The organism is Motilimonas cestriensis, from assembly GCF_021295315.1.
Lineage (GTDB): Bacteria > Pseudomonadota > Gammaproteobacteria > Enterobacterales > CBDFNC01 > Motilimonas > Motilimonas cestriensis.
The window spans coordinates 1-115,343 of sequence record NZ_JAIMJA010000013.1 but is presented as its reverse complement, the minus strand read 5'-3'; the positions used below and the strand labels follow the sequence as shown (position 1 = coordinate 115,343).

The window sequence follows — 115,343 nt, the reverse complement described above, 5'->3', positions numbered from 1 at the left end:
ACTTATTTGACTTAATCGATCGTCCCAAAAATTCTTAACCAACTCTAATTTGTTATTAAAGCTAGGGGCTGTCTGTGTGCGATGTGCAATAGTTAGGTATATACCAAGCCATAAAGGTATCTTAAGAATCTCTTTCTTGACAGAAGAAAGCAGTGAGTACGTCTCAAATGGCGAGACTAACTCGTCTACTATTTCTTCATCTAATGTAGATAATATAACTGCATGCAATGACTCCGAAATACTACCTAGCCAACTTGATAAGGCGATATCTTCGTTTAGCTCAAAATCCCTAGAAGCCAAGACGATTGATATGTCGGCCCCCTCTTTACGTAGCGCAATTGTTTGCCTGATTAACTCCTGGCAGATGTGTAAAGCTATATTAGAATGTGCGCCAGTCCATCGGATAGCGTCGAGCTGATCCAATATAATCACAACTTTGCTGTGTTTTGATAATGCACTTAAGCTTAAAGGTGGCGAGTATGGGAAACCTAAAGCTCTTCCATACGTATCTAGATTATCTTCTGGATTTCGTCGATCAAGCCTCACCGGAACACTGATAGCGCCTCTCTCACGAAGATAATTATGAAGTTCAAGGAGTAATGAACTCTTACCAACGCCAGCTTCTGCTCTGAGCAGAGTTACGGGAGTTTCTGTTAACGATTCGATGATGTAGTCCAACTCCTTTCGCTTAATAAGCTGATTGCATATCAAGAATGGTTGAATTGATTCATCAAACTCTTTGGAAAGGTTATCAACAACTGAAAGTACCCTTTGATCTTCGGGTATCCCTCTAGCAACAAACCCAGCCTTTTTCAGATCATCTAGTAGATGGTTAGCAGTAATTTTATTACGTAGCTTACTGTATTCGACAGGATAATATTTTAGAAACTGAACTAACTTAGTACTGCTACCACTGAACAAAGAAGAAGCTTTATCTTCTAATTCAGTCAGGCTATGCTTATTCAGATCATAACGGATAATCTTAAAGCGCTGCAAAAACAACATGGCTTTGCGCACATCTTCTTCTGATTCAACACACAAGCCAAGGTATTCACATAATGATCTGAAGCACTTTTCTCGCTCTTGGCTTTGTTTTACTTGATGTTCTAGGAAGTCAAACGGCATTGCATTACTGTTCAATGCACTTTCAGATAAATCGCTAATTATTCTACTCGAAAGTGGTGACACCAAGTGAAACTCTGTAGCCCCTCTACCGATTTGGAAACTTGCGTTTTTTAGAATATTGGAACTATGAAGTTTAGATAGAGGCCAGTATTCGTTATTGCCAGAGCTTGCTTTACACTGATGGTGTTCGTATGAGCCATCATTATTACCGATTACCAAGTCTACTCCGACCTCATCATCCCCAATAGGCTCTACAGTCACATAACTTATTTTTTCTTGTAACAGCCGTAATAACTGATATGCAATCCAGTTAGCCTCATACCTGTTACCAAGCTTTTCTGCATACCCACCTGCTTCTAGCGCCATATTGTCCGTTCTCAACATAACCTTACACATCAGTAAGATATGGCCAATCCCTTTTATTTACAATTATTCTTCTAGTATTTTGATTCACCACCAATTAAAGGGGGCTTTGTCAGGTCCCCCCCCTTGATTGATGTATGAGGCTTCATTCAATTCTATGCAATCTCTAAAATTTTCGAGATAGCACTGACTTGACTCTGTAGCCGATATACCTCTTCTCTAGCTTGATAGAAAAAAGGCCTAACGTTGTCCTGCTGCTCAGGATAGCGTTGAATTAAACTAGCGAATGCTGCCATTTCCTGCTTCGTTATCTTCAAGCTATCTTCGCAAGCCTGCTTTTCTTTGCGCAGAGCATTATGGAAACTAGTATCTACAGCTTCAACAACCTTCAAATTATGATCTTTGAGCGTTGATTTAGGCCGAAAAATCGTACTTTTGAATAAAGGTGTTGTCAGGTAACGAACCTGCTTTCCAGGGCCCGACTGAGTTTTCCGCAATAGCTGTTTTGACTCCATGTACAAAATACGACGATATACGTACATTCGGGCTTTATTTGAGCAAAAGACATCACCAGTCATAGTTAGGAGTGCATCTCTTAGTTCTGTTACCGTAAAACAGTTATAGCCCTTAACAATTAACAACTTGTAAAATAATTCATGTAATGACACAACATTAGACACTATATGATCACCCATCAATAAAACTTAGGATTGCTAAGTATACAAGAATAGATAAAACTTAGACAATCTAAGTTATATCTAGGTGAAATGATGAAATCGACGTGTCACAAGCGAATCCAATACCAAAGCGCCTCAAAGATGCGCGACAAAAAGCAAAACTTACTCAAAAAGAGCTGGGCATTAGAGTTGGTATGGATCAAGGTTCAGCAAGTGGCCGTATGAATCACTACGAAAAAGGCCGTCATACTCCCGATATCCAAACTTTAAAGCGCATGGCCGAAGAGCTTGACGTTCCAATAAACTATTTTTTCTGTGAAGATGATTCCGCAGCAACGTTAGCCTGCCTCATCGACAAGCTACCCGAAGAAGAAAGGTTAAAACTTATTGAACGGCTTTCTAAAAAAGTTTAGCTTTAAGCTCCATCTAAAAGCACATTTACTGAAGTCGACTTCATCCGCTAAAGGAAGCGAGTTAAAGTATTCTGTTCACCCCCCAACTGGACACTTTTGTTGATAATTTTCAAACTCCACTGTCGATAGTGTGATGGTAAGCGATTACCACAACCTAAAAGACGCAACGGCGAATTGTTAGCGACAAAGGCCAGCGACAAGCTGGATTTTTTTGTCCCATCCCCGACCTTTAAATTTCAGTAGCCTTACTTTCACATGTAAAAGTTGAACGTAGTGATCTCTATCAATTGCAAAATTAGCTAATTTTGCTAAGTTAGCTATCAGTTCAGGTAAAAGCTGAGAAATAGGAATGAAAAAGCAGATTTTTCTGGCGATACGTCAGGCATTAAGTGGAGCTCCACGCAACCAGTACATGGCTGAGTTACACCTGCAAATGATCAAGTATGCTGACGAGCTTCAAGACATTACGGCGAAAGAGTTTTGCGAAGAGGTCGGCTTAAAGCCAAGTTACGGCACGGAATTCAGTAAAATGAGAAACCTAACAAGCCGATTGAAACAAGCTGGCTTAGACGTAGAAAAAATTTGAGGAACTAAAATGCCTATTTTGAACTGGCTTAACAAAGAAGAAGCTGTAACAACGGCCAAAAATTGTACCTACAGGCTGCTAGAGGAAGTGCCTGAACTCTCCTACGGGAACAAAAATGAAGAAAATTTGCTTATTCATGGTGATAACCTCGAAGCTCTTAAATCACTAATCCCTCATTATGCAGGAAAGGTAAAATGTATCTACGTTGATCCACCATTCAACACAATGCAGGCATTTGAAAACTATGACGACAATCTAGAGCACTCAATATGGTTAAGTTTGCTATATCCAAGATTTGAATTACTGCGCGAGCTATTGAGTGAAGATGGGACGATGTTTGTCCATATTGACGACAATGAACTTGGATATTTAACGGTTATCCTTGATGAAATTTTTGGTCGTAAAAACAGAACTCACACTGTGGCATTTAAGCAGGGTTCAGCAACTGGTCACAAAGCAATCAACCCTGGTATGGTTAATACTTGTAATTTCATTTTGAGTTATGCAAAAAATAAAAACAAATGGCAGCCAAAAAAAGTTTTCACTGAAAGACTTAGAGATGAAAGATATAACCAGTTCATAGAGAATATTGAAGAAAACTATAAATTTTGGCGCTTAATACCGTTATCTCAAGCTTTCGCAGACCATTGCGGAATACCTAAAAGAGAACTAAAAAAAGCACTAGGGGATATGTTTGAGAGAAAAATAGCCACCTTCGTAACAGATAATGCTCACCGTGTAATTCAGTCAGTGAGACCCGATTACAATAATGTTGGAGAAGAAATAAAACAGGCTATCGACTTTTCAAAAAACAACCCTGCTGAGGTACACCTTCTTGAAAGAAATGGACTCACAGATATGTATTTCAAGGGGGGGCAACGTTGGATTTTTTATAGAGAGAAGCTCAAAAATATTGATGGTAAATTAGTAACTGGGGAACCACTCACGACCTTTTGGGCTGATTTACTCTCAAATAACCTTCACAAAGAAGGCGACGTTGTATTCCCTAAGAGTAAAAAACCAGAGTCTTTAATCAAACGTGTTATTGAGCTTAGCTCAGATGAAGGGGACATTGTGCTTGACTCCTTTCTTGGCTCCGGAACCACTGCTGCTGTGGCACAAAAAATGCGTAGAAGGTTTATAGGTATAGAGCTGGGAAATCATGCAGTTACTCACTGCCAACCAAGATTAAAACGTGTTATTGATGGAGAGCAAGGTGGGGTATCGAAAGCTGTTAACTGGGAAGGAGGTGGTGGTTTCCACTTCTGTAAACTCGGTGATGCAGTCTTTGATGAATATGGCTGCTTAAACCCTGAAATAAAATTCCCAACCTTGGCATCACATATATGGTATTTGGAAACCAAAACACCACTCGGCAATAAAGCGGATACCCCACTGCTGGGTGTTCATAACGATACTGCATACTACTTGCTCTACAACGGCATATTGGGTGATCGTCGTCCAGCAGGTGGCAATGTGCTTACAAGCAAAGTACTCAACAACTTACCAGACATCGATAAACATGAACGCATCGTGATCTACGGTGAATCAAGTCGTTTGGGTGAGGCTCGCTTGAAGCAAGCGAACATCACGTTCAAACAGATCCCATACGACGTCGGCACTCTTTGATAAGGAATCCACAGAATGTTTAAGTTAAAAGGTTATCAACAACGTGCCGTTGATGTGATGCAATCTTTCCTTTCTCACTGCCTCAGTAGTGACAGTGTTGAAGATGCGTACAAGTTAGCTCTGGAAGAGCAAGAACTCCCTCCACACGCTTATCGTGATTATGGTTTCGAGCAAGTTCCGTATTTTTGTATGCGTATCCCAACGGGTGGTGGTAAAACTGTTCTTGGTTCACATGCTGTTGAAGTTGCCGCACGTCATTACCTAGAAACCGAAGCCCCGATTGCACTATGGCTAGTCCCAAGCATTACAATTCGCGAACAAACGGTAGAGGCGCTGAAAACACCAGGCCACCCCTACCGTGAAAGGCTTGATGCTGCTTTCAATCGGCAAGTATTAGTGCTCGATATTGACGAAGTGACTCAAATTCGTCCACAAGACATAGGCAATAAGGCCATTGTGGTTGTATCTACCCTAGCTAACTTGAGAGTTTCTGACACCTCTGGACGTAAGGTTTACGCTTACCACGAAAACTTTGAACCACACTTTGCCAAGATTCCTGCAAATCACCCTTCCTTGCCGCTGCTGGAGACGGTTTCTGAGGCTGATGTACAAGAGAACGGTTTGAGCAGTCGTGAAATTGGCAGCATCAAATTCTCTTTTGCCAACCTATTAGCTCTGTATAGGCCTGTGGTGATAGTGGATGAAGCTCATAATGCTCGTTCCAGCTTAACCTTTGACACCTTGCGTCGTGTACACCCTGCTGCTCTCATTGAGTTTACCGCTACACCAAATACCACTAGCGCAAATGGTAGTAACGTTCTATTTCATGTCTCGGCGGCCGAACTGAAAGCCGAAGAGATGATTAAATTGCCGATTGTTTTGACGGAACATCAGAATTGGCAAGATGCTGTTCAGGATGCAGTGATCACACGCAACAAGCTCCAGGCTGACGCTCAAAAAGATGAGGACTACATCCGCCCAATAGCCTTGTTCCAAGCTGAAAACAAAAAAGGTGAGGTCACTGTAGAAGTACTTAAAGACCACCTGCTCAATCAACTTGGCATTACTGAAGATAAGATCGCTGTAGCGACGGGTAGCCAACGAGAGTTAGATGGGATCAACCTGTTCGATCAAAGCTGCCTGATTGAATACATCATCACTATCGAAGCACTTAAAGAAGGTTGGGATTGTTCCTTTGCCTACGTATTTTGCTCGGTGAAGCAAGTATCTTCCAGTAAGGATGCTGAACAGCTACTTGGCCGCGTATTGCGTATGCCGTATGCCAGCCGTCGAGCCATCGAAGACTTGAACCGTGCTTATGCGCATCTTGCGACGTCGAAGTTTGCTAAAGCAGCTCAAGAGCTGACAGATAAGCTTATCGCTATGGGCTTTGAGGAAATGGAGATCGCAGCATTTCTACGTAAGCAAGCTCCATCTAGTGGTCAAGGGGAGCTATTTGGTAGCGAACAGGAGCAGACTCAAGCAAAATCGACACCGCCTCCTGCTATCGTTATAGAGGTTGAGGATTTACCAGACCTAACAGAACTTTCAGATTCAGAGAAGAAACAGATCACGATGACTCGGGATGAGGGAAGTGGTACTGCTGTAATCAAAGTTACTGGCGAAGTTTCAGCAACCATACAGAAAGCTATCACTAAGCATGTAAAAGCGGGTAAGAGTCGTAAAGCATTTGAACGTGATGTTCGAGTGCATAATCAAGCAATCGAAGTAACGAAGGCACCATCAGAACGTGGTGAAAAGTTTGGCTCGCTCCCTTATCTCTGCATGCTGGAACAAGGCGAGTTGGAGCTGGTTGAATCAGAAGTATTCCTCCACGAACATAGCTGGAATCTGCTCGACTACCCAGCAGAGTTGACAAATTTTGTAATGAACGAAACTAGCAATAGCTTTGCGATTGACATGGATGGTAAATCACTGACTTATAAAGTTGCAGAACAAAAGGAAGTAATCGCCTTTAACCAAGGCTTTATTGACGTTACAGAGCAAGATCTCGTGCGCTGGCTAGACAGAGAGTTGCGACAACCAGATGTCCTTCAGCATCAACTTGTTGGCTTTTTGGGTCGTCTAGTCAAAAATTTGCTTCAAAAGCCTAACTTGACCCTTACCGCTTTGGTTCGCAATAAGTTCCCATTGGCCCGTGCTATACGAGATCTTATCCGCTTGTACCGAAAGCAAGCTCAACGGAGTGGATATCAAGCGTGTCTGTTTGGAGCTGAAAGTACAGCGTGTGTATCCGATGAATTCATGTACCACTTCGAGCCGAGCCACTACCCATCTCGTCCACCATACTATTCTGGTCGCTACAAATTCCAGAAACATTACTTTCCGCAGAATCTTATTGAGGATCTGAAAGCTACTGGCGAGGAATACGAGTGTGCCGAAGCCATAGATGGCTTACGGGAGGTAAAACACTGGATTCGTAATCTGGTACGCCGAGATCAAGCTTCATTCTGGTTGCCACTGGCTCATAACAAGTTTTACCCAGACTTTGTATGTGAGCTTTACGATGGTCGAATGCTAGTTGTCGAGTACAAAGGCGAAGCTTATGTAACTAATGACGACTCAGCGGAAAAACGTGCTATCGGTGATAAATGGGCAGAACTGAGCGACAGAAAGTGTCTGTTCATTATGGCCGTTAAGCAAGACGGACAAGGGCGTGATGTTCGCCAGCAAATCAAAGCGTTAATTTCAAAATAATAATGAGGGAGCAAGCTTTATGGTTTGCTCTTTTAACAAATAAGGAATGGTTGATGGTTAAGAGCAAATACCCTCGTGGTTCTGAGTGGCGTAAGTGGGATCTTCATATTCACACCCCAGCGTCTTTTCATTGGAATGGCTCAAGATTTAACTCAAATCCATGTACACCAGAAAATGCGGCTCTAGTAGATGAAATGATCCATACCATGAATGCAGCAGAACCAGCAGTGTTTGCAATTATGGATTACTGGACTTTTGATGGGTGGTTTGCGTTAAAGCATCGTTTAACGCAAGAAGGTGCTCCCAAACTGGAGAAAACTGTTTTTCCTGGAATTGAGTTGCGATTAGTTGCTCCAATGGATGGGCGATTAAATGCTCATGTTTTGTTCTCTAATGAAATAGATGATCAAGTTCTGCGTGATTTTCGAACGGCACTAAATGTTGCGCTTATCGATCGCCCTCTATCCGATTATTCATTAAAATGCTTAGCGCGCCATGTCGGTGAAGATTTACTTAGGCAAAAAGGTTTTAGCAAAGCAGATGTTGATAGTGTTGATGATACTGCTTTAAAAGCTGGCTCAACAATCGCAGAAATATCTTGTGAAAGTTATAAGCAGGCAATACGAAATGTTCCGAACCGGATGGCTCTCGGTTTTATGCCATTCAACACAAACGATGGTTTAGCTGACGTCAATTGGCAAGAGCATTATGCCTACGTTCTAGGTTTATTTGACACATCACCGATTTTTGAAACTAGAACCCCCGATCTTTGGGCTGCTTTTGCTGCGGTAGAGACAGATACAAATAAAAAGTGGATTAGTGACTTCCAACGCGCATTAGGTAATGTACCAAGGCTTGCAGTTTCAGGCAGTGATGCGCATAGGTTCACTGGTGAACCTGGAAATAATGATCGGCGAGGATATGGCGACTACCCGTCAGGAAAAGCAACTTGGATAAAAGCAAATCCAACATTTGAAGGGTTGAAGCAAGCGATCAAGGAACCAGCAAAACGGTCATTTATTGGCTCAATTCCTCCCAAACGACAGTTAGTAAGTGAAAACAGAAGTCGTTTCATCGACAAGTTAGAAGTCAGAAAATCTGACGCTGCACCACTTTCAGATACCTGGCTTGATCAAACTGCATTACATCTAAATCATGATTTAGTAGCAATCATTGGCAATAAGGGTAGTGGTAAAAGTGCACTAGCAGATATTGCAGCACTGCTTGGTAACTCCAAACAGAGCCACCATTTCTCTTTCTTAAAAGAAAATCGATTCAGAGGAAAAACAGGTGAGCCAGCAAGACACTTCAATGCAAAAATAACATGGGGTGATGAAGAAGAGCTAGAGAAAAATCTTAATGAAAATCCGGCAACTGAAAATGTTGAGCTCGTAAAGTATATCCCACAAGGACATTTTGAAGAACTTTGTAACGCACACGTTTCAGGCCAATCCAACGCTTTCGAGAAAGAGTTAAGATCTGTTATTTTCTCACATGCAGATGATTCTATACGTTTAGGCGCTCATGATTTTGATCAACTTATTGAGCAGCAAGAAAGCTCTCTTCGAAGTCAGCTAGAAAGCTATCGCAGCGAACTGCACAAGATAAATAAACAAATGGCATTTGTTGAAAGTCAGATGACCGATGATGCACGAAAAATACTCGAAGAGTTATTAGCACAGAAACAAAGACTCCTCGAAGAGCAGATAAAGGTTGAGCCTGAAGAAATTCCAGAGCCAACGAGTGAACTGACAGCTGAACAAAAAAAAGTATCTGAGCAGCTTACAACTATTAGCCAAGAACTTGAAAAGTTACAACAACAGCAAGAATTAAATCAACAAGAGATAGCAAAACTAGCAGCAAAGAAAAAAGCGTGTAAAAACATCAAAACAGGCTTTGAAATTGTTAAGCGCGCAGTCAGTCAGTTTACTTCTGAGTTTAGTTCTGATGCTAATATTTTAGGCTTAAACGTCGAGAACTTAGTCAATGTAGAAATAAATGAAAAAGCAATTTCAGACTTTGAAAGTGCCAGCAACACTCGATATCATGAATTAAAAGACAATCAATTGTCACTTAATGCTCAGAAACTATCACTTTCAGAGAAAAAGGCTCCATTAAGCGCACAACTAAATGCACCACAGCAAGCATTTCAGCAATATAAAGAGCAGCTTAAAGTTTGGGAAGAAAAGAAAACACTGTTATTAGGAACCAAAGATGAACCTGATTCTCTTGAAGGTGTTAAACATAGAAAAGCTCAACTGGATCAACTGCCAATTCAAAGGCAGGAACTACATGAGCAACGACTAGGTTTAACCCGAAAAGTATTTAACGTTCTTGATGAGCAAAAGGCTAATCGAGAGGCACTCTTTGCTCCAGTGCAATCTCTCATCCAGAACAACGCCCTCATCCGTGATGAATATAAGTTGCAGTTTAGAGCTGAACTGACTAGTACAACAGACCAAGTCTCAAACAAATTATTTGCCATTGTAAAACAAGAATCAGGAGCGTTTAAAGGTAAATCTGAGAGCCTGTCAGCAATGAAAGAACTAATGGATAAGTACGATCTTGATAACGTCAACTCTCTAATCAACTTTGTTCAAGAGCTGTACCAAAAGCTAGAGGATGCGTCTAAGAACCCAGTTGGCATCGCTTCACTGCTACGTAAAGACCGTACTGCAAATGAAGTCTACGATCTTATCTTTGACTTAGATTACCTTGAACCAAGATACACATTAATGTTCCAAGACGCACAAATTGGACAACTTTCACCAGGGCAAAGAGGTGCATTATTGTTGATTTTTTATCTTCTTGTGGATAAGGGTAATACTCCAATTATCTTAGATCAACCAGAAGAAAACTTGGACAATGAAACAATTGTTAGCTTACTTGTGCCAGTGTTGACTGAAGCCAAAAAAAACCGACAGATCATTATGGTTACACATAATCCAAACCTTGCTGTAGTCTGCGATGCAGAGCAGATAATCCACTGTGAGTTTGACCGAACAAATGGCCACAACATCACATATACACCTGGAGCAATTGAATGCAGCATCATCAACAAAAAGGTTGTTGATGTACTTGAGGGGACGATGCCGGCATTCGACAACCGTAGAGTGAAGTACATGTAAACCTACGACAAGCTTAACCTGCCTGTTCAACTCTGACAGGCGGGCTAACTTGAAGATCTGGAAAATAGCTTTGATGATACTTGCTGAAAGGTGCCATTTGGCGCAATCTCTGGAAAAGCTTGGATACTTTTAGCAACACTAGTACCACAAGGGTTTCCAGATTTTCTATACCACTGCAGTGTGGCGGTAAACCATTACCATGACTTAACAAAAAAAGCCCAAGTGAGAGCTTGGGCTTTTATTAACGCTCTCTAAATCTGTAAGTTTGCCCTATGGTAAATCCTAACCTCGACACCCAGCGATGAAATCCAATTCCGCCTGTTTAGCTTGGGTTTCCACACCATAAAAACCTAATAAACTGTGAAATAAATTGTCATGGGAGAAAGTGCCCGTTTTAGCAGCTTGCGCTAAGCAATCACGGTTAATCCCTTGCGTTGACGCGTACTCTTCAGGTAACCAAATCAACCATGGCACTTGAGTTTGTTCAGTTGGCGCAAAGGCATAAGGCGTGCCATGTAGGTACAAGCCATTTTCGCCAAGTGATTCTCCATGATCCGACAAATACATCAACGCCACGTTATATTGCTCACTGTAACCTGGTAACAGTTTAATAGTTTGTGCCAACACATAATCGGTATAGACCAAGGTATTGTCATACACATTTACTATCTCTTCATCGCTGCAGTTTTCAATGTCACTGCGACGACAAGCGGGCTTAAACACTTCCATGTCTTTTGGGTAACGCTGATAATAAGTAGGGCCGTGGCTACCAATAATATGCAGCGCCACTAACTGATCACTGGGCTTGTCTTTCGCGTCAACTAATTGTGCTAACTGCTGCACTAACACTTCATCATAACAACTTAAACTTTGGCAACCATCCCAACCTTGGCTTAACGTCAGTTCATGTTTGGTGATATTTTTCGCCACATGTTTGTCACCGCCGTCATTTTCTAACCAAGTTACATCCACGCCAGCATGGGCCATAACATCGAGCACGTTATCTTGGCTATCCGCCCGCTCACGCTTATAATTATCATGACTTAAGTTTGACATCATACAAGGTAAAGAATGGGCAGTCGCCGTGCCGCAAGAAGACACACTTTGCAATGCAATTAAGTTAAGCCCTTGGGTATAGGGATTAGTCTCCCTTTGATAGCCATTGTATTGCATGTTGTGGGCGCGTGCCGTTTCGCCAATCACTAACACCACTAAGTTTGGTTTACCGTTTTTGCTCGGCTTTACTGTCGCATCTTTACCGAGTTCGACATACTGCAAGGGAGTAGTAAAGAAAGTACGTTTGACATACTTAACCCCATAATAAACGTGCGCAGGCACAATCATCTTGGTGATATAGCGATTATTTCGTCCAACAGAAGCATAATCTTTATAAAAAAACGCCGTTAACAAGGCGAGCATCAGGCACGCAGCAACAACTAGACCAGCGCGAAATAATCCTGCTTTTAGCCAACTCTCTCGAGATAAAATATGCGTTCGGTATAACAACAATACTGGTAAACCGCCCAACACCAAGCAATACAGCACAGAGTAAATATTCACATATGACAACGCCTCACCCGAGTTAGTCGCTAATATGTTTTCGACCATGCCGTAGTCAAACACTATTTGGTATTTCCAAATGGCGTAAGTTGCCGCAGCAGAAGATAAGGTAATAAGCGTTAATAAAGGCTTAAACAGATACGGAATCGCCAATAAACTAAAAATAATGAGAAAGCAGCAAAACAACACCAAAGAGGGTGACAAAGCAAAAGCTAAATGCCCCTCTCCGGCAAGTTGATACAGCTTTTGAGTCACGGGGAAATTCAACACGATGGCAAAATATAACGCAAGCATCACTATCACTTGCTCATAACTTAGTGTCCAAGTCGTGGTAAATAATTTAGTAGGGATTATCGATTTCAAATCTAAGAGCCTAAATAATGAGACAGACTCTAAGTATGGTTATGAAACCTTAAGATAACCTTAAGAAGAAGGGAGAGGTATACGTACTGATTTAGCTAAATGAACCTTTTTCAATGTTTCGGCAATGCCAATGATACTAAAGTGGTCACCAATAAAAATATTGCCGAAGCCCACAAACAAGCCGCAAAGCCCATGGTTTGAAATAGCCAACCCGATAATATAGTGCCAATTAAACGCCCCATCGCATTGGCCATATAATAAAAACCCACATCCAGCGAAGCCCCGTCTTCCTTAGCGTAACTGACGATTAAATAAGAATGTAACGACGAGTTAATCGCAAATACCGCGCCAAACACCAGTAAACCAAGCACGATGACGTATTCTGACTGCCATTCCATCTGCACACTAAGGGCAATCGCAGCCGTCACTAACGTGAGCAGCCCAGCCCAAAGCACCGCCGCAGAACCACTGGGCACCACGCCGCGACGCTTACCGGTAAAATAAGGCGCAAAACCTTGCACCACACCATAGCCAATGATCCATAGCGCCAGAAAGCCACCCACCTGACCATGGCTCCAGTCAAACACACTGGCTAGATAAATCGGCAGCGCCACCACAAACCAAATATCACGCGCGCCAAACAAACACATACGCGCCAAGGATAAGATATTAATACCACGCGATTTTGCGAACAGCTCATTAAACTTAGGTTTGCTTTTTGCTTTGCCTAAACTGGCATCCAAGCTCAGCACACTGCCGATAAACACCAGCAACAACACCACTGCCATCGCCAATACTGCCAGCTGAAAGCCCAAGTAATGCAGCAATAGCCCACCAACAAAAAAGCCTGCACCTTTAAGGGCATTTTTAGAGCCCGTTAATAAAGCAACCCATTGATAAAGTTTGCCTTGCTGGTCACTTGGCACTAAGGTTTTGATCGCGCTTTTCGCGCTCATCTTATTTAAATCTTTCGCTATGCCCGATAATGCCTGCGCAAGCATTACCCACGCCATTACTAGCCAATCAGGCGGCACGGTCAGCATTAACAGTGCCACCACTTGCAGCAACAAACCGATATTCATGGTGCGGTTCAGGCCAACCCGAGCACCTAACCAACCGCCCAATAGATTAGTCACCACACCAAAGAATTCATAAAACAAGAATAAGGAAGCAATGGCTAATGCACCATAACCCAAATCATAGAAGTACAGCACCACCAACATACGCAACGCGCCATCGGTAACGGTGAAATTCCAGTAGTTAAACGTAACCAATAAATACTGGCGCACCGATTTAGGCAAACTTGAAAGCACGGCTGGTTCCTCAATAAAACAAAGAGTCAAAACATAGCACTAAGGGTTAATAGTCATAACACTTGTAGCGGCAACACCGCGTCATGGTAACCACATTACCGCTACAAACTGGTGTTTATGGTGTGACTAGCTGCCCCACATAATCAACTTGTACCGCCTTGGTAAATGCACCGGGACGTAACGCTTGTACTCGCGTTTTAATGGTGTCTAAATCCCAACCGCGCTCTAACAAAATATGCGCAGCAAGCAAACCGGTGCGACCCGATCCCCCCATGCAATGCAGCGCCACGGCTTGATTGTTATCGAGCAATTGATGCAATTCAGGAGACGCATTTAACCAATCTATTTTGAAGTTGGCATCAGGCGCCTGATCATCTTCAATTGGACAATGAAACCACTGCATACCCAATTTTTGCGTTAACTGGCTTAACTCTGCCACTCCCGCCTTTTCCATTTCAGCTTCATTAAGGGCCGTCACCACCGCTTTTACGCCACGATCTTTTAACTGGCGCAGTGAGGATTCTAAATCCGTGCCTTTAGTGCCTGGACAAGGTGTCAGTACTAGCTCTGCACCTTGGTTATTTAATGGCAGTTGCCAAGTAGGATGTGTCATCTATCTCTCCAGCTCATTAAGCTAAGCCAACAATGCGTACTAACTCAGCTGCTCGGTCATGGTTGCATAACCCATTTTGTTAATCGCTCTCTATAACTAAGCCAAGCCAACAATGCGTACTAACTCTGCTGCTTGGTCATGGTTGCATAACCCATTTTGTTAATCGCTCTCTATAACTAAGCCAAGCCAACAATGCGAACTAACTCTGCTGCTCGGTCATGGTTGCATAACCCATTTTGTTCATCGCTCTCTATAACTAAGCCAAGCCAACAATGCGTACTAACTCAGCTGTGCGCGTGGCATAACCCATCTCATTGTCATACCAAGCATAAATTTTCACCATTTTACCGCCCACCACCATAGTCGATAATGCATCGACAATGGTTGATCTTTGATCACCTTTATAATCAATCGATACCAATGGCCGCGTTTCAAACCCAAGAATGCCCTTTAATTCACCTTCTGCGGCTTGCTGTAATAATGCATTAACTTGCTCAGGCGTTGTCTCTTGCTTCACTTGGAAAATGATATCTGTTAATGACGCATTGGCTAAAGGAACACGTACCGCATGACCATCAATTTTCCCGGCAAGTTCAGGGAAAATTTCTACAATCGCTTTCGCCGATCCCGTAGTAGTTGGGATCAAGCTAACGCCGCACGCTCGGGCACGGCGTAGATCTTTATGGGGAGCATCTAAAATGGTTTGTGTATTAGTCAGATTATGTATGGTGGTAAATGAAGCATTCTCGATGCCGAGCTGCTCGTGAATAACCTTAACCACAGGGGCAATGCAGTTAGTCGTACAAGATGCCGCCGTCACAATACGATGTAAATCAGGGTTAAACACCTGCTCATTCACCCCAACCACAATATTAGCCACAGCGTCATTTTTCACTGGTGCTGAGACCACTACGCGCTTAACGCCCTGCGCCAAATATTGGTTTAAAAAATGCACATCACGATGAACACCTGTGGCTTCAATCACCACATCACAACCAGACCAGTCAACGTCGGCGATCTCTCGCTGCTGGGTAGCTTTTATTGACTGTCCGTTAACCACTAAAGAATCATCTATTGCCGTTACTTGGTGATGCCACCGACCTTGAATTGAATCAAACTCCAATAAATGCGCTAGTGTGGCGGCATCTCCAGCCACATCATTAATTTGCACAAATTCTAATTCAGGCCAATCAAAAGCAGCACGTAAAGCCAAGCGGCCAATACGACCAAATCCATTAATCCCAACTTTAATTGCCATAACTCTTTCCTTTTTAGTCACAGCACACATTGGCTGTATTCAGTCTTGTTACATCAACGTGATAACTTTTTTGCAACGTTCCACTTTCAATTAATTGCTGTAGTAAATCATAAAACCAAGGCGGTAAATCCACTGCCAGTTGATAATAAACCCACTGCCCCTTTCGCTCGCTCGTTAGTATTCCAGCTTGGCGCAGTAAGGCCAAATGCCGTGAAATTTTCGGCTGGCTTAATTGCAATGTCTCCGTCAACTCGCATACACACATAACTTTTTTGTTATAAATCAACAACAAGCAACAAATACGTGTTTCATCGCCCAGTAATTTTAAATACTCATGCTCAAACATACGCATATCCATATATAAAAACAAAATTAAAATAGCAAACAAAGCTTAGCACTGCAATCGTCTCAATAAGATTGTCACTCAACCTTAACGTAAAGTTCATAACCGCACAGTGCAAATGTAAAAAATAAGTCAACAAGCAACTCTATATCGTGCAAACCGCTATCTCTACTCTATGCTTAAAAAATTAATAATCAGTGGGTCGAGGGATCATGCGCCTAAGTATCATTCAGCGAACGATCGCAGGCTTCATCTTAATGTTTATTCTGCTCGCTATCTTGGGCGGCATTAGCTATTTAAACACTAAGCAAATAAATTTAAGTCTCAAAACAGTAACAGAAGAAACTACCCCGTTACTTATTTCCAGTGCCGAATTGAAAGAGGCGCTGCTAAAAAACAATCGCAGCTTACTTGAATACCGCACCACCTATGAAATAGCTGACCTCAGCATCCATCAAGAGCAGTTTGAAACTGAAAAAATCCAATTCGAGCACATCAGCCAACAACTCAGTAGTAGCAAAGCCTTAGATCCAAGCATTCAAAGTAGCTTTAACGAAGTACAAACAGCCGCGAGTAATTATTTTAACTTGGCTGAGCAAATATTGTCTGAGCACAAAAATTTAGTCGAAACCCTTAACGCTTTATCTGCTTTACGAGACGATTTTGTCAAACAGGAAGATAACTTTCAGCAAGCAACGCTGCTGTTACTGGGTGAAACGGCCAATAAACGCTCACAACGCAATAAAGCAGAGCGTGTGACCAGTGGCATAGCCCGTGACTTAAGAGAAATACGTCGCGCCGGAATAAAAACTAACTTGGTCGCACTGCAACAAGCCCTGACCTCTGATATAGAAAAAGCTTTGTCTGGCGCCAAAAAAATAAAAGTAGATGAAGGTGTCATCATACGCTTTAACAGCGCTGTAAATAAACTTAGGGACATCAGTATTTCTGAGCAAGGCTTACTGCCCCTGATGCTTAAACAACAAAAACTAGAAAAAAACATCGTACGACTAACTGAACAAGCAAACCAACAAATGGCTCAGGTAGAGCAACTACTCACCAGCTTTACTGCCCAAGCTCAGAACGAGTCTGAAACAGCAAAAAACACCGCCGACAAAGCCGTTAAAACAGCGGTATTTTACATCATCATAGTGACCCTTATTTCAGCAGCGGTAGCCGCTATTATCGGCTTTACCATTGCACGTAGTATTCACAAGCCACTGGCATTAATTACGCCGGTATTGAAAGTCATGGCTGAAGGTAATATGACGCAAAGGGTTGATTACCAATCCAACGATGAGTTTGGCACCTTGTCTGAGTCCCTAAATACTTTAGTCGACAGCATGGCGGAGGTGCTCAGTAAAATCAGTCAGGGCTCACTCCAACTGGTACAAGAAGCTAATAACGCCGCAGAAATCAGCGATCGCACGATGGCACGAGTCGCCGATCAAAAAAATCAAACCGACCAAGTTGCCACTGCCATCTCCGAGATGGAAGTCAGTGTCGGCGAAGTATTCCGCTCAACTGAAAATACTTTATCTGAAGTGACATTAGCAAACGAAGATACCGACACAGGTAGAGAGCTGGTAGCCAAAAACCGCCAATTGACAGAAGAGCTAGCCAGTTCAATCAATGAAGCCGTTAGCATCACACAAAAGCTCGAAGAATTTAGCGCCAATATTGGCAGCATTCTCGATGTTATTCGCGGTATAGCGGAGCAAACCAACCTACTGGCATTAAATGCCGCGATTGAAGCAGCGCGAGCGGGTGAGCAAGGCCGAGGATTTGCTGTAGTAGCCGACGAAGTACGCACCTTAGCCACACGGACTCAGCAATCAACTGTTGAAATCCAAGCCATGATCGAAAACTTACAAAAAAGCTCCCGTCAAGTTGCCAATGTGATGCACCAAAGCCAAGAGCAAACCAACTATTGTGTCGACCAAACTCGTCTCACCGATGAAGCCCTACAAGCCGTTGCGTCCCGCATGGAAGCGATTAAAGAAATGAGTGTTCATGTCGCGCAAGCCACTGAAGAGCAAATAACGGTTAGCCAAGACATCGCTAGAAATATCAATGGCATCACCGAAGTAGCGCTAGAAACCGAACGAGAAGCCAGTGATTCAGCGCGGATCAGTGAAGTATTAGCGCAGCTAATTGAACAACAACAAGCCTTGATCCGACGCTTCAAAGTTTAGTCTGCCCCTCATTTCAGTAACAAGTTAAGAAATGAGGATATGTTAATTAACCCAAGAAGGGGTTCGTAATGAAGTTAAAAATCTTGCCTTATGCTATAGGCACATCCATTTTATTATCGGCCTCCATTGCCCAGGCTGGTAATATTTCAATCGAGAGCTGGCGTGAAGATGCGGCCATTTGGAATGACGTCATTATTCCAGCATTTAACGCTAAACATCCTGATATTAAGGTTTCCTTTATCCATACCAATGCAACCGACTACAACAGCACTCTCGACAAAAAATTAGCCGATGGCACCGCGGGCGATCTGATTACTTGCCGGCCTTTCGATGACTCGCTAAAACTGTTCCAAGCCGGATATCTGACCGATATTACCGAGCTAGACGGTATGGGTAATTTTCCAAACTTTGCCAAAGCTGCATGGCAAACAGATAACGGAGCGCAATCATTTTGCTTACCGATGGCATCGGTTATCCATGGCTTCTTTTACAACAAAACCATCTTTAAAGAGCTAGGATTGACGCCTCCTAAAACCAATGCCGAGTTCTATTCAGCACTTGATAAAGTAAAAGCCAGTGGCAAGTACACACCTATTGCCATGGGTACCAATGATAAATGGGAAGCCGCCACAATGGGCTTTCAAAATATTGGTCCTAACTACTGGAAAGGTGAAGACGGCCGCTTGGCAGTGATTGACGGCGATGAAAAACTCAATGAACCGCAATATGTAAAAGTATTTGAACAGCTTGCTAAGTGGGGGCCATATATGGGCGAAGGCTACCAAACTCGCACCTATAATGATGCTATTGCGATGTTTGGTGATCAAAAAGCCGCTATTTACCCAGCGGGTTCATGGGATATTGCAGCCTTTAACACTAAGTTAGATCTCGGTGTATTTATGCCGCCGGTAGAAAAAGCAGATGACGAATGTTACATCAGTGACCATACCGACATAGGTGTAGGTATCAATGCCAATACGACCAATAAGAAGGACGCTGAAACCTTCTTAAAATGGATGACAACTGGAGAGTTCGCCGCTATTTATACCAATGCGTTGCCGGGTTTCTTCTCGTTATCGAACCATTTTATTGATGTTGACGATCCTACCGCTAAAGCCATGATAGCTTGGCGTGACACGTGTGATTCAACCATTCGTAACTCTTACCAAATTTTAAACCGTGGTGAACCTAGCCTAGAACTAGAAATTTGGGACACCAGTGTTGGCGTAATTAATGGTACCATGACACCAAAAGATGCCGCGGACCGATTGCAAAAAGGCATGGACGCTTGGTATAAACCTGGCGAATAACCTTTACCGCTGCATATCTACTCTTTATTAAGTCAGGCTCTGCCTGGCTTTTTTTATGTTTCGCGCTGTTGCCACATTATTTAACTGGCAAGAAACAAAAAATAGAAATATTTGACTAAATAAAGCTCATTATCTAGTGATTTAGCTATTCAGTTATATAATAATTAGTTATCTAAAACTTATTTTTAATTACTTTTTAGACTTATATATAACAAAAAATACCCTTAATTAGACAAAGAGGCTGCAAATCATGACAACACGCTTTTCTCGCGCACTGGCCATTACCTTGGCCGCCCTAAGCTTTATCACCGCTCCTGCTTTTGCCCAAGACACCATAAAAGTAGGCATGTCAGGTCGCTACTTCCCGTTCACCTTTGTACAAAAAGATGTACTGCAAGGGTTTGAGGTTGATGTCTGGAATGAAATTGGTAAACGCGCCGACTTAAACGTAGAATTTAAAACCGCTAATTTCTCAGGTCTATTTGGCATGTTAGAAGCGGGCCACATTGATACCATTTCAAATCAAATCACCATCACTGATGAACGTTTGGCTAAATATAACTTTGCCCAAGCTTACGTGGTTGATGGCGCACAAATAGTCGTTAAAAAAGGCCGTACGGATATTCAAGGTATTGACGATCTAAAAGGCAAAAAGGTCGCGGTGAATTTAGGTAGCAACTTCGAGCAACTATTACGTAAGGCCGATCCAAACAAAGAGATCAACATCATCACTTACGACGCAGGCTTTGAGCAAGATGTAGTGCTAGGCCGTACTGATGCGTTCGTGATGGATCGCGTATCATCAGCTCAGCTGATTAAAAAATCGGGTTTGCCACTCGAGCTAGCTGGCGAACCATTTGAAACCATCAAAAATGCGATGCCATTTATTAAATCAGATGAAAACAAAGCGTTGATTGCGCGTGTGAACGCAGCGCTAACCAGCATGCAAGAAGACGGTAGCTTAAGCCAAATTTCACAAAAATGGTTTAATGCTGATATCACTAAATAAAGGAAACTAAGCAGTTGAACTTCGATTTTATTTACACACTAGAACTATTTCCAATACTGCTAAAGTATTTGGGCGTAACTATGCAAATGGCGCTACTGGGTTTCGTATTTGCCTTGATTATTGCCTTATGCGTAGCCGTTATCCGGGTTTTTTCTGTGCCTGTATTGAATCAAGTTTCAATTGTGTTTATTTCTTTCTTTCGTGGCACGCCGCTACTGGTGCAATTATTTTTGCTCTACTACGGTTTGCCACAACTGATGCCTTGGTTGGTCGGCATGGACGCATTTACCGCTGCGGTGATTGGTTTATCGCTGCATTTTTCGGCCTACATGGCAGAAAGTATTCGCGCCGCCATCTTAGGTGTCGATCGCAGCCAAATGGAAGCGAGCTTAAGTATTGGCATGACCAAACTACAAGCCATGCGCCGCATTATCTTGCCGCAAGCGGCCCGCGTGGCGTCGCCGTCATTGATGAATTACTTTATCGACATGATCAAAAGCACCTCGCTCGCGTTTACCCTCGGAGTGGCAGAAATAATGTCTAAAGCACAAATGGAAGCCTCTTCCAGCTTTAAATTTTTTGAAAGCTTTGTCGCCGTTGCCATTGTTTACTGGCTAGTGGTCGTGATCTTCACGCAATTACAACATCGCCTAGAAATTCACCTAAACCGAGCGTATATCAAATGATCAAAGTAACCAACCTGAGTAAAAAGTTTGGCGATCTAGCCGTACTTAAAGGCATTGATTTTGAAGTTAAGCAAGGTGAAATCGTGGTCATTATTGGACCATCAGGCACAGGTAAATCGACCTTATTGCGTTGTTTAAATTATCTTGAAACCCCGACCACGGGTATTATTAATATTGGGCCTGTTAAGGTGGATGCCGCAAACGCCAGCAGTAAAAGTGTCACCCAACTGCGCCAACAAAGTAGTTTTGTGTTTCAAAACTACGCGCTATTTGCCAACAAAACGGCATTAGAAAACGTCGCCGAAGGACTCATTACGGTTTGGAAAGAGCCAAAGCAGCAAGCCCTCGCCACCAGTAAAAAAATTCTCGAGCAAGTCGGGTTAGGCGATAAAATAAATCATTACCCAGTGCAACTATCGGGAGGCCAACAGCAACGAGTGGGTATTGCCCGAGCCATGGCAGCTAAAGGCGAGGTCATCTTATTTGACGAACCCACTTCCGCCCTCGATCCTGAGTGGGTAGATGAAGTGTTAGCGGTAATGAAGCAGCTCGCGCAAGGGAGACAAACCATGATAGTGGTGACCCATGAAATGCAGTTTGCCCGTGAAATTGCCGATAAAATTATCTTTATGGAACAGGGCCATATCGTTGAACAGGGCAGTGCTGAGCAAATGTTCACCGCGCCAAAAAGCGAACGCACACGGGCTTTTTTAGCCCGCGCCACCAAGTAAGCATTAGGCAATAAAACAGAGTCTGATATGCTATAGGCATGCGCCTCTCTCGATTACATCAAACTCACTATCGCAACGGGCCTGATTATCGCAATCAGGCTGATGTTAGCTTTCAAGATATTCAACATGCCTTTGCTTTTTCAACTATTAAAGTAGGTCGCTGGGTCACTAAAGAAGAACAGCAAATTGCAGCCAACTTAATCTTTGATGCTTTATTCGATTTAGCAACCATTTTAAACTTGCCCAGCCAAGCCCTAGGCCTGAAACGTCAGCTAAACCTGGCTTTTGGCACGGGAGGCCAAGCTGGAGTGCAAGCGCACTATGCCCCTTACAGTCGCACCTTAGCCTTAGCCAAAAATGCTGGCGCGGGCGCCCTTGCCCATGAGTTTTGGCATGCCTTTGATCATTACATTACCGATAAAGTATTTTCCCCTCCGCACTATAAGTTTTCATCAGACACTTGGTTGAATAAAAACACATTAATTGCACATCCATTAAACCAAGCATTGGCGCAATGTTTTAAAGCAGTATTACTCTCAGAGTCAGGCAACGAACCATCTCACTACACTCAAACCGCCATTACCTTAGACAAAAAACTTAATCAGCTCTACTACAGCCGCCCAACAGAGCTAATGGCGCGCGCGTTTGAAGCATTTGTACAAGATCACAGTGCGATAACTAATCGTTATTTGGTCTCGGGCACACAACAGACCGAACTAGCCAAAGCAGGAATTTATCCGCGAGATCAACACCGGGAAGCGATTGGCCAAGCATTTAAGCTCTATTTTTATCAACTGGGGTTTGCGCTTAAGAAATCGAGCCGATAGGAGATTATTCAGAAAAAACACCACTCTAAAGCAACTTTTTAGATGAACCGAACTCACGGTTCAAACGGGCAGTCTCCTCCTATCCTTGATCAATACACTTCGATCAGCTTATTCTTTTCCGGAATAGCCGTTTTATAGGGTTGTACACGCCAAATAGCACCATGAGGTTTATTGCCAACATAGTCGCTGCACTGCAGCGAAGGCTCATGGTAATTAGCTTGAGGCAACAACAGTGGCCGCCCTTGCTCTTTCGCTGCCAACACCATCCAGACAGCATCTCTGCGAAAGCGGAGCTGACAAATTAAAAAGCCTTCAACCCGACTTTGCACCGACACCACTAAGCCCCTCTCCTCACGTGTTTTTTTCAAATACACCTGATCTTTAGAGTAAATTCTTGCCGCAACCGAGCAAGAAAATAGAATAGGCAGTAACAACAAATATCGCATCAAAGTGCGCTCCATCATAGCAAAACCGGAACTAACCTCAGCTCAGATTATTCTAAGATCAGTCAGCAGCAATTAAAGAACAGTAATAAGTTTATTTTTTGCCGGGATCCCATAACGATAAGGCTGCACTCGCCACATTTTGCCGGGCTCTTTGTTGCCCTGATAGGGCTTACAAGCAAAAGATCCGTCATAATATTGGGCATTTGGTAAGAGTAGTGGTCGACTTTGGCTTTGCGCGCCCAATACCAACCAAACCTTATCCTGTAAATATCGAACATGACAAAGTAGCGAATAGTCTGAACGACTTTGAATAGATACAATGACGCCTCGGGGATCAAAGCTCTTAGTAAAAGATGCTTGATCACTACTGAACGTCATAGCCACACTCGTGTGCGTAAATAAAAACAGAATAAAAATACAACGCCACATTAACTAACCACGCTCTGAGCAAAAATAAAAGGGCCTATTAATAGGCCCTTTTAAGTTTAGCGATCTGACTAGAAAAGTCGATTAATCATCAAGACTCATAACAGAAACGCCAGTCGCGGCTGCAGGATCATCAATCGCCACCAACGTCGTTAACGTACCTGCCGCTAATGGCAGCTCAGCGGGACCAATTGCAATGGTAGAAGCATCACCTGCTGGCGTAATCATCACATAAGCAGTGCCCGGCATAACCGACAGCACAGTGCTATCACCTTTGTAAGGGATATTTTTAAAAATCACATCATCGTCACTTGGGCTGGCATCGGCACTTAGGTAAATATCAACATTACCCGCCATGGTGGAAGCATGAATAGCACGTAACTGTGCTTCAGTAGCAACGCGACGAGTTTTGTCTGTTACTACAAACAATTCATCATTATCGAGATTATCGCCAAGGTTACCAATGGCCATGGCGGTATAAGTCATCCCCGCCGCTAAATTTGCCCCTTTCAAGCCAAGTTTTTCAACCACAGTAACCGGATTACTGCCATTTACACTCACTGCAAAATCATAATCACCAGCAGCCACAGGAATATAATCAGTCTTGGCTTTGTAAGCCAGATTATAAAGAGGACTACCCATCGTAGGAGCGGTACCATTTACCCAAACATCTACCGCTGGCGCATCTGAGATAGTATGAGCAACACGAATATCCGCGCCGGTGTTTACATCTTTAACCACTACTGGCCCAGTGCCTGAATCAATCAGTAAGTTAACTGGAGATTCACCCGCATCGGTATTTGCCACTGCAGCAACCACCCAATCAGAGCCGGCGGCAACATCTACGGCGCCCGAGTCAAAGTAAACCACACTTGAATCATCCGATTTAGTTAAGCGCACTTGGTAAGTACCCGCTGGCACTTCAACGGCTGCAGTGTTAGCTTTATAAGGTACATCATCGGCAAATGGAGTGGCCGCTGACAAGTCAGCATTGGGCGCAGTAATAAAAATATCGACCATGGGCGCATCAGGCGCAGCATGAATTGCCTGAACGCGCGCACCTTCAGGTTTCAAAGCGGCACGAGAAATAATAGCAGGACCAAATTCGGCAGCATTGCCACTGCCAATTAAGGCGGCTTTACCCAGCGCAACCACGTTATATTCCATGTCTTTCATCAGGTCTAAGCTCGTTTCCGGAATCACTGTTGTTACACTACCATTTGGTAAAATCGCATCAACTTTAACAGTGTGGGTCCCTGCTCGCACAGTGATAACGCCCGACGTTTTTTGGTAATCCACTCCCTCTAAAGCGGGTTTGCCATCCAGCCAGACATTTACCTTAGGCGCATCTGCTGCAGCATGTAATACGCGTAAATATGAGTTTTCAACTATCGGCTCATCGTCATCATTACAAGCACTTAAGCTTACCGCTATCACTGACGTTAACAGGATCTTGCTAAATGTTTTCATGCTTTGCTTCCTTCAAATGTTCATATTGGTTTATTTAGTCGAGCTCATTAGAAAAGGGCTTCATTCATCCATGAATGTTTGACCTTCTGAAACCAATAACGCAAACCATTAACATGGTGATCACAATTAAAATCAAAAACACTAAAACTGCTTTCAAGATCACATCTACAAAAGAGGCTATTTTCCATAAATAAGCCATGCTTAAAGCCCAGCAAGACACGTTAAGCAACCATCTCGAGGATGATTACAGATAACAGCCGTACGCTGGAGAAACATAAAACAAAATAGAACCGATACCAGAGTCGTTAAACAATCGTTTTCTTAGAGAGAAATAATAAATAACAGAATAAAAACAAATGATTACAAATAACACTAGTAATAGATAGAAAGCATGAGTCAGGGCAAGTTTATAGCGATGAAAGCAAATACATATGGCTGTTAACCAGCATAAAATGCTAAATTTATAGCATAATAATAGCGAGCTAAAAGGAAGCTGCATGCCATTATCGAGCAAAAGAATGAATGATGGTGGAATCATCATCACCGGCACTGACATCATCAATTTCAGTGACGTTAAAACGATTAAAACCGCGTTATATTCAGACAATCAGAATATTAAAAATATTCACTACCAAGTTTTTGACTACCGCCAAGCTATCGATTTTGATTTATCCCACGAAGATATCTGGCAAATAGCATTGCAAGACAAAGCTGCGTTAGCGGTTAACCCACACCTGCTTATTGCCGTAGTATGTACTAAAGACGTGATATATGGATTATCGCGTATGTGGAGCGCTTATACCGAAACCGCGCCACTCAATACCGGCGTGTTCCGTGATTTTGATGCTGCCCAAGAATGGGTAATGCAAAGACAGATATCCCAAGCACTTAGCATTCGTTAATCAGGTCATCAGCAAAAAACACACTATGAATTTATCTCATCATTAAAACAAAAATTATGAGATTGCCTCAACTTAGCTTATATAAAATACTATAGCCATCTAGACCAATCGGAATCAAAGCCTAATTAGATAGGCCTGACAGTCAATTCTGATTGGTATAAACGTCTAAATATAAAGGACTACATCATGGCTTTATTATCTAACCTCGGTTACCCAAGAATTGGCGATCAACGTCAGTTAAAACGCGCATTAGAAAGTTACTGGTCAGGGCAGTCTAGTCAAGCTGAATTGATTGAAGTCGGCCAGCAAATCAGATTACACAACTGGCAAGAGCAAGCAGCGGCTGGCATTAAGCAAGTCCCCGTTGGCGATTTTGCTTGGTACGATCACGTGCTCACCCTTTCCGCTACCTTTGGCGTGATCCCTACTCGTCATCGTAATGCCGACCACAGCATCACCCTCGACACCTTATTCGCCATGGCGCGTGGCACCGATAGCAACGACCAAGCGCACGATCACACATGTTGTAAAGGTCAGTCTGCGGCATGTGAAATGACCAAATGGTTTGATACCAACTACCATTATTTAGTACCAGAATTTGAACAAAAACAAGAATTTAAAATAAGTTACACACAGATACTTGATGAAACAAAAGAAGCGCTAGCGGCAGGCTTTACGCCCAAACCAGTGTTACTCGGCCCGGTTTCTTACCTATGGCTAGGCAAAGCCCAAGGTGAGTTTAACAAGTTAGATTTACTGCCTAATTTACTGCCTGCATATCAAGATTTACTTGCGCAATTTAAAGATCTAGGCGTTGACTGGGTTCAACTTGACGAGCCTGCACTGGTACTTGATTTACCGCTAGAATGGCAAGCCGCTTATCAAACTGCTTACCAAGCACTTGAGCAACATCGCCCTAAAATTTTGCTCGCCAGCTACTTTGATAGCTTGGCCGACAACCAAGCCCTCGCGCTGTCATTACCTGTGAATGGTTTACATCTAGATTTAGTGCGTGCCCCCGAGCAACTTAAACCCGTGCTACAAAATTGGCCAGCCGGTTGGGTGCTGTCTGCAGGTATCATTAACGGTCGAAATATCTGGAAAACCGACTTACGTAGCGCCTTCAACAAACTTAAACCCGTGGCAGAGCAACTCGGGGACAAACTCTGGCTAGCACCTTCTTGTAGCCTATTACACAGCCCAGTGGATCTTAATTCCGAGCAGCAACTGAGCGATGAGATCAAACCTTGGTTAGCCTTTGCGAAACAGAAACTTGACGAGCTACAACAACTAAAACAGCTCATCAACGATCCGCAAGATCCTGTCAGTCTTGAGTTATTAAACCACAGCGATAAGATTGTTCAGCACCGCGCCACTTCACCATTGATCCATCGCGAAGACGTGAAGCAGCGCGTGGCGAATCTAACCAGTGCCGCCAGTCAGCGTTACAGCGACTTTGCTACGCGGATCAAGCAACAGCAGGCGCACTTAAATTTGCCTGCTTATCCCACCACCACCATAGGATCGTTTCCGCAAACGGCAGATATTCGTCAAACCCGTAGCGCATTTAAACAAGGTAAGATCGATAATGATCAATACATAAAAGCCATGCAAGCCGAAATCCGCCAAGTGGTCGCGGCGCAAGAAGCCCTTGATCTTGATGTATTAGTTCACGGCGAGCCAGAGCGTAACGACATGGTGGAGTATTTTGGTGAGCTGCTTGATGGCTTTGCCTTTACCCAATACGGCTGGGTACAAAGTTACGGCTCGCGCTGCGTTAAACCGCCAATTATTTACGGTGACGTGAAACGTAGCCGCGACCTATCAGTCAGCTGGAGCGCCTTCGCCCAGTCGCTGACGAACAAGCCAATGAAAGGCATGCTCACCGGCCCTATCACCATTTTATGCTGGAGCTTTAACCGTGACGACATCAGCCGTGAAGCCTGTGCCAAGCAAATTGCTTTAGCCATACGTGATGAAGTGGTGGCACTGGAAGAGGCCGGGATCAAAGTGATTCAAATCGACGAGCCCGCCCTGCGCGAAGGCTTGCCATTAAAAGAAGCAGCAAAAGTGCCTTACCTTGACTGGGCCACCGAAGCCTTTCGCATCAGCGCCAGCGGCGTAAAAGATGAAACGCAAATTCACACTCATATGTGTTACTGCGAATTTAACGACATACTGCCATCTATTGCCGCCATGGATGCCGACGTAATCACCATCGAAACCTCGCGCTCAAATATGGAGCTATTGGATGCCTTTGAGGCTTTCCAATACCCGAACGACATAGGTCCAGGTGTTTACGACATTCATTCACCCAACGTGCCCGAGCAAACGTGGATGATTAACTTATTAAAATCGGCAGCTGAAAAAATCAACCCTGAGCGCCTGTGGGTTAACCCAGACTGCGGCCTAAAAACCCGCAACTGGCCTGAAACTAACGCCGCGTTGAAAAACATGGTGGATGCCGCGAAAACCCTTCGCGCCACATGTTAATTTACTCGCGCATTCGCTGAATAAATTCAGCGAATACAACCTAAGGCTTAGGCACAAACCGCGCAATTTTATTATTGATAACCAAATAACAATCCATGCCTGCCGCCTGCGCGGCAGCTAAACCGGTTTTAGTATCTTCAAACACCACACACTGGTCGGGCGTTAACCCTATTTTCTGCGCGGCTAATAAAAAGGTATCTGGCTCGGGTTTGTGGCGTTCAACATCATTAGCATTCACCACCACATCCACTAACGGCAATAAATCTAAGGTATTGAGAATAAACTCCGTGGTGCTAGCATCGGCTCCTGTGCCAATAGCTAGCTTCTTCTGGCCCTGCAATTGTTGTAATAATGCAAACGTTTCAGGGATCAACGCAACCTGATGACGGATTTGGTCAAAGAATTCACGCTTGCTAACTGCTAACGCAGACGGATCAAGATTACGTTGCTGCTTAGCATTAATCAGCTCGGCAATCCCATAAGTTGGCGTACCACCTTGGTTGTAAAGCCATTCTTCATCATATTCAAAATCAAACTTCTCTGCCGTCAACTGCCATGCCTTTAAATGCAATGGCATCGAGTTAACCAAGGTGCCATCCATATCGAAAATGATCCCTTTATAAGTTTCTAAATTTACTTGCATTACACTTCCTCCTACCGCTAGATGACTTAACTGTAAACAATACGCTAACCAGATCAAAACTCATCACTTCATTTTTTATTTACATGTCAATTCGCGTTAATATGCTTTCTTTTTATTACTAGAAATCATGATGCGCCAACAATTTACTAAATACATTTCTGAAAAAGGCAAAAAGACCTTACCGGCATTCAGTGCCGCTTCTGGCACCATGGGGACCGTCGCAGATGTCATGGAGCCGATTTCACCGTTTGCGCAATATCTGTACTTTCTTTCCCTTGGCGCATTACTGATTCTGTTTATTGGTGCCTTACTGGTAATAAAATGGCGCGATTTACTGGTTGCTCCGATCCTTTTTTGTTTAATATCGGCCACCGTTAGTGGTGCACTTTATTACTTACAGAGTCCCGAGCAACCAGAGGGCGTATTAGCCAGTAATATCGCGCTGCTTGCTAAATTACAAGCCAACCTTGGCATCATGGAAAAATCGTTAGCGAAAATAGATAAAAACACCCAAGATATTGCCAGCAGTAACAAAGACATTGCTAAGCACACAGAAAATACCGCCAAAGCAGTGGAAAAACTTAACGACAGCTTAGACAAAATAATAAAAGGCCAAAGTAATGGCGGCATTCTTGCCGAACCAAAAACAGCACAAGATTATTACCACAACGCGCGTTTATTTGAGCTTAGCGGTGACTATCGCGGCGCACGTCAAGCCTATCTCAACTACTTTCGCTTTAATGAAAACTATATTGACCCCCACTTACGCTACCAATCCTTCTTAAAAATTCAGGAAGGCCATTCAGGCGCGCGCGAAATTTACGCTGAGCAGTTTGCAGGTCAAAATAGCACTTGCGTGCAATTTGCTCGCTTAATGCTACTCCCGATGGAACAACGTCGTGAACGTTTAACTTCCTTCGTGATACAACATTCTGATTATACGCCGGCATGGTATGAGCTCTCTCGCTTGGCCTCCGAACGGCTATTAGGCCAACAAACCAGCGCCGATAAACTAGAAGAAAAACGCGCATTAGAACAAGTAATCACCCTGCACCAACAAGGACAGTGGGTAAAACATTACCTCGACCATGAACTGCTTAACAGTCAACTAGAGGATGTGAATTCACGCAGCCAAGCCCTCGCTGTTATTTCCGAGCAAGGCTTGCAGCAGTCATTAAGCTTCACCCCGTCAGTCAGTAACTTAGGTTTTCAAATTAACCTGCAATATACCGACACTCCCAAAGAAATTTTCTACAAAACAGCAGAAATGGCTGATTACCAAAGTACTGGGCAAAGTAACTGGAAAGATCCCAATACTGGCCACTCCTTACCCAATAACTTTATAAGGCTGCCAAGAAAAACTCACTCACCGCAGGTTATTTTGGCCAAATATACTGATTTAAAAGGCAATGAAGTTGGCCCTTTTGAGTACGCATTTAACGCCGAGCAACATGTAGCGACAGCACAACAAGAGATGCTTAATATGACCAAAAACGCGTGGTTAATGCTGCGTGATTTCAATGATGAGACCTTGGTCTACTTCTCCCAGCTCGCTACCAGCCGCTGCGCGATTAAGCGCATTCAGTACTCGCTAGATAGTGACAAACTGGATCAGGAGTTTGCCTTGCCGCCTTGCGACACAAAAAATCCCTTCAGTCTGCCAGAAAATTTTGATGGTTATATTCGCGCCGACAAAGCCGTTCAAGCGGTCACAGTGCAAGTCACCTTTTTTGACCAAACTCAATCCAGTGTCGAGACCTATACTAAATAAATATTAGGGGATTATTTAATAGCCAAAGGCTGCAGCGGTCCATCTGTGCCCACATCTTTTACCAAATCCAGCAAAACGCTAAAAATAAACTATTTTTAAATGTAAACAACATCTCAAATGCATATCTCAACTAGGTGAATAAGTCATATGTCAATATCTACTAAGTTGCTGTTAACCTTGATCAGTGTATTCATTCTAGTATTGGTGTCCTCCACTTTTTACCAATATCGTCAAGAAAATGCGCTGCTGCATACGGTATTAAGTGAACAACTTGAAGATAAAGCCAGTAATTACTTTGATAGCTTAAACATGATGATGTTGACTGGCACCATGGCGCAAAAAGAACAGCTGCGACAAAAAGCGCTGGCCCAGAATGGCATTGAGCAGGTACGAGTGATCCGTGGTGAGGCAGTTAATAAACTTTACGGAACAGGATCGCCAGAGCAGCAAGCACAAGATAAAATAGACCAACGCGCGCTAGCGGGAGAGACCATTATTGAGCCTATTAATACTAGCTGGGGCAATGGCTTAGTTGTAGCCCTACCAATGAAGGCCAGTAGCGATTACCGAGGTACTAACTGCCTTGGCTGTCACCAAGCAGAGGAAGGTGAAGTACTGGGTGTAATACGTTTAGAATACAACCTTTCTCACATCAACAAATTAATCAACCAGAGCTCAATTATCGCCGTCACCATCATGAGCATTATCGCCATTATTGGTTTTATGGTGACCATGATGCTGATCCGTAAAATCATTATCAACCCCATCCGTCAGACATCGGATCTTATGTCTCAAATCAGTCAAAATAAAGAATTATTCAGACGAATTCCGCTGTCACAAAATGATGAAATAGGCCAATTAGGCATTGGAATTAACTCCTTACTGGCAACCGTAGAACAAAGCTTGCAGCAAGTTAAAGCCACGTCTGATCAGCTCGTTGATTCGGCGCGCCGGCTCACTCAGGTATCCAGCACCACTGATAACGCGGCGAGTAATCAAATGCAAGAAACCCAACATGTACAACGTAATATTGAAGAGATGCAGCAGCAACAGCAAGATGCCAGCGAAGCCACGCAGCAAGCATCGCAACTCGTCACCCAAACAACGACGACGATTGCGACCAGTGCCAAACAAGCACACCATGCCAGCATTGAAATCAATGGCTTAGTAAGCAACATCGATGATGTAAAACAACGTATCAGTCAACTTAACCAACAAACAGAGCAAGTGTCATCTATTTTGGCAACCATCAAAAGTATCGCCGAACAAACCAACTTATTAGCATTAAATGCCGCGATTGAATCTGCTCGTGCTGGCGAACAAGGCCGTGGTTTTGCCGTGGTCGCCGATGAAGTGCGTGTATTAGCTAGCCGAACCAGTGACGCCACCAGCAATATCGAAAGTATTATTAATGAATTTCAACAAGGTAGCGTAGCATCATTGCAAGCCGTGGATGATGTGAGTGATTCAGCACATCAGCGCGCAACAGACATTGAAACCTTGTCCCAAGCCATGAGCGACGCCATGCGTGCAATGCAAGATATCCTTAACCACACCGATCAAATAAGGCAACAAACTTTAACCACCGCTCAGGTGAGTGAACAAGTTCAAAGCCAAATACTGATGATCACCGAACAGGCCAATGACACCTCGCAATCGGCTGGCGAAAGCCGCGATATTAGTTTAAATCTAGAGCAACTATCAGAGCAGTTAAATCAGCTATTAGCGCAATTTACCCTTTCTCATAAAGACTAATAAAACAACGGGGAGCACTTGCTCCCCAATTGGCCTCAGCGCTCCACTACTCGGGCTGAAAAGCCTTCAACCACACAATACGTGCGATATGCATCAAGGCTAGCCCTAATAGCACAACCAATAACCCTAAAATCAGCCACTGCTGCATTAAATCTTGCTTGGTTAAATCGGTTTCTAACACTAACACTTGGCCCTGTTCCGTGGTTTCAATAGCAATAATAATACCTTCAAGGCCACTAAAATGTGACGCTGCATTGAGGTATTCACGGTAAGTAGTCAAAGCCTTGATGCTAAATCTTCTACTTAAATCATCATATAATTCGCCAATTTTCTCCGGTGCCTGTGTGTCAGTTGTTAAGCGAACTAAAACGGCAGGCTCAGGCTGTGGGCGGTTAAGGTCGATATCAATCAGTTGCTGGCGAATATCGTTATAAACCGACGCCATGGCTTGCTCTAGCTTGTAAGTATCACGCTTGTGGGCAATGAGATAAGCATCTGCATGCTCACCCGCCACCATTTGCTGCCAGCAGTATTCAAAGCAGGTACTAGGTTCATCCAACTCCGCTAATAGCTGCTGCCACTGCTCTATTAATGCCTCTTTCATCTCAGGACAATGTTTCGAGTAATCACAAACGGGCGTAAATAACTCAGTCATCGCCGTAAAATAGCTACCATCGAGTCCCCGCGTGTCTGATTTGGCTGCGATATGCTCGCCCTTTTGCAGCATGACCAATTGCAACCGTAAATAAATCATCGAGTTTAGCTGTGGAGTGAGATCAGTTTTGTTATAGCTATTAATAAATGCCAGTTTAGTTTGTTCAACACTGTCTTCCGTCGAACTGATTGTAGGTAATGCACGATCAAGTAAATAAAAACGTTGGCATAAGGCGAAACCAGCGTTATCCCAATTGTGTGCCTCCCCTTTTATACACTGGCGAGGTCCTGACAACACGACACCATCTCCTACTTGCGGTTGCTGCGCTAATAACTCCGATACACCGTTAGCAACCAATTGGCGCTCGTGCCAAAGGTGCGCCAAGCTAGCATTAAAAACAGGCATATCAACCATGCTCCACACCAGTTTGAAAAAGATCAAAACGGCAATCAGCATACTAATATGGCGTGCAAATTGCGGCTTAGGCTTAGGTTGCTCTGCGCTTAAAGAAAAGTCGCGACCGATAGAAACCAACTTTTCACTTTCAGGATAAACCTCAAATTTAACAAAGTTTTGTGCTTGTTCTGCTAAAGGTTCAAGCCAATGCGCTGGCGCAATATAAGAATACGAGGAGGCCATGGTTAACTGTGGCGGTTGAAAGTGTACCCGAATATGATCGCCATTAAATTCCACACCATAAATTTTCCCACTCATCTTGGTGATGGACACACTGGTCGGGTAAGCACCGCGAATACGGCGAAATAACCAATAACTCAAGGGCAGCAACAGCAAGCCGACACCAACGGCTAAGCCCGGAGAGAAAGGGTCAAATAACAGCGTGAATAATCCCATGATTAACAGCACAGTGATCATACTGCCAATGCCCCAACTATAAGGTTTTAATTGCTGGCGCTCAGTTGGGGTTGCCTCACGTTTACCGAGTATTTCGATGTCGCTCTCTTCAAGTTGGCCCACTTCGGCCTTATCAATTTTTTCACTATTAAGATCACGCATCTGCTGCTCGGCCACGTCTTCCGTAACATGCCAAACTTCGTTTAATGAAATAAGCCAAGTGCTATCATTTTCATGTGCCACTTCGGCAATATTATCCCCTACCTGCAAATAGGGCCTTGCCGTCTCAGGTATGTTGACTAGATATCCACCGAGGGTGAAAAACAGCTCAGCTTCGACACCATTATTGGTCAGTGTTGAACCCGATACTTCACCATAAATCTCATAAACCTCAGTACTGCTAGGCTCAAAGCCAAACTTATCTTTTAACGCACTACGTTCGGTAAGCGTCATATCGCGCTTAGGCGGGGTATTCTGGCCTAAACTATTAAGCTTGGCCTTCGCTGCCCTTTTACCTGAGCTAAAGCTAAGGTGAGCAGAAAGAGAGCAGACGATAATCACAATACTTACGATAAAAGCTAATACGGCCATATACTTAACATTTAGAAATTAAAAAAGTTAGCAAATTTAGCAAAAACCCATATTTAAGTCATCAAAATATCAAGATTAATTTGATTTGGCACAAGCTCTAAAAGTCAGTCACTTTCGCCTATTTTCCCAGCCCATTAATTAAGCCAACGCCAACCAATAACGCCACCACGCCCATAATTTTACGGCCATCAATAGCCGAAACAGGCAAGCCAAACCAACCAAAATGGCTGATTACCATGGCAATAATAATTTGCCCCGCCAGTGCGTAAGCCATCATATTGCCGGCACCCATTTTCGGGATCAGGTAATAAAATAGCGCGACACCTAGCGCACTAAGCGTGCCGCCAAACCAGAGCGGCAATGGAATACTTCGTAACACCTCGCTTGTGGGCCAAACTTTGTTTGACCACAACAACACACTGCCAACCAACACACTACTCAGTAAAAAAGCCACCGCGGTTGCCATTAGGGAGTTTTTTAGTAGCATACCCAACTGCGCATTCATGCCACCCTGAGTAGCAATAGCGGCACCCGCAATAAACGCTAATAGCGGAAAATAAGCCATCTCGACCTCCTATTTTCTAATTACAAACTCAGCCAATGAGCGGCGCACTTTCGCTTGCTCGGCATTTTTATCGTCAGCATGACGATAACCGATCGGACAAATGGCTGTGGCTGTTAATCCGAGTTCGCCTAAACCCAGTACTTGATTAAAGCCTGCTACATCGAACCCCGTCATCGGACACGCATCAATATTCAACAAAGCGGCGCTGGTGACTAAATTGCCCAATGCAATAAAAACTTGCTCTGCAGCCCACTGTTGTTTCTGTTGTGGCGATTTTGCCGCAAGAGCACTCGATAGATGGTCGCGATAGTTAGCCAATGCATTCGGATCGGCTTGTTGCCCATTGGCTTTAACATAATTCTCAAAATAGCGCGCAACCGTCGTCTCGCCAATATCTGTGTCGGCAGCTAGCACCAATAAGTGCGAGCAGTCAGCAACCTTATCTTGACCATAAGCATGGGCAACCAGCTGTTGTTGTAATGCTTGATTTTTTACCACTAATACACGATAGGGCTGTAAGCCGTAGGAAGACGGGCTTAATACTATCGCGTGCAGTAATTGTTCCAGTTGATCTTCTGTGACAACTTGATCAGAAAAACGTCTAACAGCGTAACGCCAATTTAAAGCGGTAAGTAAAGTCATCTATTTATTCCTTCTGTAAGGTTGATAAGATCATCTTAGCGAGAAGCAAGAGCGCGCTCATTTACATAGGTTGACGAAAACAAAATATTTAACCCGAGTTCTGGATAAGGAAATAGTATATTTCCCCTGCAAAAACGCGGTGAATATCTCCCTATACACTTTGCGTTTTCATCCTTGAAAACGAAATTTTCAGTAAAAATTTACGCAGCTTCACACCTTACTCTGAGTAAGCTAATCTGCCGTTATTTGTTTACGTATCCGACTTAATTGCGTTGGCGTGATCCCCAAATGAGAAGCAATCTGGTATTGGGTTAAACGCGCCGCTAACTGGCCGTGATCAGTCAGAAAGCGTTGATAACGTTGGCTAGCATCAGAGAGCACCAATTCAATTTCACGGGCATCTTTTTCCAGTAGCCAGTTTTTTTCTAAGTAGGCTATCTGAAATAAAGCTAAGTCATGGTGTTGCACCAGTAACTTGCGATAGGCAGCAAAATCAATTTCAAGAATCATACTCGGCTCAAGCGCTGCAATAGTGACCTGCGAAGGGGTATTTGTTAGCAGAGCACTCATCGAGCCAGGAAACTCCCCCTCCATAAAGAACTTTTTATTATATTCAGCGCCTTTTTCGTCTAGGGCATAAGCGCGTACTAATCCTTGGTAAACAAAAGCAAAGGTACGTGGTGTAAGGCCTGCTTGGTATAACTCTTGCCCTTTGTTTAGGCGGCGTAGCCGCACAATATTTTGCATGGCTTGCCAAGTTGCATCTTCAAGTTCACGATATTGTTTAAGAGCTTGTTTTAATGCGGCTAACGCGAACATTTCATCATTTTTTAAACTAGTCATATTGGAGTCACCTGATAAGCGCAGCGCCTGGCCCCTTCGATAATATGTTCGGTGCGAGTCACAGCTGCTAAATCTTGAAAAAGAGACTGGAAAATACTGAGTTCAGAGCGACAAAAACCCATGCAGGCAGTTGCCGCCGCACAGATCGGACAATGATTTTCTAGCAACAAATATCCCTGCTCATTTTGTTCCACGCTGGCCATATAACCTTCTTGCTCTCTCATCTCTGCCAGTTTATCTAAGCGCGCTTTTACCGTGGTTAAAGGCAAGATACGATCTTGATATAACGCGAGTGAATCTGCTTCTCGCTGCGCAATAAGTTTATCTAAACCTTGCTCACCAAATACTTGTTTTACCGAAATAAGCAGCTGCACTGTCAGCTCTTCATGGCGGTCTTCAAAGTGGCGCTGCGCGGCAGGTGTCAGTTGCCAAAAACGGGTTGGCCTACCACGCAGGGCTTTTTCATCATAACTGACTAATTCGCCCTCTTGCTCAAGCTGTTGCAGGTGCTGACGCACGCCCATGGTGGTCATTTCCAACTTCTCGGCCAACTGTTTCACGGTCATGTCGCCACGCTCTTTCAACAACTGAAGTATGGTTCGACCAGCTTTTGTTAACTTACTCATACTGCTCCACTGCAACGGCTTGTCTATGCTAAGTATTATTTCGTGGCAATAAAATTAAGTAAAGTTTTTTGTTTACTTAATTTTTGTTTGCCGTTAACTTACACATTAAATAAACAATTTACTTTACTTAATAACAAATGAGAGGAAGCAACAATGGTAAGATTAGAGCATTTAAACTTAGTGATACGCGATATCCCGCGCGCCTTAACCTTTTATCAAGCGGCCTTTCCAGAGTGGAAAATTCGCGATAGTGGTCAGTCAGAGTGGAGTGGCAAGCCCAGAAATTGGGCACACTTTGGTTGTGATGATTTATACATCGCCTTTGCCGACAATGGTGATCAGGATGGACGTGATTTAGCTGGCCATCAAGTGGGATTAGCTCATTTTGCGTTTGAAACCAATGATATTAAAGGGGTGATAGCAAGGCTAACTGCTGCTGGGTTTGAAATTGCCAACCCAGGTGTCGTGCATCCCTATCGACAAAACGTGTACTTTATCGATCCTGATGGCCATGAAGTTGAGTTTGTACAGTATTTTAGTGACTTAGTGGCACAACGTAATTCAACGATAGAGTAATAGCCTCAGCTCTACTAAGCCTGCTGCTAGCGAACAAAATCAATTTTGCTCATTAATGGGTGATTAACCCAGTAATGAGCAAAGGCTGATCAGCTTCGTTCATGGGCAAAATGATCGACACCAAAACTAAACACCACTTTGAGCATAAATAAAATACTAACCAACATCAGCCAACTCGGCAGTGCTAGCGCGACAATCAAAATCAAGCCGTAAGCAATTAAGTTAGCGGCAATAAATAACTGATAGCGATACTGTTGTAATAAGTTAACGATAATTGCTGCTGCAATCGTGTAGGCCCAAATGTAACCCATCGCCAGTATCGGCTCACCTAATAACCAAGCTACCGCAATGAGGTGAAAATGAATGGCGATAAACAGCCAGCGACCAGATGCGCGAACACCATAAAACTGACTGGTACCCCGAGAAAAATTAGCAATGCAACCCGCCAAAATATCGGCTATCAATAACCAAGCAATCACACTTCGCCAAAGACTCAGCTCCGCTATAGGGGTATAAAGCAGCCCATAAATTAAGCTCGACCCCAACAATGCAAACAACACAACGCCAGTCACTTCCAGCCAAGTTTGCCGCTCGCCAAAAACCTCATGTAATGATTTCGGAACAATAAATGTTTTCATGTTATCTACTCTGTGAAATGAGTCTACCGACAAAGCCGCATTTGTCTCATTAACCCTTCTTCTTGGGCTATCATCAGCTGCAACCAGTTAGTCATATTGATAAAGCTCTAAGGGTAAGCCATCAGGATCTTGAAAGAAGGTGAATTGTTTACCTGTATATTCATCAACTCGAATCGGTTCAACGGCAACTTGCTGAGCCTGTAAGTATTCCGCCACTGCAACAACATCATCCACCTTAAACGCCAAGTGCCTTAACCCTTGCGCCTCAGGTCGACTGGGTCTTGGCGGAGGATTAGGAAAGGAAAAAAGCTCTAATTGTCCGCCATCAGGTAGCTGTAAATCCAATTTAAACGAGTCACGCTCTGCGCGATAGTGCTCAGCCAAAATAGGTAGCCGCAACACTTTGTGATAAAAATGCTTGGAAACTTCATAGTCGGCACAAATAATCGCCACGTGATGAAAACCAATCAACATACCCACCCCTTCAATTGTAAAAATTTGCTACCTACTCTTTAGTACTTCCGTCGCCTATTGACGAATCGTCACACACTGTTATAGAGTTATTGATAACTGTTAGTATTTGACACAAATATTACAATTTCATTACTTTAGACCTAACCGAGCACCAACAACTAAAAGTGGACCTAAGCAACTGTCAAACATGAACTTATAAACTAATAAATATAATGGTCAAAGTCACTTTTAACTTAATAAATATTTGCAAAAAATTAAATATAAAGGAACTGTGTATGTTGAAACCTACCCACCTAACTCGGCTATTGAGGGTCATCTTTCTGCCCGCCGCCGTTAGCTTTTTATCTGCCTGCGGCGGCGGTGGCGGCGGCTCTGAACGTGAGCCTAATCCCCCTGTACCTGTTACACCAGAGCCAACTCAAGCGCCTATTACGCCAGAACCGCACGCTCCCAGCGCATTTAATATTACTGACGTTAGCGCTGTACCAGAGCAAACGGGTCAAATTCAGCTTAGTTGGCAAGCATCAAAATATGCCGCGCAATACGACGTTTGCTTAAAACAAGACACGGTAAATCCTTGCCTGGTCTTGGCGACCTCTGCAGAAAACCAAGTTAATCTAGCAGCCTATCAAGCTAAAGCAGTAACCACCCCCACCTACTTCATCCGAGCTAGCAATGCTACAGGCCATACTAATTCAAATGAACTCAGTATTGATCTTGGCCAGCTAGTTCAATCGAGTGCCAAAGTGATAGCCTCCAATGCCGAGCTAAAAGATACTTTTGGCCAGTACGTCAGCTTAAGTAAAGATGGCAATACATTAGCTGTTGGCTCACCAATGGAAGATGGTGAAAATGAATCTCTCAATAATAGCGGAGCGGTTTACGTTTACACTCGACAGCCCAATGGCGGTTGGCAGCAACAGGCTTACCTAAAAGCAAATAATGCCGGTAACTGGGATTGGTTCGGTGCCAGCCTTAGCCTTAGTGATGATGGCAACACTTTGGCGATTGGCGCCATTGGCGAAGCTTCAACTAGCGCGGCTAAACCAGAAGAAAACTTCGCGGATGTTGCAGGCGCCGTCTATATTTTTGAGCGAAGCAACAATAACTGGCAACAAACTCAATATCTCAAAGCAAGCTCTAACATTGAGTTTAATGATAGCTTTGGTTACCGAGTTGAGCTTAGCGGTGATGGTAACACCTTAGCTATTGGCGCAATTGGCGACGATGCCGCCAATGCTGCTGAACCAGCTGATAACAGCCTAGAAGACTCGGGTGCGGTATACATATTCCGCCGCCAAGCAGACAATGGGTGGCAAGTAGCACAATATCTAAAACCTAACACACTAAGACGTTATGCCAATTTTGGTGCGAGTATTGCTTTAAGTACAAATGGCCAAATAATGGCTGTCGGTGCGCCTCATGACTCTCTTCCAGAGCATAGAAATACCGGACGAGTATTTATATACCATGCCGATACTAACAACAACTTACAGCTAAAAAGTGCATTTGCTTCAGCGGCACCAGGGCCAAATCAGTCATTTGGTTTAGACCTCGACCTTAATAGCCAAGGCTCAACCTTAGTAGTCGGTGCAAATGGCAACCAGCAGTGGGCCGAAAGTGGTGCATATATCTACGAGTATAAAGAAGCAAACAATTGGCAGCATAGTCAAACTCTTCAAATAGCGGATCTCAGCATACTGAATAATTTTGGTAGTAGCGTTAGCTTGAGTGATGACGGCCAGTTTCTTGTTGTTGGCGACAAATCTGACAATTCAGGGCTGATTGAAAGTCCCAGCGACACCAGTGCAGAAAAATCAGGCGCTGTATATTTGTTTAAGCGACAAGGCAATGCCTGGGACAGCGGTACATTCTTAAAATCCAAAGAGATACTAGCCGCTACTTTCTTTGGTAAAAGCTTAGCGCTGAGTGGAGATGGCAGCACCCTCGCGGTGGGTGCAGACGGTACCGATAAGTACAATGAAGACACCGCCAGCGCTATTGCTGACACAGCGGGTGCAGTATACGTTTATTAATTATAAATAAATGAAATAGCCTAAGCTTGGATAAATATCTACGAGCTAGATCCAAGCTTAGGTAAGCTAAATATTATTAAGATTTTTGATAAACCATCACGATGCGATCTAAATACAGCTCGTCGGTTACCACGTTCACCGTACGTACTAAACGGTTATCAATGCATTCAAGCCATTCTGCAATAATGGTGTCGCCATCGTCATAGCGCAAAGCCACACCATAGTCATTTGCAGTTGGCTGCGCCCAGTTAGGTATTGCTTCAGCCACTAGAAAAGCTCCCTCTCCTTTTAGCACCAGCGTACCATTAAAGGGCTCAACCTCTGATTCCAGCACGCCTTCTTGATCATACCAAGTAATACTAAGTTTGCCGGTTTTCACTTCCGTAAAAGCGCCATTATCAGCAATAGTTAAAGTTAAACCATTAACCGTTTTTATTTGCCCTACCAGCTCACCCGCACGACCATTTAACCAATTGCCAACCCCATTTGGGTCGGTATCCTCACCAATAAAAGCCACCTCACTATTGATCGCCACACTGCCGATTAACACCCAGCTGCCCACTAAACTTGTTAATTCCATCACTCACCTATTAATTCATCTAATGAATAAATTTCCTTAACAGCTAACGTATTTTCCAGCTGCTTGGGGTTAAACCATACCCCTTTCATCCCTACCTCAAGAGCAGGTAACACATCACGGGTTAGATTATCACCGACCATGGTTATTTCGTTGGCCGCCACGCCTAGCATAGTGGCAATAGTGCGGTAATACTGTGTTGATGATTTAGCAAACCCCACATTATCGGGGCAAAAGTAGCCGGTGATATAAGAACTTAAACTAGTGCGCTTAAATGCAGCTTGCACCAATTCGGGATTAGTATTTTCAGCCCCCGTAGCCACATAAACTGCGGCTGTTTGCGAAAGCGCAGCGAGCATCTCGGCTGCACCCGCCACTTCCGATACTGCAGGCCAATCTTTCATGTGTCCGGTTTGACTCAAGTCATCCACCATTAAAGTGTCGCCCCAATCAAATAGATAAATCTGCTGCATTTGTTATTCCTTTAACAACCTGATCTTTATTCTTAAATTAAACGGCCTCAACTCTATCGCCATGACTGGGTGGAGTAGAAGTCACTAAAAACACTAAATCTTGTTCCGCTTCGTTACGCAATTGATGTACTACACCCGCAGCGACATGCAGGCCTTGCTGTGGCGTAAGGGAAAACACCTGCTCAGCCACCTCTAGCGTGGCAACACCTGACAACACAAAGAAGAACTGCTCAGCTTTCTGGTGATAGTGCTTCACCTCAACACAACCACTTGGCACGCGCTCTTGAATAACGCTTAGATTGGGTGACTTCACCAAGTGCCAACCGTCACATTGGCCACCCCATGTATAATGCTCCGCCGATGCTTTATCGATCATCATTTCCCTGCGCTCTGTTTTTTCGCTGTATAAATACAGATCCTACTGACCCATCACAAATAACTAGCTGACTTTTTTGTCGGAGTGATATTTATATCGCGAATCTCATACCCGCACGCGCTATTTTCGCGGTATAAATACATCTCCTACAACAAACCTAAACCACTGGCACAACCAAGTAGGGGCAATATTGATATTACGAATTTAAGTAACTCAAAATGATATGTTATCGAAAATACCCAGTAAAATATGCTGTAATAACGACTATCAAACCCATAATTAACAGCCAATCATATGAATTCATTAAAAGACTATCAGCTACTTACTCAACAAGCACTGGCATTAATCGAAGACGAGCCAGATCTTATTGCTAACCTATCTAACATCAGCGCGTTACTCAATATGAACTTAAGTGACATAAACTGGGTCGGCTTTTATCTACACAAAGGAGAGCAACTGGTATTGGGACCTTTTCAAGGCAATGTAGCATGCGTGCGTATTGATTTAGATAAAGGTGTGTGTGGCAAAGCGTTTAGGAGCAACACGATCCAACGTATTGCTGATGTGCATGAATTTCCCGGCCATATCGCTTGTGATGCGGCTAGCCAGTCTGAAATAGTGCTGCCGATTAATGTAGACGGCCAAACGGTGGCCGTGCTCGACATCGATAGCCCAAGTCTTAATCGCTTCACTGAAATAGACCAGCAAGGCTTGAGTGAGTTTATCGAACATATTCAAGCTAAATTAGGGTTTTAGATCTTCATATAATGCCTTTACTCGCAGCCAATCCTGACTCACTAAGGTTTGGCTGTAGCGCCGCCATGGCCAAGTAACCAAGTGTTTTAATTTACCCCGAACACTTTGCTGCTCGGTTAAATAATCGTTTATCGCATCTTGCAAACTGGTCGCTTCAAAGTATGTCCATTCACCAGCCACACTTAATAAGTTCCAATGCAATACTGGGTGCACCTGCGTTAATAACATCTGTTCAAGCTGAACTAAACTAAATTCAGTATTTTTTAACCGCTGTGCCAAGTATACCAAGGTCTGCTGCTCCAGCTCATTGTCTAAATATAATTCGGATAACAGCTGCCAGACCGAATAACAATGCTGGTAGTCAAAAGAAGCCTGCTGCAATTTATTCTCCATTAATGAGCTTACCTACCCTACACCACAAAAAATTGACTAAAATATAAGCAACCATCATTGGCAATTTAAACCTTCTTTTATTCAATCCATTAGCTTTCAACTGAGGGGTAAAAAGCCATTGTTTATCGGAAATTTATTAGCCTTTTGCCGAACATGTGAGCCAGCAAATAGCAGAAACAGACCAGTAAGCTATATTGATACCTACCTATGGGCAAGAAGGAGAAACAATGATCTACTTAGCTGCATGGATGTTATTTGTCGGTATGACGGTGGCTTTTGTTAAAGGCGCGAAATAAAACACGACTGAAAAAAGGATTTAATAAGGCGGCACTAGCCGCCTTATTTGTTTGGGTTCACCAAGGCAAGTCTTCACCATTGGTATGCCAGAAGCCACCCGTGTTTGCGAGGGTGAGTTGCTGTAATAACTGAAACAACCCCTGCGCCGATTGCTCTGGGGTGATTAAGCCACCAAAATTCACCATTCGCGTTTTAACCCAGCCAGGATGCAATTGTGCCACCGCAATACCTTTCGGCTTAAGATCTTGTGCTAATGATTTACCAAACGCATTTAATGCCGCTTTTGACGCACGATAACCGTAACGACCACCGGAATCATTATCGGCAATCGAGCCCATACGACTGGTGATATTGCCGATTTTACTGCCTGACTTTAAATTACCCAACAACGCTTGCGTTACTCGCAAGGGGGCATAGGCATTAATTTCCATTTGCTGGCGGATGCTATCAAAATCAATGTCGCCCAAAACATCATCACCGAGTAGGCCAGCATTATTGATCAACAAGTCGATAGTTTGCCCCTGTAACTGCTGCGCCATGGCCGCCACATCAGCATCTGACGTCAGATCAATGTGACTAATTACTTGGCTCGCTATCGCGTTAAGCTCAGCGGAAGATTGACGGCAGACACCGATCACTTTCCAGCCTTGCTGATGATAAAGCTGCGCTAAGGCTAAGCCGATACCACGATTGGCTCCCGTTATCACTAAAGTATGCGCCATGTTCTGCTCCTGCTATAAAACTTAAAGTGCTATGGCTTATCTTGCCGCGAATCGGTGTAAAGATAAATGATAGCGGCTAAGTGAGCACTATGATGATGCTCAGAAGCTCCACGTTAACATATCGTAGTGCTGCAAATCACATTCAGTACCACAGTGTCGCATAACAATTTGGATTAGAATTGATAGCTCATTCCCACGGTCGCTAACACCTCTTCCTCATTATAAAAGTCGATATTCGAATCACGATTATCCCAACCGATACGGGCAATCAATAATGTTTGCGGCCAATTGAATGGTGCGGCGTACACATAAGTACCAGACAACCCCATTAAGTCATCTTGACGCTTGCGTAAAAAAACTGGATGGCTAGCTTGATAGTCTTGGCGATAGAATTGACCACCGGCAAGTAGGATATGGCGCCCGAAGGTTTTTGTGAATTCCACTTCTAAACCATAGCGTTGATTTTCCATTGCTGCGCCGTCAGCATTATCTTGTAAATAATGTAATTGCCACTCTAGGCCCATATCGGCAGACAAATTCCACTGCTGGCTTAGTTGGGCGTAATATAAGTCTCCTTCACGCACGAGCAAATTTGAATCGACGTTAACACTGGCCCCACTTTTTTCTTCATCTAACTCACGCTGACCCGCCGCCAGCTCAATTGAAAATGACGACCCCCCAATATTGTCATAATTGACGACCAAACCTCTAATAACGGCATCCGTTGTTTGTCGCTCAGCGCCAAGTAAATAAGGGTCTTGCCACGTTTCACGGCCTAGCACACCCGGAATAACGCCGAAACCAAGACGAGAGCCATCGGTTAGATAATGGCGGTAACCCGCTTCCATATAAAAATTACTGGCCATACCAGCTAAATCTGATTGGAAGTAAAACTCTCCCGCCACTTGCTGCAAACCATAATTAATATCCCACATCGGAAACACTAACACTGAGTTACCCTGCTCTTGCGCTGCGCCCAACTGTGTAATGGTTTTATTCTCGTCAGTATTAAACTGTGATTTCTTTTGCATCATTCCGACATGGGCACTGACTTGGCCGTGCCAACCCACTTCGCGTTCAGCGGCATAACTAACTGAAGTGGCAAATAATATAGCTAAGCTAGCAAATGATAAGATTTTGTTCATCGTTGTTCCCTGCTGTGTGAATGAGATAGCGAGCATCACTCTACTCGTCTCTTTGTCACAGCCATGTCACAACCCTGCGGGATTAGAAATAAACCAGCCAATAATACTGTTCGCCCACTTGTCGCTGATATTGCAACCAACCCACTTTGTGACAAATATCAGCCACTATATGCTTACCGTGGCCAAAACCGGCGTTGGGCTCATTGGCGACATCGTTTGTGATAAGTAGCCGCTGACCTTGTAATGCCACCCTAACGCTTTGCTCGCAATAACTGTATGCGTTACGTAATAAGTTATTAATGATCACCTTGGCATAGACTGAAACCACGTTGTGGTTGGACAAGTTAATATCCATCGATAAGTCGACATTTCGCTCTTGTAGTAGATAGGCTTGATGTTGCAAACACTCTTCAAGGCACAACACTAGTGACTGGCTCGTTAAATTATCACCGACTGCCTCTCGTCCCAACGATAAAAAAGTTGCCACTAAAGCGGCCATGTTTTGATTTGCTTTCTCGATGCGTTGAATAGCAGGCTGCGCCGCCGTTAAATTTGGCGCGTAGTGCATCACGTCTAACGCCCCTTGGATCACCGTAATGGGAGTACGAAGTTCATGGCTAGCATAGCGGGTTAAGTTTTGCTCTCGCACGATAAACCAACTCAGGCGCTCAAATGCACTGACAAAGCGCAAGCTCAGTTGACCAATTTCATCGTCTCGCACCATTAATGGTGGCGGTTTATTCGGGGTTGCAGCACTCACTTGTTGCTGTAGCAGCAAAATAGGCCGGCTGACTAACCTCGCTAACTGATGGGCAATCACCACGCCAACCGCAAACATCAACAGCACCAAATACAACACAAATTGCTGTACTCGCGCGCCATAGTTCACTCTATTGGGGTCGCGATCAGGGTAATAAAGCAAATAAAACCAGACATCGGTTTGACTAGCATAAGGCGATGGCTGCATAGCAACATGCACATTAAGGGATTCAAACTCATGTACCCCAGCTTGATTAAGCGCTGCTAGAAATGGCGGTAACTGCTTATCGGTACTTAAATAACTTTGCCAAACACCGTCATCAATATGGATGATGGCCCCTTGGGAAAGGGATAATTCAATTTGTTGTGCCATCGCTTGGCTAAGCTTGTTATTAATAAACGAATCTGCCGCCAACTCAGTTCCGGCCCATGAAATAAGCCAAATAGCTGCACTAAATAACGAGACTAAAAACACCAAGGTGGCAAATATTTGGTTACGTAAACTACGAGTAAACCACTTTTTAAGTAGCAGCATGAATGCGATACCCCTTACCACGCACGGTTTCTAATAGGCCAACAGGGAGGGTTTTACGTAAACGGTAAATATGGGTACGCAGCGCACTCCCCTCCACGTCTTCGTCTTGCCATAAGGCATAGGACAAATCGTGCTTTGAGACTATAGCAGGGGCATGACTGAGCAAGGTTTTAACCAACTTAACTTGCACTGGGTCTAAGTTTAATGGCTGATCCAGATAACTAACCTGCTGATTTAGTTTGTCATAACTAAGCCCTGCAACGGTAATTTTCGGCGCTCTCAGGCCTTGCTTTCGTTGCACTATCGACTCAAGACGGGCCGCCAACTCTGGTAGCGCAAAAGGTTTAACCAGATAATCATCGCCGCCAGCATCAAAGCCTGCTAATTTATCAGCCAAAGTGTCGCGGGCCGTAACAAAAATAATCGGCATACTGGCATATTCACTTTGTCGGATCTGCTGGCAAGCATTAATGCCGTCCATTACCGGCATCATCACATCTAACACCATGGCATCGAAACGCTCTTGCGCCAATAACGTCAGCGCCGCTTTACCGTGATAAGCAAAATCAACACGATGGCCTAGCATCGCTAAAAAGTCGCCAATATTAGCCGAAATATCGGCGTTATCTTCCACTATTAATACCCGCATGCTGTCCTCCACTGACACCTATAAAAAGCCATTACTTGTGACAAAGCGCGACAAACGTCGCACTATCTTTTAGCCGAAATATCGGCGTTATCTTCCACTATTAATACCCGCATGCTGTCCTCCACTGACACTTATAAAAAGCCATTACTTGTGACCAAGCGCGACAAACGTCGCGCTATCTTTTAGCCGAAATATCGGCGTTATCTTCCACTATTAATACCCGCATGCTGCCCTCCACTGGCACCTATAAAAAGCCATTACTTGTGACAAAGCTGCGACAAACGTCGCGCTATCTTGAATCCACACACTGAGGAGGAAATCATGAAAGTACCATCAAAATTATTACAGGCAGCCTCTGTATTGCTGTTTTTTTGCACCCATACATTTACTCAAGCCAATACATTAGCGCCGCTAGATAAAGGGTTAACCTTGGCGCAAATTCAACAAGATGAGAACAAAAGAGCAACGTTACTCGTATTGCACGACACAGAGAAAAGTGTCAAAGCGATTAATTTAAGTGACATTTTTAATTCATACCCAAACGATCCCATGCAATTAGTGCGTCAACAAGGTTATGAAAAATTACTCGCGCAAGCTAACTATCCTGCCATCACGCTTTATCAACACAGCCAGTTATTAGCCGCAGGGGGCAGCCATACCGCGCACATTGCCGCAGGCGCCAACTATCTTGCTCATGGTGAAGAAGCTGATATTGATGAAGTGTTTTTATTCCCTAAATTTGCCATCCCACAGCCTAGCGAGAGCCAAATCGTCCTGCAGCCAAAGGTGCTACTTGATTATGAAGTGGAGCTTTGTTTGCGCTGGGACCGTGATATCACATCCATGCTAGATTTTGAGCAAGCCAACACCGGCGTATTTCTGTGTGGGGATTTCACCGACCGCGCCGAGCTACTGCGTAAAATAGATGTTGATAACGTGACGTCAGGACATGGTTTTTCTGATGCTAAAAGTGGTGGCCATCTAATGCCGACAGGGCCTTACCTGGTCGTCACTCAAGATTGGCAACACTTGTTATCTGAAATTAATCTGTCCACTTATGTGAACGGCAACAAGCGTCAATTTAGCAGCGTGAGCAAAATGTTGATGCCTCCTAACGAATTAGTAGAGCGTATTTTAGAGCAAGGCGAGCAAGCTAACTGGCGCTACCAAAGTCGCGTAGTGCCACTGACACCTTTAGGAGGGATTCAACAAGGACAAAACCTACTAACAGGCACGCCAGAAGGAGTGGTCTACAATACGCCAAACTTCAGTTATAAGCTCACTCGCTCAATGATGTGGCTGGCTAGTTTATCATTTTTAGATTCCGGCCCAGTTGACTATATTCTTGAACAATATATCGCCGACAGCCTAGCTGACCAACGCTTTTTGCAGCCGGGCGATCACGTTCACCTTAGTGCAAACTATTTAGGCACCCTTGAGGTCGTTATTGTCGCGCCGTAGTTTGCGAGCCCATTCTCACTAAAACTGTTTTTTCCTAGCTGACATTTTGCACATCATCCTTTATGGTTGTCAGCTAGTTAGCCTCAGCGCGACTAAGGCCAGCCACCATCGAGTATGGTTCGCTACAAATTATCGTATCTGATCACCCGCCAAGAAAAGGAACCAGTGATGAATAAACCTTTTATCGCCGCTGATGGCTTACCGCGTTGCGCTTGGTGCGCCGGCGCACCTGAGTTTGTGCCCTATCACGACCATGAGTGGGGCTTCCCGGTTGATAATGATCAACGCTTGTTTGAGAAGATTTGCTTAGAGAGCTTTCAGTCGGGTTTAAGCTGGCGCACTATTTTAAATAAGCGTGATAATTTTCGCGCCGCTTTTGCTCAGTTTGATTTCAATAAAGTTGCCCAGTTTAATGACGCCGACATCGAACGTTTACTACAAGATGCCGGCATAGTACGTCATCGCGGTAAAATTGAAGCGGTAATCAACAATGCCAAATGCGCGCAGGCGCTGGTTGAAGAAGCAGGATCACTAGCCGCCTTTTTCTGGCAATTTGAAGCCAAACCCGACGCCGACCGTATCCCGCAAAGCCAAACCACCACTGCCGAATCGGTTGCCCTCGCCAAAGCGTTAAAAAAACGCGGTTGGAAGTTTGTTGGCCCCACCACCGCCTTCGCCTTTATTCAGGCAATGGGGTTGATTAACGATCATACGCCTGAATGTATTAGTCGCAGTAAAGTCGCGCAAGCCAGAGCAGCGTTTACCCCGCCGAAAAATTAACCGTCTAAATCTGGCAGCAACTCACCCGATTCATTTTGCTCCTGTTGCTTTGAGCCTTGCTTTTGATGCATAGACTCTATTAGCTGACGATCTAATCGCGCAAAGTAGATATCTTCTTCCGCCTTACCTTTACGGCGCATGGTTTCTGTAAAATCAGCCATCCTCATTACCTCTGATAATTCTGATTCTACTTTAAGTTTAGTTCATGCTCGTCAATTGCCCGCAATTAGCGCTAGAGCTTGGATCTATTGGCCTTGCGCTTGATATTGCATTGCCCGGCCAAATTGAAATTGTACAAAATAGACCAACACCACCAATAGCCCAGCATGAAGCGGCCAACCGGACACGACCTTGACGGTGGCTAACGTAGCCTCTTCAATCGGATAAGCCAGCCAGAGTAATGCCGCTTTTAAGCTGTAAACAACAATCCAAATAGCGGATGCCTGTTGCCAAATTTGTTGGTAACGCGGAGTTTGGCTAAATTCCCATTCTTTTAGATCGGGACTGCCTAGTTCGGCAAACAACCGAGGAATCGGTTTACCTAGTAGAGAAAAAATTAAAAAAACTAATGCCGATTTCACCGCGCCTGCAAGCACTTGAATAAACACGACATCAACCAGCCAGCCTGCAGGGGTAAAGGTCACTATCAGCAATTCAATTAAGCCAAACAGGGCAAATACTAATGCGATTGGACCTAAGGATTTCAGCGTAAGGCTTATAACAATGCCATAAATCCCTGACACTAATACCGCGTAAAGTAAACCAGCATAATGATACACGCCAAGGTATAACAGCGCCGGGAGAATCATCGACAAAAACGCGTCGCGACTTAGCAGTAAGCCTTTGAGAATGGCCAAAGGGTTTTGATTGTTACTCATCGGTATTACCTATTCCGTCCGTGATTAAGGCAGTGGGCTCGTTATCCTTTAACTCACTGCCACTTTAATCGAACGACTGAATACGCGCTTTAACTTAGATCATAGCGCCGGGCTCAAGCACGCGATTAAAAGTCTATTTGATATAGCCCTAATATAATAGCGGCTGCGGCCAGCATCATCGGGCCACCCATAATCGCCATCGAGTGCCCGGCAATGGGTGAGTTTTTTGGCTGCGGCCACCAAGAAAATTCCATTTTAAAATTGCGGTCGACATCTTGCCCGGTAAAGTAAGAGGTGAACATGATGCCGCCCAGCAAGAACCCTACTAGCGCATAATTAAATAATAACTCATTGAGAGGAGCGCTATTTGCCCAGTACCAGTGTAAGAAACTCAGGCCAAACATTAGCGTCGCGCTGATAGCAAAACTTATCAGCGACGCCTTAATCATAGGAATAGTCAACATTTCAACTCCTTCTGGGATGTCATTGTAGAAAGCCGAGTCATATAACAGCAGCTCGGTTTAAGTTTAGATAAGCAACATAAAGTCTATTTTTGCCGCTTCTAGGCCAAAATTAACTAATAACGCTCAAAAATACATGAATTAGATTACAGCCGTTTGACCATTTTAAAGTAAGCTTGATCGGCTTTATAAAAACGCTCTCCCGAAACAACCAAGCCAAAGCGCTGGTAAAAACCTAAAGCGGATTCACGAGCATCACACCAAAATAGCTCATAACCTTGATCAACTAACTGCTGCAAAATATGCTCAATTAAGCGACTGCCAATGCCTTGACCTTGAAATTCAGCTAAGGTGGCAAATTTACGCAATCTAGCCTCATGCTGGTCCGAAAAAATCGAAGCAACGGATACCAACTTGCCATCAATTACCACGCCATAGTGCTTTGCATCCTCGTCACCGCTCACTTGAGAAAAGGATTGCGGTTGATTAGGCCACAACACCGCTTGCCGTATAGCTAGCGTTTGCTGCCAATTTAATACAATGATCTCCATCGTCTCACCCTGCAAATTAATGATCTGTTCCACACCTTACCAAAGAATAAACGTCAAGAGGGTGCAAACCATAACTCGTCTTCTAGTATATTGATTAACGACCATTTAATCGCAATTTGGAATAGCATGCCACGTTTAAAATTATCAGAGCTAATTAGCTCACTCAGCTATGCTCTTGATATTACAGAGGGACAGCCTGCTGGTCATTGCATTCGCTGTTGCTGGGTCGGAATGAAATTGGGTGAGGCGATAGGGCTAAATAAGCAAGAATTATGGAACTTGTATTATGTTTTACTATTGAAAGATTTAGGTTGCTCCAGCAACGCATCTCGCATTTGTGAGCTGTATCTAACCGACGATCTATCGTTTAAGAGAGAGTTTAAGTGGGTCGACGGCAGTCTGCCACAAGTACTTAGGTTTGTCTTACGCCACACTGGCACCAAGGCAGGTATATTAAGTCGATTTCGAGCCATCTCAGATATTTTTACCCATGGCGATGAAATAGCACAAGAATTAATTAAAACGCGCTGTACTCGAGGAGCCGACATCGCCCGGCAACTTCGTTTTTCCGAAGACGTTGCTTGCGGTATTCACGCCCTAGATGAACACTGGGATGGTTCCGGCAGACCGGATGCTTTGCAAGGAGAACAAATACCTATCTATGCACGTATTGCTTTATTTGCTCAAGTCGTCGATGTCATGCATCAAGCTGGCGGCAGCGAGGCTGCGATATCAGAAGTAGTAAAGCGAGCTCACACTTGGTTTGATCCTGCGCTAAGCGCAGCATTTACCCGCATAGCGAGGGATGCTGAGTTTTGGTCAATGCTGACATCCAACGAGCTAGATCGACACATTCTATCCCTCGAGCCTGGCGGCTTTGAACATGAGCTAGATGAGGATTTTTATGATGACATTGCCGAAGCTTATGGTCAGGTGGTTGATGCCAAGAGCCCTTATACCGCAGGACATAGTGCCAGAGTGGGTTTATATTCAAGCTTACTGGCGGAACAAATGGGCTTTACACAGCAGCGTATTCGTTGGATAAAACGCGGGGCGCTACTTCATGATGTGGGTAAATTAGGCGTCAGCAATAGTATTTTGGATAAGCCAGGTAAGCTTACCAATGAAGAATATGACGCAGTCAAGCTTCATGCCGTTTATACCCATGACATTTTAGGTCGAATTCCCGCTTTTGGCGAACTCGCAGCTATTAGTGCCGCTCATCACGAGCGCTTAGATGGCAAAGGTTATCCAAGAGGCCTTAAAGGAGCCGAAATTACCTTAGAAAGCCGTATTATCACCACCGCTGATATTTTTGATGCCATTACCGCCGACCGCCCCTACCGCGGTGCCATCCCGATAAGTAAAACCTTAAGCATTATGAGCGAGTCTCTCAACAGTGCGTTGGATCCCCGCTGCTTTGACGCCTTGGTGAATTTGATTGAGTGCCACCCCGAGCTTTTTCCAAACGAAAATAAGCCGCAAACGACAGGCTTTACACATCCTCAACAACGAATTAATCCGATATCCAATACCTAACATCATCGAATGAAGTCTGTTTTAGCACTCACTTTCTTAGTTAGGGGATGAGAAAAATAACCATAACCGGCGAAAGTGCGCGGTTAAGATGTCGCGACTACACACAAGTCAACCTCTTGCTCATCTAATAAGTGCGCCACACCGTCACCGCCAATAAGGTCGACGTGATGATGTTGCCCCATTACCAACATAGCCACTTGGCTTGCTTTTAGTTGCTGAATTAACTGCTGATCGCGCTGGCCAATGCGATAATGGATCTCACTTACTGCCACTTGGCTGTGCTTAATTAACGCCGACATGTGTTGCTTAGCGTTTAAAATTGTCTCGCTCAACAATTGCGTTTGTTGCAATAATACTTCATCGGCAATATGGGCTTGCTGTAGCAAATCAACAATAAATACCACCTCTAAGGGCAGTGACAATTGCTGCGCGACTTGATGTGCGTGCGCAAACACCTTACTACTTTGATGACTTAAATCAAGGGCCACCAGCACACACTGCTGATTTGACCAAGGTTGCATCGACAACACATATACATCCACTACACTTTGCTGCAACATCCGTAACAGCGCGCGATCACTTTCAAGACGATCACCCTGTTTCGTGTAGGGATTAACGATTAAGTGAGTGCAATGATGTTCGGCCAAATAATCTTGTGTGGTATCAAACCAATCACCACTGCGAAACTCACACTGCAACGGAATTTGATGAGGTGCAACACGTTGCTGCAAGCGCGGAAAAAACGCCTCAGCGACGCCTTGTTCTTGCATGTTATTAGTAGGAAAAATAGATAAACAGTGTAGCGACTGGCCACGACACAGTTGCACCACTTTCGGCACTGCACTGGCAGATTTATTTGCTGCGGTGATAACCCACAACGCGCGAGGAATATCCATAAAGCCTTCTACTTATTAAAGGATTAATAACTACCCCTTTCAGTTTAGTAGAAGCATCAATCATTCGGACCCCAAGTCATCATGAACACGTACGATAAATACAAAACACGTTAAAGCGAAGTGATAATAAATTGCTTCGCCACAAAACAGCAATATGTATACCGAGCACACTAGATTAATATAGATGTTTAGCCATATATTCAGCTGAATATTCTATAATTTCTCGGTATGAATACGATCAAAGTCTGGCTAGAATCAGGCCATCATTTAACTCACTCACTATCAGGTATTTTTCAGCCCTATGAGCCAAAACTCTTTCGACATTAAGCGTCGCTTTATCATCAAATTAGGCAAAGCATTGCATCAATTTGGTACCCCCGCTTATCGTCTAGAAGCGCACTTAAAAAGTGTGGCAGAAACCATGGGGCTACAAGGCTCCTTTTTGGTCACCCCCACATCCCTTACTTTTGTGCTTTGGCTACCCACAGACAACCCTGATGATCAACCATTAGAAAGTACTCATATCGTGAGAGTTAAGCCCGGTGAAATTGACTTAGGCAGCCTTGCAAGTACCAACGAACTGGTGCAGCAAGTGCAAACAACCGACATGAATTTAACCCAAGCCTTATTGCGCCTTAAAGAAATTCAAAACAAACCTAACCCTTATCATCAAACTTGGGTGGCGCTAGCCTATGCTGCCAGTGGTGGCGCTTTTGCGATGCTAATGTCGAGTAATTGGCCAACCACATTATGGGCCGCTTTATTAAGCTTAGTGGTTTACTTTTTGGTAGTGCGCGCCGAATATTCGCGCCGCGTGTCAGACTCGTTAGAGCCCTTGGTAGCACTTTGCTCTGCGTTTTTTGCCATGGGCATTGCCACGTTTGAAAGCCAGCTTAATGTGTCTGTGGCGGTGTTGTCGGCCATCATTATATTTATTCCCGGATTATCCCTCACCATGGCGCTCAGTGAGCTAGCTTCTCGCGAGCTAGTTTCTGGCACCACACGCCTGATGGATGCCATTATGGTGTTGTTTAAGCTGTATTTTGGCGCGGTTCTCGGGATGGCATTAGGCGCCCTTTGCTGGGGCCAAGCCATTCATCCACAACCCGAAGTGATGCCATTTTGGACCAAGTGGCTGGGCGTATTGTTACTTTCAGTTGGCTTAGCTGTGGTATTTAAAGTGCGCAGCAAAGACATCGTATGGGGCGTATTAGCAGGTGTGATTGCTTATGCGGCAAGCTTTCTCGGCAGTTATTATTTGGGTGAAGCGCTGGGCCCCTTTCTTGGCGCTTTTGCCGTGGGTGTTTACGGCAACCTTTATGCGCGCTGGACCAGATCGCCCGCGTCAGTGGTGTTACTGCAAGGCATCGTATTGCTGGTACCCGGCAGTAAAACTTACATCAGCTTAAACAGCTTAGTGTTGGGCGAATCCATCGTAAACGTGCCCAACCTCGGCTCACAAACCTTCTTGATCTTTATGTCTTTGGTGGCTGGGTTAGTGTTCGCCAACGTGGCCATACCGCCCAAGAGTACGTTATAGCTTAATTAGCTTCAGTTTTGCTTAAGTCTATTACGAATTGATAAAGTATATTTTTACTGCAAAATTTCGTTTTCAGGGATAAAAACGCAAAGCGTATAGGGAGATATTTCGCCATCCACGTATTCATGAGCAAATGAGTGGGTGTCCACTATTTTCCTATCGCTGATTCAATCCAATAGCAACTTGTCAAACTGCTCAGTCGAAAGAAAGATATCAATTTCTTCCTCACACTCACTAGCTATCTCAATCAACCACTGATTTGCAGCCTCGTCATTTCTCCCTAAGAGATGCTCGATAAAACCTTTCGCAATCATTTTTCCTTGGCGAGTCCGCGACAGCTCTTGGACCAAGCCGCAAACGATTAGGCTACCCCTGACATACTCAAAATGACTGATACCCCATCCCTTTTCTCCACACTCTTCATCCCCCATGCTAACAACATCATAAGAAGAAGTTACGCTTTCAAACATAATTGCCAATAGTGAGATAAAGCTGTTCATTAAGTTCAAGGACTCGATATCAGGAATGTTCTTTACGATAAAGCCGAGCCATTCCTCTAGCATCTCAGCATGCTCGGCGGGTAAACCTGATAAATAATCAATTGAAGCGGGTAAGAAATACATCGTCTCAGTGTTCTTACCACAAGGTAAGTTGGTATTAAACAAAATCGAGTAGTCTACCCCTGAAAGCTGCTGGTCGCTCTTCGCTAGAATTTTGCCTAAGCAATCTTCACCATATTCTTGACACGGATCAGATAGCATTGTTGGCCGAGAGAGTGAGCGCTCAAACTCACTCAAAGCTATTTCATTTTCTTCTCTCATGCAGTTCCCTTAAAAATCTGGGCACGATTTAGCAGCAATAGCAGCACAACGGTTCAGTGTACTTGCAGCTTTCAAGGACTCACGGATATGCACAGTATCCTCCTTAAAACAAAACCCATTTAGCTTGTTTCGCGCATTATTACATTGCTATCCATTTACCATTTTCTGCATGATGTCAGCGCATGAATCCAACTGACTATTACATTTACCAACCAGATGATTTGTTTTGACCAAACCTGCTAAATGTTATTAACTGACAAAGTTATGGCGATTCTTCCATAGCCTCAACAGACTCAGCTATCGCATCAATTCTTTCTTTTTTATCGACGAGTCGAGGAGCAAAGAAACAAATTAAGGCCACAATAACAATAATAACACTCACTCTTCTCATATTTTTTACCCGACACAATCACACTCTGGATCCTGAAATGGCATAGTTAATTTGGCTATCCATTAAGAAACAAATGTTCATAGTACATCATCGGATTTCCCCCACATAAGCAAACGTATCAATCCCGCCCACTAACCCAATCGGGTTACGACAAATGCAAAGCAGCCTCTTTATGGGACAGAAAAATCTCAGAATGGCTTTATGTTGAATTTACTCGCAGGGTTGGTGGCTTATTGTTTTAAGGACAACAAGCCACACCTTAATCTAATTGCTCTAGAGCTAACTACTTTAAAGGTTGCTTAAGCAGATCTCAGGTTAGTCTAACTTTTTCCAAACGCCCCAAATATTAGAGGGGTCAGGCTGTACTCCCTTGGTCCACCATCTGGCTTGAAATTTAAGCCCTGAATAGGTGACCACATCCCCAGCGTTATAGGCTTGGTTAGCCTGCCAAGCTAGTACATCGGGCTCCGTTGGATCAACAATGGTGTCACAAGCAATTTGCTCCCAGAACCATGAGTTTGCTTTAGGGGCTTCCCACAAACCGGGATTATTTTTGGCTTGGTAACACCTGCCGTTATACGCCACGATATCACCATTTTTTACCACTGTTTTACCAAGCACAAACTCAGGCCAGTTAGGCTCAACAACCTTGGCTTTAATCACAACCTCAATGGTCGCTACATTTGACTCTGCGCCATCATTATCCAACACCACATAAGTTAAGCGATCGCTTTCTTGGGCTAAATCCGTTGCCGTATATGTTAGTACCCCCTGTGCATTGACAGCAACTGAGCCAAACTGAGGTTGCGCTTTAATGACGATGGAATCCTGTTGCAGGTTACCATCTGGGTCAACGTCATTATCGAGAGGAGTCAATTCTGTTGCCTCACCCGCGATTACCTCAACTTGATCATTGACAGCCAAAGGGGCTTGGTTATCAGCTAATACCGTTACTGTAACGATATCGTTAGCTTGATAGCCTTCGTTATCTTTCACTAGCAGTTGCACATCAAAGGTTTGACTCTGCTCCCTATCAGCTAATGCAGGAGCAATAAAGTGGGCTCTAGAGTCCTGAGCGTTTGTAATGGTTAAGCCACTTGCTGACCACTGATAACTAGCCAGCTCACCTAATCTATCAAAAGAGCCTGAGCCATTTAGATTAACGATCTTATGTTCTGTAACAGTAATGCTTTCACCAGCATTTGCACTTGGCACGCTTGGATGCAGTGCATTGATCGCGATTTCGCCCTTGAGTAGCGCTGCAGAATTCTCACAGCGCTGCTCAAAGGTGGCTGAAAGCTGCTCGGGTTGGCCTTTGCTCCACGCTAGCTGTAGCACCTCAAAGTTACCGATGCTTTTATTACAACCACGGCCGTCGCCCGAAACACTCAAGCCAGCCACGCCAGCAGCCTGAAATGGAAAACGAGTGGCGTCCAAATAACGACCTGAAGTTAACTGCGCTTCATCAGCAGCAGCAAAATTTGCTGTCCAACTTTCACTACCTTGAATCGAAACAGAAACACCATTGTCGTAATTTTTACGTGCAGTCATCAGGCTATTGGCAGAATCATAGTTCCATACTTTGCCTTGACCAATATAGTCACCATTGCTACTGCGCATAGTAAAAAATGAACGAGGATCACTTTTACTAGCAACATGAAAGGTTTCAATTGTTGTCGCCGGTAAGCCCTGACTATCTGTTACCGATAACTTCAACGTGAGATCTTCACCGCCCAACGCAATATCGTTGGCAAAGGCTATCTGAGTTTGTGCTGCCGTTGGATTTATAATACTAATAGCAGGACCACTCACGTATTCCCAGTAATAACTATCAATCGTGCTTGTGTTTGATTTAGAACGCGAGCCATCAAGTACTAAATCACCGCCTTCAACCACTTGACCTGCATTTTTTTGAATCACAGCTAACGGCAACTGGTAGGGTATAAGCGCATCATTATTGATACGAATACTTCCCTCAAGTTTGCTATCTGTTGAATCACAGTACTGCACAAAATCCAGCGCTAAGCTGGGGGCCGAAGTATTTAAGTCCATTTCGTAAATATAAAATTCACCAGTGATTTTGTTACAACCACGACCCGTTGCCCCTACAGCCATACCTGCATTAAAAGGCCCCTTAAAGGCATCACGCTCAGCATTAAGGTAAGCGCCGGGAGCTAAATTACGATCATTCGGGGGTCTAAAAGTGAAGTTGAAACCACTCGGGTGAGAAATAGTAATTTTCCCAGCTTCAATCGAACTAGTAAATTCACCGTTTAACGTGTGTGATTGACCACCACCAATCCAATCACCCGGATCACTGTCTAGGGTTATCACTGAATTAGCGAATGTTAGGGGCGATAAAAACAACGTGGATAAAACGAGGACCTTTTTCAAACCAAAACCTTTTTATTAGTAAAGAAATGGATGAGTATATGAAGCTCCCCTATATTTATCAAACAAACATAAAAATATAGTAAATTCGCACTACTTCTTACAGGTTAGTTCGGTCAATGAACGCGATTTAATATCGTCTTAACTACATCATCAATTACTTTTCAACCGATTATCATCCAACCAACGCATCATTTTTTCACTGGTTGCCAGCAGTTGATCTAATTCTTGGTCTTGCCAATCGGCAAAACAAGCACTGATATCAGGCTGTAGCTTTTGCATGATCTCACCGCACAAATTCAATCCTTGCTTAGTAATAGTTAAATGACGTTTACGCTTATCTTGCGCATCAACCTCGGCATGGAGAGCCGATTTATCAAGCAAACTGGCGACCAGCTTGGTAATGCCAGGCTGATTCATTTCCATCACATTCGCTAATTCAGAAATCGTCCAGCTGCGCGTTGGCTGATGGCTGAAATGACTCAATAGTGAAAATTCTGACGGATTAATGCTGAAATTTTTAAACAACTGATGAGTACGCGTGGTCATTAACTGCTGAATAATCCCTAGCTGTATCATGATCCGCAGCTGCTTTTGCTCTGTTAAATTCATGCTTCCTCCCGCACAAGCATTGACAAACATTCCAAGGAATACTAATTTACATTCCTAGGAATGTAAATATTCGAAAAGTTGCTTAGGAGTATTACTATGGATCGTCGAGGTTTTATCAAAATGATTGGAGTGGGTGCCGCTGCTACCACCTTTAGCAGCGCGCTATTGGGTTGCTCTGACGGCAGCGCCGCAGTCGATTTTGGCTGGAATGGGCCCGCTGCAGATGAAAAAGATATTCGCTTAAAGGTATTGGCTTACGCCATTCTTTGCCCTAATCCACATAATAAACAGCCTTGGCTGATTAAATTAAACAGTCCTAATAGCTTCGATTTATTTGTTGATCAAGAGCGCTTATTGCCAGAAACTGACCCTTATGCACGGCAAATTCACATTGGCCAAGGCACTTTTTTAGAAACCTTAAGTATCGCCGCTACCGCTTATGGTTATCAGGCCGATATCGACTACTTCCCAGATGGCGAGTACAGCAACCTTGTCATTGAAGATCTTCCCGTCGCTCGGATCACGTTGCTAGAGCAAAATGACATGGCAACTGATCCCCTGTTTTCTCACCTGCTTACTCGCCAGTCGAACAAGCGTGAGTACGACAATAGCTTGCTGACACCAAAGCAAAAGGCGCAACTTACACTGTGGGCAAATAGCAGCAGCGGTCAATTAACCCTAGTAGATGGCAAAGAGCAGCAAGCTTATATGCAACAAATGCTGACCGAAGCGATGCAGATTGAAGTAGGTAATCAAGCAAGAGACATGGAAACCATTAAAATGTTTCGCTTTAACGATGCCGAAGTTGCCAAATATCGCGATGGCTTTGGCCTCGCTCACTCTGGCGTCACTGGAATCAAAAAATTCGTCGCGGAAACCTTTATTCTTGATCGCGCGAGCACCGAAAAGGATCCGAGTGATTTTGGCAAACAAAGTGTCGAAGTAGCACGCTCGGCCAGTCAATCCACCAGCACTTTTGCTTGGTTAAGCACAAAAACCAACAGCCGCCTCGATCAAGTTAAAATTGGCCGCGATTACTGCCGCCTTAATTTAACCACTACGGCGATGGGGTTAGCGCAGCATCCTATGAGCCAAGTGCTGCAAGAATACCCTGACATGCTGCCGCTGCAACAAGCATTTAAGCAGCAATTTAACATTGCCGAAACAGACACAGTGCAAATGCTGGTGCGTTTAGGTAAAGCCGCAGCAACGGCGCATACGCCAAGGCGTTTGGTGAGAGATTTGATTATCACGAACTAAAATTGACGAGGCAGTACAAACGGAGCATCAGAGCTTGCTTGCAACTCTGACACTCCGCTTTTTTTGCGAGGGAATATACTATTTTGCTAGCCCAAAATGAGCTATTTTTTAAACTTCGCCACGGCGTCATTAAAGGCCGCTTTGGTGGCATCCCACGATGAGCTCATTTCCTTTTTGATCGACTGCCACGACTCTTCGCTGGCATCGCTCATTTCAGCAAATTTACTCCTTCCTTCCTCAAGCTTACTTTCTAATACCTTAATCTGTTTTTGCAATTCTAATTGCGCGTCAGCACTGGCCCCCGACGCTTTGGCCTTTAGCTTATCTAAATCGGCTTTCCATTCATCTAATTGCGCTTGAATCTTTTGCTGATATATCTGTTTTTCACTCATTGTCTTTTCCACCACCATTTAATCTGTGGTATCAAACCACGGCCACTAGAGCTTAGCAGTCATTCTCACAATCGCTTCTAAAGTCGCGGAAACAATGCCTCAGCCAAACTAATCAAGCATGCTAGTGGCCGAAGCGGTCCCTAAAATTCAGCCCATCGTACTCAACCGTTCAGCAGCTTGCGATAGATCACATATCTGCAACAAAAGCCTTATAAGCCCTCCGCACAGAGATCTCAAAAAATAGCCTAACACATTGCTTTTAAATGAATTTAAAAGCACCCGACTGACCGTATATATACCCACCCAGCCGCGTTACGGGTTTTCCCTTATATCGGACGCAAACGGGTTCTTATAGTTTCTACTACAACACGCACTCACCTTAAAAATAATAATTCGGGTGCGGGAATAGATTTAAAACTAACTATCGTCGCCCCCCTAATTAGCAAGGTGGAAATATGAATCAGAAAACCATGGCAAGTGCGCAAACAACCGCGCCTATTATCACGCCCACAAGCACCTCAACCCACAACCCTAGTGCCGCAACAGAGCTTACAGGCAGTAGCTGGAACAAGGTTGATACCACTTGGGTACTTAGTTTATTCGGCACCGCCGTTGGCGCGGGTATTTTATTTTTACCCATTAACGCTGGCTTAGGTGGATTTTGGCCGCTACTGGCAATGGCCGTGTTAGTTGGCCCAATGACTTACTTTGCCCACCGCAACCTGTCTCGTTTCGTTCTATCTTCTAACAATCCCAAAGCTGACATTACCGATGTGGTGGAAGAGCACTTTGGTACCGGCGCCGGCAAACTTATTACCTTACTGTACTTTTTCGCCATCTACCCAATTGTATTAATTTACGGCGTCGGTATTACCAATACCGTGGATAGCTTTATGGTGAATCAACTCGGAATGGAATCATTGCCACGTTGGTTGCTGTCTATCACACTGATCTTAGGCATGATGTCGGTAATGATGGCAGGCGAAAAGCTGATGTTAAAAATCACTCAGTTCTTGGTCTATCCACTGGTCGTGATCCTTGCTGGTATGTCGTTATTTCTTATCCCAGATTGGAACTTCGCGGCGATTAGCCAAGCGCCAAGCGTGATGGATTTCACCACTACTCTGTGGCTAACCATTCCAGTATTAGTGTTTGCTTTTAACCACTCACCTGCTGTGAGTAGTTTTGCGCGCAAGCAACGTGAGCAATATGGCGACGCCGCAGTGGCTAAATCAGATGCCATTTTAAAACGCACCTCTGCCATGTTATTAGGCTTTGTGATGTTCTTCGTGTTCTCAGTGGTACTAAGCCTTAGCCCTGAAATGTTACTCGAAGCCAAAGCCGCCAACCTGCCCGTATTGTCTTATCTTGCTAACGTTCACGGCAGCCCAGTTATTGCTTACTTTGGTCCAATTGTGGCGTTTGTTGCTATCGTTTCATCATTCTTCGGTCACTATTTAGGTGCGCGTGAAGGCATGAACGGCATCATCATCAAGCAAGCCAAAGCCATGGGTAAAACCGTGGACAAGAAGAAAGTAAACCTATTCACCATCGGCTTTATGATCATCACTTTGTGGATTGTGGCCGTCATTAACCCAAGTGTACTAGGCATGATAGAAGATTTAGGCGGCCCAATTATTGCCACTATCCTATTCTTAATGCCTATGTATGCAATTAAACGAGTACCCGCAATGGCGAAATACCAAGGCGCAATCGCTAACGTATTTATCACCACTATGGGTCTAGTGGCTATCTCAGCAATTGTTTTTAAACTTCTTGCTTAATAAATAGTCCAACAGCATAAGGGCCGATACATCGGCCCAAATTAGTAAAGGAACGCATTATGTATAGCGCATTCGATATCTTTAAAATTGGCATTGGTCCATCAAGTTCACATACTGTCGGCCCAATGAAAGCCGCCAAGCAGTTTGTGGATGATTTAATTGAAAAAGAAATAATCAAAGATATCACCGCCATCACCGTTGACGTACACGGGTCGTTAGCCCTAACGGGTAAAGGCCATAATACTGATACAGCCATCATCTTAGGCCTTGGCGGGTTTAGCCCAGATAATGTTGACTTAGATGCCATTCCTGATTTTCTTGAACGCGTCGCAACCACTGAGCTATTGCCAATTGGCTTACATTGTCAAACGGTGAGCTTTAAAAATGACGCGCTGAGTTTTATTAGCCAAGCCTTACCTTTACATGAAAACGGCATGAAAATTCATGCTTTTAAAGGTGATGAGCTCGCATACAGCAAAACCTATTACTCCGTTGGCGGGGGCTTTATCGTAGATGAAGAGAGCTTTGGTAAAGATTTAATCAGTGATGTGACTGTTCCCTACCCATTTGATTCTGCGGCACAACTTATCGAACAATGTGTACAACATGGTTTGAGTATTAGCACTTTAATGATGCGTAACGAACTGCACTTGCGCGATCGTGAAAGTATCGTGACGGCGTTTGGTAAGATTTGGCTGACGATGAAAGAAGGTATCGACCGCGGTTGTCGTACCGAAGGCGTACTGGCAGGACCATTGCGCGTGCCACGCCGAGCCCCCGCTTTGTTTCACATGCTGTCGACCTCGGGCAATCACAATGTCGACCCGATGATTATAATGGATTGGGTAAATATGTTTGCTTTAGCCGTCAGTGAAGAAAACGCTGCTGGCGGACGTGTTGTCACTGCGCCGACTAATGGCGCGGCAGGTATTATCCCTGCGGTGTTGTCTTACTACGACAAATTTATTGAACCCGTTGGCACCGAGCAATACACGCGCTTTTTCTTAGCTTGTGCCGCGGTGGGTATTTTATATAAACGTAACGCATCCATTTCAGGGGCGGAAGTAGGCTGCCAAGGCGAAGTGGGCGTGTCTTGCTCAATGGCTGCAGCGGGGCTAACTGAACTTATGGGCGGCAGCCCAATGCAAGTGACGGCAGCTGCTGAAATTGCCATGGAACACCACTTGGGCCTAACTTGTGACCCCGTTGCGGGACAAGTACAAGTGCCTTGTATTGAACGTAATGCCATTTCATCAATGAAAGCAGTGAACGCTTCACGCATGGCACTGCGCAGAAATTCTGAAGCCCGCGTCTCGTTAGACAAAGTAATTGAGACGATGTACGAAACCGGTAAAGACATGAACTCAAAATATCGCGAAACCTCTCAAGGCGGATTAGCGATCAAAATTGCGTTTACTTGTACCTAAACTTGTATCGTTTATGATTATCCATCTGCGTTCTCAGTAATGAGAACGCAGAGCCTATAGCGTATTCGTGCGCAGCTTAACGACCAACTCATATAACACTTACCTCGCCATTACCTAACTACTCTTTAATTATGCCGATACTGGGGTAAACAAGTCAGCCAAAGTGCGCATAAACTTAGCCGATGAGAATGGCTTTTCTACCGTGGCAATAAATACCTGATCATCGCCACCGTAGTGAGACATATCATCACCACTAATAGCCACGACGGGCACTAAGGCGTTGTGCTGAGTAATATGTTGCGCCAACTCTAACCCGGTCATTTTAGGCATCATCACATCCGTGACCACCAAATCAAAAGAATGAGGCTCAGCCATAAAGGCCGCCAGCGCAGATTGGCCATCTTTATATGAACTAACACTGACTTCTGCCGCGGTTAATAAATCCGTTAAAAACTCTAAAATGCTCGATTCATCATCCACCAACAACACTCGTTTATTACGTAAACTGGGGTATTTAGTTACACTCGACACCGGAATTTCAATCGGCACCACTAAGTTCTTGCTAACAGGGAAATATACTTGGAATAAACTGCCTTGACCTGGGCTACTCGTCACTTGAATATGGCCGCCCAAATTATGCACTAAACCGTGGATCACCGATAATCCCATGCCGGTGCCTTTGCCCACTTCCTTGGTCGTATAGAATGGCGAGAAAATATTTCGCACTACCGCCTCTTCCATACCTGAGCCATGGTCAGCCACCGATAACACCAAAAACTCACCTTGAAATTCACTGCGACAGGAGCGGCATTCCTGTAAACCAGAGTCGGTTACGTGGTCAAGATTAACCTTAATCGTGCCTTCACCATTCATCGCATCACGGGCATTAATTACCAAATTCATCAATACTTGATGGAACTCGGTCGGAGTGATTGCGACCGTTTGATTGGCGTTATAACCCACCTCAAATTCAAGATTAATTTCTTTGCTCAAGGTTGCGTTAAGCATACGACACCCTTCTTTAAGAGCCATGGCTAACGTTAACGGCACCGCCGCTTGGTGGAACTGCTCATTGGGTCGACTAAACGCCAGCATTTGTGCCACCAAATCTTGCGCCCGCTTACCCGCGGTAATCACCTGCTTGAGGTAATCGCCAACTTTTTCATCTTCTAAGCTAACTCGCATCAGCGACAGCTCGGTAAAACCTAAAATACTGGCAAGTATATTGTTAAAATCATGTGCGACACCGGCAGTTAGCTGGCCAATAGCTTCCATTTTTTGCGTTTGCATCAATTGCAATTCAAGCTGCCGCTTACTGGCCGCTGTCTGCTGATGCTCTATCGCCAAAGAAAGGTCGAGCCCTAACTGATTAAATATAAGCTCATCATCTTGATCAAAATAGTAAGATTTAGAGCCATAAACGCAAATTACTTGGGTCACGTGTTCATTGCGTAGGATGGGTACTACCATCAGCGACTTCAGTCCCATCATCACTAACTGATGGTTGGCCGATGAAGGCATTTGCTCTGCTAAATTATCAAGCCGCTGTACATGCTGCGATCGCACTGCGGCGCGATAAATACTTAAATCATCAAGACAATTCTCTTCAATAAAAGCATCTATTTGCTCAATTTGGCTAAACGCAGCGATCAAGGTCAGTTCTGACACAGCATCATCTTTTACCTGCCCAGCCCAAACTAACGGGAAGTTCAGTTTTTTGGCTAAAATTTGGCAGATGTCTAACAACAACTGCGACTCATCTTCTTGCATCACTAAAATTCGGTGTACTTCATTTAGCGCATCAAGAATATTCACTTTTTTCTGCAGTGTGGTCTTCGCTTGCATCAATTCAGTTACATCCGTTGCCACTTCTAAGGTCATTTCTTGGCTGCTATTGATTTGATGATAAGGCGCACAAACCACCTCATGAAAGCGTAATAAACCTTCTTTATCAACACTCTTTCTTATCTCGCGCAAGGTTTCACCTTGGCGAACTTTTTCCGCCAGCACCACAGATTGTGCGGTTAACTGGCTAACCTGCTGCTCAGTAAGTTGATGACGGAACTGACGTGCGGCCAAATTTTCAAGCTGGATTTTGTGCTGTTGGTTACGAATACTAACCATATGAGGTACGTTATCGAGCAGCTGGCGTAAGGACGTATCCGATGCCCGTAGTTGTTTGTCTTGAGCTTTATACTGCATTTCTAACTCAACTCGACGCGCAGCGATACGTAACAGGTCCAGAGCCGTCGTCGATTCATATTTTTTATAATGCATCGCACATAAAGCCGCAGACACAGCACCTTTCTCATCATGTAACGGCATGGCCAGAAAAGTTTTAATATGGTGCTCTTTAATAAAAGGGTCGCTGGCAAAGGCTTGGTTGATCTTCTCCCCCATCACCAGAATTTCACCTTGATGAAACAACTCATATAGCGGACTAAAAGCTAACTCTGATTGACCCGCAAACTGCTGCCCCTGACAACCTGATAATAAGTACAAGCGCTCACTACCTGCTTCACGACGCAAAATATAAACCCAAGGCATCTTAAGGGCGTTAGCAACACTATTACAGATATGTTGTAAGGGATCGGCAGTCGCAGCAACGTCAGACAAGGTGGCAATTGCCGTTTCCAAATATTGTTTCGCCGAGGTGTCTTGTAAGCAGACAAGGTACTGCGGATTTGGTGCATCTAAACGACTTATCTTACCCGTAATGTGCACGATAGATGAATCGAACATAAAGGTTAACTGATCAGCAAAGTCGAGCGCCAAACCATCCTGCTGTACGCGCTTAAGCACCCCCGCTAGCTGCCTAGCGTGACCAGGAAATTGCGAGAGATGACAGCCCAATAGCGATGTTTCGCTGCCTTGAAACAAGCGGCAAGCCGCCGGGTTTAGCGCTAATACATGGCCTTTTTCATTGAGTAAAATAACGCCATCGGCAATGGCTGAAAAAATGGCTAAGTGTTGCTTCAACTGCTCTTGAACCTGTTGCCGAGCTTTAGTTTGTCGGTGATGAATATTATTAAATAAGCGTGTAATGCGCCTAATTTGCGCCACGCCTTGCTCATCAAGCTGCAATCGTTCTTTACTTCTACCATGGCTTTGCAAGGCATAAGATAAACGCCTTAACGGCATTAAAGTGGCGCGGTAAAACCATGCAATAAATGCCAATGCCAGTATTAATAAAACAATCGAGGTGCTGTTAACAGAGAGCTTGGCATATTGCCAAAAAGGCGACTCGGGTTCGAGAAACTCATATTCAAAATAGATCCGAACCTCACTTAACGGGCCGCTAAACGGCAAATCATAAGCCTTAGTGTAGAAAAGTAAGCTTTCATCCTCACTCAATAAAAACTGTTTTCTAAAATATAAATTGCTAGATAAGGCGAGATTAGGAATATATTCAATCAACTGAATCGCATCATTATTTAACCAAATGCTGTTATTGGCAAAAATAACCTTATTTTTTGTATTTAAAATAATGATTTTTTTCAGCCCCTTGAGGGACATAGCAGAAACAATCGCTTGCTTTACTTGGCTGGGGTCGTCATAAGCATAAGCGGTTAAGGCTCGTTCAATATCGACACTTTGCTCTTCTAACAGCCCGATGGTGTGATAGTAACTCGCTTGATAATCTCGATTGACATTTGAGAGTAGTACCCCCTGAAAAACAAGGGTAATAGCCATGATAAAAATCACCATGGCTACCCAATGTAGATTGTTTAATTTAGACATGATATTGCCTCAAACTCGGCGTTATTTAATATGCCGGCTTGTTTGGCCTATACGACATGATTAGGCGGTTTTTTTGCTGTTACACTGCGCGAGAATGTCACGTAAAAGCGCAAAGTCGATCGGTTTTTTCAAACACGTTTCTGCACCCGCATTCAGGATCCGAGTCACGTTGTGTTCAGAGCTAAAGCCCGTCATCGCGACGACTTTAATATTACGTGTCGCTGGGCTGCGTTTAATCCGCTCACAAACCTCAAAACCATTCATGCCTGGCATCATTAAATCTAATAAAATCAGATCTGGTTTTAATGTGTGTAGTAACTCACCGGCACGAAAACCGTCGGGGGCCAGATACACTTCAAATGTATCATCGTATGAGCTAATAAATTCTTGTAGCAAGTGCGCTAATTGCGAATCGTCTTCGACGATCATAATGCGACACGGGCCCGTACTTAAATCATCTAATGAAATGCCTGCGCTTTTTGCAAACTCGGCAACATCTTCAGGTAAATAGCGGCGATGGCCGCCGGGGGTGGTCTGACATTTAAGTTTGCCACTACTTGACCATTGGCGCACCGTGATCGGCGACACCTTAAATTTTTCCGCCACTTGCGTAGGCGTTAAATATGGTAATGATTCTGGTTTTTGCGAGTTTGCCATATTCGTCCCTGATTCAACCTCTTTACTACGAGTGAGTATAATGAAAATGGTAATTAGCCGCGAATACTCTTTAGTATATTTTCCGACATAAACCACAGTCTTTTTTATTTATATACCATATTAGCTATTTATTAGCTTAACCTACTTACTAATACCCGCTAAAATGCCAAAATTTTTCGTTTTTTAAGCTGACGCTTGCCATTTAAGGATCCGCGCCATGTATATCCAAGTGCCTAACATCGTTCCTTTGGACAATATATTACCCGATGAACCGTTATTGATGATGGGCGCGGGACCCGTTCCCATTCCGGCCAAAGTTGCCTCAGCGAACTCCATCGTGATTAATCACTTAGGTAACACCATGGCGCAAATTATAGAGCAAGTCAAAGCCATGGCGCGCTACGTGTTCCAAACTGAGTCACAACACATACTCGGCGTTGCAGGCCCCGGCTCAGCCGCGATGGAAATGGCCATTGTCAATCTGATCCAACCTGATGATAAAGTATTGAGTATTTGTAACGGCTTCTTCAGTTCACGTTTAGCAGAAATGGCGACGCGTTCCCACGCAAATGTACAACGTTACACTGTACCCAACGGTGAATTTGCGAATGTTGAAGAAGTGGCACGCCTACTCAATGAGTTTCAGCCTAAAGTCTTAACCATAGTCCAAGGTGAAACCTCAAACACCGTTTTTAATCGCTCACTTCCTGAAATTTGTGCGCTGGCGAAAAAGCACCATTGTTTAGTGATTGTGGATGCGGTGTGTACCCTAAGTACCATGCCGTTGGAAATGGACAAATGGCACATCGATGCGGTGATCACCGGTGGCCAAAAAGGCTTATCCTCCATTCCCGGGGTATCGCTAGTGGCGTTTTCTGATCAAGCATGGCAAGTAATTAATGAGCGTGAAGACACACTAAGACACTGGTGTTTAGATGCAAAATTAGCCGACCAATTCTGGTATAAAAAGTCATACCATTATACTGCGCCCGTTTCGGGTATTTTGGCGCTGCATGAAGCGCTGCGGTTAGTTTGCAACGAAACCTTACCTAAGCGCTTTGAACGTCATTTAATATGCTCAGTTGCACTGCAAGCGAGTATTGAAGCAATGGGGCTGTCATTGTTTGTACCAAAGCCTGCACGGCTCAACTCAGTGGTCGGCATCAATATGCCCGATAATGTAAACTCAATGGAGTTACTGAATTTTATGTCAAGCCACTACAAGGTTGAGATTTCTGGTTCATTTGGCCCCAATATCGTACGTATTGGCCAAATGGGCGAGCAAAGTCGCGCCCATAACTTGTTCCGTACTGTGCATGCCTTTGGTTCGAGCATGAAAGCACTTGGTAAAGAAGTAGATTTGCCTAATGGCGTCGCTGCACTTGAGTCTAACTTGCAACCACTTAGTCAGTCTTTTAACGTTACTTAATTCTGGCTCGCAAACTTAGGCGTTTTGACGCCTAAGTTTGCAAAAGCTTAATTGCAATACATGCGCTCTTTATCAACCGCCTGTAAAGCCACGCGAGATTGACTGACACAACTGTGCTCAGCTTCTCGTGTTTCAACATCAACATGTTCTACCTTAGGAAAGGTGGCCGCTAACACCGCCAGCAAGGCGTTAGACAAACGCTTTTTTTCACCAAAATCATGGCGCGGCTCCACCACCACAGCAAGGTGTACAAAGCTCGCCAAGCGTCCACCCACCAAGTATTGGCTGTAGTCTTGACTGCGAATATGAATATCTTGACTAGCAAACAACTCACTCACCACCACTTCTTGATGCAGCTCCATTAATAATTTAGCGGAATCAAAGGTGTGGGTTAAATTATGTGAGTACTCGAGCACTAAATGAGGCACAGGGATCACTCCGATTGGTTAAGCCAAACTTCAACCATCATATGCTGCATGATGATCACGACACTTTTATTGCACAGTCCCTTGCTGAGATCATTTACTTACACGCAAATAACATCAATAAGTTAGCCAATTCCTCAGTTGTTACTGCGAATCATATCCAGTCATCATCGCCTAGAACTAGCTTACTTGCCCTATCTTTTGGGCTTATTCAAGCATAGGTGTATACCCAAGTTACCTCAAGATGCTTGTTCAGCGAGAATTTGTAGGCTGTTAGGCGCGACGCTGATTTGAGACATAGTTATTCTACGTTGAAAATCAGCAACAAAGCATAACAGCCTACAAAACTCGCCCTTTGGGAGCCGCTCATTATGTTCATTTTTTTCGTTAAAAAGCCTCGAAAGGGCTGACCATTCCTTCGTCTTTTTACCTCAAACTAAACAGAATGAGCGGCTCTGAATCCTGCATCTTGAGGTGTCTTGGGTATAAATGCCTATCTTTCTAGGTTATTTTTATTGCTGTTTACCGAAGAGGGAAGTAAGAAGCGCTAAAGCTAGGCATCGGTTTTAGAGGATTTTCCTGCCAAGCTATTTAATCTTGGTAGCTTTTCCCACGCTGGACGATTATTGTCGCCATAAGCTGTCGTTTCCAGACATTCGCCACAAGCTTGCAAGCACAGTTGCCAAATCGCTTGCTTAGAGCTGAAATTTAAGCAGCTGATCTCGGCGGCGCATAAATGCCCTTGGGCAAATAAACGCGCTAACACGGCTCGATCAAGCTCAATTTGCACTTTGGTATGCTTACCTGATTGCTCGGAATGAGAGGTGGATGAGGGATGTGCCATGAGCGATTCCTTGTTGCAGCAAAACAATGATTGATGCAACAAGGCTAATAGTAACAGTTATCATTTGCAATTATTTATAGACTACGCTGTTGCCCCGCTATCGCAATCCAAACATTGGCACCGGCAATAAGCATATTCAAGCCAAAAAACACGCCAATCAACCATGCTGCCCCATTGGCGCCAGACAAGATTAAAATCAAGCCTAACAGTGCTGTAATACCATGACGTAACTGCCACCAAAAAGAAGGGTTTACGATACGTCGCTCGGCGAACCAGCCTATTAGCCCAGAAAAAATTAAGCTAGCGCCAATAATAAAACCCGCCACCGAAAGGGTCAGCGCAGGCATGAATAGCAACAACGCACCTAATAACACAAAGAGTATTGGTACTAAATTACTGGTGTTCGTCACCCCTTTTTGACTTAAATAGCGGTTGTAAACAAAACCCAGTGCACCACAAGCCAATACCGCTCCACCTAATATCAAAACCGACAAAGTGGCAAAGAAAACCGGTAATACCATAGCTAAAGCGCCAATCACCATCATAATCAGCGCTGCGCTTTTGGCCTGACCATTTAATTCTTTAGGGATATTAGTATAGAGCTGCATGATATTTCCTTAATCGAGTGACAATTCACATTCGGTATCACTGACATCAATAACCAGTGACTTTTTACCGACATTCGCTGCTGTCTCCAACCATTCAAGGGGCACCACAAAAGCGTGACCATCTTTACCAAACATTCGCTCTTGCTGCTTTAATTGTTGTGGGTGCGTGTCTGGGTTAAAACCTTTGGCAAAACAAATCATGCCGCGCTCAATCGGAGAAACATCACCACCAACATTGTTAATGATATAGATACCATAAATGCCTTCGGCCATCAGAATCAGTTGCGGCTTAATTTTGTCTTGTACTATGTGTTGCCAATCAGGCCAAAATTCGCCGCCACTGAGTACGACTTCGCCCTCTGTTTGACCAGATTCATCCAATAACTCACCACCGGGATAACAAGCAGGATTCCATAAATCATCATAAGTTGGTGTAAGTTGAGAGGCTCGTTGCGCTTCGGCTAACATGGTTTGCAATAGGCTTAAGTCAAAAGAAATCTGGTTCATGGGACGCTCATTTAAACGGATAGAATGGCGTCATTATTGCAGAAAATAAGGGCTCAAACAGCCCATTTTTATTTAACGAAACAAATAATCAGTTTCTGTCGCTTTTTCTTCTGCTGGGTCGCTAAAACCGCGAAACAATGCAAAAAACAAGCAAAATAGAGCAAATAATATCACCAAGGTGGGCTGCCAATTATGGCCTATCGCCTCAATGGGTTTAATCAACGGATAACCATCAATCGATAGCGTTAAAATGGGCGGATAAAAAGCGCCGCAGAAAAAGGTAATGGGGTACCAGAGGCTAACATAAAAAAACAGCCGACCAGCATGTAAAAAGCCTATCAGCAAGCCTAAAATCGCACCAAACAATATACCGTATACACTGGCTGTTACTGTAACCACCAGCCAATACATCGCCTGTTCAGCAAGCACACCCGAAAACCATTGCCCTAACAGATTGAGCAGTGCTTTATTTGTGACTAACCATACCTGCACGTCTTGTACATAACTAATATTCAAAAAAGCATAACAATACGGTAAGGCGAAGCCTGTAACGGCTGCCATAAAAATTACCAATAAAGATCGAACAATAGCCATAACTACTCTCAGTGAGACGGATAACTCCATTGAAGCAGGTTTTGCAATTGAAAGCATGATTTGAAATTTTCAGGATCTGAAAGTGTGAGACAACACCCGAATTCACTCTCCGTCACCGCAGCAAAAACGAATCCTCACGAGTGAATTCATTTGAACAAAACGATGACCTGCACTAGCCTTTAAAGAGCCTTCTACAACTTTAAGGGCTTTAAACGACTGAGTCGTCATGCTGAGCAAGTGGATGAAGCCTTCATGTTTTTAACCCCAAAACAACTGTTCCTCATGACTCTGCTCGCCAGCATAACATCTGCGCAAGCGAGTATCATTTTACGCACCGACGCACAAGACTCACCGCCCAAATACTATATCAACGAAACTTCCGGCTTAATGAATGGCATCGGAATAGATACGATATTAGCCATTGAAGCCCTTGATCCCGATATAGATATCGTTGGCTATGAGCACTTTACTCCCTTTGCACGACTTTTTAACGAACTCGCCATTGGGCAGATTGACGTCTTTTTTGGCTTAATTCGCTCACCCAATCGACTTAAACAATATGTGTATATTGAGCCGCCAATCTACTACGTCAGTAATATTCTTATTTCACGCGCCGATGATCCTGCCAACGTCGCAACCATTGCACAACTGCGCGCCATGGAAGATGGCATCATTGGAATGCCGATGGGAATGGCGCAAGTACGAGAACTAAATATACTGGGCCTTAACGTCGATAAGTCATCAAAAACCGTGGCACAAACCATTAGGAAAATGCTGCACGGCCGCGTGCGTTTTGTTTATGGCAGTGAAATTGAGCTACTGACAATGATTAAACAGCTAGGCGTCATGAACCAAATTAAAATCCAACCATTACAAGGAGATCTGTCTGGTCGCTATGTTGGATTTAGTCCCAAAGTACCGAAACAGGTAATTGATAGGATCCGTAAACGGATGGAGCAACTAGAAAGTAACGGCACCCTCCAGTCGATTTACCGCCATCACGTTTGGGGGGAATCAACACCGCTTTCAGATCAAGAGTAAAAAAACAGGACGTGTCCCAATATATACATCTATGATTATGCTTTGTAGTTCAGATACCAAACACGATAAACCATGTGTATTTATTGACATACAATAAATTAATCGTAAACAAGGTTCACTTATTCATAATTTTATTATGAAAAGCTTGGCATATTGTTACACTAATGCGGCTGCTGCTTTCTGTTACATTCCGAAATAAAAAGCCAGCCCTCAGCCATCATTTAGTTCAAAATGGAGAATCTTAATGATCACATCGGCCAACATTCGCTGTTTGATTGTTTGCGCCAGCATGCTGTTTCTATTTGCATGCAGCCAAGACAAGCAAGCCGAACAAAATAAGCCTGATATAAAACGCCCCGTCAAAGTCACTCAACTGACTTTAGTAAATGAAGCACTGACTAGAACATTACCCGGTGAAGTAACAGCAGCAAATCGCGCGGTGATGTCGTTTCAAGTTAATGGCGCCATTGCTGAGATCTTAGTTCGCCCAGGCCAAGAAGTTAAAACGGGTGATGTGTTAGCTAAGTTAGACAACGCATTGTACGAACAGCAAAGTGAAATTGCTAAGGCAGAATATAACCTCGCCAAAGTGCTCTATCAACGCGCCGAAGAACTGGTAAAACGCGGTGTAATTTCACGCAATGACTTTGATAAAAACAAACAAGATTTTACTGTTGCGCAAGCAGCGTTAGACCTCGCTAGCAACAACCTTGCTTACACCGAGCTTATTGCTCCCTACGACAGCATCGTATCGGCACGCTACAAAGAAGCATTTGAATATGTGCAAGCAAAAGAGCCCGTGTTGGCTATTCAAACAGAGTCACAAATAGACGTCAGCTTCCAACTACCAGAACAATACATTGGCATTTACCAAAACAGCCCTAACCAAGGTGATGTAGAAAAAATCAGCTATGGCCAAGTGAACGTCAAATTTGATAGTCGCGAACAGTGGTATCCCGCGCATATTACCGAACTAAGCACCTTAGCCGACAATACCACCGGCAGTTATACCGTAGTGCTGCGCTTACCAACCCCAGATAAGCTGAATGTATTTCCGGGCATGTCAGCGCTGGTCAGCATTAGCTTGCCAACGCAAGCCGAGAGCAAGCTACCCAAGCTACCAGCCAGTGCTGTGATCAACGAAAACGGCCAAACCTATGTATTTCGCTTGTTGGAAAATGAACAAAAAGTAGAAAAAGTAGCCGTTAACTTAGCCGAAGGACGTTTGGTCTCTGGCTTAACCGACGGTGATTTATTGGTTACCGCTGGCGCAAATGAATTAACGGACGGCCAAACTGCCGTACGCTGGATTAAGGAGCGAGGTCTTTAAAATGAATAAAAATCGCATCACGGCATTATTCTTACTCGCGTTACCTATCTTAGGATGTAAGGAAACCACCGTTACAGAAAAACCGTCACCGATCGTATCGGTTTACGAGTTGCCTAAGTCAGATAATAAAGTTGAGCGCGTATTCAACGCGATTGCACGCGCACAAGACTTAACCGCTTTATCATTTCGTGTTGATGGAAAAATAGCCAATATCTTGGTCACCAATGGCCAGCAAGTTAAACAAGGTGACCTACTTGCGGTACTCGACAAACGTGACTATCAGGCCACCCTTAATGACCGAAAGGCGCGGGTAAGTTCGACTTATAATCAGTATCAGCGCGCGCAAAAAATGCTCGATAAGCAACTGATGGCTCAGGCCGAGTACGATCAAATGCGCGCTCAATATCTGGTCGCTAAAGCGCAACATCGTAGCGCGGAGTTAGCGCTGGAATACACTGAGCTGCGTGCCCCCTTTAGTGGCGTAATTGGCGAAGTATTAGAAGACTCCTTTGTCAATATTCAACCGGGCAACGTAATACTCAGCATGCATAAAATTGAATATGTTGAGTTAGACGTGCAAGTGCCTGACTCACTCCTTGCAGTGTCGAAACGACAAGGAAACAGCAAGGAAAAACGCCAATACAAGGTCATTTTTGATGCTTATCCAGAACAAGCCTTTGTTGGCGAGCAATTAGAGGTTAACACCGAAAAGGACCCCGTCACTCGCAGCTTTATTGTGACGCTCAAGGTCCCTTTCGATAACAAATACCGCGTATTAGAAGGCATGCCAGCTCAAGTTGAAGCTGACCTAAATGATGTCACTTACACCTATAGCCGCGAACACTCGGTTCCACTGACTGCCGTTGCCATGCTAGATGGTGACCCGCTGGCACAGCAAATTGCCAGCGTGTGGGTTTACCAAACCGATAGCCAAACGGTCAGTAAGCGAGAAGTGACCCTCGGCGTGATCACCGGCCATATGATTGAAATAAAAGCAGGGCTCAATGATGGCGAAGTGATTATTGCCAGTGGTGTTAACCGCCTTACCGAAGGGCAGAAAGTTGAGCTGAGAAAAGGATAAGCATGAAGATGAACATTGCAGGCTATTTTATTAAAAACACCGTCATCAGTTGGATGTTTATTCTTGTGCTGCTTATTGGTGGCAGTATCGCATTTACTGGCTTAGGTCAGTTAGAAGATCCACCGTTTACCATCAAAGACGCCGTGGTCGTCACCCTATATCCGGGGGCCACTTCCACCGAGGTGGAGGAAGAAGTCACCTACCCGATCGAAAAAGCGATTTTGGCACTGCCATACGTCGACAAAATCAAATCACTTAGCACCTCTGGTATGTCACAAATTACGGTGACCATGAGAAACACCTACGGTCCAGATGAGCTGCCACAAATTTGGGATGAGCTAAGACGTAAAGTCGGCGATATAAGTGGCAAACTACCGCCCGGCGCAGGCAAGCCGATGGTCAATGATGACTTTGGTGACGTCTTTGGCATTATGCTGATGATCAGTGGCAAAGACTACAGCTATAAAGACTTATCTGATTACGTCGATTACGTTAGCCGTGAAATTGAACTAGTCCCCGGCGTCAGTAAAGTGTCTACCGCTGGCAAGCAAAACGAACAGGTTTTCATTGAAATATCCCTTAACAAACTCGCCAGTTCAAACATCGACCCTAACTTGATCATGGGGTTATTAAACTCTCAAAACATGGTCACCGATGCCGGTAATATTCGCATTGCCGGAGACAATATTCGCTTGCGTACCAGTGGTGCATTTAAATCAGTTAAAGAGCTAGAAGAACTGGTTATTCCTGGCACCTCGGGCAATAAACTTATCTACCTGAAAGATGTAGCGACCGTTACCCGAGGCTACCAAGATATCCCAACCAATCTGCTTAGCTTTAACCAGCATCAAGCAATTAACCTAGGCATTGCTTTTTCATCTGGTGTTAATGTGGTCGATGTTGGTAAAGCCGTTACCAACAAATTAGAAGAAATCGACTATGCTCGTCCTGCCGGTATGGTCATTGAAACCATGTACAGCCAGCCCACGGAAGTAGATAAGTCGGTGTCGAGTTTTGTCTGGAACTTGATTGCTGCCGTGGTCATCGTCGTCGGCGTGTTACTGTTCTTTATGGGCTTCAAAAGTGGCGTGTTAATTGGCATCATCTTATTCCTAACCTGTTTAGGCACCTTTATGTTGATGTTGCAGGCAGAAATTGAGCTGCAACGGATCTCATTAGGTGCTTTGATCATTGCCCTTGGTATGCTGGTTGATAACGCCATTGTCGTAGTGGAAGGTATTTTGATTGGCCGTCAACGCGGTCAAACTACCCTAGAAGCCGCGCAAGCAATTGTTAAACAAACTATTTGGCCACTGCTCGCGGCAACAGTGATCGCCATCGCGGCATTTGCACCTATCGGTTTATCGCCTGACTCAACTGGTGAATTTGCTGGTTCGCTATTCTGGGTGCTGCTATTTTCATTGTTTTTATCGTGGATCACCGCCATCACCATTACGCCTTTCTTGGCTAACCTATTTTTTAAAGATACCGAGGTGCAAGCGGCTGGAGCAGAACAAAAAGACCCTTACGGGGGAGCTTTCTTCACCATTTACAAAAAACTACTAGATGTTTGCCTGCGTTTTAAATGGACCAGTGTCATCTTAGTAGTCATTGCTTTTATTGGCTCTGTCGCTGGCTTTGGCTACGTGAAGCAGTCCTTTTTCCCACCGTCTACCACCCCTATCTTCTTGGTTGATGTGTGGCTACCAGAAGGCACGGATATTCGCCAAACCCAAGCAACGCTGGCGAAGATGGAAGCCGATGCGATGAAACTGGAAAACGTTGAATTTGTGACCACGACGGTAGGTAAAGGTTTCCAACGTTTCTTGCTAACTTATGCACCCGAGAAAAACTATGGCGCTTATGCTCAAATTGCGATCAGAACCACGGCATTTGAAACGCTACAAGACACCATGACAGCATTACGGGCACAACTGGAAAGCCACTATCCAGAGGCGCAATATAAATTTAAGCGCCTAGAAATTGGTCCATCAACTGACGCAAAAATAGAAGCGCGCATTGTTGGTGCCGATCCTGACGTATTGCGCCAAGTAGGTGCCGAGGTGATGGCAGTCTTGAACGCTACTCCGGGCACAGTGAACGTCAGACACAACTGGCGCGAACGGGTGAAATACATTGAACCTCAGTTCAATGAAACACAAGGTCGTCGCCTAGGGATTAGCAAAGAGGACGTAGATAAAACCTTAGCGTTTGCCTTCTCAGGCTTGCAGACCGGTCTATATCGTGAAGGCACATCACTACTGCCGATAATCAGTCGCTTGCCAAAAGAAGAGCGAATTAATGTTGAATCATTAGAGAGCTTGCGCACTTGGAGTCCAGCGCTCAATGCTTATGTGCCGATGCAACAAGTGGTTGATGGCTTTGAAGTTAAATTTGAAGACCCAATTATCCAACGTCTAGATCGTAAGCGAACACTGACTGTCTTTGCTGACGCAGACTTTGAATACGACCTACTGCCCGCGGCACTATTTGCTCAGGTAAAACCGCAAATAGAAGCGATCGAGCTGCCACCGGGCTATGAACTGCAATGGGGCGGTGAATATGAATCTTCACAAGATGCACAGGCGGCCTTATTTGCCACCTTGCCCCTGGGCTTCTTGTTTATGTTCTTAATCACGGTATTTCTATTTAACTCGGTACGTAAACCGCTGGTTATTTGGGCTTGCGTGCCACTGGCCTTAATCGGTATCACTTCCGGTTTGATTATTCTCGATAAGCCATTTAGCTTTATGGCACTACTGGGGATGTTAAGTTTGTCAGGGATGTTACTGAAGAACGGCATCGTATTATTGGATCAAATCAACATTGAGATTGAGGAAGGTAAAGAAGCATTCCAAGCGGTGTTTGATTCAACGGTCAGTCGGGTGCGACCAGTGTGTATGGCTGCTGTCACCACTATCTTAGGTATCCTACCTTTGATTACCGACGCTTTCTTTGAATCCATGGCCGCAGTGGTGATGTTCGGTCTAGGTGTTGCGACTATCTTAACCTTATTAATCGTGCCCGTTCTGTATATCCTTGTGTTTAAAATTAAATACAAAAGCTATACTGAATTTGCTTAAGCCATATTCAGACAAATAAAAAAAATGCCAGTCAGATGACTGGCATTTTTATTTAACTATTGCCGTTTACCAGTTACCGCGACAACCTTCACGATGTTCTAAAAACTCAGCTTCAGACATCATGCCATTGGCATCTTGGTCCAATACGTTAAACATATCTTGATCATCCATCATGCGCGCATTTCTACCTTTACCTGGACGATTAGCTTGACGCTCTTGCCTAAAAGCGGTGAACTCTTCTAAAGTCACGTCGCCGCTTTTGTTAAGATCTAATTCAGCGAACTCTGGTTGATACTGTCCCCCGCCATTCCCCATTCGCATGCAGCCACCTTGACCATAGCCCATCTGCGTCGCTGCAAAACTGGTGCCTGCTAACAACAAGGCAACCAAGCCTGCGGTGTAAATCCATGAAGCTTTCATTATTCTCTACTCTCTTTGATGGTGACGAGTTAAGTATACTCCATAGGGGGTATAAAACAGGGTTTAGCCACGTAAAGTTGTGTAAATAATGAACAACCCACCTAAGACAGTGAAATAAATGAAATAGTATTCAGAGGTGAGATTAGTGATGCAAACTAGTGAGCTTTACCACTACTGCAGCATGATCACTGGCTTGGCTGTGCTCATCAAAGTTGGAATGGGTTAAGTGACGATCGATACATTGATAACCCGTGACGAGACCGATTTGCTGGCCATAGTTAGAAGCAAATTCACCCGACAGCAAAATGTAATCGAGAATACGGCCATGCACGCCGTAATAATGGGTAGGCCTGCGTTCATCGGTGGTGGCATAAAGCGAATAACTGTCATGCATTGACCAATTTTTTTCGGTATCTAGCGCCTTTGGACTCGGCGTTGCAAAAGCCAGTGGCAGTGACCCCTGCGACAAGTCATCATTAAAATCACCAAATACAATCACCCCTTGCTTGGCTTGTTGCCGCTGTAACAAGATATCTTGCATTAAAAGTGTCATTTCTTGGGTACGCAATTGGTCGCTGGCCCAACGGCCCATATAATGCTCTAACTCGGTGGCACTGGCTTCCTTGGCTTTATCAAGCAATGAACGCTTAGATTTTAAATGCACCACATACAAACGCAGCGCACCAAAGCCGGTTAAATTTAGCTCAGTTATTAACGGTGGACGGCTGAACACATCAGCAGGAATATCTTTATGAGTCAGCTTTTTATCTAACGGATACTTACTCGCTAACGCTAAGCCGGGCTTGTAATAAACATGACTATCGTCAGCAATGGATGCTGGCGTAAATTCAAAATAAGCATAACCGAGATCAGCGCAAAGCTGGGCTAATTCCGCCGCAGAAAATACCTCTTGAAAGGCCACCACATCGGGATCGGCTTGCTCGATCGTTTGCGCGATCCAAGCCTGTTTTTTAAGCCACTGATCTGGCTCCAAAATATTGTCAATTTCGTAGGCGGCAGCAGGAGGCGCAACATAGTTATACAAATTTAACGTCATTAAAGTTAACTGCATCGCTGACTCCTTAGCTTAATTCTTAGCTCAACTCTTAACTCAAATAAGCTATTTCTTATTCCAGTTTGCCCACGCATTTTCCGTTGGGTCTAGTGCTGCTTGGGCTTTTTTGCGTTTCTTTTTACCGCTACCCGCTGGCGGTACAACTGGCTTTTCTAATCGTGACGGGCAATCTTCCGGCGCCTCAGCATCGGCTTCAAAGCCTTGGTATTGCTCACGCGGCAAGCGCAATTTGTTTTTCTTTTCGATTAACTTAAAGTGCTGGTATTCATGATGAGCAATTAACGACAACGCTAAACCCGCCGCGCCAGCACGACCACTGCGGCCAATACGGTGCATATAATCCGCTGGGCTACGTGGCAGTTCGTAGTTAATTACCACCGGTAACTTATCAATATCAATACCGCGCGCGGCAATATCAGTGGCAATCAGCACATCAATCTCACCGATTTTAAAACCGGTTAAAATACGGTTACGTGCGCCTTGGCCTTTATCACTATGGAACACCTGCGCCTTAATACCCGCATTTTCCAGCTTTTGCGCCAACCGATCACAGGTCTTTTTCGCACTGGCAAAAATCAGCACCTGCGACCAAGCATTCTCTTTGATCAGCGTAGCTAATAACTGAGTTTTACGGTTTTTATTTACCGTGATCACGCGCTGAACTAAGGTGCTTTCTTGCTCGCTTTGTAGTTGCACTGACACCGGGTTAGTGAGTAACTTAGCCGTTAATTCGTTTAATTCTTCTGGAAAAGTGGCCGAGAACAACAAGGTTTGCTTTTGTTTTGGCAGCAAATCTAACAGCGCGATAAGTTCTTCAGCAAAACCTAGGCTTAATAAGCGGTCAGCTTCATCTAACACTAAAGATTTAACTTGATCTAATTTGATTGCATTGCTGGAAATTAAGTCTAATAACCGCCCCGGCGTCGCCACTATAATGTCACTGCCTCCGCGTAATGCCAGCATTTGTGTATTAGCCGACACCCCACCAAACACCGCGGTCACTTTAATACGTGGTTGTAAGGTTTGACCATAAGACTGACACGCATCAGCAACCTGCTGGGCTAGTTCACGAGTGGGCACCAAAATCAGACTATGAACGAGGTTTCCCTTGCCCTTCACGTCTGTTTGTTGCGCTTTATCTAATGCTAAGCGTTGCAACAATGGCAAAGCAAATGCTGCCGTTTTACCCGACCCAGTATTCGCGCCTGCCAACACATCCTTGCCCGCTAAAGCCGCAGGAATAATCTGCGCTTGCACCGGCGTAGGCTGCACATAATTAAGAGCGGCAAGACGAGTTAACAAAGATGGCATTAAGCCAAGTGGGGCAAAAAGGTCGCGAGATGGCTGCATAGTTCGATGGTTACTTAATTCAAAAATGTATAACTATATTGTACTTAAAAAGCGCACTAAAGACTTATTAAAAATCCCGTCAATAAAATCAGCACGATGCGACAAAGTTAACATTTTAATAACAACAAAAACAAAGCACATACAAAAACAAAATCAATTATATAGAAGAAAAAACCAAAAAAATGTAACTAAAAATTTACATAAAAAGGCACTTTGTTACCAACTTGTTTCTGAACGCCTTCTACACTTTATCCTGAAAACAATCAGATCATTAAGCGCATCGTCGCTTTACGAGAATCGGTTCACGAAGATCATTTCACGAGTATCACTTCGCGAAATCGCTTTAGAGCAAATACATTGTTGCAACGGAGAAAGATCATGAAATTGAAAACCCTATTTTTAGCCATGACATTCGCAGCCGGCTCCGCCACCGCAGGAGAAGTGGAAGTGCTACATTGGTGGACGTCTGGTGGCGAAGCCAAATCTGTCGCCGTATTAAAACAAATGATGGAGCAACAAGGTCATAGCTGGAAAGATTTTGCCGTTGCCGGTGGTGGTGGTGAAAGCGCCATGACGGTACTTAAAACTCGCGTGGTATCGGGCAATGCGCCAACCGCAGCACAGATTAAAGGTCACGATATTCAAGAATGGGCCGAATTAGATTACCTCGCTAATTTAGACGAAGTCGCAAAAAAAGAAGGCTGGGAACAATCTGTCCCCAGTGTTGTAACCGATATCATGAAGTATGACAGTCACTATGTTGCCGTGCCCGTCAATGTGCATCGCGTAAACTGGCTATGGGCAAATCCTGCCGTGTTTGAAAAAGCAGGTGCAAAAATACCAACTAATTTAGATGAGTTTTTTGTTGCCGCCGACAAACTTAAAGCGGCAGGCGTCATTCCCCTCGCTCAAGGTGGTCAACCTTGGCAAGAAGCTACCTTATTTGAAGCGGTGGCATTAGAAATTCTCGGTTCAGCTGACTACCGTAAAGCCTTTGTCGATCATGATATGGCGGTGCTAAAGGGCAAAAAAATGGTCGAAGCACTAACCATTTTCAAAAAAATGAAAGGCTACACCGATCAAGCTGCATCAGGGCGTGATTGGAACATCGCTACCAACATGGTGATTACCGGTCAAGCCGGTATGCAAATTATGGGTGACTGGGCCAAAGGAGAATTCATTGCCGCAGGTAAAAAACCAGGCGTTGACTTTGTTTGTGTTCCGGCTCCCGGCACCCAAGGCCAATTTACCTTTAACGTTGACAGCTTTGCCATGTTCAAACAAAAAGACAAAGGTGCAATGGCGGCGCAAAACGACTTGGCCAAAACTATCTTAACCCCCGAGTTTCAAGAAGTGTTCAACCTCAACAAAGGCTCCATTCCAGTTCGTACCGACATGGATTTAAGCAAGTTTGACCAGTGTGCGCTCGACTCCATGGACACCTTTAAAGCTAGCGCCACATCAGGTGACTTAGTGCCAAGCTTTGCTCACGGCATGGCCACCACCAGCGCCATTCAAGGTGCCATGTACGACGTGCTAACTAACTACTACAACAGCGACAACATTAGCGCACAAGACACCGCCAACTTACTCGCTGACGTTGTTGAAGACGCTATGTAATCGGAGCCAGCCCTTGCAAAAGGGCTGTTTTATTTATGCCTGTAACTCATACTAATACGCCAGCGCCGCTCGCCAGTACCACCCCTTGGCAAGATAAAATGCAGGTCTGGTTACCTAAGCTCATTTTGTCACCGACCATAGTCGTCACCTTAATTTGTGTGTATGGCTTTGTTATTTGGACCGGTTTACTGTCGTTTACAAAATCGCGCTTTTTACCTCAGTTCGATTTTGTTGGCTGGCGCCAGTATGAGCGCTTGTTAAATAACGATCGATGGATCACCGCTTGTGAAAATCTGTTGATCTTTGGCGGCTTGTTTATTGCGATCTGCCTGCTTATTGGCGTGTTACTGGCGATCTTCTTAGATCAAAAGATCCAACAAGAAGGCATGATCCGCACCATTTACCTCTATCCCATGGCGTTATCTTTTATCGTCACAGGTACCGCATGGAAGTGGATCCTCAACCCCGGTTTGGGCCTGGAAAATTTAGTGCATCAAATGGGCTTTACCGATTTTAAATTCGACTGGCTGGTTAATTCCGACATGGCCGTTTACACCTTAGTGATCGCCGCCGTGTGGCAAAGCTCAGGTTTTGTTATGGCGTTATTTTTAGCCGGATTACGCGGCATCGACAGCAGTATTATTAACGCGGCGCAAATCGACGGTGCCAGTAAACCGCGCATTTACTGGAGCATTATCTTGCCTTGCCTGCGTCCGGTGTTTTTCAGCGCGATCATTATCTTGTCGCACCTTGCCATTAAAAGCTTCGACTTAGTCACCGCCCTCACCTCCGGCGGGCCGGGCTACTCGTCGGATCTACCGGCATTGTTTATGTATTCCCACAGTTTCACCCGTGGCCAAATGGGCTTGGGCGCAGCCAGTGCCATCATGATGTTGGCTGGGATCTTAGCCATCTTAGTTCCTTACCTTTATTCAGAGCTGCGAGGTAAACGCAATGCATAGTTCATCAACTTCACAAGGCGAAAACGGCCTTGGCCGCTGGTTAATTTACGGCGTACTCGCACTGATGGCCTTAGTCTATCTATTGCCGCTGTTTGTCATGCTGGTCACCTCGTTTAAAACCGGCACCGACATTCGCACCGGTAGCTTAATCAGCTTGCCGCAAGAATGGGTAACCGACAGCTGGCAAGCCGCTTGGGGCACCGCTTGTACTGGCGTTACCTGTGACGGCATTAAAGGCTACTTTTGGAACAGCATTAAAATGGTGGTGCCAGCGGTGCTGATATCCACTTTTATTGGTGCATTTAACGGCTATGTGATCAGCAAATGGCGCTTTAAAGGCTCAGATTTATTCTTTAGCCTGATGTTATTTGGCTGCTTTTTACCATTTCAACTCGTATTACTCCCCATGGCCGCCATGTTAGGAAAATTAGGCCTTGCCAATACAACGACAGGATTAGTACTGGTACACGTTATTTATGGCGTGGCCTTTACCACGCTGTTTTTCCGTAACTACTACATCAACGTGCCAGATGAATTAGTCAAAGCTGCCAAGCTAGATGGCGCGGGGTTCTTCACCATTTTTTGGGCGATTTTGCTGCCCATTTCCAAGCCGATCATCATGGTTACCATCATTTGGCAATTCACTTCCATTTGGAACGATTTCTTATTTGGTGTGGTGTATTCCGGCGCAGACAGTCAGCCGATCACGGTGGCACTGAATAACTTGGTGAATACCAGCACCGGCGTCAAAGCCTACAACGTCGATATGGCCGCCGCCATCATCGCCGCACTACCTACCCTATTCGTGTATTTCGTCGCAGGTAAATATTTTGTACGTGGGCTAACCGCCGGCTCAGTTAAAGGATAATTTAAAATGGCCAAACTAGACCTTATTGATATTCGTAAAACCTATCCGAAATCGGATTTAGAAACCCTTAAAGGCATTAATATCAGCATTGAGCCGGGTGAGTTTCTGATTTTGGTCGGCCCTTCCGGCTGCGGTAAATCTACCTTAATGAACACCATTGCCGGACTGGAAGACATCAGCTCGGGCGAAATTCGCATTAACGACGTTGATGTATCTGGCCTTGCACCAAAAGATCGCGACATCGCCATGGTGTTTCAATCCTACGCCTTGTACCCCAACATGACGGTGCGAGAAAACATGGCCTTTGGTTTAAAAATTCGCAAAACCCCTACCACTGAAATTGATGCTGAAATTAAACGGGTATCAGAATTATTACAAATCGATCATCTGCTCGACCGCAAACCCAGCCAGCTTTCGGGTGGTCAGCAGCAACGTGTCGCCATGGGCCGAGCCCTTGCGCGGCGACCAAAACTGTATTTGTTTGACGAGCCGTTAAGTAATTTAGATGCCAAACTACGGGTAGAAATGCGCACCGAAGTGAAAAAACTCCACCAGCGCCTTGGCACGACCATAGTGTATGTTACCCACGACCAAATTGAAGCCATGACCTTGGCCGATCGCATCGCGGTAATGAAAGCCGGGGAAGTGCAGCAACTTGGCAGCCCCTATGAAATTTATAACCACCCCACCAATATGTTTGTCGCCGGCTTTATGGGCTCACCATCAATGAACTTTGTGCCGATCACCGTACTAGAAAATAGCGACGCCCATGCCTGCACCGAGCTAACAGGCAGCGATGGCAAAGCGCAGCTGTTGGCCTTGCCTGATAAGCTAAAAACATACGTGGGTAAAAAACTGATGCTAGGCCTGCGCCCTGAACATATTAGTCAGCAGCTATCCCACCATAGCGAAACCGACTTGATCTCAGCGGCGCGCTTTAATATTGAAATTTTAGAGCCCACCGGCCCCGAGACCATCGCGCAAATTACCATCAACGATCATGCCGTGCATTGTCGCCTTGCCCCCGACCTCAGCATTACTGCAGGTCAAGATCTTGATTTAATGATAGATGTCAGTAAAGCCAGTTTTTTTGACCCCGACAGCGAAAGGAATATTTTGCTTTAACTGAGTGTATGGGAGCGGTATTTATAGCGTGAATTAGCATGCCCCGCGCAGACGATTCACGATATAAATATCTCCTACAACAGCCAGCCAATTATCTGTGATGTATCTGTAGGCGCTGTATTTATACAGCGAAACAGCGCGCTCAGTGCATAAAATTCGCGATATAAATATCTCCTACAACAGCCAACCAATTCTCTGTGATGCACCTGTAGCTGTATTTATACAGCGAAACAGCGCGCCCAGCGCATAAGATTCGCGATATAAATAGCTCGATAATGGCTACTATTTGCGTTCAAATAGCACTAACTTATTAATTATCGATTCAGGGAATGAACTATGTTTGTACGCTTTGTTGTTGACCATCTAAATAAGCAGTCCGGCATTAATCAAGGGATACTTGGCGTTGCTTTCCGCATCGGCAGAGAAGCTAAGCTTCAAGGTTTAGACCAAATGATGTTAAATGATCATCTTGATTGGCTGCAAAGTGCTTTTACGACACCTGATATTTTTGATCAGACAGAAAATTTAAAGGGCGTCTGTTGGTTTAAACAGACGCAGAGCGAAATTATTTCTCGCGTAAAAACCATCGTCCCACTTGTTGAAAAATGTGGTTTACAGGTGACCGAATTACGTTCGGACGCTCCCGGCACTGTGATTTATGAAGATGAGTTTCAGGTTGTGGCTATTCCGTTGCAGATAAATTAGATAGCCAGCATGGCACAACGGATCGGTAGGCGCTTTATTTATACCGCATCTCCCGCGTGGAGATGAGTCCATACACCCCCTACAACAGCATTCCGCTGCAACGACCCAGTATTTCTAATGCACCTGTAGGTGTATTTATACAGCGAACCAGCGCGCACAACGCATACGATTCGCGATATAAATATCGCTCCTACAACAGCCAGCCAATTCTCTGTGATGTACCTGTAGGAGCAGAGCTTGCTCTGCGAATATCACAAATTCCCTGAGCAAGCTCAGGTCCCACAAAAAACACGAGTCAACAAGTTCAACATACAAGGAGCTGTATTTATACAGCGAACCAGCGCGCTCAGCGCATCAGATTCACGATATAAATATCACTCCACAAAAACCTTGTGCGAGATCCGCCATAGCGGTTGTGGCATATTCTAGTGTCCTACTGCAATTCGTCGAATTATTGAAAAAATAAGCTATTGTTTTTATTCAACTTAATTTTTATCATTTGCATTTCGTGCGCTCCGTCATGTTTCCTCCTAGGAGGCTGGGTATTTACCTTACGGAAAACCTGTATATTTAATCGCGAAAGGAAGCAAGAATACTTAACAGGATGTCGAGTATTTATGTCAGACAGGAAGTTTGGCAATTAAGGAAGATGTAAGGACAGCTACACGATGTAGCAAAGGGACACCTCCAGGACGGAGATAGAAAACAGATCAGGAAGGTCTGTTAGGTTAAGGATAACCAACAAGTGCAACTCTAAGGATAGAGAGCCAACATAGTCAGAAAAAGCAGGGAGCACACTCATCAAGGATTAGATGATGTGACAATCTGAAGCGATGCCGCAAGGCATCGCTTTTTTTTGCATTAAAAATGCCGCTGAAACCACCTAACCCGAGTTCTGGATAAGCAAAATAGTATATTTTGCCTGCAAAAACGCGGTAAATAGACCCAAACAAGGCCTAAAAAGTTCGTAATAAGCTTAAGCAAAACTGAGGTTACTTACTTGCGTTTTGGTGGGTTTCATCACACAGTCTAAACTAATAATATTGTCCTTAACTAAGGTAGAGTGATGAGACTAGCCAAATGGTTAATTTTTCTGCTGATTTATTGTTATACCAATGCAGCTCTGTCATCTGAAAATAATCCTAAGATACAAGTTTTTGCCTCCATCTTCCCACCCTTTAGCTATTTGGATCAGGGGCGCGTGAGTGGCGTATCCGTTAATCTTGTTAGACAGGTTTTAACAGCGGCGAAAATGGACCATGACGTAGTTATATTCCCTTGGGCACGTGCTTATGTAAGATCGCAACTAGCACCGAACTCCTTATTGATCAATGTTGCCCGAACGCCAGAGCGCGAAGCTTTATTTAAATGGGTAGGAGAAATTGTAAAGTTCGATGTTAAAATTTTTGCCCTTAAGGGTACTAACAACCCTAAGCCCAATACCTTATCTGATTTATCGAACAGTAAAATCGGTGGCTTACGCCAAGATGTGAAAACGGCCTATTTACAACAGCAAGGGTTGACTGTGCAAGTGATCAACTCTGAGGAAAATGGGATTCGGCAACTGCTCGCGGGTCGCATTGATTACCTTGCGGCAGAAATTAATTCATTTCAGTATCGCCTTACGAAACTGCAGCTAGATCCAAATGACTTTGAAGCGGTTCTAAACCTAAAAGAAATATCCAAACCACTCTATATTGCCTTACAAAAAGATACTCCTGACGTAATTGTTGAAAGGCTACGCTTAGCACTAAACAAAGTGGTACCACAGCCAGCAGCTAATATTGGTCAGCAAGATAGCGTGCCCCCTGCGCATCAACGCAACTAGCGTAATAACTAACACTTCCGCTCTCCACCAAAAAAGCAGGCCGCTAGGCCTGCAAATGGAAAGGTTTACGCTGTTGTTGGCCCAAAATATGGCGCCGTAAAGGTATCCGGAAAATCTAGTTTAACGCCAACACATCTCCTATCTCAGTTTTGATATTGTCCGACTGGGTGCCGAAGATGGCTTGCAAGTTATCGCCTATCACCACCACTTCACGCGCTCCTAGGGCTTTAATGCGCGGAATATCCGCCAGAGCAATATCTGCCACTGTCACGCGTAAACGAGTAATACAAGCATCTATATTTTTAATGTTCGCCTTACCGCCCATCGCGTGCACTAAATTGGTCGCCAGCTCAGAGCCAACCACTACCGCTGCTTGCTCGGTTTCAGCCTCTTCACGACCTGGGGTTTTTAAATTGAATTTAGTGATCACCACGCGGAACAACACATAGTAAAACGCTGCCCACAATGGACCAATGATTAAGAACAACCAAGCCTTAGTCGAAAGGGGTAAGAACAAGAAGAAATCGATGGCACCATGGGCAAACGACTGACCATGCTGAATTTCCAAGTAGTTAGTAATGGCAAAACCAATCCCCGTTAAAAACGCGTGGATCACATACAACACCGGCGCCACAAACAAGAAGGCAAATTCAACCGGCTCAGTGATCCCAGTTAACCACGAGGTTAACGCGGCTGAGAACATCAAACCGCCAACAACGGCTTTTTTCTCAGGTTTAGCGGTATGGTAAATCGCCAATGCCGCGCCGGGCAGCGCCCACATGGTGTACATAAAGCCGCCGCCTAAGTGCCCTGCCGTTGGGTCGCCAGCAAAAAAGCGTGCCACTTCACCAGTGATAACCTTACCTGTTTCTGGATCGGTATAGCTACCTACCTCGAAGAAGAACGGCGCATTCCAGATATGGTGTAAACCCAACGGTAATAACGCACGCTCACCAAAGCCGTAAATCCCCCAAGCTAACACTGGGTTTTGGTACGCAGTCCAATGAGAGAAGGTATCGATCATCGCGCCCACCGGTGGCCAAACAAATGCCATGACTATGCCGACCACAATCGCAGCCAACCCCGTCACAATCGGCACAAAGCGCTTACCGGCAAAAAAGCCTAAGTACTCTGGTAATTTAATGCGGTAAAAGCGATTGAACATTAAGCCCGCGACGCCGCCCATAATAATGCCGCCAAAAATCCCCGTTTGTAAGGTCGTTATACCCAGCACTGTGGTGGTTTCTAAGCCTTTCATTTTTGCCGCTACGCCCAGTGTGGCAAGCATAATGCCAAGGCCAACCGTGCCTGCTAACGCCGCCACCCCGTCGTTTTTAGTAAATCCCAGCGCCACACCAATGGCAAATAGCAGTGGCATAAAGCCAAATACGGCCTCACCTGACTGCGCCATCACTTGGCTTACCGCTGCTGGCATCCAGCTAAAATTGGCTGAACCTATACCTAATAACAAACCAGCCACAGGTAATACCGATACCGGTAACATCAGTGACCGTCCCACCTTTTGTAGCTGACCAAATATATTACTGATCATATCCCTTCTCCCTGCCCACTTAGGCACTGCTAATGATTAATAACGCTCTTACTTCAGAGTGAGTTATGGATAACCAAAATCGCAGCTAGTACATCCTTGCATGCTTAACTTTTTCATCCTTGAAAAGGATATTTTGTTTATCAAAAACCCACTCTCACCAAGGAAAATTCTTTTTCAATTATCCCCGCATTAGCAGTCTATGGGCTTTTTGTCTTGCGAAGGTGACATAGAGAAAGCAGTTTGTAAGCGAATGCTTACAAAACGACGCGTGCCTTGTTCAAGCAGTTTCAGTACACTTAATAGGTTTAAAAAATAACAATAATAAAGCGAGGGAAGTATGCCAACAGCAGTCGCAAAAACCCTGTTAGTAGTAGACGATAATGCCGAACTCAGAGACGCCCTATCAGACTATTTAGGCAATGCCGGCTTTACCGTACTCACCGCAGCCGACGGCATTGAAATGCGCCAATGTTTGCAACAACACAATCCCGATTTAATCATTCTCGATGTGATGTTGCCCGGAGAAGATGGCTTTAGCTTATGCGGCTGGATCCGACGCAGCTCTAGTGTGCCGATCATTATGCTGACCGCAGTTGCAGAAGAAGCAGACCGCGTGGTGGGGTTAGAAATTGGTGCCGATGATTACATGACTAAATCTTTTAGTCCGCGTGAACTATTAGCACGTATTAAAGCGCAGCTACGCCGGGCGCAGTTTAATGCCGGCCTCAATCAAGCGCGTTACATTTGTTTTGCCAACTGGAAGCTCGACACTCTTACCCGTCAACTCATTGATGAGAAAGGCAATATCAACCAGCTCTCGGGCGCAGATTACAGCTTGTTGCACCTATTCTTACGCCACGCCAATCAACTGCTAGATCGCGATCAAATTTCTGCCACTATCAAAGGTCGCGAGGCAATGCCACTAGAGCGAGGTATTGATGTGCAAATTAGTCGCTTGCGCCATCACCTGAACGACCAAGACCGCGCCTTGATTAAAACCGTGCGCGGCCAAGGCTATATGCTCAACGCTGAGGCCGTACATGAAGTCTGATGCCACGAAGCCACGCTTAGCCAACACCTTAGTGGTACGCTTGTTGGCCACATTATTGCTTGTGATCATCAGCGCTCAGTTCCTCACCGCACTCATTTGGTATCGACAAGGTGCAGCTAAAGAAAACGAAGGCTTAATTAGCACAGTTAATAGCCTTGCTCTTAGCGCCGCGAGTACCGTCGCCTTTTTTAGCTCACTGCCATTAGAGTATCGCCACCTAACTTTAAATCAACTGCGAAAAATGGGCGGTTCACGTTTCTTTGTATCGCTGAATAATCATGAAATTGCCATTCAAGCCTTACCCGATAGCCAACGTAAAAAAATGGTACTCAGCGAAGTTCGTAAGGTGCTTAATCAAGAACTAAGCACTGATCAGGCCATTACCTTAGAATTTACCGATCGTGAAAATCTACGTGTGTTTAATACTGAGGTCAGGTTAGACGAAGTCCCTCAAATATGGGCTAACTATAGCTTGTCACTGGGTGAATTAAATCCACCAATATTAGTCATGCAGATTGAAATATCGCCCACTGAATGGCTCTATTTGGCCGCTATTTTACCCGCGCCTTTTGTTTTGCTCGATACCCCGTTTATGGACACTAAACAATGGTTTTTTATGGGCTTGTCTTCGCTATTATTAGTATTTTTTACATGGCTGGTGGTGCGTCGAGAAATCCGACCTATCGCCAAACTGGCCAATGCCGCCAGCGCCATGACCGAGCAGCTCGACACGCCGCAGCTGGCCGAACAAGGCAGTGAAGAGCTTATCACGGCTACCCGCGCCTTTAATAAAATGAGCTTACGGATCAAAAACTATCTGCGCGATCGCGACATGTTATTTAGCGCCATTTCTCATGACCTAAAAACTCCAATTGCCTGTTTGCGGCTACGTACCGAAATGTTGCCCGATGAAGCTACTCGGAAAAAATTTGAAAACGCCCTCAATGAGCTAGATTTTATGGTAAAAGGGGCTTTGCAATGTATTCGCGATACCGACTTGCACGAAGACATAGAGCCTGTCGACATCAACCATATTTTGCAGCAAAGCGCAGAACTTTATGGTCGTTACGACAAACAAGTCACCATTCATGGCCAAGTACAGCAACAGTATTTGGGTAAACCACTGGCACTAAAACGCTTACTCAACAACTTAGTAGAAAATGGCATAAAATACGGTAAACGAGTTGAAATTAATATCACCGAACTGCAGCAACAACTGCATATTGATTTCCGTGATTATGGCGATGGCATCCCAGTGCCTCAGCAACAACAAGTTTTCGAACCATACTTTCGATTAAGCAAGCAAAAGCAAGAAGGCACAGGATTAGGCTTAACCATAGCACGCAGCATCGCCCGCAGTCATGGCGGCGACATCAGCCTAAGAAATCACCACCAACAAGGCCTGATCGTCAGCCTCACCTTACCGGAGCATTAAGTCATGAAACTCGGTTTTCTTTCTATATTTATCCTATCATTTTGCTTGACCCAAGCTAGTTACGCCACTGAAAACATTGCTCAAGTGATACCTCTAAGCCAACAACAAACCCAGCCGCAAGTGGAAGTACTGCATTGGTGGACTAGCCAAGGAGAACAACGAGCTACAGCCGCCTTAAAGCAAGCTGTTAATGCTAATGGCATGGTTTGGCGCGACTTTGCAGTGCGTGGTGGTGGCGGTGATAGCGCCATGACAGTACTGCAAGCTCGCGCCATTGCTGGCAACCCACCATCAATGGCGCAAATAGAAGGCCCGGCGATAAGTTCATGGGCACGGTTGGGATTTTTAGTCGATTTAGAAAGCATTGCCCAACAACAGCAATGGCAACAAAGTCTGCCCGATATTGCCTTAAGTGTTAATCGCTATCAAGGCCACTTTGTCGCCATCCCACTGACCCTACATCGCATCAACTGGATGTGGCTAAATAAAGCCATCTTTACCCAGCTTAACTTACCCGTACCACAAACTTGGCCAGAGTTTATAGACACGGCCAAGACCATTAAACAAGCAGGAATCACACCACTAGCGATTGGCCATGAGCCTTGGCAAGTGGCAATGATTTTTGAAATGATGACGCTCGGCTTACACGGCGCGCAGGAATATAGACAACTGTTTGTTGAGCTAGACCCCGACACCATTAACAACGCGAACACCTTGGCGACCTTGCGCTTATTTCGCGAGCTGTCACACATAGTCGGCTCAAAACAAAGGGCGCAAGAATGGCCACAAGCGACCGCCGACTTAGCCACAGGCCAAGCTGCCATCCAGCTGTTAGGCGACTGGGTAAAAGGTGAACTAACCGCCCTCGGCTATCAAGCCAATGTAGATTACATTTGCGCCGCCGCACCGGGCACACAAAACAGTTTTATCTATAACATGGACAGTTTTGTCTTATTCCATCAGGGCGCAAATAACAGTAAACGAGTCAGCCAAGCGATGGCTAGCTTGTTAATGAATAAAGATTTTCAAAGCCAATTTAATCAACTGAAAGGCTCACTGCCCGCGCGCCAAGACATCGACCTAACAGGCTTTGACAGCTGCAGTTTAGCCGCCAAACAAGATTTCGATCGCGCTCAAGCCGAGCACAACTTAGTCCCCAGCTTGACTGATTCAATGGCCCTACCAGAGCAACAACAAAACGAAATTATTCAGCTACTGTATCGCTATTTTTACCAAGACAACATCAGTGCCGAGCAAGTGGTGGTACAACTGTTAAATATTGGCAAACGCCAAGGTCAAGAGGGGTTTTAGGGAACATAGGGCAAGTGCATAAACGATTAAGTCTTAGTCACTTAGTATACCACGCTCCATAAAATCTGTAGATGGCTTAACTGTCGCATCCATATTACTGATATTCGACGAATATTTTATCACTTCTTGTTTAATAGACGCTCACTACTTCAAACAGTTAGAGAGCAGAAAATAAGAAACTTTTAGGCCCTTGTCACCAATCCTCACAGTACTGGCGCATAGGCTTAAACCAGCAAATGTAACTCACATTAAAAAAGTAAATTGATTGAAAATAATTCACAAGGCTTTAAATTTGCTGAGACCATCATTTAATGTCACACGGAGAGTAAATGCACATAAAAACTATATCTTGCGCTATCGCTATTACATCATTGCTAAGTGCATGTGGTGGCGGAGGCGGAACTATCGACGAGACAAAGGATAAAGAACCAGCTAAACCAATATCCAGTATTCCAACCGGAAATACAACCCTATCAAATATTGAAGACATACTAGGCGTATTAGCAAATACAGACGAAATTCGTAGCGATCAATCTTTAACTATCGAAATGCCAGAAAATAAGCAAGTTTTGACATTAACTCAAGATTTGACAATTAAAGGCAATCTTACAATCAAGTAAAACAATAATTCAGGAAAATATAATGAGTAAAATTGCACTTGCTGTCATCGCTTTAGGTACATTTGGCGTTGCCCAAGCAGCCACACTAGACGTTCATGGCGACATAAAAATTAATGGCAAAACAGTAATAACCGAAACGGGTCAAATAATTGATAACGAAACAGTTGATTTATCAAAATACTTAGCAGCAGCAAATGGGACATCGGTACTTGAAGGCACCTACAAAAATGATACTCAAACAAGCTCAGTGAAAATGATAATAACGGCTGATGGTAAACATACCTTATCACAAACAGATTATACAAATGGTGAAGAAGTATGGAAAATGGTGCGGTCTGATTTTACGGAAAATAGCGTCACAGTGACAACTACAGCGTCCAATTGTAGTCTCAAATTCAAGGATACGTATACTCTGAACACAAAAGTGCAATCAGCTAGACTTGGCGAAACAGCTACCGCTGTCGCTCACTATGACACTGTAACGGATGACTTTTGTTATAATCACAGTCCAATACCCCCGAGAAGTTTAGAGATAATTAGATACACCCCTTTGGCTTTCACCAAATGGAGTAATGGCGACCTAAGCTACAATGATTGCCTTGTTTACCTAGAAGAAGGGGCTTGGAACAACAAATTAAAAACGTCCTGTATTGGTGTATCTACGGTTGAAATAACCAACTACAATGATCAAAATATTATTGGTGGGCACTACAAACTCACTAGTTTTACACCTAACTAAGCCTGATGAAAAAAGGGGCTACGCCCCTTTCAATAAAAACCATTATTTAGACTAAAACCAAGATAGAAAAATCAGCCAAATTCACTCAAGGCTAGAGTTTTGAAACAAAGTCTTTGGCAAATAACTCGATAGCAGCGCTTTGTACTCATCGCTTTCTAAGTAATTATTTAAGCTGTCATTTAGTTTGTTAAACAGCGCTTCGGGCACCGATTTTTTACTGACATAAAAGCTGACTTTACTGCTATTTAACAAATAAGGGTGAAACTCAATATTGCCGGAAAAACCAAGCTCTCGCGCTTTAAACAAACCAGCCATTACATCCGTAGCCACGCCATCTACACGTTGGTGCATAAGCAAGTCAATCGCTTGCGCCTCACTGTTGGCATAGTGAATTTTGCTTTGAAATCGGAGTGATTTCTTAATTTCTTCAAATTCATCTCCATACCAAGCGCCACGCTGGGTGGATAGATAAATATCTTGGTTAAAAATATCAGTCAGGCGATTAGCAGGATAAAGGTTAGATAAACCTTTAGGCATCATAATACCAATAAGCTCATCACGGTAAGGGGTGCTGAAATAACCAAATTCAGCTCTAGATTTGGTATATGAAGCTGCCATCATAATATCTATTTTGCCGATGGCGATGTATTTAAGGCCGCGCCGAGGGGGGATATAAACAAACTCAATTTGGCAACCTGCACCTGCAATCGCCTGCTTTAAAATCTCTACGTCTAAGCCAGTCCAGCCTTCCTGCTCTTTAACAAAAAATGGCGGCCAAGAATCAATGCTCACTTTAAAGGTATGGTCACAACCATAAGCCGGAGCAAGCCACAAACTGATCAGTAAAATTAAATACTTCACTACATCCTCCTATGCTACTTGGAGTAGGTTCTCGATGGCTTCAGCGAAGGGGCAAACAAATGCATTAGCATGCCTAGTCTTCCAAGGTATAGCACAAATCAAGTTGCTCAATTGTCAATTTTTTAGCCATCAGTCAGCTTGGCGCATCATTCTCAAAAACAGCTCTCAACCTTATCCGTTTGAAATTAAATAACATTGACCGATACTTGGTTCTCTCTAATACTAACAGAGGGAGGAAGAATGAGTGTACTGATACCGTTTGCGCTTGACCACGCCAGCAACGAGATGGTTTTTGTTGAAGATGTGCCCAGAGGCGCCGCTTGTGGCTGTGTGTGTTATGCCTGCAAAACCCCTGTTATCGCTAAAAAAGGTAACATTAAGCAACATCATTTTGCCCATGAGAAAGGCAAAGCCGCGGCATTATGTGAAATCAACCTACAACGTTCGTTATTTTGGATGTCGCGCAACTTATTTACCTCCCATCAAACCTTTGTCACCCCTGATTATGATTACCAATTTAGCTGCGATCTAGGCTGCCAAACAGCCACCTACCCCATCACCAAAAGCGCTAAAGTTAACTACCAACAAGTAACTATTCCTCGCACAAAAATAACTAAAGGTGCTGATGTTATCGTGCTTGAAGTCGGTGACTATCAGTTAGCTGTGATACTGAACTTTTTAGGCCACAGTTACACTCACGGCTATCAAGGCCTGCCCACAGTACAAATCAATATGCAGCCACTCATTAGCATAATTAATGAGCATCAACAAAACCCTAAGAGCGCCATCATCAACCACTTGCTTGTGACAACCAATAATAAAAAGTGGTTATATCACCCTCGGCAAAAAGTGTTTGAGGATAAGTGCCAAGCATTACATCAAGCACAGCAAGAACAAGCGCTGAAAATAGAAAAAACGCGCCAGCAACAACAAGAAACGCAACGCCAACAAGCACAAGCCGCTGCGCTAGAACGAGCGCAACAACGCCAGCTCGAAATGGCCGCCGATCTAGCACTGAAACGCCAGCAGCAAGCACAATATGAACAAGCTGAGCGTCAGGCACAGCAGGCAGCGATAGCAACCGCTGCCAACAAAACCAAACAACGGCGAGCTTCCATAGTTGCCAGTGTTAACGCCGTAAAAGCCCTTGGTCACCAAGAAGCTTGGCTATGTGAAAGGTGCAAGTTTGCGCGCCCCCCAAATGATGACAACTGTCATTACTGCGGCGGCCAAGACTATAAAGTTATTTCTCTCAGCGACGCCGAACTTGCATTAATCGACAGGAAGTTTTACCAATGGAATTATGCCGAGCTGTCATGTGAGGTATTACCCAATGAAGTGCGCTTAGTTAGCAGCAAACCAAGCTAAACGCGTGATTGAATACAAGCCTACGAGTGCGTAACGGCAAGCTGGTTGGCTTTTGTAGGAGCTGAGCTTGCTCAGCGAATATCGCAAATACCCTGAGCGAGCTCAGGTCTACAAAAAACACAAATCAACAAATTCAACATACAAGGAGCGATATTTATATCGCGAATCTTATGCGCTGAGCGCGCTAATTTCGCTGTTAAATACCGCTCCAAGCCTTATCGCCCCATAATAGGGGCTCCTATCTAAGACTAAGGTGTATCTGGCAATGCCACCTCTTGATAATGCTCAGGTTTTAGGCCTAACACTTCGGGTAGTGAGGTGCCGACCGCAATCGATGACCAAGTGCCGGCGAGGATACCGATAAACATGGCGATGGCAAAACCCGCTAACGACGCACCGCCCAATAACCATAATGCAGATACTGTGATTAAAGTGGTCCCTGAGGTGATCATGGTTCGGGTAAAAGTAGCAGCAATAGCTTGATTATTAATATCGGCGGTGGCCGCATCGGGTTTTAAACGCAGTAATTCACGAATACGGTCGGCAATGATAATCGAATCATTGAGGGAATAACCTAAAATCGCCAACACCGCCGCCAATACAGTTAAGTTAAACTCCATCTGGCTAAGAGCAAAAAAGCCCAGCACAAATACCACATCGTGTACCAAAGCCACCAGCGAGCCCAGTGCTAAGCGCCACTCAAAGCGAATGCTCAAATACACCATAATACAAAGCATGCAAACAAGTAGCGCTAATCCGCCTTGCTCAGCTAGCTCTTGGCCGACCTGCGGCCCCACTATACTGGTGTTCAGCACTTGCACCTCACCCGATAGCGGCGCAAGCAAAGCCTCAATCGATACCGCGGTGGTGTTCATATTTTCCGGCACACTATAGCGAATAACCCAACGACCCGGTTCATCACTGGCAACCACACTCACTTTTTGCCCTAGCCCCGCTTCCAACAATGGGCTTAGCTCACTGTTGGTGATTTGCTGGCTTACTTGAATTTCACTGACCACGCCGCCGGTAAAATCCAAGCCCCAGTTAAAGCCCTTAGTCACAATAAAAAACAATGAGGTGCACAGTAATAAAATAGAGATAACACTGGTGCCATAGCGCCATTGGCTGGCATTTTTCATATTCAGTAATTGAGTCATGATTAAATCCTTACGCTGCGACGAGTGTCGTTGCCCCAAAACCAATTGATCATGGCGCGTGAAGCAAAAATACCGGTAAACATGCTGGTAAGTAGCCCTAAACCAAGAGTTAAAGCAAAACCTTGGATCGGCCCATTACCTAGGCTGTACAACACAATGGCAGTGATCATGGTGGTGAAGTTAGCATCAAAAATGGTGCTAGTGGCGCTGCTAAAACCGCTATCAATGGCCCGCGCCACACTGTTGCCTTCTTTTAACTTGTCACGAATACGTTCAAAAATCAGCACATTGGTATCCACCGCCATGCCTACAGTGAGCACCAGCCCGGCGATACCGGGCAAGGTTAAAACCGCACCGGGGATCAACGCCAACAAGCCAAACAGCATCACCATGTTGGCTAATAACGCGATATTGGCAATCCAGCCTAAACGACGATACCACAGCGCCATAAACACTAAGGTCATGCCTAAGCCGAGCGCTAATGCGGAAAAACCATTACTAATGTTTTCGGCGCCTAAAGTTGGGCCAATGGTACGCTCTTCCACTATGGTGACGGGGGCCGTTAACGAGCCGGCTCGCAGCAACAAGGCAAGGCTTTGAGCATCTTGCATTGAGCCTGCGCCAGTAATGCGAAACTTCGCCCCCAAGCCCGACTGAATGGTCGCAACACTGATGATTTTATTACTTTGCACAACCTCCCCTTGCTGATTGCGTGAGTACTCGCTGTAGGCAGTGGCCATTGGTTTCCCAATGTTTTGCCGCGAAAAGTCCGCCATCATGCGGCCGCCTTGGCTGTCTAAACTGATGTTAACTTCAGCCATCCCCATTTCACCTAAACTGGCACGGGCATCAACAATGTGCTCGCCCGTTAGCACAGGGACTTGTGCCACACGCACGGGTCGGCCTTGTTCATCGAGAATGGCTTGGCCTGATAAAGCATCATCAGCCAATACCTGATAAAACGCCAAACTGGCCGTGGCACCAATCACGTTTTTTGCTTGGGCAGGATCTTGCACACCCGGCAACTCAATGCGAATGCGATGCTCTCCTTGACGCTGTACAGCAGCTTCGGTGATACCCAATTCTTCAATACGGCTACGCATTATTTGCAGGTTTTGTTGCACGGTTAGATTGCGCAGCGCCACCTGTTCCGTTTCAGATCGCACTAGGCGAAGCTCATCACCGCTGCCGATAATCTGCCACTGGCGATATTGGCTGTTAAGGTGATCACGCAGCTCCGTTCGATAGCTTTCATTCGCGAGCAAGAGCGTAAACCCATCGGCAGACAGCTCTTTAAACTGACCACCGCGCATATTGTGCTCACGCAGCCAAGCGCCTAGTTCTTTCTTTAGCTGCTCTGTTTGGCTTTGGTAAACTGGCGCCATATCAACATCGAGTAAAAATTGCACGCCACCGCGTAAATCAAGCCCCAGCGCAATCGGGTTAAAACCCAGCTGAGTTAACCAATAAGGCGCGTTCGCTACCGAAGCCAACGTCAGTTGGGTATCTGGAATACCTTGCTCGTCAGACATTTTCTGCAGCACTTGTTTTGCCAACGGCAGCTGCTTAGCATCATTGAGCACAACCCAAGTAGTGGCTTGATCTTGCTTGATTTGTTTAAGCTCGATGCCTTGTTGAATGAGCGCGTGCCGCAGCGCCAGTGGATCTAACATAACCAAGTGCTCTGACGTTGCTGACGATTGAGGATAATTAAGTTGTAATGCTGGCGACTCGCCATACCAAGACGGCAAGGCACTAAGTAGCATCAATAGTAAGGTGGCAATCAGCACCACATATTGCCAATGAGAATATTGGTTTAAGGCGCGTCGAGAGGAACGTTTTTTCATTTTCTTTTACCTAATGAAGACTCGCTTATACAACGCCATTTAATGGCATCAAATAAAGCGTGTTAGCAGCTGAAAAATCAGTGCATTTAGGTTGTTTATTGCATCTATAGCAAAAGCTCTCGCAAGCGAGTAAACGCAAAAGAACAACCTGTTTCAATGGCAGCTTGTCGCGCTAAGGCAACAACACTGCAAAAACTAGGTAAAAGAAGGGGAATACTGCTGGGGAAGGTATTGTAAATTACTGTCTTTCCAAGCTCCTAACCGAGAGGCTGGCGATGACGCATGCAACATCCAAGAGAGCTGCGGACTAAACGGCTCAACGTACCCTAATGCGAGCTGCAAGCTAGGTTCAATGGCAAACTCAAACACTAAACCATAAGTCGGTGCTCCGTCTCCATCACTTGGCCCGTCATGAGCCACGCGTAACTTGGCGCCATTAATATGAATGCCATGACTTAAGTCGAACGCTGGCGAGACTTGCGAACTTTGTGGTTGCTGATCAGTCATCACACATTGCGTTGCATCAGTGTATAAAACCGAGGATAACTGAGTCATTTTGACAGACGTGTCCGTGCCAGCGGTGGCATGAGAAGCCCCGAGCAAACAACAAAACAGCATTAGTATCCGAATGAAACCCACATTACACTCTTATTTAGCCTTAAACTAAAACCATAATGGGGGCGCTACCGCTAAATAACAATCACCAAAGGCCAGGCAACGTCATTAATTTTACTCTCTAATGATGCTTATCAATTTTTGAATAAACAACTCCACCGCGGCTAAGTCATCAAAGCGAAAGCCTAAACCATAGTGAATTTCATTCGCGCTTTTATGAATGCGTTTAGGGAAGCGTGTCATCTCGGAATAGTGGCAGTAGCCCTTTTTATTATGAACACCAGACAATGTCGTTAAGTCAGCGAGAAACACTTCATACGCAGGACGGATCACTAACAGCGGCACCGAGCCATCAAGCAATAAATAGAACGACTCTTTTGAATCGGGCAGCATATATTCGGTGATTTTTTTGATGGAAAACGTGGTGCGACAAGATAAATCCGTCAGCTGTGTTGCCATCGCTTCAGCAGTAATTGCCAAGGGAAATCCTTATTGAAGAATAAACAGAAAGCCCACTATGCCCTAGCTTTGCAGAAAGGGCGAATGAATATGTTAACTAGACGGCGCAATAGACTTGCGCCGCAAATAGCCTCCAGCTGTGATTTAAATACTGCAGTTACCTTTTTCAGCCAGCTTTAATTTGGACACTTCAGCTTTGCCCGTTGCTTCATCAGCTTGCTCAACACCGGCACCACCAACAAATGCCCCCATTTTGATGTACTGCTCAACAAAGTACAACTTGCCAGCTTCTGCTTTAACCAACAGGTCGTTAGGCGAAAATTCAGACTCAGTAGATACTTTGTGCTCTTCACCCCCGGCTACTTCATGGTAAAAGAATATGCCGGGTGCCGTTTCGCCAATGCACTCACCGTTAATCCAAACGTCTTTTTTCAGAGCACCGCCTACAATCGAGTCTTTGCGGTAAACGTAAATACCCGCATTATTCGGCGCTGGTGCGCTAAACTTTTTTGCGGTTGTCTCGGCTTCATTAGATGCCGTTGGTACCGTTGCACAGCCAGATAAAAAAGATGCAGCAACAACACTAGCCAGTAATAACTTCTTCATAACTTACCCATTTCATTGTTAATAGCTAAAAAATTGGGCGTAGCATATATGAAACACCAAGCCGGATATGACTTATTTTTTACTAAAATCAGAGACACTACACACAATTAGTTTCTAGCAAGTACTAATGATAATTTACCCAAGAAGAATATCCCAACTTAAGCTCAGAAACCGTCGGTAATGCATGTAAAAAGCTACGGCCATCAGTGCTACACAACCAAGCTAGAACCGCGCAGTTGGCCACAATTGTTAGCCAATAAATAACCCGAAACGGTTGTTTCTGTGTTTTATGGCGAAATTTTTGCTGCGCCAACATTGCCCCCGGCCAGCCGCCAAATAACGCAAATAAATGCAAGGTACGCTCTTTAACCCGCCAACGTTTTTTCCGTGCTGCCAACTTATCTTTGCCATATAACGCAAAAGTCAGCACGCTCATCAGGCCATACACTGCTGTAAACCATATCGGCAAGGTAAGCACCCCAGTGGCCAACAACAAGCCTGAAAAAAAGATGGCAACTAGCCATAGTCTTAACTTCATTGAAATGAGTTAACTCCTCACCCAAACGTGGTAAACCACCGCCAACACAAACGCCATACCGGCGGGAACCAGTAACGAGAGATAATGTAAGGCCGGGTATAAAAACGCGCCCATCAAGCCACCAAGGGTGAAACCAACAATAATGATTAGGAATATAATCCCTTTACGCTTATCAAACGGCTGGCCCCGTAACTTTGCCCCTAACATTAAGCCTAAATCGGTAAAGACCCCAGTAACGTGAGTAGTGCGCACAATAGCGCCGCTGTAAGTGGTAATTAAGGCATTTTGTAAGCCACAAGCCGCGGAAGCAAAATAGTGGCCGCTGTTAGAGCCATCTAACAAAGCCAACATAGCAAGGAATAATAAACCCGCCTCTATCACTAAGGCTGAGCCATAATGACGCCCCAATTTCAGGGCAGTATTTTCGATCAATACACCGCTGATCATGGCTCCACCAAGAAAGCTTAAAATGATTAACAGCAAATGAACGGTATTGTTACTAAAACTTAAAAGCCCCACACCAAATTGCGTTACCGAGCCTGAAAGGTGTGAAACCGCTTGATGCTCAAAACCCAACAAACCAATCGAATTGACGCAGCCAGCCAAAACAGCCAAAAAAAAGGCGCCTAACTCAATCCATTTAGGTAAGCGAGTGATCACATCTATCCCCTTATGCTTGCTTACAACGATGTTGTTAATAAAGCCGGCTTACAAACATAAAGCCGACAACTAAAACAGCACACAACATAGCATAATAAGTAACTGTAAAGTGCTGAGTTAAAACAAAGATAATGGGTATAGCGGGTTCACTTGGCTTTTATTCGCAGATAAAAGCCAAGCAAAAAAGCGAGATTAGTCAGAAAGATTAGCGCGGTTAAAAACCGGCTGAGCATACATAGCTAACACGCGCTCACGTAGCTCTTCTGGTACGTTGTTCATGTGCTCTTCAAACGCTTGACGATCAGCCAGAGACACGTTATCAGCCTCTGGCACTTTTGCCGCCAGCAGATTTGCAGGATGCAGGTAATAGTGACGATAAATACTGTCGTCTATCGCCGCTGCGACACTGTCGGCATCATCATAGTCATCTTGTAACGGTTGGCCAAATGCAATATGTACATGGCCTTTTTTGCCAGTAATGCCTTCGGTGATACTAACAATATCTTCAAACTCACTTTTCTCGTATTTGCCATGTTGCTCCGTCGCGTATAGCTCTTTTGCTTTACTGACATCGCCAGGATCAAATTCATAAGAAATAGCGACAGGCACTATCTTCAGCTGCTTCACATACTCAGCAAACGGCACTTTTTGCTTTTTACCGTGCATGTAAAACATTTTGATAATAGCGGGATCGGTTTTATCAAAACCGTCTTTGGCGCGCCCTTCTTTTTGTGCAATCCAAATATTATTGCCAGAGCGCAGTGAGTCATTGATATAGGCTGAAAGATGCGTAAACGCCGCCATCATCGCGCGTGGCGCAGTGGCAGAGCGTTTCACAATAAAGCTTTTGTTTAGCTTCATTAAATCAGTAACATAGGGCTTTTTCAGCAGGTTGTCACCAATAGCAATTCGCACCGTACCGAAGTTGTTATGAAACAAGCCCCAGTTTACAAAAGCGGGGTCCATCGCGATATCACGGTGATTAGAAACAAACAAATAAGCTTGATCACGCTGTAATTGCTCAAGGCCAGTAAAGGTCACCTTAGAGGTAGTACGAGTGACCATACTTTGCATGTGGGCCGCCACTTCCGCTTGCACTTTGTCAACCGAGTCTAACCCGGCCCACTTCTTGCTCAAAGCTTGCTTTACTAAAGGCCGCATTAACCAAGGAGCCCAGCCAGACAAACGCGGAAAACGAACCTTAGTCATTGCGGCAATAAATTCTTCATCATGAATGATGCGTTGAATTACACCGGCAATTTCATTGTCGTTATAAGGACGAATATCGGCAAAAACATCTTCCGCTCCGGTAGTTTCTGTGGCCATTGTTACCTCTGAATGCCTGACACAAGTGCAAAAAAACGCCGTATTCTAACTCAGGAAGCATTAGCGAGCTAATACTTCCGCCATGCCATCCTTAGTTTGATCACATAAACGGCCTGAATTTATTAAGTATTTTTGCATTTTACTGAGTATCACGCCATAGAATGGTAAAAATACTAAGATACTTATCAACAACTTAAAGCCATAGTCTGCGAGCGCGATGGCAAACCAGTGCTCAGCCATAAAAGCATCACTGGATTGATAAAACGCAACAAAGAAAAAGATTAAAGTATCGAGTAAATTGCCTAAAATTGTAGATGCAACGGGCGCAATCCACCATTGACGTAACTGACGCAGGCGATTAAACACTGAAATATCCAGCAGCTGACCTAAGCAATAAGCTAAAAAGCTAGCTAAAGCGATGCGCGCCACAAAGGTATTAAACTCCGCTAATCCGGCAACGCCTTGATAATCGCCATTAAAGAAGATCACCGACAGCAAATACGAAATAACTAAGGCCGGTAACATCACCACAAAGATGATTTTACGCGCTAACGCGGCACCAAAAATGCGCACGGTTAAATCGGTTGCTAAAAAGATAAACGGAAAGGTAAATGCGCCCCAAGTGGTGTGCATACCTAAAATAGTCACAGGCAGTTGCACCAAATAATTACTGGATGCAATCACGGCAATGTGGAATAGCGATAGTACTAGCAAGGCAAATTTTGCCTGCATTAAGGTTGTGGTTTTCATATTGTACCTTTTTGATGGTTGGGGTGAGGGAACCCAAAAAATTCGAGGCGGGATTATACAAAAGCCACCTCGACTAACAAGCCCAATCGCACTTATTCAGGGCGATTTGACTATTTAATCAACATACTTAAAGCATAGTGCAGCACTGGATTAAGGGAGCGAAGCTAAGCAATACCGCTCAATCACTACCATTGCGCGAGATGTCATAAATAGCGCCAGCCTGATGAAATGAAGCTAGTTCTTCTCGGGTAAAAACGACGCTATTACTCCCCCAAGTAGGCATATATTTGGCAGCTATGTCTCGGTCTATGCCTTTACTTTTACTGTAAGTATATTTCGACAAGACAAATTCCGCTTCGTCATTTGCTACTCGAGTTATCATCATGGCTGCATACCGATAGCTCTCGCGATTACGATCGAATATTTCATAGTTATCAATAATATAAATATCATTAATGGCAGGCTTAGCAATATATCGTTCGAGCTGTGCTTGATTAAAAGAGTAGCCGAGCACCATGGCAATCAAGATAAATGCAATGATCAACAAGCCAATAAAACTTGGCGCGATGTTCTTAGCATTAAAAATGTTTTCACGAATACGGTTAGCGATGTACGCGGGAAATTCATCCCTTATAAGGCGCTCTTTACATTGACAGCATTCAACCGCGACACGCTTAGACACCGGAAATGTAGGAATTCGATAAAGGTGAAAGTGACGGATAAAACCCAGCGCCGTAAACTGCTGGCCTTTACAATTGAGGCATTGAAAACCTCCAAGTTTTTCGCCGCGAATAAGACGATCGCCAGAGCCAAATATAATCATAATTAATCTTCTTACTGAATGGGGATAAGTAAACGAGATAGCCAGTCCAGTCTATTCCACCAACAGATGAGCGCAACCGAAATATGACTTTTAATTGATTTAAATTGTATTTTTAACCACATTATTAGTGCAAGAGCATTTCAATCAAGATAGCCATACTAGCCCCAATCTTTGGCATTTGGGGCACTTAACGTCAGCTAATTGCGCAACACGATTGCAAACCACAGCAACAAAGACTGCCCATAAATAGCAAAAAGCATGACAGCCTACCTAAGTAGGCTGCTAATAGGCTCATTGTTACTGTTAAATGCTTTTTTCATAACTGGCAATGATCGTTGTATGGCGCACGGCAGCGACAAAATATTGCGCTTTTACTTTCAGGTACTGGCTATCTGCAAAGAAACTATCTGCCGCCGTTTGACTTGGAAAATTAATAGTAAAAACCCGATTAATGGGCGTATTGACCGGTGAGCGCAACACCTCAGACACAACAAAATCGACACCAAAATCACCACCGTAGGCAACTAATATGGGCATCATAGCAGCGCGATATTGCGAATAAACGTCGTTATTTGATACCTCTAAACCCACCAACATTTCATGCATAATTTTACCTTTATGATCCAATAACACTGCCTAACACTGAATGTGATGCACAGAGACGGGGTAGGCATGAAAAATTAGCTACGATCATAAATCAGAACGTGTAATCAAACACCACAATATCTTCTAGCAACGGCCTAAATACTTGCTTTAACGCCTCATGCTCAACATGCGACAGGTAGTTTTGGCGTCCAGCTTCATCTGCAAACGTCATTAAAACTGAATGCGTGTAACCTTTGTTCTTACCTTCAGGGCTATCATTAACACCCCACTCTACCGACTCAACACCCGCTACTTTTTCAGGCATAGATTCAAACAAACCTTTGAGCTTATTAATTTCTGAGAGCGGCGATGAGTCTTTAAATTTTATGAGTAAGATATGTCTAATCATTTTCTTCTTCCTAGCTGCATCATGGTTGAGCGCCCCATTACTGGGCCTACCCCAAACAGATCCGGACCGTGCGCTGATTTTCAAACACAAGACCACATCGAGCTTTTGGGCTCTTCAGTGATACTTTCATCCGTGTAAATCACCATGTTCCTAGTTTATTGATGACGGCTAACGAGCCTGTAGATACGATACGGGTGGTGAGTTAGACCTTACCCGACAGAGACTTGCACCCTGCAAGATGCATCAAGCTTCGCTTGACGCACTAACGCCCGGCTCACCAGCGCCCAACCCAGAGAGGCTTTTGTGGTAAAGTGTGCGCAGCGAAACCCACAAAGCAGCGTAGATTTTGGCATCTGCGCGGAGCCGTTTGTTAAGCGTTATAGCTGGCATATTTCATTGCAGTCTTTACTACCAAACTCTCTTGAAATGACCTTAAATCGTTCCAGATATTCTTTAGGTGCTCGCTTGCTATACTGGCTTAACATATTAAGGACGACATTCCGGCTGTCCAAAGATAAGAGCGATGCAATAACTGGAGCAGCTTGGGTAGCTGACTCTAATAAAGATTCCTTAAAGGCGAGTTTTAATTGAGAATCTCCCAAGCTGGTTAATACTCCTGCGTAGAGTTGTAAGACACCTTTACGTACTTGGATTAATCCATCTTTTCTTACTTGGGTTCGTTGATCTAAAGGTAGGGACTCCCAAAACGGTAGAGTAAGAGATGACTGTATCGCTAGGCAGTCAACAAGAAAAGGATAAAATACACTCAGTTCATTCTGATATTTTATAGAATTTTCTGACATCAGCTTTACAACTTTTTCTTGAATTACCTGGGGTGGATCAGTTTTTATTACAACTGAATTCATTTCATGTAATAAATACTTCATTCCAAACTGATTTGCTTTACCGCACACCTCCAAAAGAGCAGTAAAATCTTCAAGTGAGTATGTCTCTGATGTTATTGCAGATTGGCTTTTTGATAGCTCATTGAAGACTTTTGCCATCGCTTTATCTTCCGTGCGTGGGAGCTTACCGGTAGCAGTTTCTTTTTTTATCAAGGCTTCAAATTTTCGACTGCTATTTAAATAGTTTTCGACTTGAGTTGAAGAGCCGTAAGATGGTTGCGCAATAACCACCATGATCATCAATACTAAATATTTCATAAATAGTCTCTATCTATATGTAATTTTTAAATTAGGATGCCTGCCCCTAATCACTTAACGAACCTGTAGAACAACTCGTTCTAAAATACATTTTTATGATGCGCCAAACCATAGCTGAGTTATTGTTTTAACTAAATTGTTAAATCTTTTTCTGCTGTAATGAAATCATCTAGACTTGACTTTTTTATGAGGCGCTTCAGGCTGGTTTTAGGAGGATTTCAGGCAATTGGGGGGCCCTGCTTAATGTATCGTCTTTTGCAACTTTTCGAGATAATGAACAAGGCAATACAGCTGCCACTGTTGCCGCTGAGCCACCGAGCAAAACCACGCGAACTTGCCCTAGTTGCCAACACAGCATGCGCTGCATCGGCATATTGCGACCGAGGTAGCCCAACCCCATCAGGGAAGAAATAAGGATAATGGCCTTCACGACGCCACGGCAAAAACAAGAGGTAACAAACTGATAAGGCAGGCATTTACATCATGATCGCCGCCTTTTTGTCAGTTGATCCAACCCTCCACTTTTAATCGCTCCAGACGCAGCTAATCCGAGCAAGCGACGAAACTTAGGACATTCCATATGGCTCGGAGCAGAACAGACAGCTGCATGCCTAAGCCCATCGCGCATCGCTATCAGTTTTTGGATAGTGCTATCCAGTTCATCTGCCTTTTTCGCCAGAAGCTCTCTATCAATATTTGGGTTTCCATTAACTCCTACCATTTGGGCAATTTCATCTAGTGAAAACCCAGCTGCTTGCCCCAGTGCAATCAATGCAAGCCTTTCCAAAATATTGACCTCAAATACCCGGCGCAGTCCTAGCCTGCCCACAGACTTGATCAATCCTTTTTCTTCATAGAAACGCAATGTGGAGGCTGGAACCCCGGAACGTTTGGCTACCTCAGCTATGTCCATAAATTGTCCTTGACCTCAAGTCAACTTGAGGTGGTACGCTATCACTAGTTCAAAATTGAAACAAGCAAAGGAGATATTTATGAGCAATCTAATGGCTGTATTTTTTATCGGAATTGGAGCAACTGCCGTGATGGACTTGTGGAGCATATTGAGGAAATCACTGTTCGGGATTGCTCTCCCGAACTATGGAATGGTGGGCCGCTGGTTAGCTTATATGAGGCACGGAAAATTTCGTCATGACTCTATTGCAGCATCTGCTCCGAAGCAAGGAGAGCATTTTATTGGATGGATTGCCCACTACTTGATAGGTATAACCTTCGCAGCCGTGCTGGTTGGTACCGCAGGCAAGACTTGGATTCTCAATCCAACAATTGGTGCTGCGCTAGTTGTTGGTGTTGCAACAACGGTAGCCCCCTTTCTATTAATGCAGCCGGGCATGGGCGCTGGCTTTGCATCATCTCGAACACCAAAACCAAACTCTGCACGACTGCATAGTATTATTAATCATGCAGTTTTTGGGCTTGGCCTATATGCATCAGGATGGGCACTAAAACTTTATTGTTCATTTTGAAAACCAGTCTTAATAAACCGTACACAGGATAATCATATGTATATTCCCGCCCGTTTTTCCTCATTCTTTTCAGCGCTTTGCTCTCGACCATCATGGTCTGCATCATGTCCACCTTCGTCCTGCAATCTCACAAGGGATTCATTCAGGATTGGCTGGGCAGTGTTTCAAAAACTGCATTGCGCCTAGCTCTGCCAACTGTACCAAGTCCGTAGCTGCTACTTGATAGTCATTGAGCCCCTTTCGCAAACCTTAAACCGAGGTATGCCTAAGGTGACCATCCCAAACAGGAGAAAGCTCAATGAATCTTACATTGGCAACATCGTTGTTGGCGTTGGATGCGTTGGTATTGAGTCTCTGATTGGTGCTACGAGCAAGGGATTGATTTCGTCCTAGGCCACGCTCTCTGCATGAAAGCCATTCACAGTGGCAAAGCCAAAGATGATAAAATCGACTCCTTTAAAATTGCCTGCTTATTAAAAGGTGGCAATTTCCCGCTGGCTTATACCTATCCGACAGCCGGCCATGCAATCTATTTAACCATTCTGCGCACCGTGCCATGCATAGGCAAAAGATTAGCGCTCGCGAGGCTAACCGATAACTGCCTAGTGTCCCTGTTATTTTCATGGATGAACAACAGGCAGCGGTGAGACCGCACAAAGAGAGCCTCACTTTGTGTTTGTTGTAGGCGTTATCCTCACAACAACATGACAAAGCGAAGTAAACGCCTTTGCTGATTGGCTTTAAATTCGATTGAAAAAACAGTCGCAGGGATCAGCGTATCTCTTGATAAACGGCAGGCTCATATGTGTCATGTGCCATTACTCGTATGCCTCTAGTGTGCTGAATATTTCCTGTGATAATACGCCAAATGCACTATGAACAGATTCAGATAGCCCTGTAATATTGTCGAAATCTGGATTGGCTAGAAGCGTAACTTCGAAAATTGAATATTCAGGCATTGATTCAGGATTGACCCACCGTATACCTTTTAGCTTTTCCCAATATCGAACTTGTACATCTTTCGTTTGTCCGAGCAGCCACAGTTCGAAGTGTGCCAGCTGGTGATTAAACACAATGGCAAATTTAAGCTTGTGCCGTTTTAGGTAGTCATTTTGCAAATAAAAGTATGTGAAGTCTATGTAGCCATGCATTACGCTTGCTACAGAAAACTCCCCTTTATATTTTTTTGTAAATTCAGTTCGAAGGATTTGAACGATACCAACTAAACATTGGTAAGTTTCTTGGATCTCTCCACTAGCGAAAGCCTCTTTGTACGCAGATATCCGGTCGTTTAATTTTTTATCTGACATTATCCGCGTCCCCTGACTTTACCTGGCACATAACGAGCCAGTAGAATTTCTCTTTGAATAAAATTTAGTGATTTTTTGAGCCTCTGTGTATCGCATTCTAAGCCATTAAAACGATCTTGCGAATGCATTTACAACCCTTAAATCACGCTTGTTTTTGTTAAAATCGAGTAATTCTACAGCCTCAACGCCGCATTAAGGTGTGAGCATCGCTTGGCTATACTTGAGTGACGCGAAAATGCCAAGCGTTGCGAATCACTCTTAAATGCCTTGTATTTTGCTGATACCCACCGACTTTCAAGTCCAATAGTTTGGCTGTCAAAATCAATAGAAGCCTGTATCCCTAGTGGTGTAACCAACATGGGGTGTGTATGACAACTGTCGAAACCATAAAGTATAGGGACGTTTTTACCATTTAACACTTCAAGCAAAACGTCAAGCGGCGTAAGCCCCGTCCCTTTGTCATTAAACAGTTCATGTTTACCTAATACAATTGCACCAACCTTTTCAAACACACCACAGGCCATTAGATGGGCAAAAGAACGTTCGACGGTTTCTATTCCTTTAAGAGAGTCTTCAAGTAGGAGGATGTCACCTGACTCTATCTCTGGCATATATTGGCTACCCCATATACCTGCCATAGTATTGAGATTACCACCAATTATGCGGCCTCTAACTTGGCCACTACCTAAAAACTGCCATTCATTTATGTAAGTAGATTTTGGTGAGTCTTGAGTTTCCCAGTCGTGCTTAACGTCTGTCCACAACGGAGGCATTGTGTACTGATACGAATCAGACTCCGAACACAAGATTTCCAGAAAGGATTGAAGCGTTTCTTCGACTAAGGGTGGAAACTCACCAAATGATGCAACCAGTGCTGGGCCATAAAATGTAATAAGGCCTGTTTGAGCATAGATACCCAGTAGCAATGCCGTTACATCAGAATAGCCAATGATAATCTTGGGATCGTTTCTGAGAGCTTCATAGTCGATGTAGGGCAATAGAGAATTACTATTGCTACCACCAATCGTAGACATGATACACCGTACATTAGGGTCACGTATTAATCGGTTAAACTCTTCCGCGCGTTCTAGAATTGAGCCTGAGCGATATGAATCAGAACAGCCAGTGAGATACCCCTCTACTAGCTCAAAGCCTTGAGATTCCAAATAAGACTTTGCTCGCTTGAAACGATTTGGCGCAAAAGCCGTAGCTGGTGATGACGGTGAAAAAAAGCCAATTTTATCACCAACTTTTAAAGCTTGTGGGAATATCACTTACCCTTATCCTCCATAATTCAAATAAGCAAAATAACGCCCGGCTCACCGAGCAAATTTTTGATGGCGGCTTTTTTGCCATGCAAAAAAGGTGACAGCGGAAATTTGTCCGACAACATGCGCTTGATAATCATTGAGCCCCCTCCAACTACCTTTAACCTAGGTATGCTAACGGTGACAAAACCAAACGGAGAAAGCTCAATGAACTTTTATAATAACTCACATCTATACTACTGTGGTATCGATCTACACGCACTTATTCTTTATGCCTGAGTTATTGATTTTAAAGGAAAAATTGTTATTAATAAAAATTAAAGCTGACAAAGATGAACTGATGATGTTACTCGAACCCTACATTGGCCAAGTGGTTGTCGGGGTGAAATGCATGCACTGCTGTTGCAACACGTGCTGCCCAAGGGATTACAACGCGCTCGTGATTACGGCTTTTTACGCGGTAACGCCAAAGGATTACTGCACCAAATACAGTGCTTGCTATTGCCGTTGCTGCAACAGCTACTGGGGATTGAGCCACTGAGCCAGCCCATGCGCACTTGCCCTTGCTGCCAACACAGCATGCGTTGCATCGGCATCTTGCGACCGAGGTAGTTCAACCACATCAGGGAAGAAATAAGGATAATGGCATTCACCACGCTAAGGGCGACAACAAGAGGAATACGAATAAAGAAACAATACACAGGCAAGCCGTAACAACTGATAAGGTAGGCGTTTACATCATGTTCGCCCCTTGCACCTCTCCCGCTCGCCTTGAGAAAGGTACTCAGGCTAAGTGCGGTTAACGCTCAATGCAGCAATTTACTTAATAAGGCAGAACGCGACATCGGCGAGGCTCCGGGGATAATCCAAGCGTTGTCCAATCGAGTAGGAGGAGACCTCACGGCCTCCGTCCTCTCACACCACCGTACAAGCGTGGGTCGCATACGGCGGTTTCGAATATATTTTTAATGCTTCATACCCACCTAGCAGTGAGTA

The 115,343-nt window shown here is 44.4% G+C and carries 107 protein-coding genes and 4 pseudogenes (1 of these 111 running past the window's edge); 47 read left to right on the top strand and 64 right to left on the bottom strand.

Annotated elements, in window-relative coordinates; translation table 11 throughout:
• Both K6Y31_RS13700 and K6Y31_RS13695 read right to left on the bottom strand, forming a co-directional pair.
• Positions 1-1,491 carry the beginning of an NACHT domain-containing protein gene (locus tag K6Y31_RS13700; RefSeq protein ID WP_233053522.1) on the bottom strand. 3,189 nt of this gene lie to the left of the window's left edge, so 1,491 of the gene's 4,680 nt are visible here — the first part of the coding sequence; it begins with the start codon at positions 1,489-1,491; its stop codon lies beyond the left edge, outside the window.
• Positions 1,492-1,643: 152 nt separating this feature from the next.
• Positions 1,644-2,168 carry a hypothetical protein gene (locus K6Y31_RS13695; protein ID WP_233053521.1) on the bottom strand — a complete coding sequence of 175 codons (525 nt, stop codon included), beginning with the start codon at positions 2,166-2,168 and terminating at the stop codon, positions 1,644-1,646.
• Positions 2,169-2,269: 101 nt separating this feature from the next.
• On the opposite strand from K6Y31_RS13695, the gene K6Y31_RS13690 reads away from it, so the two are divergent.
• The 5 genes from K6Y31_RS13690 (at position 2,270) to K6Y31_RS13670 (ending at position 10,639) form a co-directional block, all read left to right on the top strand.
• On the top strand, positions 2,270-2,578 hold the full coding sequence (locus K6Y31_RS13690; protein WP_233053520.1) for a helix-turn-helix domain-containing protein: 309 nt from the start codon (positions 2,270-2,272) through the stop codon (positions 2,576-2,578).
• A 349-nt stretch (positions 2,579-2,927) separates the two neighbouring features.
• Positions 2,928-3,164 carry an HTH-like domain-containing protein gene (locus tag K6Y31_RS13685; protein ID WP_233053519.1) on the top strand — a complete coding sequence of 79 codons (237 nt, stop codon included), beginning with the start codon at positions 2,928-2,930 and terminating at the stop codon, positions 3,162-3,164.
• A gap of 9 nt (positions 3,165-3,173) precedes the next feature.
• Complete coding sequence (locus tag K6Y31_RS13680) at positions 3,174-4,793, top strand: site-specific DNA-methyltransferase (protein ID WP_233053518.1); 1,620 nt, start codon at positions 3,174-3,176, stop codon at positions 4,791-4,793.
• A gap of 15 nt (positions 4,794-4,808) precedes the next feature.
• Complete coding sequence (locus tag K6Y31_RS13675) at positions 4,809-7,511, top strand: DEAD/DEAH box helicase (RefSeq protein WP_233053517.1); 2,703 nt, start codon at positions 4,809-4,811, stop codon at positions 7,509-7,511.
• 53 nt (positions 7,512-7,564) lie between these two features.
• The gene (locus K6Y31_RS13670) at positions 7,565-10,639 is read left to right on the top strand and encodes a TrlF family AAA-like ATPase (RefSeq protein ID WP_233053516.1); all 3,075 of its coding nucleotides are present in this window, start codon (positions 7,565-7,567) and stop codon (positions 10,637-10,639) included.
• A 282-nt stretch (positions 10,640-10,921) separates the two neighbouring features.
• Here K6Y31_RS13670 and K6Y31_RS13665 read toward each other — a convergent pair whose 3' ends face one another.
• From K6Y31_RS13665 to K6Y31_RS13645, 5 genes are all read right to left on the bottom strand, one after another.
• Positions 10,922-12,562 carry a phosphoethanolamine transferase gene (locus K6Y31_RS13665; RefSeq protein ID WP_233053515.1) on the bottom strand — a complete coding sequence of 547 codons (1,641 nt, stop codon included), beginning with the start codon at positions 12,560-12,562 and terminating at the stop codon, positions 10,922-10,924.
• Between the two features lie 110 nt (positions 12,563-12,672).
• Positions 12,673-13,875 (bottom strand): organoarsenical effux MFS transporter ArsJ, encoded by a 1,203-nt coding sequence (gene arsJ, locus K6Y31_RS13660; RefSeq protein ID WP_233053514.1) that lies wholly within the window; start codon positions 13,873-13,875, stop codon positions 12,673-12,675.
• A 115-nt stretch (positions 13,876-13,990) separates the two neighbouring features.
• Positions 13,991-14,488: a cyclin-dependent kinase inhibitor 3 family protein gene (locus K6Y31_RS13655; RefSeq protein WP_233053513.1), complete on the bottom strand. Its 498-nt coding sequence runs from the start codon at positions 14,486-14,488 to the stop codon at positions 13,991-13,993.
• 256 nt (positions 14,489-14,744) lie between these two features.
• Positions 14,745-15,746, bottom strand: coding sequence for an ArsJ-associated glyceraldehyde-3-phosphate dehydrogenase (locus K6Y31_RS13650; protein ID WP_233053512.1), 1,002 nt, complete (start codon positions 15,744-15,746; stop codon positions 14,745-14,747).
• A gap of 13 nt (positions 15,747-15,759) precedes the next feature.
• The gene (locus K6Y31_RS13645; protein ID WP_233053511.1) at positions 15,760-16,092 is read right to left on the bottom strand and encodes an ArsR/SmtB family transcription factor; all 333 of its coding nucleotides are present in this window, start codon (positions 16,090-16,092) and stop codon (positions 15,760-15,762) included.
• Positions 16,093-16,301: 209 nt separating this feature from the next.
• Here K6Y31_RS13645 and K6Y31_RS13640 point away from each other — a divergent pair, with 209 nt between their 5' ends.
• From K6Y31_RS13640 to K6Y31_RS13615, 6 genes are all read left to right on the top strand, one after another.
• Positions 16,302-18,284 carry a HAMP domain-containing methyl-accepting chemotaxis protein gene (locus tag K6Y31_RS13640; RefSeq protein ID WP_282560177.1) on the top strand — a complete coding sequence of 661 codons (1,983 nt, stop codon included), beginning with the start codon at positions 16,302-16,304 and terminating at the stop codon, positions 18,282-18,284.
• Between the two features lie 68 nt (positions 18,285-18,352).
• Positions 18,353-19,594 (top strand): ABC transporter substrate-binding protein, encoded by a 1,242-nt coding sequence (locus K6Y31_RS13635; RefSeq protein WP_233053509.1) that lies wholly within the window; start codon positions 18,353-18,355, stop codon positions 19,592-19,594.
• A gap of 250 nt (positions 19,595-19,844) precedes the next feature.
• Positions 19,845-20,603, top strand: coding sequence for an amino acid ABC transporter substrate-binding protein (locus tag K6Y31_RS13630; RefSeq protein WP_233053508.1), 759 nt, complete (start codon positions 19,845-19,847; stop codon positions 20,601-20,603).
• A gap of 14 nt (positions 20,604-20,617) precedes the next feature.
• On the top strand, positions 20,618-21,289 hold the full coding sequence (locus K6Y31_RS13625) for an amino acid ABC transporter permease (RefSeq protein WP_233053507.1): 672 nt from the start codon (positions 20,618-20,620) through the stop codon (positions 21,287-21,289).
• Complete coding sequence (locus tag K6Y31_RS13620) at positions 21,286-22,020, top strand: amino acid ABC transporter ATP-binding protein (protein WP_233053506.1); 735 nt, start codon at positions 21,286-21,288, stop codon at positions 22,018-22,020. Before K6Y31_RS13625 ends, K6Y31_RS13620 begins: the two co-directional genes overlap by 4 nt.
• 38 nt (positions 22,021-22,058) lie before the next feature.
• Entirely contained in the window at positions 22,059-22,847 is a 789-nt protein-coding gene (locus K6Y31_RS13615; RefSeq protein WP_233053505.1) for a CLCA_X family protein, read from the top strand.
• A gap of 89 nt (positions 22,848-22,936) precedes the next feature.
• On the opposite strand, the gene K6Y31_RS13610 is transcribed toward K6Y31_RS13615, so the two are convergent.
• The 3 genes from K6Y31_RS13610 to K6Y31_RS13600 form a co-directional block, all read right to left on the bottom strand.
• Positions 22,937-23,293 carry a hypothetical protein gene (locus tag K6Y31_RS13610; RefSeq protein WP_233053504.1) on the bottom strand — a complete coding sequence of 119 codons (357 nt, stop codon included), beginning with the start codon at positions 23,291-23,293 and terminating at the stop codon, positions 22,937-22,939.
• A gap of 72 nt (positions 23,294-23,365) precedes the next feature.
• Entirely contained in the window at positions 23,366-23,671 is a 306-nt protein-coding gene (locus K6Y31_RS13605) for a hypothetical protein (RefSeq protein ID WP_233053503.1), read from the bottom strand.
• Between the two features lie 132 nt (positions 23,672-23,803).
• On the bottom strand, positions 23,804-25,189 hold the full coding sequence (locus K6Y31_RS13600) for a DUF4397 domain-containing protein (RefSeq protein ID WP_233053502.1): 1,386 nt from the start codon (positions 25,187-25,189) through the stop codon (positions 23,804-23,806).
• 497 nt (positions 25,190-25,686) lie between these two features.
• On the opposite strand from K6Y31_RS13600, the gene K6Y31_RS13595 reads away from it, so the two are divergent.
• Both K6Y31_RS13595 and metE read left to right on the top strand, forming a co-directional pair.
• Entirely contained in the window at positions 25,687-26,091 is a 405-nt protein-coding gene (locus K6Y31_RS13595; RefSeq protein ID WP_233053501.1) for a hypothetical protein, read from the top strand.
• A 186-nt stretch (positions 26,092-26,277) separates the two neighbouring features.
• A complete protein-coding gene (gene metE, locus K6Y31_RS13590) occupies positions 26,278-28,584 on the top strand; it encodes a 5-methyltetrahydropteroyltriglutamate--homocysteine S-methyltransferase (protein WP_233053500.1) in 2,307 nt (768 codons plus the stop codon).
• 40 nt (positions 28,585-28,624) lie between these two features.
• On the opposite strand, the gene K6Y31_RS13585 is transcribed toward metE, so the two are convergent.
• Positions 28,625-29,227, bottom strand: coding sequence for an HAD family hydrolase (locus K6Y31_RS13585; protein ID WP_233053499.1), 603 nt, complete (start codon positions 29,225-29,227; stop codon positions 28,625-28,627).
• A gap of 127 nt (positions 29,228-29,354) precedes the next feature.
• Between K6Y31_RS13585 and K6Y31_RS13580 the strand changes: the two genes are divergently transcribed.
• Together K6Y31_RS13580 and K6Y31_RS13575 are read left to right on the top strand one after the other, a co-directional pair.
• Positions 29,355-30,998: a Na(+)/H(+) antiporter subunit B gene (locus K6Y31_RS13580; protein ID WP_233053498.1), complete on the top strand. Its 1,644-nt coding sequence runs from the start codon at positions 29,355-29,357 to the stop codon at positions 30,996-30,998.
• A gap of 147 nt (positions 30,999-31,145) precedes the next feature.
• Positions 31,146-32,753: a methyl-accepting chemotaxis protein gene (locus K6Y31_RS13575; RefSeq protein ID WP_233053497.1), complete on the top strand. Its 1,608-nt coding sequence runs from the start codon at positions 31,146-31,148 to the stop codon at positions 32,751-32,753.
• 46 nt (positions 32,754-32,799) lie between these two features.
• Here the strand turns inward: K6Y31_RS13575 and K6Y31_RS13570 are convergent, their stop codons facing one another.
• The 5 genes from K6Y31_RS13570 to K6Y31_RS13550 all read right to left on the bottom strand — a co-directional run bounded on the left by K6Y31_RS13570 (position 32,800) and on the right by K6Y31_RS13550 (position 37,527).
• A complete protein-coding gene (locus tag K6Y31_RS13570; RefSeq protein WP_233053496.1) occupies positions 32,800-34,851 on the bottom strand; it encodes an IgaA/UmoB family intracellular growth attenuator in 2,052 nt (683 codons plus the stop codon).
• A 118-nt stretch (positions 34,852-34,969) separates the two neighbouring features.
• Complete coding sequence (locus K6Y31_RS13565) at positions 34,970-35,416, bottom strand: DMT family transporter (protein WP_233053495.1); 447 nt, start codon at positions 35,414-35,416, stop codon at positions 34,970-34,972.
• A gap of 9 nt (positions 35,417-35,425) precedes the next feature.
• Complete coding sequence (locus K6Y31_RS13560) at positions 35,426-36,058, bottom strand: NAD(P)H-dependent oxidoreductase (RefSeq protein ID WP_233053494.1); 633 nt, start codon at positions 36,056-36,058, stop codon at positions 35,426-35,428.
• Positions 36,059-36,289: 231 nt separating this feature from the next.
• Entirely contained in the window at positions 36,290-36,901 is a 612-nt protein-coding gene (locus K6Y31_RS13555) for a Crp/Fnr family transcriptional regulator (protein ID WP_233053493.1), read from the bottom strand.
• Positions 36,898-37,527, bottom strand: a complete 630-nt coding sequence (locus tag K6Y31_RS13550; protein ID WP_233053492.1) for a helix-turn-helix transcriptional regulator — start codon at positions 37,525-37,527, stop codon at positions 36,898-36,900. Before K6Y31_RS13550 ends, K6Y31_RS13555 begins: the two co-directional genes overlap by 4 nt.
• A 153-nt stretch (positions 37,528-37,680) precedes the next feature.
• On the opposite strand from K6Y31_RS13550, the gene K6Y31_RS13545 reads away from it, so the two are divergent.
• On the top strand, positions 37,681-38,103 hold the full coding sequence (locus tag K6Y31_RS13545; RefSeq protein ID WP_233053491.1) for a VOC family protein: 423 nt from the start codon (positions 37,681-37,683) through the stop codon (positions 38,101-38,103).
• 89 nt (positions 38,104-38,192) lie between these two features.
• Here K6Y31_RS13545 and K6Y31_RS13540 read toward each other — a convergent pair whose 3' ends face one another.
• Both K6Y31_RS13540 and gloA2 read right to left on the bottom strand, forming a co-directional pair.
• Positions 38,193-38,741, bottom strand: coding sequence for a hypothetical protein (locus K6Y31_RS13540; protein WP_233053490.1), 549 nt, complete (start codon positions 38,739-38,741; stop codon positions 38,193-38,195).
• An 87-nt stretch (positions 38,742-38,828) separates the two neighbouring features.
• Positions 38,829-39,215, bottom strand: a complete 387-nt coding sequence (gene gloA2 / locus K6Y31_RS13535; protein WP_233053489.1) for an SMU1112c/YaeR family gloxylase I-like metalloprotein — start codon at positions 39,213-39,215, stop codon at positions 38,829-38,831.
• A gap of 275 nt (positions 39,216-39,490) precedes the next feature.
• Here gloA2 and K6Y31_RS13530 point away from each other — a divergent pair, with 275 nt between their 5' ends.
• Positions 39,491-41,251 carry an FG-GAP repeat protein gene (locus K6Y31_RS13530; protein ID WP_233053488.1) on the top strand — a complete coding sequence of 587 codons (1,761 nt, stop codon included), beginning with the start codon at positions 39,491-39,493 and terminating at the stop codon, positions 41,249-41,251.
• 76 nt (positions 41,252-41,327) lie between these two features.
• On the opposite strand, the gene K6Y31_RS13525 is transcribed toward K6Y31_RS13530, so the two are convergent.
• The 3 genes from K6Y31_RS13525 to K6Y31_RS13515 are packed head-to-tail and all read right to left on the bottom strand — an operon-like array spanning position 41,328 to position 42,680.
• The gene (locus K6Y31_RS13525) at positions 41,328-41,831 is read right to left on the bottom strand and encodes a hypothetical protein (RefSeq protein ID WP_233053487.1); all 504 of its coding nucleotides are present in this window, start codon (positions 41,829-41,831) and stop codon (positions 41,328-41,330) included.
• Positions 41,831-42,301: an HAD family hydrolase gene (locus K6Y31_RS13520; protein ID WP_233053486.1), complete on the bottom strand. Its 471-nt coding sequence runs from the start codon at positions 42,299-42,301 to the stop codon at positions 41,831-41,833. The genes K6Y31_RS13525 and K6Y31_RS13520 overlap by 1 nt, the downstream gene beginning before the upstream one ends.
• Before the next feature lie 37 nt (positions 42,302-42,338).
• Positions 42,339-42,680: a cupin domain-containing protein gene (locus tag K6Y31_RS13515; RefSeq protein WP_233053485.1), complete on the bottom strand. Its 342-nt coding sequence runs from the start codon at positions 42,678-42,680 to the stop codon at positions 42,339-42,341.
• 291 nt (positions 42,681-42,971) lie between these two features.
• Between K6Y31_RS13515 and K6Y31_RS13510 the strand changes: the two genes are divergently transcribed.
• The gene (locus K6Y31_RS13510; protein WP_233053484.1) at positions 42,972-43,433 is read left to right on the top strand and encodes a GAF domain-containing protein; all 462 of its coding nucleotides are present in this window, start codon (positions 42,972-42,974) and stop codon (positions 43,431-43,433) included.
• On the opposite strand, the gene K6Y31_RS13505 is transcribed toward K6Y31_RS13510, so the two are convergent.
• The 5 genes from K6Y31_RS13505 to K6Y31_RS13485 all read right to left on the bottom strand — a co-directional run bounded on the left by K6Y31_RS13505 (position 43,422) and on the right by K6Y31_RS13485 (position 47,933).
• Positions 43,422-43,826 carry a DUF7079 family protein gene (locus tag K6Y31_RS13505; RefSeq protein ID WP_233053483.1) on the bottom strand — a complete coding sequence of 135 codons (405 nt, stop codon included), beginning with the start codon at positions 43,824-43,826 and terminating at the stop codon, positions 43,422-43,424. The genes K6Y31_RS13510 and K6Y31_RS13505 overlap by 12 nt on opposite strands.
• Positions 43,827-44,179: 353 nt before the next feature.
• On the bottom strand, positions 44,180-44,845 hold the full coding sequence (locus tag K6Y31_RS13500; protein WP_233053482.1) for an SDR family oxidoreductase: 666 nt from the start codon (positions 44,843-44,845) through the stop codon (positions 44,180-44,182).
• 173 nt (positions 44,846-45,018) lie between these two features.
• The gene (locus K6Y31_RS13495) at positions 45,019-45,990 is read right to left on the bottom strand and encodes a DUF2860 family protein (protein WP_233053481.1); all 972 of its coding nucleotides are present in this window, start codon (positions 45,988-45,990) and stop codon (positions 45,019-45,021) included.
• A gap of 82 nt (positions 45,991-46,072) precedes the next feature.
• Positions 46,073-47,284, bottom strand: a complete 1,212-nt coding sequence (locus K6Y31_RS13490; protein ID WP_233053480.1) for a sensor histidine kinase — start codon at positions 47,282-47,284, stop codon at positions 46,073-46,075.
• The gene (locus K6Y31_RS13485) at positions 47,271-47,933 is read right to left on the bottom strand and encodes a response regulator transcription factor (protein WP_233053479.1); all 663 of its coding nucleotides are present in this window, start codon (positions 47,931-47,933) and stop codon (positions 47,271-47,273) included. The genes K6Y31_RS13490 and K6Y31_RS13485 overlap by 14 nt, the downstream gene beginning before the upstream one ends.
• A 321-nt stretch (positions 47,934-48,254) precedes the next feature.
• On the opposite strand from K6Y31_RS13485, the gene K6Y31_RS13480 reads away from it, so the two are divergent.
• Complete coding sequence (locus tag K6Y31_RS13480; protein ID WP_233053478.1) at positions 48,255-49,394, top strand: fumarylacetoacetate hydrolase family protein; 1,140 nt, start codon at positions 48,255-48,257, stop codon at positions 49,392-49,394.
• A 168-nt stretch (positions 49,395-49,562) separates the two neighbouring features.
• Entirely contained in the window at positions 49,563-50,174 is a 612-nt protein-coding gene (locus K6Y31_RS13475; RefSeq protein WP_233053477.1) for a DNA-3-methyladenine glycosylase I, read from the top strand.
• Here the strand turns inward: K6Y31_RS13475 and K6Y31_RS13470 are convergent.
• The 4 genes from K6Y31_RS13470 to K6Y31_RS13455 all read right to left on the bottom strand — a co-directional run bounded on the left by K6Y31_RS13470 (position 50,171) and on the right by K6Y31_RS13455 (position 52,064).
• Positions 50,171-50,335 (bottom strand): hypothetical protein, encoded by a 165-nt coding sequence (locus K6Y31_RS13470; RefSeq protein ID WP_233053476.1) that lies wholly within the window; start codon positions 50,333-50,335, stop codon positions 50,171-50,173. The genes K6Y31_RS13475 and K6Y31_RS13470 overlap by 4 nt on opposite strands.
• Positions 50,336-50,419: 84 nt before the next feature.
• Positions 50,420-51,052, bottom strand: coding sequence for a hypothetical protein (locus K6Y31_RS13465; RefSeq protein WP_233053475.1), 633 nt, complete (start codon positions 51,050-51,052; stop codon positions 50,420-50,422).
• 125 nt (positions 51,053-51,177) lie between these two features.
• Positions 51,178-51,516: a hypothetical protein gene (locus K6Y31_RS13460; RefSeq protein ID WP_233053474.1), complete on the bottom strand. Its 339-nt coding sequence runs from the start codon at positions 51,514-51,516 to the stop codon at positions 51,178-51,180.
• 143 nt (positions 51,517-51,659) lie between these two features.
• A complete protein-coding gene (locus tag K6Y31_RS13455; RefSeq protein ID WP_233053473.1) occupies positions 51,660-52,064 on the bottom strand; it encodes a GNAT family N-acetyltransferase in 405 nt (134 codons plus the stop codon).
• A gap of 126 nt (positions 52,065-52,190) precedes the next feature.
• Here K6Y31_RS13455 and K6Y31_RS13450 point away from each other — a divergent pair, with 126 nt between their 5' ends.
• Positions 52,191-53,603, top strand: coding sequence for an HD-GYP domain-containing protein (locus tag K6Y31_RS13450; protein ID WP_233053472.1), 1,413 nt, complete (start codon positions 52,191-52,193; stop codon positions 53,601-53,603).
• An 83-nt stretch (positions 53,604-53,686) separates the two neighbouring features.
• Here the strand turns inward: K6Y31_RS13450 and K6Y31_RS13445 are convergent, their stop codons facing one another.
• Positions 53,687-54,499, bottom strand: coding sequence for a universal stress protein (locus tag K6Y31_RS13445; protein WP_233053471.1), 813 nt, complete (start codon positions 54,497-54,499; stop codon positions 53,687-53,689).
• 301 nt (positions 54,500-54,800) lie between these two features.
• Between K6Y31_RS13445 and K6Y31_RS13440 the strand changes: the two genes are divergently transcribed.
• Positions 54,801-56,039 (top strand): threonine/serine exporter family protein, encoded by a 1,239-nt coding sequence (locus K6Y31_RS13440; protein WP_233053470.1) that lies wholly within the window; start codon positions 54,801-54,803, stop codon positions 56,037-56,039.
• Between the two features lie 167 nt (positions 56,040-56,206).
• On the opposite strand, the gene K6Y31_RS13435 is transcribed toward K6Y31_RS13440, so the two are convergent.
• Positions 56,207-56,860 (bottom strand): hypothetical protein, encoded by a 654-nt coding sequence (locus K6Y31_RS13435; RefSeq protein WP_233053469.1) that lies wholly within the window; start codon positions 56,858-56,860, stop codon positions 56,207-56,209.
• A gap of 262 nt (positions 56,861-57,122) precedes the next feature.
• Positions 57,123-57,251 (bottom strand): hypothetical protein, encoded by a 129-nt coding sequence (locus tag K6Y31_RS22330; RefSeq protein ID WP_282560176.1) that lies wholly within the window; start codon positions 57,249-57,251, stop codon positions 57,123-57,125.
• A 186-nt stretch (positions 57,252-57,437) separates the two neighbouring features.
• Here K6Y31_RS22330 and K6Y31_RS22505 point away from each other — a divergent pair.
• A pseudogene (locus K6Y31_RS22505) lies at positions 57,438-57,554 on the top strand (IS982 family transposase); the annotation flags it as partial.
• A gap of 12 nt (positions 57,555-57,566) precedes the next feature.
• On the opposite strand, the gene K6Y31_RS13430 reads toward K6Y31_RS22505, so the two are convergent.
• Positions 57,567-59,645, bottom strand: a complete 2,079-nt coding sequence (locus K6Y31_RS13430; protein WP_233053468.1) for a PKD domain-containing protein — start codon at positions 59,643-59,645, stop codon at positions 57,567-57,569.
• A 150-nt stretch (positions 59,646-59,795) separates the two neighbouring features.
• Complete coding sequence (locus tag K6Y31_RS13425; protein WP_233053467.1) at positions 59,796-60,254, bottom strand: MarR family winged helix-turn-helix transcriptional regulator; 459 nt, start codon at positions 60,252-60,254, stop codon at positions 59,796-59,798.
• Positions 60,255-60,350: 96 nt separating this feature from the next.
• Between K6Y31_RS13425 and K6Y31_RS13420 the strand changes: the two genes are divergently transcribed.
• Positions 60,351-61,514 (top strand): Acg family FMN-binding oxidoreductase, encoded by a 1,164-nt coding sequence (locus tag K6Y31_RS13420; protein ID WP_233053466.1) that lies wholly within the window; start codon positions 60,351-60,353, stop codon positions 61,512-61,514.
• Positions 61,515-61,615: 101 nt separating this feature from the next.
• Here the strand turns inward: K6Y31_RS13420 and K6Y31_RS13415 are convergent, their stop codons facing one another.
• On the bottom strand, positions 61,616-61,906 hold the full coding sequence (locus tag K6Y31_RS13415; protein ID WP_233053465.1) for a sll1863 family stress response protein: 291 nt from the start codon (positions 61,904-61,906) through the stop codon (positions 61,616-61,618).
• Between the two features lie 455 nt (positions 61,907-62,361).
• Here K6Y31_RS13415 and K6Y31_RS13410 point away from each other — a divergent pair, with 455 nt between their 5' ends.
• Positions 62,362-63,690: a serine/threonine transporter gene (locus K6Y31_RS13410; protein WP_233053464.1), complete on the top strand. Its 1,329-nt coding sequence runs from the start codon at positions 62,362-62,364 to the stop codon at positions 63,688-63,690.
• A 59-nt stretch (positions 63,691-63,749) separates the two neighbouring features.
• Positions 63,750-65,117 (top strand): L-serine ammonia-lyase, encoded by a 1,368-nt coding sequence (locus tag K6Y31_RS13405; RefSeq protein WP_233053463.1) that lies wholly within the window; start codon positions 63,750-63,752, stop codon positions 65,115-65,117.
• Positions 65,118-65,246: 129 nt separating this feature from the next.
• Here the strand turns inward: K6Y31_RS13405 and K6Y31_RS13400 are convergent, their stop codons facing one another.
• Both K6Y31_RS13400 and K6Y31_RS13395 read right to left on the bottom strand, forming a co-directional pair.
• On the bottom strand, positions 65,247-68,858 hold the full coding sequence (locus K6Y31_RS13400) for an ATP-binding protein (RefSeq protein WP_233053462.1): 3,612 nt from the start codon (positions 68,856-68,858) through the stop codon (positions 65,247-65,249).
• Positions 68,859-68,918: 60 nt separating this feature from the next.
• Positions 68,919-69,515: a response regulator gene (locus K6Y31_RS13395; protein ID WP_233053461.1), complete on the bottom strand. Its 597-nt coding sequence runs from the start codon at positions 69,513-69,515 to the stop codon at positions 68,919-68,921.
• Positions 69,516-69,732: 217 nt separating this feature from the next.
• On the opposite strand from K6Y31_RS13395, the gene K6Y31_RS13390 reads away from it, so the two are divergent.
• On the top strand, positions 69,733-70,944 hold the full coding sequence (locus tag K6Y31_RS13390) for a pyridoxal-phosphate-dependent aminotransferase family protein (RefSeq protein ID WP_233053460.1): 1,212 nt from the start codon (positions 69,733-69,735) through the stop codon (positions 70,942-70,944).
• A gap of 47 nt (positions 70,945-70,991) precedes the next feature.
• Here K6Y31_RS13390 and K6Y31_RS13385 read toward each other — a convergent pair whose 3' ends face one another.
• The 5 genes from K6Y31_RS13385 to K6Y31_RS13365 all read right to left on the bottom strand — a co-directional run bounded on the left by K6Y31_RS13385 (position 70,992) and on the right by K6Y31_RS13365 (position 73,922).
• A complete protein-coding gene (locus tag K6Y31_RS13385; protein ID WP_233053459.1) occupies positions 70,992-71,372 on the bottom strand; it encodes a hypothetical protein in 381 nt (126 codons plus the stop codon).
• Positions 71,373-71,922: 550 nt separating this feature from the next.
• Entirely contained in the window at positions 71,923-72,213 is a 291-nt protein-coding gene (locus K6Y31_RS13380) for a hypothetical protein (protein ID WP_233053458.1), read from the bottom strand.
• A gap of 74 nt (positions 72,214-72,287) precedes the next feature.
• Positions 72,288-72,821, bottom strand: a complete 534-nt coding sequence (locus K6Y31_RS13375; RefSeq protein ID WP_233053457.1) for a DUF308 domain-containing protein — start codon at positions 72,819-72,821, stop codon at positions 72,288-72,290.
• 9 nt (positions 72,822-72,830) lie between these two features.
• On the bottom strand, positions 72,831-73,328 hold the full coding sequence (locus tag K6Y31_RS13370; RefSeq protein WP_233053456.1) for a hypothetical protein: 498 nt from the start codon (positions 73,326-73,328) through the stop codon (positions 72,831-72,833).
• 72 nt (positions 73,329-73,400) lie between these two features.
• Positions 73,401-73,922, bottom strand: a complete 522-nt coding sequence (locus K6Y31_RS13365) for a hypothetical protein (RefSeq protein ID WP_233053455.1) — start codon at positions 73,920-73,922, stop codon at positions 73,401-73,403.
• A 252-nt stretch (positions 73,923-74,174) separates the two neighbouring features.
• On the opposite strand from K6Y31_RS13365, the gene K6Y31_RS13360 reads away from it, so the two are divergent.
• The 4 genes from K6Y31_RS13360 (at position 74,175) to K6Y31_RS13345 (ending at position 80,457) form a co-directional block, all read left to right on the top strand.
• The gene (locus K6Y31_RS13360; RefSeq protein WP_233053454.1) at positions 74,175-74,963 is read left to right on the top strand and encodes a substrate-binding periplasmic protein; all 789 of its coding nucleotides are present in this window, start codon (positions 74,175-74,177) and stop codon (positions 74,961-74,963) included.
• Between the two features lie 244 nt (positions 74,964-75,207).
• The gene (locus K6Y31_RS13355; RefSeq protein ID WP_233053453.1) at positions 75,208-76,293 is read left to right on the top strand and encodes an efflux RND transporter periplasmic adaptor subunit; all 1,086 of its coding nucleotides are present in this window, start codon (positions 75,208-75,210) and stop codon (positions 76,291-76,293) included.
• Position 76,294: 1 nt separating this feature from the next.
• The gene (locus tag K6Y31_RS13350; protein WP_233053452.1) at positions 76,295-77,374 is read left to right on the top strand and encodes an efflux RND transporter periplasmic adaptor subunit; all 1,080 of its coding nucleotides are present in this window, start codon (positions 76,295-76,297) and stop codon (positions 77,372-77,374) included.
• Positions 77,375-77,382: 8 nt separating this feature from the next.
• The gene (locus K6Y31_RS13345) at positions 77,383-80,457 is read left to right on the top strand and encodes an efflux RND transporter permease subunit (RefSeq protein ID WP_233053541.1); all 3,075 of its coding nucleotides are present in this window, start codon (positions 77,383-77,385) and stop codon (positions 80,455-80,457) included.
• A gap of 66 nt (positions 80,458-80,523) precedes the next feature.
• Here K6Y31_RS13345 and K6Y31_RS13340 read toward each other — a convergent pair whose 3' ends face one another.
• The 3 genes from K6Y31_RS13340 to K6Y31_RS13330 all read right to left on the bottom strand — a co-directional run bounded on the left by K6Y31_RS13340 (position 80,524) and on the right by K6Y31_RS13330 (position 83,302).
• Positions 80,524-80,877, bottom strand: a complete 354-nt coding sequence (locus K6Y31_RS13340; RefSeq protein ID WP_233053451.1) for an EF-hand domain-containing protein — start codon at positions 80,875-80,877, stop codon at positions 80,524-80,526.
• A 142-nt stretch (positions 80,878-81,019) separates the two neighbouring features.
• On the bottom strand, positions 81,020-81,949 hold the full coding sequence (locus tag K6Y31_RS13335) for an endonuclease/exonuclease/phosphatase family protein (RefSeq protein ID WP_233053450.1): 930 nt from the start codon (positions 81,947-81,949) through the stop codon (positions 81,020-81,022).
• A gap of 48 nt (positions 81,950-81,997) precedes the next feature.
• A complete protein-coding gene (locus K6Y31_RS13330; RefSeq protein ID WP_233053449.1) occupies positions 81,998-83,302 on the bottom strand; it encodes a DEAD/DEAH box helicase in 1,305 nt (434 codons plus the stop codon).
• Between the two features lie 378 nt (positions 83,303-83,680).
• Between K6Y31_RS13330 and K6Y31_RS13325 the strand changes: the two genes are divergently transcribed.
• From K6Y31_RS13325 to K6Y31_RS13300, 6 genes are all read left to right on the top strand, one after another.
• Positions 83,681-84,922, top strand: coding sequence for an ABC transporter substrate-binding protein (locus K6Y31_RS13325; protein ID WP_233053448.1), 1,242 nt, complete (start codon positions 83,681-83,683; stop codon positions 84,920-84,922).
• 35 nt (positions 84,923-84,957) lie between these two features.
• Positions 84,958-85,884, top strand: a complete 927-nt coding sequence (locus K6Y31_RS13320) for a carbohydrate ABC transporter permease (RefSeq protein ID WP_232803822.1) — start codon at positions 84,958-84,960, stop codon at positions 85,882-85,884.
• A complete protein-coding gene (locus K6Y31_RS13315) occupies positions 85,877-86,752 on the top strand; it encodes a carbohydrate ABC transporter permease (RefSeq protein ID WP_233053447.1) in 876 nt (291 codons plus the stop codon). The genes K6Y31_RS13320 and K6Y31_RS13315 overlap by 8 nt, the downstream gene beginning before the upstream one ends.
• Before the next feature lie 6 nt (positions 86,753-86,758).
• Entirely contained in the window at positions 86,759-87,877 is a 1,119-nt protein-coding gene (locus K6Y31_RS13310; RefSeq protein ID WP_233053446.1) for an ABC transporter ATP-binding protein, read from the top strand.
• Between the two features lie 336 nt (positions 87,878-88,213).
• A complete protein-coding gene (locus tag K6Y31_RS13305; RefSeq protein WP_233053445.1) occupies positions 88,214-88,582 on the top strand; it encodes a hypothetical protein in 369 nt (122 codons plus the stop codon).
• Positions 88,583-89,648: 1,066 nt separating this feature from the next.
• Complete coding sequence (locus K6Y31_RS13300) at positions 89,649-90,410, top strand: substrate-binding periplasmic protein (protein WP_233053444.1); 762 nt, start codon at positions 89,649-89,651, stop codon at positions 90,408-90,410.
• Positions 90,411-90,525: 115 nt separating this feature from the next.
• On the opposite strand, the gene ptsG is transcribed toward K6Y31_RS13300, so the two are convergent.
• Positions 90,526-91,962 (bottom strand): glucose-specific PTS transporter subunit IIBC, encoded by a 1,437-nt coding sequence (ptsG, locus tag K6Y31_RS13295; protein WP_232803966.1) that lies wholly within the window; start codon positions 91,960-91,962, stop codon positions 90,526-90,528.
• Between the two features lie 337 nt (positions 91,963-92,299).
• On the opposite strand from ptsG, the gene K6Y31_RS13290 reads away from it, so the two are divergent.
• From K6Y31_RS13290 to K6Y31_RS13270, 5 genes are all read left to right on the top strand, one after another.
• Positions 92,300-93,013: a response regulator gene (locus tag K6Y31_RS13290; RefSeq protein WP_232803967.1), complete on the top strand. Its 714-nt coding sequence runs from the start codon at positions 92,300-92,302 to the stop codon at positions 93,011-93,013.
• Complete coding sequence (locus K6Y31_RS13285) at positions 93,003-94,448, top strand: ATP-binding protein (RefSeq protein WP_232803968.1); 1,446 nt, start codon at positions 93,003-93,005, stop codon at positions 94,446-94,448. Before K6Y31_RS13290 ends, K6Y31_RS13285 begins: the two co-directional genes overlap by 11 nt.
• Positions 94,449-94,451: 3 nt before the next feature.
• Positions 94,452-95,759: an ABC transporter substrate-binding protein gene (locus K6Y31_RS13280; protein ID WP_233053443.1), complete on the top strand. Its 1,308-nt coding sequence runs from the start codon at positions 94,452-94,454 to the stop codon at positions 95,757-95,759.
• Between the two features lie 329 nt (positions 95,760-96,088).
• Positions 96,089-96,379 carry a hypothetical protein gene (locus K6Y31_RS13275; protein ID WP_233053442.1) on the top strand — a complete coding sequence of 97 codons (291 nt, stop codon included), beginning with the start codon at positions 96,089-96,091 and terminating at the stop codon, positions 96,377-96,379.
• 22 nt (positions 96,380-96,401) lie between these two features.
• Positions 96,402-97,118, top strand: coding sequence for a hypothetical protein (locus tag K6Y31_RS13270; protein ID WP_233053441.1), 717 nt, complete (start codon positions 96,402-96,404; stop codon positions 97,116-97,118).
• Positions 97,119-97,199: 81 nt separating this feature from the next.
• On the opposite strand, the gene K6Y31_RS13265 is transcribed toward K6Y31_RS13270, so the two are convergent.
• Complete coding sequence (locus tag K6Y31_RS13265; RefSeq protein ID WP_233053440.1) at positions 97,200-97,979, bottom strand: substrate-binding periplasmic protein; 780 nt, start codon at positions 97,977-97,979, stop codon at positions 97,200-97,202.
• A gap of 240 nt (positions 97,980-98,219) precedes the next feature.
• On the opposite strand from K6Y31_RS13265, the gene K6Y31_RS13260 reads away from it, so the two are divergent.
• Positions 98,220-99,347, top strand: a complete 1,128-nt coding sequence (locus K6Y31_RS13260; RefSeq protein ID WP_233053439.1) for a competence protein CoiA family protein — start codon at positions 98,220-98,222, stop codon at positions 99,345-99,347.
• A 248-nt stretch (positions 99,348-99,595) separates the two neighbouring features.
• Here the strand turns inward: K6Y31_RS13260 and secF are convergent, their stop codons facing one another.
• The 14 genes from secF to K6Y31_RS13190 all read right to left on the bottom strand — a co-directional run bounded on the left by secF (position 99,596) and on the right by K6Y31_RS13190 (position 111,198).
• A complete protein-coding gene (gene secF, locus K6Y31_RS13255; protein WP_427901900.1) occupies positions 99,596-100,504 on the bottom strand; it encodes a protein translocase subunit SecF in 909 nt (302 codons plus the stop codon).
• 2 nt (positions 100,505-100,506) lie between these two features.
• Positions 100,507-102,351 (bottom strand): protein translocase subunit SecD, encoded by a 1,845-nt coding sequence (gene secD, locus K6Y31_RS13250; RefSeq protein WP_233053438.1) that lies wholly within the window; start codon positions 102,349-102,351, stop codon positions 100,507-100,509.
• A gap of 195 nt (positions 102,352-102,546) precedes the next feature.
• Positions 102,547-102,906, bottom strand: a complete 360-nt coding sequence (locus K6Y31_RS13245; RefSeq protein ID WP_233053437.1) for a hypothetical protein — start codon at positions 102,904-102,906, stop codon at positions 102,547-102,549.
• A 174-nt stretch (positions 102,907-103,080) separates the two neighbouring features.
• Positions 103,081-103,446, bottom strand: a complete 366-nt coding sequence (locus K6Y31_RS13240; RefSeq protein WP_427901899.1) for a hypothetical protein — start codon at positions 103,444-103,446, stop codon at positions 103,081-103,083.
• 123 nt (positions 103,447-103,569) lie between these two features.
• Positions 103,570-104,031 carry a DUF2846 domain-containing protein gene (locus tag K6Y31_RS13235; RefSeq protein WP_233053436.1) on the bottom strand — a complete coding sequence of 154 codons (462 nt, stop codon included), beginning with the start codon at positions 104,029-104,031 and terminating at the stop codon, positions 103,570-103,572.
• A gap of 124 nt (positions 104,032-104,155) precedes the next feature.
• Entirely contained in the window at positions 104,156-104,569 is a 414-nt protein-coding gene (locus K6Y31_RS13230) for a DUF1294 domain-containing protein (RefSeq protein ID WP_233053435.1), read from the bottom strand.
• Between the two features lie 9 nt (positions 104,570-104,578).
• Entirely contained in the window at positions 104,579-105,229 is a 651-nt protein-coding gene (locus tag K6Y31_RS13225; protein ID WP_233053434.1) for a YoaK family protein, read from the bottom strand.
• 192 nt (positions 105,230-105,421) lie between these two features.
• Positions 105,422-106,555: a 1-acyl-sn-glycerol-3-phosphate acyltransferase gene (locus K6Y31_RS13220; protein WP_233053433.1), complete on the bottom strand. Its 1,134-nt coding sequence runs from the start codon at positions 106,553-106,555 to the stop codon at positions 105,422-105,424.
• A 60-nt stretch (positions 106,556-106,615) separates the two neighbouring features.
• Entirely contained in the window at positions 106,616-107,305 is a 690-nt protein-coding gene (locus K6Y31_RS13215; protein WP_233053432.1) for a 7-cyano-7-deazaguanine/7-aminomethyl-7-deazaguanine transporter, read from the bottom strand.
• A gap of 178 nt (positions 107,306-107,483) precedes the next feature.
• Positions 107,484-108,128, bottom strand: coding sequence for a hypothetical protein (locus tag K6Y31_RS13210; RefSeq protein ID WP_233053431.1), 645 nt, complete (start codon positions 108,126-108,128; stop codon positions 107,484-107,486).
• A gap of 303 nt (positions 108,129-108,431) precedes the next feature.
• The gene (locus K6Y31_RS13205; RefSeq protein WP_233053430.1) at positions 108,432-108,734 is read right to left on the bottom strand and encodes a DUF1330 domain-containing protein; all 303 of its coding nucleotides are present in this window, start codon (positions 108,732-108,734) and stop codon (positions 108,432-108,434) included.
• Positions 108,735-108,825: 91 nt separating this feature from the next.
• A complete protein-coding gene (locus tag K6Y31_RS13200; protein ID WP_233053429.1) occupies positions 108,826-109,122 on the bottom strand; it encodes a Dabb family protein in 297 nt (98 codons plus the stop codon).
• A 377-nt stretch (positions 109,123-109,499) separates the two neighbouring features.
• Positions 109,500-110,285 (bottom strand): hypothetical protein, encoded by a 786-nt coding sequence (locus tag K6Y31_RS13195; RefSeq protein ID WP_233053428.1) that lies wholly within the window; start codon positions 110,283-110,285, stop codon positions 109,500-109,502.
• A 481-nt stretch (positions 110,286-110,766) separates the two neighbouring features.
• Complete coding sequence (locus K6Y31_RS13190) at positions 110,767-111,198, bottom strand: helix-turn-helix domain-containing protein (RefSeq protein WP_233053427.1); 432 nt, start codon at positions 111,196-111,198, stop codon at positions 110,767-110,769.
• 79 nt (positions 111,199-111,277) lie between these two features.
• On the opposite strand from K6Y31_RS13190, the gene K6Y31_RS13185 reads away from it, so the two are divergent.
• Positions 111,278-111,769: a DUF2938 domain-containing protein gene (locus tag K6Y31_RS13185; protein ID WP_233053426.1), complete on the top strand. Its 492-nt coding sequence runs from the start codon at positions 111,278-111,280 to the stop codon at positions 111,767-111,769.
• 291 nt (positions 111,770-112,060) lie between these two features.
• Positions 112,061-112,281: pseudogene (locus K6Y31_RS13180) on the top strand (IS110 family transposase); the annotation flags it as partial.
• Between the two features lie 306 nt (positions 112,282-112,587).
• Here K6Y31_RS13180 and K6Y31_RS13175 read toward each other — a convergent pair.
• Both K6Y31_RS13175 and K6Y31_RS22440 read right to left on the bottom strand, forming a co-directional pair.
• Complete coding sequence (locus K6Y31_RS13175) at positions 112,588-113,079, bottom strand: DUF7000 family protein (RefSeq protein WP_233053425.1); 492 nt, start codon at positions 113,077-113,079, stop codon at positions 112,588-112,590.
• A gap of 173 nt (positions 113,080-113,252) precedes the next feature.
• Positions 113,253-114,353 (bottom strand): S66 family peptidase, encoded by a 1,101-nt coding sequence (locus K6Y31_RS22440; RefSeq protein ID WP_233053424.1) that lies wholly within the window; start codon positions 114,351-114,353, stop codon positions 113,253-113,255.
• A gap of 201 nt (positions 114,354-114,554) precedes the next feature.
• Here K6Y31_RS22440 and K6Y31_RS13165 point away from each other — a divergent pair.
• Positions 114,555-114,747: pseudogene (locus K6Y31_RS13165) on the top strand (IS110 family transposase); the annotation flags it as partial.
• A pseudogene (locus K6Y31_RS22500) lies at positions 114,744-114,959 on the top strand (IS91 family transposase); the annotation flags it as partial. The pseudogenes K6Y31_RS13165 and K6Y31_RS22500, both read left to right, overlap by 4 nt.
• Between the last annotated feature and the right edge of the window lie 384 nt (positions 114,960-115,343).

Coding starts and splice junctions, on each gene's coding strand:
- K6Y31_RS13685 (WP_233053519.1), top strand. CDS start 2,928: ATGAAAAAGCAGATTTTTCTGGCGATACGTCAGGCATTAAGTGGAGCT.
- K6Y31_RS13355 (WP_233053453.1), top strand. CDS start 75,208: ATGATCACATCGGCCAACATTCGCTGTTTGATTGTTTGCGCCAGCATG.
- K6Y31_RS13325 (WP_233053448.1), top strand. CDS start 83,681: ATGAAATTGAAAACCCTATTTTTAGCCATGACATTCGCAGCCGGCTCC.
- K6Y31_RS13425 (WP_233053467.1), bottom strand. CDS start 60,254: ATGAATTTAACAGAGCAAAAGCAGCTGCGGATCATGATACAGCTAGGG.
- K6Y31_RS13485 (WP_233053479.1), bottom strand. CDS start 47,933: ATGCGGGTATTAATAGTGGAAGATAACGCCGATATTTCGGCTAATATT.
- K6Y31_RS13435 (WP_233053469.1), bottom strand. CDS start 56,860: ATGAGAGAAGAAAATGAAATAGCTTTGAGTGAGTTTGAGCGCTCACTC.
- K6Y31_RS13315 (WP_233053447.1), top strand. CDS start 85,877: ATGCATAGTTCATCAACTTCACAAGGCGAAAACGGCCTTGGCCGCTGG.
- K6Y31_RS13450 (WP_233053472.1), top strand. CDS start 52,191: ATGCCACGTTTAAAATTATCAGAGCTAATTAGCTCACTCAGCTATGCT.
- K6Y31_RS13375 (WP_233053457.1), bottom strand. CDS start 72,821: ATGCAGCTCTATACTAATATCCCTAAAGAATTAAATGGTCAGGCCAAA.
- K6Y31_RS13510 (WP_233053484.1), top strand. CDS start 42,972: ATGAATTCATTAAAAGACTATCAGCTACTTACTCAACAAGCACTGGCA.
- K6Y31_RS13580 (WP_233053498.1), top strand. CDS start 29,355: ATGATGCGCCAACAATTTACTAAATACATTTCTGAAAAAGGCAAAAAG.
- K6Y31_RS13305 (WP_233053445.1), top strand. CDS start 88,214: ATGTTTGTACGCTTTGTTGTTGACCATCTAAATAAGCAGTCCGGCATT.
- K6Y31_RS13380 (WP_233053458.1), bottom strand. CDS start 72,213: ATGGCACATCCCTCATCCACCTCTCATTCCGAGCAATCAGGTAAGCAT.
- K6Y31_RS13465 (WP_233053475.1), bottom strand. CDS start 51,052: ATGAGTAACAATCAAAACCCTTTGGCCATTCTCAAAGGCTTACTGCTA.
- K6Y31_RS13210 (WP_233053431.1), bottom strand. CDS start 108,128: ATGATTATATTTGGCTCTGGCGATCGTCTTATTCGCGGCGAAAAACTT.
- K6Y31_RS13320 (WP_232803822.1), top strand. CDS start 84,958: ATGCCTGTAACTCATACTAATACGCCAGCGCCGCTCGCCAGTACCACC.
- K6Y31_RS13505 (WP_233053483.1), bottom strand. CDS start 43,826: ATGGAGAATAAATTGCAGCAGGCTTCTTTTGACTACCAGCATTGTTAT.
- K6Y31_RS13330 (WP_233053449.1), bottom strand. CDS start 83,302: ATGCAGCCATCTCGCGACCTTTTTGCCCCACTTGGCTTAATGCCATCT.
- K6Y31_RS13615 (WP_233053505.1), top strand. CDS start 22,059: ATGCGCCTCTCTCGATTACATCAAACTCACTATCGCAACGGGCCTGAT.
- K6Y31_RS13645 (WP_233053511.1), bottom strand. CDS start 16,092: ATGTTTGAGCATGAGTATTTAAAATTACTGGGCGATGAAACACGTATT.
- K6Y31_RS13420 (WP_233053466.1), top strand. CDS start 60,351: ATGGATCGTCGAGGTTTTATCAAAATGATTGGAGTGGGTGCCGCTGCT.
- K6Y31_RS13400 (WP_233053462.1), bottom strand. CDS start 68,858: ATGTCTAAATTAAACAATCTACATTGGGTAGCCATGGTGATTTTTATC.
- K6Y31_RS13470 (WP_233053476.1), bottom strand. CDS start 50,335: ATGGCTGATTTTACAGAAACCATGCGCCGTAAAGGTAAGGCGGAAGAA.
- K6Y31_RS13245 (WP_233053437.1), bottom strand. CDS start 102,906: ATGACTCAGTTATCCTCGGTTTTATACACTGATGCAACGCAATGTGTG.
- K6Y31_RS22330 (WP_282560176.1), bottom strand. CDS start 57,251: ATGAGAAGAGTGAGTGTTATTATTGTTATTGTGGCCTTAATTTGTTTC.
- K6Y31_RS13405 (WP_233053463.1), top strand. CDS start 63,750: ATGTATAGCGCATTCGATATCTTTAAAATTGGCATTGGTCCATCAAGT.
- K6Y31_RS13175 (WP_233053425.1), bottom strand. CDS start 113,079: ATGTCAGATAAAAAATTAAACGACCGGATATCTGCGTACAAAGAGGCT.
- K6Y31_RS13360 (WP_233053454.1), top strand. CDS start 74,175: ATGTTTTTAACCCCAAAACAACTGTTCCTCATGACTCTGCTCGCCAGC.
- K6Y31_RS13555 (WP_233053493.1), bottom strand. CDS start 36,901: ATGACTAGTTTAAAAAATGATGAAATGTTCGCGTTAGCCGCATTAAAA.
- metE (WP_233053500.1), top strand. CDS start 26,278: ATGGCTTTATTATCTAACCTCGGTTACCCAAGAATTGGCGATCAACGT.
- K6Y31_RS13205 (WP_233053430.1), bottom strand. CDS start 108,734: ATGCATGAAATGTTGGTGGGTTTAGAGGTATCAAATAACGACGTTTAT.
- K6Y31_RS13525 (WP_233053487.1), bottom strand. CDS start 41,831: ATGGAATTAACAAGTTTAGTGGGCAGCTGGGTGTTAATCGGCAGTGTG.
- K6Y31_RS13475 (WP_233053477.1), top strand. CDS start 49,563: ATGAATAAACCTTTTATCGCCGCTGATGGCTTACCGCGTTGCGCTTGG.
- K6Y31_RS13220 (WP_233053433.1), bottom strand. CDS start 106,555: ATGGCCACAGAAACTACCGGAGCGGAAGATGTTTTTGCCGATATTCGT.
- K6Y31_RS13635 (WP_233053509.1), top strand. CDS start 18,353: ATGAAGTTAAAAATCTTGCCTTATGCTATAGGCACATCCATTTTATTA.
- K6Y31_RS13290 (WP_232803967.1), top strand. CDS start 92,300: ATGCCAACAGCAGTCGCAAAAACCCTGTTAGTAGTAGACGATAATGCC.
- K6Y31_RS13345 (WP_233053541.1), top strand. CDS start 77,383: ATGAACATTGCAGGCTATTTTATTAAAAACACCGTCATCAGTTGGATG.
- K6Y31_RS13545 (WP_233053491.1), top strand. CDS start 37,681: ATGGTAAGATTAGAGCATTTAAACTTAGTGATACGCGATATCCCGCGC.
- K6Y31_RS13600 (WP_233053502.1), bottom strand. CDS start 25,189: ATGAAAACATTTAGCAAGATCCTGTTAACGTCAGTGATAGCGGTAAGC.
- K6Y31_RS13675 (WP_233053517.1), top strand. CDS start 4,809: ATGTTTAAGTTAAAAGGTTATCAACAACGTGCCGTTGATGTGATGCAA.
- K6Y31_RS13640 (WP_282560177.1), top strand. CDS start 16,302: ATGCGCCTAAGTATCATTCAGCGAACGATCGCAGGCTTCATCTTAATG.
- K6Y31_RS13415 (WP_233053465.1), bottom strand. CDS start 61,906: ATGAGTGAAAAACAGATATATCAGCAAAAGATTCAAGCGCAATTAGAT.
- K6Y31_RS13275 (WP_233053442.1), top strand. CDS start 96,089: ATGCACATAAAAACTATATCTTGCGCTATCGCTATTACATCATTGCTA.
- K6Y31_RS13215 (WP_233053432.1), bottom strand. CDS start 107,305: ATGAAAACCACAACCTTAATGCAGGCAAAATTTGCCTTGCTAGTACTA.
- K6Y31_RS13340 (WP_233053451.1), bottom strand. CDS start 80,877: ATGAAAGCTTCATGGATTTACACCGCAGGCTTGGTTGCCTTGTTGTTA.
- K6Y31_RS13445 (WP_233053471.1), bottom strand. CDS start 54,499: ATGGATATTCCTCGCGCGTTGTGGGTTATCACCGCAGCAAATAAATCT.
- K6Y31_RS13655 (WP_233053513.1), bottom strand. CDS start 14,488: ATGACACATCCTACTTGGCAACTGCCATTAAATAACCAAGGTGCAGAG.
- K6Y31_RS13455 (WP_233053473.1), bottom strand. CDS start 52,064: ATGGAGATCATTGTATTAAATTGGCAGCAAACGCTAGCTATACGGCAA.
- K6Y31_RS13390 (WP_233053460.1), top strand. CDS start 69,733: ATGTATATCCAAGTGCCTAACATCGTTCCTTTGGACAATATATTACCC.
- K6Y31_RS13605 (WP_233053503.1), bottom strand. CDS start 23,671: ATGACGTTCAGTAGTGATCAAGCATCTTTTACTAAGAGCTTTGATCCC.
- K6Y31_RS13530 (WP_233053488.1), top strand. CDS start 39,491: ATGTTGAAACCTACCCACCTAACTCGGCTATTGAGGGTCATCTTTCTG.
- K6Y31_RS13270 (WP_233053441.1), top strand. CDS start 96,402: ATGAGTAAAATTGCACTTGCTGTCATCGCTTTAGGTACATTTGGCGTT.
- K6Y31_RS13490 (WP_233053480.1), bottom strand. CDS start 47,284: ATGCTGCTACTTAAAAAGTGGTTTACTCGTAGTTTACGTAACCAAATA.
- K6Y31_RS13280 (WP_233053443.1), top strand. CDS start 94,452: ATGAAACTCGGTTTTCTTTCTATATTTATCCTATCATTTTGCTTGACC.
- ptsG (WP_232803966.1), bottom strand. CDS start 91,962: ATGATCAGTAATATATTTGGTCAGCTACAAAAGGTGGGACGGTCACTG.
- K6Y31_RS13310 (WP_233053446.1), top strand. CDS start 86,759: ATGGCCAAACTAGACCTTATTGATATTCGTAAAACCTATCCGAAATCG.
- K6Y31_RS13550 (WP_233053492.1), bottom strand. CDS start 37,527: ATGAGTAAGTTAACAAAAGCTGGTCGAACCATACTTCAGTTGTTGAAA.
- K6Y31_RS13285 (WP_232803968.1), top strand. CDS start 93,003: ATGAAGTCTGATGCCACGAAGCCACGCTTAGCCAACACCTTAGTGGTA.
- K6Y31_RS13300 (WP_233053444.1), top strand. CDS start 89,649: ATGAGACTAGCCAAATGGTTAATTTTTCTGCTGATTTATTGTTATACC.
- K6Y31_RS13440 (WP_233053470.1), top strand. CDS start 54,801: ATGAGCCAAAACTCTTTCGACATTAAGCGTCGCTTTATCATCAAATTA.
- K6Y31_RS13480 (WP_233053478.1), top strand. CDS start 48,255: ATGAAAGTACCATCAAAATTATTACAGGCAGCCTCTGTATTGCTGTTT.
- K6Y31_RS13565 (WP_233053495.1), bottom strand. CDS start 35,416: ATGGCTTATTTTCCGCTATTAGCGTTTATTGCGGGTGCCGCTATTGCT.
- K6Y31_RS13520 (WP_233053486.1), bottom strand. CDS start 42,301: ATGCAGCAGATTTATCTATTTGATTGGGGCGACACTTTAATGGTGGAT.
- gloA2 (WP_233053489.1), bottom strand. CDS start 39,215: ATGTTGATTGGTTTTCATCACGTGGCGATTATTTGTGCCGACTATGAA.
- K6Y31_RS13610 (WP_233053504.1), bottom strand. CDS start 23,293: ATGCGATATTTGTTGTTACTGCCTATTCTATTTTCTTGCTCGGTTGCG.
- K6Y31_RS13370 (WP_233053456.1), bottom strand. CDS start 73,328: ATGAACCAGATTTCTTTTGACTTAAGCCTATTGCAAACCATGTTAGCC.
- K6Y31_RS13560 (WP_233053494.1), bottom strand. CDS start 36,058: ATGACTTTACTTACCGCTTTAAATTGGCGTTACGCTGTTAGACGTTTT.
- K6Y31_RS13395 (WP_233053461.1), bottom strand. CDS start 69,515: ATGGCAAACTCGCAAAAACCAGAATCATTACCATATTTAACGCCTACG.
- K6Y31_RS13670 (WP_233053516.1), top strand. CDS start 7,565: ATGGTTAAGAGCAAATACCCTCGTGGTTCTGAGTGGCGTAAGTGGGAT.
- K6Y31_RS13540 (WP_233053490.1), bottom strand. CDS start 38,741: ATGAAAACATTTATTGTTCCGAAATCATTACATGAGGTTTTTGGCGAG.
- K6Y31_RS13595 (WP_233053501.1), top strand. CDS start 25,687: ATGCCATTATCGAGCAAAAGAATGAATGATGGTGGAATCATCATCACC.
- K6Y31_RS13190 (WP_233053427.1), bottom strand. CDS start 111,198: ATGGACATAGCTGAGGTAGCCAAACGTTCCGGGGTTCCAGCCTCCACA.
- K6Y31_RS13195 (WP_233053428.1), bottom strand. CDS start 110,285: ATGAAATATTTAGTATTGATGATCATGGTGGTTATTGCGCAACCATCT.
- K6Y31_RS13350 (WP_233053452.1), top strand. CDS start 76,295: ATGAATAAAAATCGCATCACGGCATTATTCTTACTCGCGTTACCTATC.
- secD (WP_233053438.1), bottom strand. CDS start 102,351: ATGAAAAAACGTTCCTCTCGACGCGCCTTAAACCAATATTCTCATTGG.
- K6Y31_RS13570 (WP_233053496.1), bottom strand. CDS start 34,851: ATGGCCGTATTAGCTTTTATCGTAAGTATTGTGATTATCGTCTGCTCT.
- K6Y31_RS13365 (WP_233053455.1), bottom strand. CDS start 73,922: ATGGCTATTGTTCGATCTTTATTGGTAATTTTTATGGCAGCCGTTACA.
- K6Y31_RS13410 (WP_233053464.1), top strand. CDS start 62,362: ATGAATCAGAAAACCATGGCAAGTGCGCAAACAACCGCGCCTATTATC.
- K6Y31_RS13200 (WP_233053429.1), bottom strand. CDS start 109,122: ATGATTAGACATATCTTACTCATAAAATTTAAAGACTCATCGCCGCTC.
- K6Y31_RS13515 (WP_233053485.1), bottom strand. CDS start 42,680: ATGATGATCGATAAAGCATCGGCGGAGCATTATACATGGGGTGGCCAA.
- secF (WP_427901900.1), bottom strand. CDS start 100,504: ATGACTCAATTACTGAATATGAAAAATGCCAGCCAATGGCGCTATGGC.
- K6Y31_RS13575 (WP_233053497.1), top strand. CDS start 31,146: ATGTCAATATCTACTAAGTTGCTGTTAACCTTGATCAGTGTATTCATT.
- K6Y31_RS13235 (WP_233053436.1), bottom strand. CDS start 104,031: ATGAAGAAGTTATTACTGGCTAGTGTTGTTGCTGCATCTTTTTTATCT.
- K6Y31_RS13230 (WP_233053435.1), bottom strand. CDS start 104,569: ATGAAGTTAAGACTATGGCTAGTTGCCATCTTTTTTTCAGGCTTGTTG.
- K6Y31_RS13680 (WP_233053518.1), top strand. CDS start 3,174: ATGCCTATTTTGAACTGGCTTAACAAAGAAGAAGCTGTAACAACGGCC.
- K6Y31_RS13630 (WP_233053508.1), top strand. CDS start 19,845: ATGACAACACGCTTTTCTCGCGCACTGGCCATTACCTTGGCCGCCCTA.
- K6Y31_RS13500 (WP_233053482.1), bottom strand. CDS start 44,845: ATGGCGCATACTTTAGTGATAACGGGAGCCAATCGTGGTATCGGCTTA.
- K6Y31_RS13335 (WP_233053450.1), bottom strand. CDS start 81,949: ATGCAGTTAACTTTAATGACGTTAAATTTGTATAACTATGTTGCGCCT.
- K6Y31_RS13650 (WP_233053512.1), bottom strand. CDS start 15,746: ATGGCAATTAAAGTTGGGATTAATGGATTTGGTCGTATTGGCCGCTTG.
- K6Y31_RS13185 (WP_233053426.1), top strand. CDS start 111,278: ATGAGCAATCTAATGGCTGTATTTTTTATCGGAATTGGAGCAACTGCC.
- K6Y31_RS13460 (WP_233053474.1), bottom strand. CDS start 51,516: ATGTTGACTATTCCTATGATTAAGGCGTCGCTGATAAGTTTTGCTATC.
- K6Y31_RS13260 (WP_233053439.1), top strand. CDS start 98,220: ATGAGTGTACTGATACCGTTTGCGCTTGACCACGCCAGCAACGAGATG.
- K6Y31_RS13620 (WP_233053506.1), top strand. CDS start 21,286: ATGATCAAAGTAACCAACCTGAGTAAAAAGTTTGGCGATCTAGCCGTA.
- K6Y31_RS13495 (WP_233053481.1), bottom strand. CDS start 45,990: ATGAACAAAATCTTATCATTTGCTAGCTTAGCTATATTATTTGCCACT.
- K6Y31_RS13585 (WP_233053499.1), bottom strand. CDS start 29,227: ATGCAAGTAAATTTAGAAACTTATAAAGGGATCATTTTCGATATGGAT.